Below are 115,343 nucleotides of genomic sequence, written 5' to 3'. Positions count from 1 at the left end.
TCGTTAGAGATCAGAGGAGGGTGGGACATCTGCTGCTCGCCTATTTCATCTGTCCTACTGAATATATAGTCGGAAATGCAATAACGCAGCTTGGCCTCGTTCCCTTTGACTCGAATCCCATGATAAGGTTTGTTTTCCAGGGATAGTCCGTAAGTTGTCAGTAGCTTGCGCAGTTCTTTGAGGTCATTCTGTAAAGTAGACCGACTAACATACAGAGTCTCAGCTAAATCATCAAGTTTGATATATGCATTGGTAAGTAACAGCTTTTTCATTAAAAAACGATTTCTGGCTTCAGAAGAACTCGCTAATGGATAGGGCACATTATTTTCATCATCCTTTAATTGCTTTAGCAGATGATGAAATGCTTGTTCGTCCCGAATCTCTAACTTGTAGCCTGTTCCTTTAAGGGGTTTAACTGCTGCTCCATGCTTTGACAACAGTGCACCCAATTCCTTTAAATCCGTTCGTATCGTTCGAGAAGATACCTTCAATGCATTTGCCAAGTGTTCTCCTTTGACCATCTGTTCAGCAACCAATATACGAAGAATATCAAAAATACGCACAACGAGCCCCCTCTCTTAGCTGTTTCTGATGAACAGTATACAACGGTTAGAGCGTAACCAAAAGAAGGGTTGACAACAGCGTGATTCCTAGATGATCTTGACACACTCGCAGAATCGGGGATATAGTGGATACAATAAGTCTTTGATTGAGGTGTAGTTATGAAATTTACAAAAGCAACGAATTATGCTCTGCACACTATGCTCATGCTCGTTACTGATTCGTCGGTTAAGCCGGTAGGTGTTCAGCAACTGGCCGAATCCCAAAATGTTTCACCAACTTATCTTTCAAAAATTTTGACGAGGCTTGTGAAGGCTGGAATGGTCGAATCCGTTTCTGGAGCCAATGGAGGCTATCGCCTATCCCGTCATAAAGATGACATTACCTTTTTGGATATTATCCATGCCATTGAAGGAACCAATTCTTTGTTTGAATGTGATTTTGTCCACGGCTCCGAGTGCCTGATTCAAGCTGTAATGAGGGAAGCAGAGGAGAAAATGGAACGACATCTGAAAAATACGAAATTGGTCGATTTGGCGCAAAAGCAAGCACAAGTGTAAAGTGAGCGATTTTATATAGAAAGAGGGTGGTTGCCAGTTATGTAAAACGGTGTTTTTTTGGTTATATCGCAGACATAAAGAGTCTTTAATATCTTTTAAAAGGAGTTGGGTGTTATGCTATACGATTGCGCTATTATTGGCGGAGGGCCTGCTGGGTTGAATGCAGCCCTCGTGCTGGGCAGGGCAAGGAGAAGTGTGGCCTTGATTGATAATAATCGGCCCAGAAATGCGGTTACGCATGCGTCGCACGGTTTTATTACAAGAGATGGCGTAACGCCATCTGAGTTCCGCCGTGTAGCTTATGAGGAAGTGCTGCGTTATCCGTCTGTTCATCATTTGCAAACCGAGGTTGTTTCGATTATGAAAAACGTATCCGGATTTGAGGGGTTTGATTCGTCAGGCCTTCGCGTTCAAGCGCGAAAATTGATATTAGCGACGGGCGTGAAGGAGATATTCCCCAAGATCGAAGGTTTTTATCCGTTATACGGGAAAAGTTTGTTTAATTGCCCTTATTGCGACGGTTGGGAGCTGCGGGATCAACCGCTTGTCCTTGTCTCTGAATCGGCGGCTATATTTCATACAGCCAAACTACTCCTTAATTGGAGCAAGGATTTGATCGTCTGTACGAACGGTCATGCATCCCTGTCGGACGAGCAAAAAGAACGGCTTCAATCCAAGGGGATAGTAGTAATAGAGCAACCTGTTGCGGCGTTCATCGGCCACAATGGAAAGCTTGAGCACGTGCGCTTTACGGATGGCACTCAAGTCCCGAGGATCGGCGGCTTCGTGACTCCCCAGTTTGTACAAAGTGCACCGTTTGGAGAACATTTGGGCTGTGAAAGAACGGAGTCGGGCGGGATCAAGACGGATGAAGCGGGGAGAACCTCCATACCTGGTGTATATGCTGCTGGGGATTCATCGTACTTCATGCCTTCTCAGTTGATTTTTGCCGCGGCCGACGGCAGTCGAACTGCTGCGAGCGTAAATATGGATTTGACAGAGGAAGATTTCAACGAATGACGAGAAATTGGAAATGTCCAATATGGAATCCGATAATAGAAAAGGCCGCCAATATGGCGGCTTTATTCTAAAATCATAGAGAGAGCAAGCAATAATAAACCAATGATCATAAAAATAAAGGACCATTTCCATCTGTTTTTTCTATCTTTCCCCTCGGGATCAGCTGCCTGTTCAACATAAAAGTTAGCCCGCATGCGGTCACCGCTGACCCCTGTTCCACTTAATATAATAGCCAGTATTATGCATGCGGCACCTGCCCACCATAAATAATCATATATCATGATGATCCCCCCATTCTTATCTTCTCTATTACCCCATTTCGTGCACCATATCATAGGTCATTCTGTGACTAAACAAGACCTTCTTTCAATAACCTCTGTATTCACAAGAACCTGAGTATGATGCCCCTGATGATGGTTAAGCCTCTCCATAAGCAAGTTTACAGCCGTTCGGGCCAAAATATCCTTTTTCACATGAATGGTTGTGAGTTCCGGGCTAATGACCTTCGCTTCATGTATATTATCAAAGCCCATGATGGAAATTTGTTCAGGCACTCGAATGTTCATTTCCTGAAACGTTTTAATGGCACTGATCGCCATATAATCATTTTCGCAAAATAGGGCCGAAGGTAGCTCGTCCAATTCATGAATAGCTGTTCTAAATGCGTCCTGTGACATCACAAGCATGGGATGCATATCAAATGTAAGCCCATTTTCTATGGAAAGATTGTGCTCCTCTAAAGCCGCCATAAACCCTTCCTTTCGTTTTTTAAAGTTCAGAATTCTGGTACTGGATTGTACGTATCCTATCTTTCTGTGTCCTGACTGAATTAAATATTGGCCTGCCTGATACCCACCGAGATAGTTATTAATAGATACGAAACTGGCATCGACGTGTTCAAAGCAAGTATCCAAAATAACAATATTGGAATGAATGGATTGTATGGAATGAATAATCTCGGAAGTTAAATTGGTGCCAAGTAGAAGTATGCCTGAAGAGGGCTGATCTTTTTCCAAAGCAGATAATTCTTCTTCGAGGCTATGGCTATCAAAAGACGAAAAAATCAAGGTATTTCCATGTTCTCTCACCTGATTGGTAATATGATGAATTAATTCGTTAAAAAATGGAAGTGAATCATAGTGCTCTGTTACGATGTCTGTATTTTTACAGGCCACAAAACGAATCACATGATGATTTTTAATGGCTTCCTTGTTTGTCTTCATGGTGCGTGGTTTATATCCATGCTCTTGGGCTATTTTTAGAATGTGCTCCTTGGTTTCTTCACTGACTCCGGGTTTGTTATTAAAAGCAAGAGAAACAGCAGATTTAGAAACACCTGCAAGCCTTGCAATATCATCAATTTTCAATGTGGAACCCCCTATTGAACTAAACTACATAAATTATATCATTACTCAGCAAGAAAGTTTAGCTCATAAACTAAACTAAACTAAATAACTAAAAGTAAAAATTTGTTGACCTTTTATAATTTATAATGTTAATATTCAAGTGTAAAGCGCTCTAATTTAGTTTATTTCACGTAAAAAACACATAAGTTTAGTTTTTTATTTAGTTTTGTTTAGAGAATTTTGCGCATACAGCAAGAGAGGAACGGTGATTCATTTGAGTTTAAACATGGCTGAAAATCAAAGAAGTTTTACCAAAGAGGAAAAACCTTTTTTTTATTTGGCAGATACGGTGTGGAGTGTATTTACCAACGCGACGATAGAGGAGTGGAGCGATTATCTTGACTATCGGAAGATGCAAGGTTTCAATGTGTTGCAAATCAACATACTCCGACAATGGGACGCAAGTGAATCGGATCTGAATCTACAGCCGTTTGCATTAATGGAAAATGGGGATTTCGACTACCATACATTAAACGAAGCTTATTTTGACCGGGCAGAAATCATGTTGAAGATGGCTACAGAGCGTGGATTTGTTCCAGCACTGGTTCTGTTGTGGTGTAACTATGTGCCGGATACATGGGCTGAGATGTTCCAAAAAGGTAATAAAATGCCGTTTGAATGCGTTGAACCCTATGTAACGTACGTGGTAAACCGTTTTTCTCCATTTGATCCTATTTTTCTGATTAGCGGGGATAGTGATTTTCCGACCGAACGTGCCAATTCCTATTATTTAAAAGCACTGGATATTGTACAACAATTAAGCCCTGCAAGCTTAACTACGCTGCATATTCAAGGAAGATTGAGAGAAATTCCTCCAGCCTTTGAGAAACACCAGGGTCTTGGATTCTATATGTATCAATCAGGACATAATTCCGAGTTCCAACATGTAGCCCATGAGATTGCTCAACATTTCTATTATAAGCCGGATATACGGCCTGTCATTAATGGAGAGCCATGTTATGAACAAATTAGTTACAGCCGCAATGTGTATGGCAGATACACAGCACTGGATGCCAGAAAAGCGGCATGGCAAAGCCTCCTTGCAGGCGGGGGTGCGGGCATTACCTACGGAGCGCATGGCATTTGGAGCTGGCACAAGAAAGGAAAGAAATTCGGCATTGTAGAAGGGGAAGGATTCGATAGTCCCTATGATTGGAGAACTGCATTGCAATTTGAGGGCGCATGGGATTATTCCTTTATTAAATATCTGTTTGAAATGTACAACCTGATTGGCGTAAAGCCGTTGGATATTGTTTTAAACAAGACAGAGGAAATCAGAGCTGCGGGGAACGAGAATACCATTGTGTTGTATGTCCCGGTTAACACAAAGGTACGACTAAGTATCAACGTGCAGGAATACAAGTTTACAACGATTGATTTAGCCGGGAAGCGGTTTGCTCAAACCGACGTGTCCGTCCAAAAGGATCAATCGGTGCTAGACATGCACAGCTTTGAAAGTGATGTTGTAATCATCGGAACGAAATAAAAACAGAGAAGAATGTGGATGGAGTGAAGCAACATGTGGAAAATCGGCGTTATTGGAACGGGATATTGGTCGGAGAAACATATCAAAGCATGGCAGTTTATCTCGGATGCAGAAATCAAAGGATTTTGTGATCGAAATAAAGGCTTACTTTTTGAAAAAGCAGATCAATTCCATGTCCCTACTGAATATTGTTATACCAGCCTGGAGGAGATGCTAAGCGAAGCGGATATTGATGTCGTGGACATCATTACACCTCCTGAGACACATCTGGAACTGGTTCGACTGGCGGCCGCAGCCGGAAAACATATTATGTGCCAAAAACCTTTTGCCCGTTCTGTTGAGGAAGCTGAGCAGATAGTAAGTATTGCTGAAGCAGCAGGAGTCAGACTTATGGTGACAGAAAATTGGCGTTGGCTTGAACCTTTTCAAATTATAAAAAAATTGCTGGCAGAGAATATCGTTGGAAATATGAATGTTATACGTTATACGCATACCGATTTTTATTCACCGAGGTTTGCTCCGGAAAAAGAGCTGCCGCAGCCATTTTTCAGAGATATGCCCAAGCTTTTGTTTTATGAAATGGGAGTTCATTGGCTGGATACTTGGCGTTTCTTATTCGGTGAACCTCGGCGTTTGTATGCGGAAACCAAGCGGGTCAGTCCATACACACAAGGAGAAGACACGGGCATTATCATGTTAGGTTATGAACATTATTTCGGTCTTATGGACATGAGCTGGGCGACTCGCAGGGAACTGGATGGGCAGCTGTCGGAACAGGTTCTTCCCGATCATAAAGAACAACTGGTGATTGAAGGCGATGAGGCTACCCTAAAACTGTACAACACAGGTAAATTATGTCTCATTAATAATCAGGGAGTCGAAAAAGTATTGGTTGAAAAGACTGAATTAAACTATGAGGAAAGCCATAAAAAGCTACAGGCTCATTTTATAGATTGCCTCAACACGGGAAAAGAATTTCAAACGAGTGGTCACGACAATATCAAGACCCTTCAGCTTGTATTCGACACCTATGACAGCGCAGAAAATCATAAAGTTCATGTGTATTAAGAGGCAACAGGATGTCCATTAACGATATTGTGATGTATGTTATCGCTCTTTTTTTAGTGTTGGGTGCATTGGATCAATGTTTGGGAAATCGCTGGGGTTTGGGACAAGCCTTCAACAATGGGTTTATGACCATGGGCTCTCTTGCTCTGGTCATGATAGGGATTGTTTCCTTGGCCCCTGTACTGGCCGCGTGGTTGATCCCCATTGTTTCACCGTTATATGTGGCAATGGGTGCCGATCCGGCATCCTTTGCTAATACGATATTGGCGGTAGATATGGGGGGATACGCACTTGCGGCAGAAATGGCGCACAGCCAGCAAGCGGGCGTGTTTTCATGGGTTTTTCTAGGGACCATGTTTGGCCCAACGCTCGTATTTACGATTCCGGTTGCCCTCGGCATTTTGGAAAAAGGGGATCATCCATATTTTGCAAAAGGTATCTTGATCGGTATTAGTACCATTCCCGTTGGCTGTTTCATAGGGGGAATGATCGCCGGATTTGACGTGATTATGATTTTAAAAAATCTGATCATTCCCATGCTTCTTTCAATAATCATTATGCTGGGTTTACGTCTATTTACGGAGTATACGATCCGATGGTTCAAGTGGTTTGGTAACGGCATTAGGCTTCTATCCCTTGTCGGTTTGGCAGCGATTGGGGTCGAAACCTTAACTGGATTTGTGATTATTCCCAATATGGCTCCGTTGTCTGTCGGTGTGCAAACGGTTGGAACGATTGCTATTGTATTGGCTGGTGCGTTTCCGTTGGTTGCTTGGATTACAAAAATATTTAAAAATCCGCTTCAACGGGCAGGACGTTTGCTAAACATAGATCCATCGGCTACTGCGGGTCTTGTGGCTAGTCTTGCTCATAATATTCCTACCTTCACTTTAGTTAAAGAGATGGAGCCCAGAGGAAAAGTGATCAGTATTGCCTTTGCTGTCAGTGGATCTTTCGTTCTCGGAGGACATCTTGGCTTTGTAGCTGGAATGGACAAGAATATGGTGATTGCCATGATCGTGGGAAAACTTACAGGCGGGATTAGTGCCGTAATTGTCGCAGTTATTGCACATCCAGCTACTACGAATAGAAAAATAGAAAGCGCATCCAAGAAGGAGTGAACATGATGGATCATAAAAAAACAGCCAAAGAAGTGTTGAGAGCCGTGGGCGGAAATGAAAATGTGAACAGTGTCATTCACTGTGTCACTCGATTGAGATTCAAACTGAAGGATAATCAATTGCTAGATAAAGAAAAGATCAAGCAGATTGACGGTGTCATTACCGTTGTAGAAAGTGGTGGCCAATTTCAGGTGGTCATCGGGAATGAGGTTCCCAAAGTATACGAAGCTCTTTTGGACACCATGGGAGTAAAGCATGGAGATCAGATGGTTGAAGACGATCAAAAAAATGAAAAAGCGAGCCTATTCAGTCGATTTGTCGATGTCATTTCAGGTGTGTTCATGCCCGTTGTGGGTGTGCTCGCTGCTGTGGGGATTCTAAAAGGACTATTGGCCTTATGCACATCCCTGGGCTGGATGACGGATCAGATGGGCACGTATAAAATTTTATATGCGACAGCGGACGCTATGTTTTATTTCTTTCCGGTTATTCTAGGGTTTTCAGCAGGTAAAAAGTTTGGAGGAAACCCGTACCTGTCCGCTGTTTTGGGGGCCGCCTTGGTGTATCCGACCATTACTTCGGCCTTTACGGATAAAACGGCGCTGTCCTTTTTGACCATACCTGTCGTTCTAATTAATTATACTTCTTCTGTTATACCTATCATTATTGGGGCGTTCTTGGCAGCTAAGGTCGAAAAAATGATAAGCAAGTTTGCACCTGCTTCCATTAAAATGTTCATTGTTCCTTTTCTGACCTTGGTCATCATATCACCGATTGTTTTTCTGGTTGTCGGACCGATCGCAACTATTATCAGCGATGGGTTAGCCAAAGGCTCTATGTGGATTTACCAGTTAAGTCCGGCTGTAGCTGGTCTCGTTCTGGCCGGATTCTGGCAGGCTATTATTATCTTTGGTCTCCATTGGGCGTTTATTCCAATTCTCTTGAATAATGTAGTTACGAACGGGTTTGATCCGATTAACGGTATGTTGTTCTGTACTACGTTTGCCCAAACAGGTGCAGCTTTTGCCATTGCTTTGAAATCACGGGACCCTAAATTAAAACCCATCGCCACTTCTGCCACAATTGCGGGTTTGATGGGGGTTACTGAACCAGCTATTTACGGGGTTACGCTCCCCACCAAAAAACCGTTTATTTTAGCCTCGATTGCTGGAGGTATAGGAGGAGCTGCAGCAGGCTTACTCGGCTCAACGGCATATGGATTTGCCTCAGGCGGTATTTTTGGTATACCTCTATTCATTAATCCAAAAGGCATGGATGCAGGCTTCATCGGCTTTATTATATCTTTGGTTGTAGCTTTTGTAGTCGCATTTATTCTGACCTATCTTATCGGTTATAAAAATGCACAATCTGCGTCTGAAATTAAGGTTGCAGATGAAAACAAAGAAGAAGAAAAAACGATATTCAGTCCTCTACATGGTCAATTGATTCCTTTAACCACAGTGAAAGATGAAGCTTTCTCCAGTGGTGCGATGGGTCAGGGAGCCGCAATTATCCCCCGAGAAGGAGTAGCTTACGCACCTTTTAACGGAACTGTTGTTACCGTTTTCAAAACAAAACATGCGATTGGACTGATCTCTGAGGATGGAGTTGAACTGCTCATTCACATTGGAATTAATACGGTCAGCTTGAAGGGAAAACATTTCACTTCCTTTGTGTCTGAAGGAGATACGATTCAAAAAGGGGACAAGCTGGTTGAATTCGATCCCAAAGCTATAGAGGATGACGGATATGATATTACCACATCCGTCATTGTAACCAATACAGCCGTGTACACGGATATTTTAGTTGAAGATTCCAAGGATATTCATGCAGGAGACCGCTTACTAAAGATTAGATAGATTCCAATTCCAATATTCAATAATAAAAAAGGCAAGATAAAGCTGACGATGCCCCGTATATAAAAAGGGTTGTCGTCAGCTTTTTTTTTAATTACCTCACACCTAGCGTGTTCATCATCTGTCTGAAGGAACGCACATATTTATCCGGTGCCAACAGGTTAACGATTCGCGCCAGTCCTTTCTTGCGGATAGATTCGCGTTGAGGTACGTTGTTCATCAGGTCTAGTCCTTGCAGTATCGCCTGCAAGATGTCCCCCTGCTGATAAAATTTACCGGTTTCGTTGTGGTCAATGAATGCTCGTACTCCGTCTGAATCAGAGCTTAATACCGGGCAACGACAGGCCATCGCCTCAGCAACTGCATAGCCGAATCCCTCCACCAATGAGGTCGATAGCAAGTAGCCGCCTGAGTCGCCAATCATGGAGTAATACAGGGGCATATTGGCATGAGGTACGCTTTTAAAACGCTCGATAATGGAGGACATGCCAAGCTGAGTAAGCATTTTTTCGAATTGTATTTTATCCTCCGGCTGTGACAATGTTTCATCATAAAACATCCAGATTCGAAGATCCGCACGGTTTTGCAGCATCCAGTAAGAAATATCGACAAAATGCCTCCAGTTCTTGTTGGGCTCTAGCCGTCCAACCCAGGCAATAACCGGATTAGTTGGAGGAGTGTTAGGTACATAATTAAATACGCTGGTATCCAGCACGTTTGGAAACACATAGCGATTAAGCCATGGACACATGGTGGAGAAAAGATTCACTAAATGAGTCGTATCTGGTAGGAGCACTGCATCGGCGTAATTTTGAAGATACGGAACTGCATCTGCAACAACCCAAGCCGCTTCTTCGTGAGGGCCAAAGCCCTGCGATTCATAGATCAATATCCCCTGATAGCCCAACATTCGCAATCTGGGGAGCATAGGGTAGTCCGAAGAGACGATAATTGCATCGTAGCGATGAGTCTCCACCAGCTTTCGAATTTCTTCTTCAGAGGAAGTCGTGAACACTGGAATATCGCCGTGCAGGTTTTGCATCCCTGTACCCTGCTGATAATAGAGAAGATGACATTCGATCCCGTCCTGAATGAGCGCTTTACAACGCTGGCGGTTCAAGGTTTCTACGCCGCCGCTGGGTATATAAAAAGTAAATAGAACTTTGATCTCAATAACCTCCTTTGCCAACCACAAGCTCTAATACCAAGTTATTCAACCAACAGGACGGGGTGTGGGTTTCTATGGAAGCCTGGATTGAATTAGCGCATAATTATGACTGAGGCGAGAATCTTCCGGGGAGCGTTCTGTTGCTTCTTTCGCAAATTCACATGCTTTGTGTAAAAGGCCTAACTCGTAGCAAGCGAGGGCACCAAGATCATACAGCGTGGCGTCCCAGCAAAAATCCTCTTGCATGTACGTATCCGGTCGTGTAGAAATTTGCAGCGCTTCTTCAACCATATGATAGACGGCGGGCCAGTTCCGCGTATGATAGGCCAGCTGAGCCATTTCCGTGTAAGGTTCACGTAAATACGGTGCTTCCGCAATAGCCCGGTATAACCAACGTGTTGCCTCTTGCCATTGTTCACTTGCTTTATAGGCTCTAGAAATAAAGCGCATCGAAGCACTGCGTTCATCTGCCCAGCGTGCCTGCGGCATGGCAAGATGTTGTTGCAGCGTAGCAATGCACTCGTCCCAACGGCCATGATACATATATTCCCGCCCCAAGTAATGCATGTTGCGGTCATCCTCGGGAAACTCGCGCACAGACTGCTCCAGCAGTGGAAGGTATTGGCTGCGGGACTTGTGCGGATCGGGATCATGATACAAGCGGAGCTGGTCTGATCGGATGTTGCGTTCTTTACCCTCTCCGATATATTCAAGCACCTCGTGAACTGGGCGTACCCAGCGGTACCCGTGACGAGTGTGTATTTTTTCTTTCCAGAACCATGTATAAACGGTATCTTGCCCAGGCTGTCCATGTGTAAAGGCATATAGCATCCGGGTAGTTCCTTCCTTCCAGTTGCGTTCCAGCCGCGACCGCCAACCCTCCTCCCAGACTTCGTCCAGATCCGTACAGACACAAATATCTATATCATCAGGGACCAGCCGTAGGGACTCATTGCGAGCTTTGTCAAAACGCCAAGGAGTTACCTCTATACGATGCACCTCTGCACCCGCTTCGTGTAGCAGGGAAACAGTATCGTCTGTAGAGCCGGTGTCCGCTACAATGACAACATCGGCTTCACGCATGGTGTGCATCCAGCGTTTGGCGAATCGGGCTTCATTTTTGCTAATGGCATAGACAGCTATTTTGTACCGATTCGATTGTTGCATTCCGCTTGCTCCTCCTTTGACTTACTTAAAGATTAAGGGGTGAGTGTGGGGGACATTTTTATTGGGGAGGATTCAGGATTGAGCTGAAGAACTGTCGATTATGCAGGACGTACGGGTCGTTGGGAATGTAAATGGCAGCTTGCTCGTTGTGCCAATTCGCACGTGTGTAATCCTTCATCCGAAAATGGCAAATGCATAGCTGGATATGAGGAAACCACGTTTGGTACGCGTCTTGTACCGGGCCCATCGTGTCGGGAGGATTCAGAGTGGTAGCCATGTCGTACCAGTAAATAGCTTTGGAGATCTCATTTTTATGCAAAAAATAATGACCCATCCGACAGCACAGATCAGCCCTGGGCGTATCGAAGGTCAAACTATGGAGAGCCGCCGTAATGCTTTGCTCCAGCTTGCCAAGCTGTTGTAGACAATCAGCCATTTTGCTACATGCACTAATCGCGTCCTCTGCCCAGCATTGTCCAGTATCCAGAAAATCCTGGTAAACCTGCACAGCCTGCTCATATCTTTTATTGTCTCTTAACTCGTTAGCGTAATAGTAGAGGTCACGAGGAGAGAAGGCATGACCTTGGGCGAGCAATTTCTCATAGATTCGCAGGTTTCGTCCTGGAGAGACCGTGTGTGTTCTAGTGTGAGTTATGGCGATATCGGCATGTTGAATATTCCCGTTTACGGCGAGGTACTCATGCACGGCTCCGTGCCAACGGAACCCGGCTGACCTTCTAACTAAGCGGTTTCGACGAAAATGTAGGGTGACATTGCCATGATCATCAAAGGCATAATGATAATTCATAGACACGGAATCCACGATTGGTGTGGCTGAGGAATCAAGGGTTTGCTTCAGCTCAAGCAGCTTGACGGCGTCCTGTTCCTTCAAAATATCATCGGCATCCAGCCAGAGAATGTATTCCTGCGTAGCTTGTTCAAACGAATAGTTACGTGCAAGGGCAAAATGATCTACCCATTCAAATGGAAAAATTCGATCTGTAAAGTTGCGACATATGTCAATGGTCTGATCCTGTGAACCCGTGTCCACGATGTTGATTTCATCCACAATAGGATGGATCGATTCCAGGCAACTGCCAATAGTATTTTGGTCATTTTTGACGATCATGCACAGGCTGATACTGATCAATTGAGTACCACTCCTTTGGGAACCTTCTAAGGATTCAGGTCGAACATAAAGCTTTATTTATCAAGAGGTCTGATTATAGAAGCCCTGCCGCAATCGCGGCAGGGCAAGGATGACAAAGCCTAAACGGGCTGTGCGGCTTTGTCGATAAGGTATGGTACGTCGCTTAAATATAATGTGGTAGAAAAAAGAACGTTAGAGTCCGGTAGGCCCTGTAGGTCCAGTCGGCCCCGTAGGTCCGGTAGGTCCAATCGGTCCTTGTGGACCAGTGTCTCCTGTTGGTCCAATCGGGCCAGTAAATCCAAGGCCAAACGGTCCGGTAGGTCCAGTCGGCCCTGTTGGTCCAGTCGGCCCTGTTGGTCCAGCGGGTCCCGTAGCGCCTGTGTCGCCAATAGGTCCGACAGGCCCGATAGGTCCAGCAGGTCCGGTAAAGCCAGTGGCACCCGTAGACCCGACAGGTCCGGTAACACCTGTGTCACCCGTGGCGCCTGTAGGTCCGACAGGTCCAGTAGCACCTGTATCACCCGTGGCACCCGTAGGCCCGACAGGTCCGGTAACACCAGTGTCACCCGTGGCGCCTGTAGGTCCGACAGGTCCAGTAGCACCTGTATCACCCGTGGCGCCTGTAGGTCCGACAGGTCCAGTAGCACCTGTATCGCCCGTGGCACCCGTAGGCCCAACAGGTCCGGTAACACCGGTGTCGCCCGTGGCGCCCGTAGGCCCAACAGGTCCGGTAACACCGGTGTCGCCCGTGGCGCCCGTAGGCCCAACAGGTCCAGTAGCACCTGTATCACCCGTGGCGCCTGTAGGTCCGACAGGTCCAGTAGCACCTGTATCGCCCGTGGCACCCGTAGGCCCAACAGGTCCGGTAACACCGGTGTCGCCCGTGGCGCCCGTAGGCCCAACAGGTCCGGTAACACCGGTGTCGCCCGTGGCGCCCGTAGGCCCAACAGGTCCGGTAACACCAGTGTCACCCGTGGCACCCGTAGGCCCAACAGGTCCGGTAACACCAGTGTCACCCGTAGGTCCGGCAGGTCCGCTAACGCCTGTAGCGCCTGTGGCACCCGCAGGCCCTGTAGCACCCGTAGGCCCGGCAGGTCCGGCTGGGCCCACAGCTCCAGCTGCACTTGCTTTAACAAGAGCAATAGAATCAATGGCTACATCAGCAGTGTTAGCCAAGGCATTTTTACTAATAACCAAAAAGGCAAAGGCTGCGTTGGCTGGAACAGGAGCTGTTACTTCATACAGGCTTTGCCATGTTCCGTTCACAGCGTCTGGCAATGTGCCTGCGCTCAAATAGGTAGTCAGCCCCGTGCTAAGGAAGCTAAAGGTTGCGTCATAGTAATACAGAAAAATGTTAACTTGAGGACTGGACAGGCTTCCTATTTTTGCAGCTGAGAGGCTTAATGTATAGCTTTCGCCTGGTGCAGCAAAAACGACCTGGGAAAGAGATGCATCTACTGCGCCTCCTGTCAGGATCGCACTATAAAAGTTTGTCTTTTTTACGGATAAGTTAGTGACGGTCACATTTGCAGCGTTCCAAAAAAGGGTAGATCCAGTCTCGAAGTCGCCGTTATTAACTAGATTGGTAAATAGTACGGTCATCGTTTTTTATACACTCCCTTCACACGTTGTAATGATAGTAGATGCGAATCCACGCCGTGGCGAACCGTACAAGTTTACGAGGGCAGATGCGCATTTCCATGTTCACATTTTAGACACATTATTTTAAGCTTCTATTTAAGTGACGTTAAGCTGGAGTTATATGTGGGGGGGTATCATTAGAGTTTAAAAGTGTAGCATGAGGCGAGGAGAGACCGTTTCGCGAAGGCTTTGGGCTTCCGATCGCTGGTGCTTCTCCAGCTCCAAACCCTCCGCTCCACTGCTACCCGCTACTCATGCAACATTTTAGGTGGGAGAGTAGTAGGATGAGAGCGCTCGCCCAAAGATTGATTTGGTCGTCCAAATCTATCGCTATGGAGTTTTTTTGATATGTGTGTGTAGTTCGATATGATTTGTCAATACGATAAAGGAAAGGGTGGAACATGTGCTCAAAGTACAGCAGGTGAGCAAGTGGTATGAGGGCAACCGGGGTGTACATAAGCTTGATTTTGAAATGCAGCGCGGTGAAATTGTTGGTTTCCTGGGGCCGAATGGTGCGGGTAAAACGACGACGATGCGCATGATTACAGGGTATCTTCAACCCAACGAGGGAGTGGTTACGATTGATGGTATCCCGATTCAGGATAAGGGTAGACTGGCCCGTTCCAAAATCGGTTATCTGCCGGAGACGCCCCCTTTGTATGAGGATATGTCCGTAAGATCCTATTTGAAGTTTGTAGCTAGTATTCGTGACGTGCCTGCTAGAGAGCAGAAGCTGCGTATTTCGGAGATGATTTCCAGGCTAGGACTGAATGGGCGGGAAAAACAATTAGTCCGCAGTTTGTCCAAAGGGTATAAACAGCGCTTGGGACTGGCAGGTGCGATTATTCATAACCCGGATTTACTGGTGCTCGATGAACCGACCTCGGGTTTGGACCCCAATCAGATTTTGGAGATTCGTCAGCTCATTCAGGAGATTGGCGAAAATCATACGGTATTGCTTAGCACACATATATTGCCTGAGGTGGATGCGTTATGCAATCGTGTTCTCATCATTCATGAAGGGAAACTGGTCATGGATGGGCGCCCTGACACGCTCGGCGGTTCGATGGAAGATGGATTCAAGGTGAAGGTAGAGGTTAAAGGCAAGCGTGAGCAGGTGATGGATGTCCTTCGTACTTGGGGAAAAGTAGAGGTTGAATCTATGGCGACCACGCTGCCTTCAGCGAACACGGAGCTAAGTGCCGCAGAGTCAGATATGACTGGATTGCTACTCACAGGAGCCTCCGGTGAGGATTTTCGCGAAGAACTATTTTATGTGCTGTCTGATGCGAAGCTTCCGATTTTGGAGATGAAAAAAGAAAGCCTTAGCTTGGAAAATATCTTCCAGCAGTTAACGACACGCGAGACGGAAGAAGGTCAGGTCGACGATCCAGCAGTACAAGACCTACATTCCTCGAAGAATGCAGCCCCTACGGCTATCACGGTGGAGCATGGAGATGCTGCGTCCGGGGACGATAAGGCCGAAGAAGATAAGGATACAGGAGGTAATCGGTCATGAGGCGTTTGTTCGCGGTTTGTCAAAAAGAGCTGCAAGCCTATCTGTGGACACCAACGACCTATTTTGCGCTTGCAGTGTACATGCTGCTGACGGGGTTACTTTTTTATACCAATTTTGTTATGTATCAGCCAAGCATTCTGGACTATCGGCTGGTACTCGGTGACACCTTGTCCATGCTGGTGTTCGTCGTCCCATTGCTCACGATGAGGCTGGTTGCGGAGGAATTCAGGCAAGGTACGGATGAACTGCTGCTTACCTCACCTGTGAGTGTGACGGAAATGATCGTGGGTAAATTTTTAGCGTCGTTGGGCATGTTGCTCATATTAGTGCTGTGCAGTCTAGCGTATCCGGTCGTGATGTCCTTTTATGGGTCGCTGGATTGGACGCTGGTATTAACATCTGTGATCGGTCTGTTTATGCTTGGCGCAGCCATGATGGCGATCGGCTTATTCGCTTCGACGCTTTCACAGCATCAGATGATGTCAGCGGTCGTCAGTTTTATTATTTTACTTGTGTTCTGGATGCTGGATTCGTTTGGTGGACAGACGGGTGCATCTGCGGCGGTACAGCAATGGCTGGAACCTTTTTCACTAACCGCACGGTTTGACAGTTTCACCAAAGGATTGCTGAATGGAGCCGATGTGATGTACTACGTGACGGTGGCGGTACTCTTTTTGCTATTCAGCATCCAAGTGGTTGAACGGAAACGGTGGAGGTAATGAATATGAAAAAATGGCTGGGTCATACCAATAGTGTGGTACTATCGATTGCTGCTGTAGGGATTTTTATTTTATTGACGTTATTTCTGCGTTCGCTGGGTGGCTTTCAACTGGATCTGACGGCAGGGAAGCAGTATACGCTGTCTGACCAAACGTTGACGACCATCCAGGATGTAAAGGAAGACGTACGATTGATTGCCTTTACCGTATCCACCTCGCAAAATCAGAAGCTGAACCGGGATGTTACGGATATGCTGAATGAATACGCCAAGCGTAACAGCAAGCTCAAGGTCGAGCAATACGATCTGAATCAGGAACCGATACTGGCCAAGCAATATGGTGTTACTGCAGCGTCTATTGTGTTGGTGCAGGGGGAGAAGAAACGGGTTATAGATATTGGGAGTCTATTTACGCAAGCTCAGGGGAGTGGTGAAGGGGCATACCAATTTACGGGGGAAGAAAAGCTGACGAGTGGATTGTTGGGATTATCATCTACCCGTCAAGGAAAAGTGGCCTTTCTAACTGGACATGAGGAAATCCCATTGTCCCAAATGACTGAATTAAGTAGCTCACTGTCACAAGATAATGTGAAAACAGAGGAAGTTCAGCTCAATCAGGCGGGTAGTGTACCCAAAGATGCGTCTGTATTGGCTATTGTTGGACCAGAACGTGATATCAGTGCAACAGAACTGAAGAGTATTCGTACGTATCTGAATGGTGGCGGAAAGCTTTTTATGGCACTAGGCTTTCACCCGAACATGGGGTCCGATTGGAAAAACCTTGATGCATTAGCGGCTGATTATGGAGTGAAGGACACTCATGCCATCGTGGTGGATCAAGAACAGACGAATACACTTGGACCGCTATGGACGGTTCCTACCTTCGGCAGTCATGCGATCACCGATAAGTTGGCGGCTTCCAATCTGTACCCTGTTCTTTCATTGTCTATTGCTTTGCAGGCAGGAGAGCAGAAGGATTGGAAGTCGACGCTTTTGATGAAATCTTCTGGAGCTAGCTATGGTGAAACGAATATCCAAGGTCTGCTGAACAACGAAACACAGAAGGATGACAAGGACCCGCAGGGGCCGCTGGATCTCGGTTATGCGGTAGAAGGGAAAGACGGCAAGCCCAAAGCCGTTATTCTCGGAACGTCTGCCCTCTTAAGCGACACTGAGATCGGCACAGGAGGCAATCGAGACTTTGTGCTGAACAGTCTGAATTATGTGCAGGAGCATTCTGATGGGCTCACTATTCGTCCTCGTCAGGAGCAGGATTATAAGGTAGCTTACTTGACTCCTGCACAAGCGAAAACGATATTGACCATATCTGTCATCGGATTGCCGTTGCTGTTCGCGGTCATCGGAATCTTATTATGGTGGAGGCGAAGAAGAGCATGAGAAAATGGATACCCACAGTGCTGCTGTTAGTTGTATTGGGAGCGGGGATAATCTATGCAAAGAGCCAAAACTTTTTTCATGAACAAGCGCCGGCTGCTCGTCAGCTGATTCAGCTTACGCAAGAGAATATTACGTCTTTCGCAATCACTGGAAAGGACGGCAAGTCGGTGGAACTTGAACAACATGATGGCCAATGGAGTATGAGCAAGCCACGGACTTGCCCGCTAAACCAATATACAATAGACAATTGGCTAGCGGCGATTCAAAATGTAAAGTTGGGTGAAGTGGTGGAATCTTCCCCTACAGACGTAGCCAAATATGGGATCTCCGCTACCCATGATCAGATTGAGATAAAGACCAAGCAGGGTGACGTTCGTACCTTTGCTTTCGGTGAAACGTTGCCTTCCGGAGATGCTGTTTATGTATTATCAGACAAAAAAGAGATAGCTTCTGTACCTATAGATACTCTTTCAGGGTTATTGCTGGGTGCTGAAGATTTTATAGATACAACGCCGTTCGATTGGGACGATACCAAGCTGAGCGGAATAGAGTGGGAAGGCCAAAATGCTTCATGGATGCTCAAATCCTCCGGTAACAGCGGGACCGGAGACAGTGCCTCCACATCTTGGACGCTGAACGGAAAGTCAGTAGCTAGTGACACGGCGACTTCCCTCTCGCAGCAGATCAAAAACCTGACTAGCAGTCAGGCCTTGCGCAAAGCCTCTGAGCTGAGCAAGCCTGTCCACCGCTTTACGCTAAGTGTATCGCTGGGTAAGGATGATTCCCAGCTGGTCTATCAGGGCTGGACGCTTAAAGATGATCCAGATACCGTATGGGTTGTACCGCCACAAAGTAACTGGGCTTATGGTCTGTCAGTATCTGACGTAAACCGTACTGAACAGAATGACCACGACCAAGCTCAGGCTGGAAAATAACCATTAGTAATTAAATTAGCTGCACAAAGAGGCTCCAACGGCGGATGATCGTCGTCTGGAGCTTCTTTGTGTTTGTTATTCGTCAGGTTTGCTGCTTTTGGAAGAAGAGTTGTTAGTGTCGTTTAAATCTTGGATTACTTGAATCAGCTCATGAAGTGAGACGTCCAGCTTATCCAGCTTTTCCTCCATCGTGTGCAGGATGTGCCGCAACAAAATAAAACAAAGTCCAGCCGGAAAGCCTACGTTGGTAACCAGAGAAAGAGCATCATCCATTTGCAATGTATTCCCTCCTTTTTAGCCATATATAAAGGAAGGTAAATTAAACGAACCATATACAACCGATTGTAAAAATAGTATAATAAATAAGAACAAATGTTCTGTTTTTGGTTGTAAAATAGGTTTGGAAATTACCCTATAGTATGAGGATTAGAAAAAGTCAAATCCAAAGAGAAAGGGTGATTTACAATGGATCAGTCTCAGCTAACATTGGTAGAACAATATCGAAAGAAACTGTACCGCATTGCCTGGAGAATCCAGTATCGTGCTCGGGTACAAACCAATCATGAATTTGTAATGGAAAAGAACGAATCCGTCAGTGGCCCATCTTTTACAGAATCTTCAAACTCTCATATGTACACATTACAGCTTATCAACTCTCTATCTTCTGAGATCGGAAAAATGATCATCTTTGACCTTTACATACTAGATAAAACCGAAGCACAGATTGCAAAAGAGTTAAAGCTATCCCAACAGGCGGTGAATAAATGGAAAAAGAAAATGCTGAAAGAGTTATTTCGGATGCTGAGTTCGTCCAATTGCTAAAATTAGTACAAAGTGGAGATCAGGAGGCCATGTATAGGATACTTCAATTGTTCGAGGAAGACATTCAAAAGACCAGTCGATATATTCGTATGTCCCGTGAAGATGCTGTCCAAAGCATTGTGACTGATTTTATAGAAGAACTGCGACAAGAGTTAAAGACAGTGAAAAGTGGACAATGGATATAGCCTTGGCTATCCTTATCCGTAGGTTTACTTATTTAACGGAGGGCTTATAAGTTTATGATTGATAACAGGGCTTCTTTTGAGAAAAGTATGAAGATGTACCCAGTCAACAGTATTCGTTCCAATGTCATCATTCTTGTTTTATTACTGTTAGATCTGTTTCTGGTTATCCCCTTAGTGGGAAATCCATACATTGCAGTTTACGTGTATGTACTGTTGCCACCGATTGTTTTGATAAACATTTGGGCTCTAGTACTGGTCATCATGCCACGCAAATTGCAATTGAATTACATTTTATTCCGTGGTGTATTTGGTTTGATTTGTTCTATGGGCTTCATGATCATGACACAAAAGTTTGCTTATGGCATGTTGGGTCTGGATACTTCATGGTATTTTATAGGTTCTTTTGCCCTTTATGGAGTCGCTTTGTATTACTTTATAAAATATAATTTGGCGAAATTCAAAGATCCTTCAAAACATAAGAAGAAACCAAAAGTTAAGAAAAAAAACAAGAGAGCGCCTCTAGTGACGATCACCACATTTACTGGGGCTGGTTATCTGATAGCGAATGTTTCCCTCGGATTTGCTACACAACAATTAGTTGCCACAGTATTGATCAGTGTATACTCCATGCTGGCATTTGTTCTTTTTCATTTTATTATGGATTTACACCGCTACTATTGGCTTCATAAGCTGAGGAATCAGACAACAGATTGAACACAATGAAAAAAAAGCCTGCAAATGCCCCAACTTAATAGGGATTCGCAGGCTTTTTAGGCTGTAGATTTATTTAGTCGACATACTTGTTGCCGTCTGCATCAATATAAATGGATTGAACAGCTGTACGGCGGTACGGATAACCTGCCTCTGTGGTGCCGCTAATTTCATAGGTTACAGAATAGATGCCGGGCTTGTCCGCTTTGGATAGCTCAATTTGCCCATTAGGTTTAACCGTTTTTTGCTGTGCCGTCAAACCTTTAGGTGCAGAAGTGACTCCTTGCTGCGGATCACCATAATATTGAACTTGGTAGGTGACTTGTGTCACGCTGTCCGGGGAATCCTGTGTTTTCAGGTTTAGCTTCGGACCCACTGCATTCAGATTGTATTTCAGTTCAGGAACTTGAACAGCCTGGTAACGTGCAATCAGGAGATACGCTCCTTGATCAGGAACTGTGACGTTCAGTTTATAGGTGCCCGGTTTTGGATTTTGAATGACGGCGTTATGATGCCAGGCACCAGCAAAAATATCGTCATCATAGCCTGCTTTCAGATTAATAATTTCACTAGTACCGTCAGGCTTGGTTAGTTCCAGCTGACTCACACGTTTATCGCTGATCCAGTCCAGATCAATGGATTTGACACCATTTTCAACAGTCAGGGTTTCTGAGGCTTGTCCATTATAATCGCCGCCTCGAATAAAGTATGAATTGTCGATCTCGCTATAGGTGGCTTGTACAGCAGAAGCAGTCAGGGAAGATGCTGAAAGTGATTCAGTTTCCTGATTCAATGCTGGAGTGTTTGCTTGGAGGTAGGGTTGGATCAGGGAGAAAACGTAGGAGCCAGTACGAACCTTGGCATGATCCCAAGATCCGACTTTAACTACACGTCCGCCGGGAAGCTTAGCGTTGTCGACTGTGACCACTCCATCATTCTTACCAAAGGATGAGAGGTAAAGTCCGCCCATTATGTAGGAAGCAGTGCCGCCAGACCAGTTATCACCAGCAAACGTGAAGAATGGAATTGTAGTCGCATTACTGAGTGCATCGGTCTTGGATCGGAAATACTTCATATAAGATGTTTGTAAAGTGGAGGTACCGGGATTTTGTGAGCCGACGATATCTGCCAGCCATCCGGCCCAGCTACTGTAGGCGAGATCTGCAAGTTGTGAGCCATGATGAGGACTGCTGAGGGTGATGACACGTTGTACATAGGGAGCGGCTCCGTTATATACGAGAGCGGTTTGAGTATCCACTCCACCTTTGCTGTGGGCGATAACGATAAGTTTTTTTCCAAAGTGATTACTGATGACCTTAATTTTGTCGGCCAGAAGCTTACCATTGTCCCACATATCTTGGGAGGTGCCATTTGTATCGTACAGATTAATGGTGGCTGTCTGGTATCCGGCGTCACGTGCACGCTGAAGCATATCGTTATTATTCTTGGTCCAGACTTCAGCACTACTGTTCAAACCATGTACGAACAAAAGTGCTGGCTTGGTAGGATCAACGCGATTAGGTGGTGGGCCTTCTACCCAGCTTCCAGCGGGATCTTTCGGGGGTTGGGGGGTAGTGGAACCTGCAAAAGCGCCGACGGGGACAAGAGTTATTGATAACAAAAAAATGAGCATTAAAACAGTGATCTTTTTCAAACTGAAAATCCTCCTTTGTAAAATAAAGTATTTTTCAAGCTTATTATACATGCCATCTTGTGGTAAATCATCAATTGTATTTCATATTTACATTAAAATTTTATTTTTTTAGTCATTTTTTAGTCAGGATATCCCCATGATCCATGGCGCATGATAATCTCGTCACACATTTTATATGTATGGAGGATGAGTTCATGCCAGGAACTAAGAAGGTCATTAGTTTGACGATTTCTGCTGCTTTACTTGCAAGCATGGCTACTTTGACAGGATGTGGGACTGCGAATCATAACGTCCGCACGAACGCTACCCGCTATAACGCACAAAGCACGCACCATATGGATGGAGTGAATCGTTATGGCTTGGATGGTGTGAACCGTAATGGTATGGATGGTGTGAACCGTAATGGTATGGATGGTGTGAATCGTTATGGGGTTAAGTCGAATGGTATGGACGGGATGTCATTGAATGAAAATGGCAACCGAACCGGACATCCAGTCCGTAATCTGCAAGTCGATCGCAATTTGTCCAAACGTATATCCGAGATGCCGGATGTAAAGTCTGCGACAGTGCTGGTCGGTGAACGACATGCCTATGTAGCCGTTTCCTTGAAAGACCAAGCCAACGGAACAGGTGTCGGTGCTCCAAGTATTGACGGTACTCCAAGTGCAAACAGTACTGGACGTAACGGGAATGTACCGAGTGTGAATGGCGTTAATGGCACTAGAGGAAACCGTACTACGGATACTACAACGCCTGGAATGACAGACAATGGAGTTACCGGGAATGGAACACCTGCGCGTCGTGATGACGGTTTATTTGGTACGATGGGTACAGGATCGTACGGTATGTTGCGTGGCTTAACGGACAACAACAATCGCACAGATAACGGAAACACCACAATCGAGGGAGCAAGAACTGCATATGAACCAAGTGATGCAGTCAAGAGCCGTATCGCGAATAAAGTGAAGCAATTTGCACCTTCGATTGAACAGGTACATGTATCCGCTAACCCGGACTTTGTCAAACAAGCCACTGACTTTACACACAGTGTGCAAAATGGTCATCCGATTAGAGGCTTGAGCAATGGTATGATGGATGTAATTGAACGTGTATTCCCGACCTCGGCGGCTGATACAAACCGTCCAATGAATAATACAGCACCCACACGTCCACAAAATCATACCCCTGCCCCGATGAATCATCGCTAATTCAAACCCTATAATTGTGCAATGCCAAAGAAAGAGCTATCCATCTCAGCGAATACGCTGGTGGATAGCTCTTTAGTTTTGGGGGAATGATAACTATAACTGAATTATTTGCGCAATCCTTTAATCCATACGCCTTGCAGCTTTAAGTCTCCATCCAGTAACAGGATATCTGCTTGTTTACCTGCTTCAAGCGAACCTGTACGATCAGCAATGTGCAAGGATCGAGCCGGATTCAGGCTGGCCATTTGTGATGCCGCAGGAATACTCATACCCACGTGTTGAACCAAATACCGGAAGCCTTCAATCATCGTTAGTGTGCTTCCGGCCAATGTGACGCCATCCTCCAGTCGTGCTACATCGCCCTGCACAATCACTGGCAAATCGCCGAGTGTATATTTCCCGTCTTCGAGACCAGTAGCAGACATGGCATCGGTGATGAGAATGAGATTATGATCCTGTTTTAACCTAGCGAGCAGGGAAATGGCGGCGGGATGCACATGAATGCCGTCCGCGATGATTTCTGCTTCAATGCGCGGATCAGCAAGTACGGCTCCGGCGGCTCCCGGCTTGCGATGATGCAACGGAGTCATCGCATTAAACGCATGCACCGCATGGTTCAGCCCTGCCGTCGCTGCCTGTTCAACCTCTTCATACGTAGCATCCGTATGACCGAGAGCTGCGGTAATGCCATGGCTGCGCAGCCATGCAATCAGTTCCAGCGCTCCTTCCCGTTCGGGCGCAAGCGTGAGCTGGCGAACAAGGCCCGGGTAGCGCTGCTCCCATTCTGCTACCCATGAGAGATTCGGTGGCACGATATGTTCCGGGTTTTGCGCTCCCGGCCACTTCGGACTGATGAACGGTCCTTCCAAATGTACGCCCTCCAGTTGTGCATATGGCATAGGTAGTGCCATGTATGCGTGAACTTCACTCAATACCCGGTCAATCTGTTCCTTGGGCGCGGTCATCGTGGTAGCCAGCATAGCTGTCGTACCTTGTGAACAGTGAAAGGAGGTGATCGTATCCAGCACCCTCGGATCGGAGTCCATAAAGTCCTCACCGTCCCCGCCGTGAACATGAATATCAATAAAGCCTGGCAGCAGATAGCCTCCTTCCAAACGCACAATTTTGGCGGTTTTCGCTGCGATTTCTTCCTGATTTGCGAAGACTAACGCTGTCCAATCGGCGGGCAAATTCGCTTCTGAACCAGCGTATACAATGGATTGCCCCTCAATGACGACAACCCCTTTTTCAATGATGTCATTCCCAACGACAACTTGCCCATACAGTAGCTGGGGTACGGTACCACTCATTTCATCTGACTTCAATTGAACCATTCTCCTGCCTCCTGATCTAATAAAATAAGTACGTTGGGATGGCATTGCAGCAGGGAAGCCGGACACGCTGTCGTGACGGGTCCAGTTAAAGCCTGCTTTATAATGTCAGCCTTATCCGCACCAAAAGCCACCAGTATAATTTGCTTCGCCTTAAGAATCGTGCCTACTCCCATCGTAACTGCTTGCCTGGGTACAGCATCTATTTCGCCAAAAAATCGAGCATTCGCCGAACGCGTACTTTCTTTTAAATCTACAACATGTGTAGCTCCAGCCAAGCTGTGACCAGGTTCGTTAAAGCCGATATGTCCATTATGACCAATGCCAAGCAATTGCAGATCCACGGGGCCATGATCCAGAATAGCCTGCTCGTGCGCTGCACATTCTGCTGCCAGATCCAGTGCATTCCCGTCAGGGACACGTGTGTGGGGTATCGGAATATCAATATGTTGGAACAAGTGCTCATTCATAAAGCTTCGATAGCTCTGCGGATGTTCTGGGGGAAGACCAACATACTCATCAAGATTCACGGAATAGGCGCGTGCAAAACTGACCTGTCCCTTGCGGTACATATCTGCAAGATGTCGGTAAATGCCAATCGGCGTACTACCGGTGGCCAGGCCAAGCATGGCCTGTGGTTTGGATTGCAGCAAGCTAGCGATCACAGCGGCGGCAGTAGCGTTCAGGTCTTCACGGCTGTTCAAAATGCGTATGTTCATCTTAGTGACCTCCCGGTTGTTTTTTGAGCTTGCTCACTTGTTGATATGAACCTTCCAATCTCGGAATATATTTGTCAAAATCCGCGCTCACCATACCTGTAAACAGAATATCTATGATATGAAGCTGGGCGATGCGGGAGGCCATATCCCCACGTCGCATTCCTTCCTCCAATGAGGAGGAAAATAGCGCAATATCCGCAAGGCCTGCCAGCGTGTTGTTTCCGAAGGAGGTCAGGGATAGTGTCTTGGCCCCTTGTTCCTTGGCGCAGCGTAGAGCCGCAATGGTCTCCTGGGTTTCTCCTGAATAAGAGACGGCAAAGGCTACATCTCCCGCTCCGAGCGAGGAGGCAGAGGTAATCTGCATATGGGAATCTGCAAAGGCAGTGCTGTTCTTGCCAATACGGATGAGCTTCTGGTAAAAATCCTGCGCCACAATCGACGATGTCGCCATCCCATAGAGATCAATGCGGCTCGTGGCTGACAGCCATGCAATAGCCTGCTCCAGCTTGTCGTAATCCAGCAGTCGGGTCGTGTCCGCAATGGATGCGGTGTGGTTCGCCTGAATAGCTTGCACGATTCGGGAAAGTGAATTTCCGGCGACAATATCCTGATAGGATTCTTCACCATTACGGTTGGAATGGGACAACTCGGCGGCCAGCTTCATTTTGAAATCGGGATAGCCTTTAAAATGTAGTGATTTGCAAAACCGTGTAACGGTCGCCGCACTTACACCACAACGCTCTGACAGCTCCCGAATACCCAGATGTAACACATCTTCCGGGGATTGCAGGATGGATTCCGTCAGCTTGCGCTCCTGTACGGGAAGCAGCTCCAGTCTTTGGGCTAATGTATGAAGAATGGGGGACATGAGCTGTGCTCCTTTGGCTGTAGAGTATTTTTGTGAAAATAAATATCGTTTATAAGAATTATATTAAGAAAAACATTTTCACGTGTATTGTAAAATAATTCTGTCGCTCATGCAAGAGATGTGAGAAGAATTTTTATTAAATTTTGCGAAAAAATAGCCAGCGAAAATTGTAGAAGTTATCATACATTAATTTACATATTGCGAGTTTTACTTACAAAACAACCTATTGACTTGTCTCTTCATTGGAGGAGTATAATTGAATAAAGTTCCAGTGAAGGAATTTTTCTAGGAGCTTTCTTTGCAGAGGGCATCGATGGGTGGAACGAACAGAATCTCATTCACAAGGAGGAGTTTGCTATGCAGAGCCAAGTGATTGAAATGATCAGCGCAGTCAAGGAAGATCCTGAACTGGTCGCAAAGCTGGATGGACATTCGGACATTATTCATGATGCGGGACTGGATTCGTTGCAGTTGGTCCATTTCATGCTGCAAGTGGAGGATGCATTTGATGTGGAGATTGATTTTGATTTCTTTGAGTTGGAGCATTTGAGCTCGGTAGATGCGTTTTGCAGCTACATTCAGGGGATCAGCGATGCGGAACAAGCGCCGCATCTGGAGGGAATGGAGACGGTCTGACGTACAGCTAGGTACATGTGCCTGAAAATCCATTAAACGAGGTGTTAGCATGCAGCCCAAAAGCAATGTGCTGATTGATGAGAAAGCGTTCAAGCTCATCAAGCGTAACCTGAAAAACGCTTCTGTATCTTACCGTAACGCCACACAGGACCCTGCTTTCAAAACGGACATGCCCCAGACGATCGGCATTAAGCTGACTAACCGCTGCAACCTGAGATGTACGCACTGCTTTGAATGGAACGAGGAAGGCTACCATCACCAAATGGATAAAGAAGAACAAAACATGGATCTTGCTCCAGACATGCTCCGGCAAATTTTGAGCGAAACCAAGGAAGCCAAGTCCAGACTGTACATGTGGGGCGGCGAACCAATGTTTCATCGGCGTTTTGATGAAATTTTGGACGTGCTGGCGGAAGATCGGCGCGAAATGACCTTTTGTACAAATGGATTACTTATTGATAAATATTTGGACCGGATTTTGGATTTGTCCGAAAATCTGGAGTTATTAATAGCGATTGAAGGTTTTGAAAGAGAACACGACCTAATTCGCGGTAAAGGCACCTTTCAAAAAACAATGCGGCAGATGGATAAGCTGATTGAACTGCGCGACCAGGGATTGTACAAGGGACGGGTAACTGTCCATGCGGTCATTAACGATAACATGATCGGACGGATGTACGAATTTCTGCAAATGCTGGAGGACAAAAGGCTGGATCTGGTGCTGCTGACGTTCCCCTGGTACATTTCCAAAGAGACCTCCCTCAAAATGGATGAATATTTTACACGTAATTTTTCTTGGCTCCGACAACTCGAAGAAAAAAATATTAGTAGCTGGCATGCTTTCAAATATAAAATCAACCCGGATAACATCGATCCTCTGATGCAGGAACTACAGCGGATCAATGAGCGAGTATGGAACATTCGCGTGCGCTATCAGCCCGGTTTGGATTATGAGGAAATTGATAAATTTATACATGGTGAGGAAATGGTCAGCCGTTGTTCCAATCATTGTTTGGCGCTCACCTCCAGAACAGATATTTTACCAGACGGGAAGGTCATGCCTTGCAAATTTTTCAGTGAGTTCACGATTGGAAGCATGCGTGAGCACAGTCTGAAGGAGATATGGAACTCGGAAGCGTATGAGAAAACCCGTCAAAAGATTAATCATGAAGGATTGACTCCGGTGTGCTCCAAATGCAGCGTATTGTATCTGCACGGGGCAGGCTCTCTGAAATACATTTAGCTTTCTATGAATGTTGTTTGTTACTGGATGGAAGAGAGAGGGATGATGATAAGTCGTGACGACTAAAACAATTAACCTTGTGGAAGCGCTTGCGCATGAACGGGACCATGGAGTCCTGATTTGGCTGTTTAATATCGGTGCAGAGCAAGTATGGCATCCATCCCCCCGCAAGGGGGGCATGGTAGACCGGGATGAACAGCAGGTCGTAAACCGGATGGAGGAAATGAACCTTCTGCTATGTCGAAGTCAGGATGTCATTGTACTTCGGGAATATCCGGATGAGGCGTTTCTGGACATGCTTCAACGGTTGGGCTTTAGCCTGCCGCGTATTGAGGTGCCAGAGCCTTCTGATCCGCTAACGCCGATTTCAGAGCTGGTGCTGGCGGATGAGGCGCTTTTGGCACGACTGCGTACGGTTGCAGATGCAGGCCACAGCAGCAGTGGAGCCAAAGCGTGGCTCGTCCCCTATGCGGTCACACCGCAGGAGGAAGCGATTGCGGAGCTTTGCGGGCTGGAGTTGATCGGCGCTCCATCCGCGGTCAGTGCTCAGGTGAATGATAAAATATTCAGCCGCCTGACCGCGCAAAAGCTTGGTTTTGCTGTCAGCGAAGGCGCTGTATGTACAGACGAATCGGCGATCCGCAGGGAGTGTGCCAGACTGGCTGACTTATCGGATGGACCTGTGAAGCTGATTATCAAGCAGCCGCACGGTGCCTCGGGACAAGGCATGTATATGCTGGACGAGCTGTCCAAGCTGGACACGCTGCTGAGTGTGATGAGGCGTTTTGGCGGCTCGTCGCCATCATCCGGCGGCTGGCTGGTGGAGCGCTGGCACAATAAGCAGATGGATCTGAACTACCAGCTCTGTATTGACGAGGGCGGTGGTGTGACGATGTTTTCGCTAAAAAGGCAAAACGTGGATGGCACCGTGTATATCGGATCTCAAGTGCCGGCTGAGATTGGCGATGCGCTGGAGGAAGAAGTGAGACGCTGCGCCTATCAGCTGGGTACGTATCTCTATTCCATTGGGTATACGGGAATGGCCTCTATTGACGGTTTTGTTGACGAAGAAGGTTTGCTGGTTCCAGTCATTGAGATAAATGGTAGATTTACGTTGTCTACCTATATTTCGTTTTTGTCATCCGTCCTGGGAGAGCAGCACAAAACATTATCCCGTTATTATCGCAACGTTACCGCCACACCTCTCACCTACAGCCGCTTGTGCGGGCTGCTCGCTGAGGAAGGCTTGCTCTATACGCCCGAACGTCCAGAAGGGGTGTTTGTGTATACAGCGGGTACATTGTCTGGTATCCCTGTGAAGCGGGGCTATGTGAACCGGATTTTCACACTTATTTTGGCAGACAGCTGGCAGGAAGCTGATGCGTATGCGCACAAATTGGAAGGTATCATTGCTGGATTAGGATGCTCATAAATGGGAGGGAATCAAAAATGAAAACAGATGTATACCATGTAGTACCCTTGCTGGAAAAGATTTTGAAGCTGGCTCCGGGCGAGCTGGAACAGTTGACTCCGGATCAGGATTTGCGAACCTTGGGGCTGAATTCCTTATCCGCTGTGGAATTAATCGTAGAGTTGGAAAATGAGCTTGATATTACGATGGAGGACGACGATCTAGTGCTGGAGCATCTATCTACACTGCAAGGCATTGAGCGTCTGCTGAGCAAATATGCATAAGGGCGCCGAAAAGACAAGGTTGATGCAGGGATCCGATATGGAGACTCGTCAAAATTCCGTTGTGGACTATGGTGCAGAAGAAGTGGCAAACGCTCTTCCAGGGAAGCATTGTGTATATTCTTCCCTGCGTACCTCATTGCGGAGGTACGGGGTGACCATGGCCGAATCCGAGCTATTCATGCTGTGTGGGAGTATGTGCGCAGAGTATGGTGGAGATTTGAAGCGCTTCGGGCCTGAGAAATATCCGGAGCAGCTTCAAGAAATGGCAGCCAGTGGTGGACCTGTTATTCGGGTGGAACCGTGGGTCGCTGGTGTCAGTGATGAAACCGACCTGTTGCGGGTACTCACATCGGGCTACGGTACCATGCTGCATACGTCAAGCACCGCTTTAACCTATCACGATGTATATGTGAAAAATTACCCAAGGGGCCACGTGATAGAGTTGTGCGGATTGGACTTGCAAGAACGGACAGCACAGGTGAATGATAGCTTCCTGCTCGATTCCTCGGGACATGCCATGACTTATGTGGGCTCAGCCCGGCTCGACGATCTGATGCAGGGCATTATTGAGTATGCATGGCTGGTGGAGCAGCCTGCCCCGCTTTCGCCAAGTGAGATGCATGCTGCGTGTGCTCACCATATACGACAGTATTTGACTGGACACGAAGCCATCTGGAGAGGCGTACCTACGTCTAATGAGTCGGTCAGTCAAACGGGGAAAGCTGTAACAGGCAAGCAGGTCAAGCGGGGAGATGAGGGGTACCGGGCATTTGTTGATGACTTCCGTCTGTTGGCAGACATGGAGGATCAGGATTTTCGGACGTACTGTCATGAAATCTATTACAATCTGCGATTGGGCAGTGCTCTTCATTTGACGGATTATACAGCTGATTATTGCCTGCTGCACCAAGCCACGCTGGGGCCACAAACACAGCATGTAATTGAATTGGCACAGGGGCTGTACGCGGATTGGCACAAGCTTAATCTGCATATTTACAAAACAGGGCTTCAACTGCGCAAGCATCGGATGCCTGAGATTACGGAACGAGCTTTGCATTTAATTGAAAGACAGCGGCATATGCTGGAGGAACTGATGATTTTAGCAGAGCAAGCAGCCGAGTAGTCCAAGCATTCGGTCGTATCAGACCGTTCATCCAGGTGTCCTGCACAGAGGAAAGAGGAGGGGGATTAATTGCCGTCCATTACATTAAACCAATTGTCGAAAACATTTACGTACTACAAAAAGGAGCCGGGCGTGCGCAAATCGTTGCAAAACTTGTTCAGGCGTGAGCAGCTGACCAAAGAGGCTGTGCAAAATGTCAGCTTTAGCATTGAGGAGGGGGAAATTGTCGGATTTCTCGGTCCAAACGGGGCAGGCAAAACAACGACGCTCAAAATGCTGTCTGGCATTCTCCATCCCACGGACGGGGAGGCATCGGTACTCGGCTTTACCCCGTGGAAACGACAAAAAGAGTTTAAACGTCAATTTTCCATTGTAATGGGACAGAAAAACCAGCTCTGGTGGGATTTGCCTGCAAGCGAGTCATTCGAGCTGAACAAGCTTATCTATGAAATCGATGAAAACCGTTATAAAGAGGCACTGGATGAACTGGTCACTCTGCTTGGGGTGGAGGAGCAGCTTCATGTGCAGGTTCGGCGGCTGTCTCTCGGCGAGCGTATGAAAATGGAACTGATCGCCGCGCTGCTGCATCGTCCACGGGTCATTTTGCTGGATGAGCCGACCATCGGACTGGACCTTGTTTCTCAGCGGCGAATTCGAGAGTTTTTCAAAGCCTATAACCGCACGCACCGGACGACCATCCTGCTGACAAGCCACTATATGAAGGATATTGAGGATTTGTGCAGTAGATCCATCATTATCAGCGGGGGCAGATTGGTCTATGACGGAGACTTACACAAGGTGAACGAGGTCATCGGTGCCCGTAAATTGCTCAAGGTTCGACTGGAGACCCCTGTATCCAACCTAACGTTGGCGAGCCTCGGCAAACTTCGCTCCAACTCGGAGCTGGAGGCGGTATTCGAGCTGGATGCAGAAGATACCTTGGCTTGGTCCAAAAAGATTTTGGACGCACTGCCTGTCGTTGATTTTACGATTGAGGACGTCCCGCTGGAAGAGGGGATAGCCAATTTGTACGATGGGGGCAGGCTGGCCGATGCGAAATAACAAATATGTGAAGGTACTCCAGCTCGGCATGCAAAACGAAATGGAGTATCGGGCTAATTATTGGCTCCAAATGGCGGGATTTATGCTGCCCATCATGACGCAAATTTTTCTCTGGCTAGCTGTATTTGGTTCTTCGGGACAAGCAAGAGTGCTGGGTTATTCTCTGCCAGAAATGCTAGTGTATGTGGTCATGGCGGGAGTCACTGGAAAACTGATTGCTACGGGCTTTGAATACGAAATTGCTACAGATATCAAGGAAGGTGGACTGGCAAAATTCATGGTACAGCCTGTGCATTATTTCGCTTACCGTTTTTGCCGGTTTATCGGAGGCAAAGTCATACAGTCCGCGGTCGTGCTGCTGGCGGCTGCTATTTTGCTGTTATGTCTTAGCCTGGAAGGACAAATCAGCTTCGGGCTATCGTACATCTTGCTTTACATATTGGCGTTGCCGGGAGCGCTTGTGCTTAATTTTGTGGTCTATTATGCGTTGAGCGGCATAGCCTTTTGGGTGACGGAATCGGCGGGACTATTTTATACGCTGTCGCTTGTCATTTATGTAGCTAGCGGTACCGTGTTTCCGCTGACGATTTTTGGAGATGTTTTGGCCCGTCTGTTCAGTCTGCTACCGTTCAGCTACACCGTATTTTTTCCGGTGAATGCGTTGACGGGCAAGCTGACTGTACTGGAAGCCGCTAAAGGCATTGGCGTACAATGGCTCTGGATTGTAGCGCTGGCGGCCCTATCACGCTGGGTGTGGCAAGCCGGGGTCAAACGCTTTGTCTCGGTGGGGGGGTAACATGAAAAATGTTTTCCGAAACGTTAGGCGCTACATCAGACTGTACTGGAAGTTTGTCCAGTTTTCCGTCATGTCGCAGATGGAATACCGCATTAATTTTATAACTGCATTTCTGGTTGAAACGGCTTATTTACTCATCAAGCTGCTGTACGCATCGGTACCATACCGCGCCGGGACGGACATTAACGGCTGGTCTCCTGACGCCATATTGTTATATATCGGCGTGTTTACGATGATGAGCGGATTTTATAGTGGATTGTTCTACAGTAATTTTACAAGCCTGCCTGACAAAATTCGTACCGGCTCACTGGATGTGCTCATGACCAAACCCGTATCGCTGCAATTTATGGTGACACTGCGTCAATTTGAACTGGGCTATACCGTGCCAAATGTAATTGGCGGCGGAATTATGACGGGGATCGGCTGGTATCGACTCGGATTGCCGTTTAATTTTGAAACCGCAGGAGGGTTCTCTGTGCTGCTCGGATGCGGAGTGCTTACGGCATACTCCGTATTTTTGCTCCCCCAACTGCTGGCCTTCTGGATTATCCGCACGAACGGCGTTACGGAGCTGTCCAACAGCATTTTCGAGACAAACTATGTGCCGATGGCCGTGTACAGTAATCTGATTCAGCGTATCGGTTTGTTCGTGCTTCCGGTGTTTGTCATTTGTAATTTTCCGCCCATGTTCATTCTCGGCAAAATGGAACCCGGGTTGGTGGTATGGGCATTTCTCGCACCTCTCTGGCTGCTGGCGATCATCCGCCTGATATGGCAGTTTGCTCTACGTGATTATACGAGCGCGAGTCAGTAGCGCTACCGTGTAGTGGGCCAATAATGAAGCAGGAAAGGAAGCGAATCATATGAATGCGATACCGAATCAGCGTCATTTGTATATGGGAACATTCGAAGCGGAGGCTTACTGGCGGGATGCCCAGTTAGCTTCCCTGCCAGCCCTGCCTGACCGGGCTTCTTCAGCGATTGTAGCAGCCATGGATGAACTGCTGTTCAGCTTTTGCCAGCCGGGAGATGCGTTATTGACCCGTTATGCCATTTCGCCCGTACATCGTCAGTATATCGCGCAGTTGGGCTTTCATCCGGCTGTCAACGAACGGGATTTGACCGATGGCATGGAGCGTGCAGGCAATGTATCGACCGCTTCCGTATTTGAACTGCTGGGTAGTCGCAAGGCCGATGCCGGAGAGGGATTTCCTCAACTGGAAGGCTGTGTGCTTAGCCCGTTTGCGGGTTTACCGCATGTGGAGGAGGCTGCACGTGCTTGGGGAATAACACTACATCAGCCACCGCTGGAAACGATTCGCAAGGTAAATGCCAAAACGTATTCCTCTGATCTGAAACGCAGCCTTGGTCTGCGCAACCCGGGTTATATTGTGACTTCGTTTGCAGATGTCGCTGAGGCGGGGCGTAAGCTGCTGCGGGATGGAAGCTTTTTAATCAAGGATGATTTTGGCGTATCGGGCAAAGGAAACCTGCACATTACCTCGACACAAATGCTGGACCGGATCGTGTCGTATTTACGTGGACAGGAGCGCAAAGGCAAACAGGTGCTTTTCCTTTTGGAGCCTTTCCAGGAGAAAGAGCAGGATTTTTCATGCCAATTTACGATTGGTGATAATGGAAGTGTCGATATCATATCTGTACAATGGCTGGCTAACACACAATTCTCCTATCGGGAATCCTTGTCGCCGGACGGGGCTTTTTTGGAGCGACTGGAGCGCGAGGGCTATTTTAGCTTAATGCAGGACGTGGGGCGGCAATTGTATCAGGATGGTTATTACGGCGATGTTTGCATTGATTCCATGACACTTCGTGGTGGGAAGCTGGAGCCTATTATCGAAATTAATGCCAGAAAGTCGATGAGCTTGATCAAGCATCAGCTTGATACTTTTCTGGCCGGAAAAAATATGCGTGGCACGCTGACGAATTATTCACTGTCCCATGATGGCAGTCTATCCTATGAAGAACTGCTGGAGGGGCTGAAAGGTGAAGGATTGCTGTTCACAGGTGAACGTGAAGAAGGTGTCATGCCTCTGGGTGCCAATACGTTATATGTGAACACAGGTGGACGAGATGGCGAGAACAAGATTGTGGGCCATACAAGCACGCCAAGCAGAAATGCAACCGGGCGCGGAGGCAGATCGCCTGCCAAGCAGGTTCGTGTGAGCGGAATTGGGGCCAGCGGTGGCGGATCAGAAGGGAATGGCACGGCTAAGCCGGACTTGAATGGTGAAAAAGAAACCGCTGGAAGCGAACGGGCACGAGGCAAGGGGCGCCTTTATTTGGAACTGGTTGCCGCGAGCGATGAGGAAAAAATGCGATTGACTACAAAGCTGGAGCGTTTTTTGGCAGAGCATCATTTTACAGTGCTGAATTAAACGGGAGGCGTATGAGCATGCGTAGGAGTACCGATAAGCTTATGAAGGTAACGATTTTATGTTCCGGTTTCGGATTGGGCTTTTATACCCCTGGCTTGTTGTTGCAAGCGGGTCTTCGCAGGCTGGGCATGGATACGGCGATTCATGTATTTGAAAATGTACTGCCGGAATCGGCTCGTCTTAAGGTCGACAAAAGCCGCAAAGCTTACCATGACAATTTTGCGGTGGCCTTAATGTCGCAGAAGGTTCCGCAGGATATGCGTAATTCACTGGATCTCGCTGCGATGGAAGTGCTGTTGAACCAATGGATGGAGGAGGATCGGCGGTATTTTATATGCTTATCCGGTCATTGGATGTATGTGTTGGAAGAGTATCGCAAGCGCAGAGAACCTGAATCGGTGCATGTGGACATCGTGTACATGGATTCGACGCCTTCCCCATCTTGGAAGAATCTAGCCAAGCATAATCCGCATTTTGCAGATGGCTGTGGAGAAACGACCTTTTTTGAAAATGATAACAATAGAGTCAGCTACTATATTGATATTCCGGCTGTGGAGTATGTTCCGTTTGAAGAACGGCAATCCCGCTTATTCGTACATGGCGGCGGTTGGGGGATGGGCACCTACCGTGACAAGGTTGGACGGTTAGAAGAAGCGGGCTGGGAGCTGGATCTGCTGTTGTATGATCAGGATCAACCGGATGAACAGCGGGACAGTATACGCTATTTTCAGATGGATCCGCAGTGGAGGACATGGCAGCGAAATGAAGCCGGGGAGCATACATTTCCACCTTTCGGAGAGGTGAAAAAGGGCGAGAAGACCGTGTATCAGGTCGGACCGGATTACCATAGCATGCTGGACCAAGCCTGTCATGTCCAGGCCATTGTCAGCAAGCCAGGAGGTGGCAGCCTAACCGATTCGTTCGCTACAGCCACTCCACTCATCATGCTGGAGCCATTTGGTGTGCATGAAAAGCATAATGCAGATCTATGGGAACGGCTGGGACTTGGTATGCGGTACGATACGTGGATACAAACCTATGACGGCAGTGCTCAGATACTGGAGGATATGCATCGCAGGATCGTAGAGCTGCGCAGTCGAACGCCGCGTTATATAGAGTCCTATGTGAATAGCATCCAAATGTTAGCAGGCTCACCGGGAATGGAGCAGGGGTCATGAACGCTGCGGCGGCTGCGCAAGAGCCTACGATGCGAGATATTCGCTTTGGGATCATTGGCTGTTCTGCCATTGCTCCCCGTGCGTTGCTGGAACCGATCCGACATGTTGCAGGGGCACGCGTGACCGCGCTTGCGAACCGCACGGTTGCCAAGGCAGGAGAAATGGCAGATCGTTTTGGCGTCAGTGTCGTTTATCGGCATGCTGAGGATATGCTAAAGGACCCGGAGATCGACGCTGTATATATTGCACTCAGCAACGACTTGCATGCCGAGTGGATTGGCAAAGCACTACGGGCCCATAAGCATGTGCTGGTGGAAAAGCCGTTATGCCTGAATACGGCTGATCTGGCACCCTTGGCAGCTATAGTCGAGCAGAGTAACGTTCACCTGCTGGAGGGTGTCATGGTGCAGCACCATCCGTGGCAGCGTGAGCTGCGGAGGATCGTAGAATCGGGGCGTTATGGTCGTTTATGCTCCATAGAGACGAGTTTATGTATTCCGGCAAAAGAAGGGCATGCGGACAATTACAGATCCCGTCCGGAGCAGGGTGGGGGATGTTTTTGGGATTTAGGCGTGTACTGGCTCCAATTGCTCCAGGCCGTCGTTGGATTAGATCAGGCGGAATTCCACAGTCAATCGGATTTCAATGGTCCTCATGGCTGTGACTGGACATTTCGTGCGCAAGCCCGTTATCCGAGTGGATTGGAGGCATCTGCCCTCTTTTCATTCGAGCGCCCTTATCGCTGTGCTCATGTACTGACCTTTGATTCGGCAGTAGTCACTTTAAAGGACTGCTTTCGAGCAAATTTAGGCTTTTATAAAATGACACTCAAGACGGAGATCAAAAAGAATATCGCGTCAAATATAGCGGATGCGGACGCACTGCCTGTGTTATCACAGACATCTTCGTATACCAAAACGGTTTTCGAGCCTATGAACTATTATGTCAATCAGTTGAATACCTTTTGCGGTATCATCCGGGGAGAAGCGGAGCCCATACCATTTCGCGAGGCTGCGGAACGCGTCAGACTGCTGGCAGCCATTCATGAAGCAGCACGCTCGGGCGAGACGATCTATGCAGTATGAGCATGATTGTGTTTTCGAGCGGTGGGAAGCGAATGATGCAAAATACGGAGTATCAAGGCAAAGAGAGGAGGGGAATTCAGTAGATGGATAAAAAGGACGAAGCCTTACTGGAACGATTCGGCGAGCATCCGACGCCATTTTACTATTATGACGGGGACGCGCTGCATGCTCATGTCAGCTCGTTGCTGTCCCGATTGCACCCGGCTGTGCGTGTACATTACGCGCTCAAGGCTAATGGTAACGTAGCCTTGGCTGGGTTGCTGCGCTCGTTAGGTTGTGGTGTTGAGATTGCTTCGGCCGGAGAAATGTTCGTCGCTATGGAGGCCGGGTATGCTGCGGAAGACGTGCTGTACGCCGGACCGGGAAAAACAGTAGCCGAGCTGAACGAGGCGATAGCCTATGGAATCGGCTGTATTCATGTCGAATCGGTGAGGGAGCTGCGTCTGCTGGAGGACATTGCGGCCCAAGCGGGCCAGCTTGTCAGGGCAGCGGTTCGCATCAATCCTGATAACGATCTGTCTGGAGCAACGATTAAGATGGGCGGCGTTCCGCGCCCCTTTGGAGTAGATGAAGGACAGCTGGATCACTTTTTTAAGGTACTGGAAGATTGCCCACACGTCCATTTTCAAGGTATTCAGGTATATACAGGTACGCAAATGTTGAAATCGGATCAGATTTTAGCTTCATTTGCGAATACGCTGCAGTTGGCAGAACGGGTACAGGCTCAGTATGGTGTGGCAATGCATACGATCAATTTGGGCGGCGGGTTTGGCGTACCTTATTTTGCTCATGAGGAGCCGCTCGATATGGATCACGTCATTGACGGACTGAACGCACTCGCGGAGCAGACCCGAACCCGCATGCCCGGGGTTAAACTAATCATCGAAAGCGGCAGGTATCTGGTTGCTCAATCGGGCATGTATGTCTGCCGAGCATTGTATACAAAGGAATCCAAGGGAGAGAAGTTTGTCGTGGCTGATGGTGGCATGAATCACTACGCCGCAGCTACTTTTCGAGGACGCCGCATTAGGGACAACTACCCGGTACGAATTATGCGCAGGCAAGTGGGAGAATCGAAAGAACCCAAAGAACGAGAGTTGGAAGCAACCCTACAGATGGGGCAGAGAGACGTTTCTGCTCAAACGGCTGTTGCTGTCGAACAATCATTAGAAGAGATTGCAAGCCGAACAGGAGGGCCTTTGGAAGAAGCATCCATGGAGCTGGAGACGGTAAGCATTGTCGGTCCACTTTGTACACCCGAGGATTGTATTGTGAAAAAAGCGCAGCTTCCTCCGATTCACGAGGGCGATTATATTGCTTTTCCGAATGCAGGAGCCTATGGATTAAGCTATAGTCCACTACAATTTCTGGGACATGCTACCCCGGCGGAGCTGCTCGATTTTCGTGGGGAGGTACATGTCATTCGTGAACACGGTGACCGCACGGACCTGCTGCGTCATCAGCGCATGATTCCGTTGCCTGAGGATGTGATATAAGTGGGCATTTTGCATAAATCCCAAGAGCGTTTTTAAATCAGCAATATATAGATCGAAACGCTTTAGTTCGTCTATATATTGTACTTACGAGCGTTGGGAATCGAATGATGCAAAATGCTGAAGTATATAAAAAAAACGCCAAACTCATGGGAACCGATACAAATCGGACCTGTGATTTGGCGTTTTTTTACATGATGAGTAGGGTAGTATCGACTTAATGTTGCTTGGAGCTGCGCATTTCCTGACGCACAAGCTGCCATACCATAAAGATCAGTACAGCGATTTGTGGGACAAATGTTTCCCAAGTTGGATACATTCCCAGCCAGCTAATGGACGGAAGCGAGGAGGCAGTGTGCCCCGAAAGCTTGCCAGCCACCTGAAGCGAATGAATACTTTCGCCCAGAAATCGGAATACGAGATAGTAAATCAGTGCAGTGGCAGTCAGGAAAAAGGCGCGAATCGGCAACCGTACACTAAATTTAATGATCGCAAACGCCAGAATGACCAGAATAAACATCGCCGAGCTAATGCCGATCAGCAATTGCGAGGTTTCGATGGCTGGAGCCATACCGACATAAAAGATAGCTGTCTCGGCTCCTTCACGCAGAATTGCGAGCGCAGAAACCGCAAATAGCGACCACAGGCTTCCCCGTGCCAATGCGTTGCCCACGCTGTTTTCCACAAAGCGGTTCCATGCGGCAGCATTGGATTTGCTATGTAGCCAGCTACCAACGGTCAGCATCAGCACGACTGCTACCAGTCCGGTGACACCTTCCAGCAGCTCACGCATGCTGCCCGATGCGGCTGCTGCCACCAGTGTGGTGAACAGCACTGCCAGAATTCCGCTCAGCACCAGCCCCGTTCCAGCTCCTGCCCATATCCACCGTCCAGCCACGGCTTCGCCACTTTTTTTGGCATACGCCAGCAGAGCTGCGAGCACGAGGATGGCCTCCAGACCCTCACGCAGCAAAATCAGTGCGGCATCCCACGCAGTGTAAGAACGTTCTTCCGTCAACGGACGGAGCCTGTCCAGCATCTGATCAAGAGTCTGTATGGCTTTGTCTGTATTCGGTGGAGAAGACAGCAGATATCCGGAAGCCTCGGTCATTTCATTTTCAATCGCAGTGTAAGACGTCGGATCGGCAATTTGTACATGTCCTTCGACAGAAGGCCACAGAGCGATAAACTGCACTACCTTGTCAGCCGCTTGCTCTGATTGATTAGCTACAGCATCTTGGCGTGCGGATTTGAGCAAGGTGACTGCATCGCCCAAGGAAGCTGTCGAACCATTCGTCGTTCCGGTAGCCGTATTGCCTGTATTCGTTCCTTGACCTGTGTTCACAGATTTGCCCTGACTATAATCAGACAACAGAGTCGTTAATTCCTGCATTTCCCTGAGAGCCTGTTCTTGGCGAATGGGCTCAGCTTGCATGGAGATGCGAATGAGACTGATTTTAGTTTCGAGCGAACTGTATACCGGAAAATTGTCCAAACGAATCGGTGTTTCTACCTGATACCAGGCTTTGACGATTCGGTCGTAATCCACCCGGGCGGCAGCCCAATCGCCTTTTTGCATGGCGGCCAGACTGCCCTTCGCCATGGGAAGCAGTTTTTCCGCTGCTTTGGTTCCAGCCGGGGCTGGTTTGTCCCCTTCGGCAGCAGTGACGTACTCATTGACCGAGCGCGCTAGCACGGATAAGGCAGCTTTCGCTGATTCCCCGCCGCCACTGGCGAGTGTCTGCTCCGCATCGGTGAGTGCTTGATCTACAGTCGCGATGTGAGCTGAATCTCCACCATTTGTCTTGGCGGCCTCCCACAGCGTGCGGAATTCTTTCAGATCCTTGGAGGCTTCCGTCCATTGGGCTTGTCCCGCTTCCACCAGCGCTCCGCCCACTACAGGCATCAGCTGATCATTGGTGACAGCTTTGGCATCTGTTTGTGCAAAAGCGACCGACCCGAAGCTGGATAGGAACGGAGCTACGGTCAGCAGCAGAGCAGCCACCAACCCCAACACCCATCCCAAGCTTTTATTACGCCGATTCATATAAATCCCCTTCCTTGCCTGCTGCTAAAATAACGTATCCCCGATGTAGCCGCCTTGCGATACACCTGGGAAGCAGGCGAACACCGCACTGCCTTTGTGTACAATGTATTCGTTCAGCTTGTCATTGCGTGCAAGCTTCTCCTGAATATGAACGAACTGCTTGAATAGATCACGCTGATAGCTGATGAACAGCAGCCCGGCATCCAGCTGTCCAGTTTGCTTGTCCAATCCGCTTGAATACGAATAAGACCTCCGCAAAATGTTAATGCTCCCGTCCCCATGAGCCAAAGCCACATGAGAGGTAGGAGGCGTAACTGGCTTGCCTTCCGGATTTTTGGCCGCCAGATCAAGCTTGTCGAACTCCTTGACCTTACCGAGTGGGGCCCCGCTGCTGCGATGACGTCCAAAAGTATCCTCCTGGTCGCCCAATGTTGAGCGATCCCACACCTCTACCCGCATGCGTACGCGGCGTACAGCCATATAGCTGCCGTCGCCCATCCATGCTGGTCCGTCACTGGTCTGTGTCCACACCAGCCGATTCATCTCGTCTGCCTTGGAGGTGTCCGGGTTCCCCGTACCGTCCTTGAAGCCCAGCAAATTGCGTGGTGTGCTTCCCGCAGGATCAGCTTGTGCAGTCCGCTGAAAGCCTTCCTGCGTCCAGCGAAGCACCGCCGTTCCTCTGGCGATACGCGCCAAATTACGCAGGGCATGGAAAGCGACCTGCAAGTCATTGGCACATACCTGCACTCCGATATCGCCACCGCACCATTGCTCCTCTAGGGCATCCCCTTGAAAACGGGGCAGATCACGGAACCCGGCAGGTTTAAGCCCTGCCAGGCCATATCGTCCATCAAAAAAGGATGGGCCCACACCAAAGGTGATCGTCGTGCGGGACGGCGACAATCCTGCCGCCTCGCCCGTATCGGACGGAGGGAGGTTGAGGTTTTCATTATCGTTGCCAAGGAGCACGCCAGAAGTCATTGTAGCGCTTGCTTCCGTCCAGGCTTTGAAGAGGCTACGCACCTGTTCCTTGTCGCTGGTTGTTAGATCGAAAGCGGCGAAGCAGATGAAATCCTGTGCCGGAGTCACAATACCTGCCTGATGCTTCCCGTAAAAAGGGATTACATCTTTGGTATCCGCATCCGTCATCATGCTTTCGAGACGTTGACCGGCTGACAGCACGGCTCCCACGCCCCCGCCGCCAAGCAGGAGACCTAGTCCACCTACCCCGGCCAGCTTCAATAGGTCTCGGCGTGATACGGATTTGCTTTTTCCTGACGGATCATCTTTCACTAGCTTCGCATCCTTTTTTACCAGATCGCCCTGTTCATTATGGGATTCCGCATACTGCGGCTTTTCTTGCCCTTTTTGCCGCTTAAAGCCTTTCATATCATTACACTCCTAACAATTTCCCCATTTGGGACAACGGTTCTGCCAAGGCATCGAGGTTTTGGCTCAGCTTTTTAACTTCTTCCGGTTTCAGTTTTGTATACGATACATAGCCTTCTCCGTCCTTGAAAGGAGCCAACTCCTGCTGTAAGGCCGTAAAGCGCTCACCGATTTGTTTTTCCAACGCGGCATCTTTTTGGTTCAGATCTGTTTTCAAAATGTCATATATCTTTTGTGCGCCCTCTACATTGGCTGCAAAGTCGTACAAATCCGTATGGGAATATCGTTCCTCTTCACCCGTCACCTTCGAGGTAGAGACTTCATTCAACAACTCGACTGCACCCGTTACCATCAGGCTGGCGTCAATATTAACTGTTTCTACTTTGGCGCGCAGCAGCTTGGCATCACTCAGTAGTCGGTCGGAGAACTCGTCCATTCCTTTGGTTGTGTTTTCTTCCCATAATGTTTTTTCAATCCGGTGAAAGCCGCGCCAATCCGCTGCATCCACATCACCGTCACGTGCATCAATATTTGGGTCAAGATCACCCAGCGCTTCTGCAATTGGTTCAATCCGTTCATAGTACATGCGTGCAGGAGCATACAGCGCCTTGGCTTTATCCAGCTCGCCAGCTTTGACCGCGTTCGTGAATTCTTCTGTCTTCTTCACAAACGTATCGCATTGCTCGATGGCATAGGTGCGGTAAGCTGCTACCGCTTGATCAAAATTGGGAGCAGAAGCGGCAGGAGTCGTTGTCTGTGTTGTGGCTCCTGCATCTTTGGTCGTTGCAGCAGGCTGTTGAGTAGTAGTTCCGGTTTGTCCGCAACCTGCGAACAGAATAGAAGAGACCAGCACTCCGGCCGGTACGGCATAACGTAGTTTCATAATCAATGAACACCCTTTCTGGCCAAACTGGCCTTGAACCATAGTCTGTTGCGATATCTATATCAAATTATCATTTTGATAATGATTATCAGTCGCGGTTTTTCTTATCATAAGGCTGGCCCATATGCCTGTCAATACATAAATTAGACGCAGAGTCCAACCCTCCATCGAAGGGAGTTAGTAGGGTGCCTATGCCCATTTTTATCCGCATATTGAACCATACCTAAGCGCATGACATAAAATGTGTTGACTGTATCCCTTAACCTTGTTACACCACACAAAACCCGAGCAAGGAGGGGTGAAATTGACGAAGGGTAACGACCATAAAAACAAGTTTTTGTTAACTCACCGTGAACGTGAAGTATTTGAACTGCTCGTGCAGGACAAAACAACACGTGACATCGCCGGACAGCTATTTATTAGCGAAAAAACGGTCCGAAACCATATTTCCAATGTAATGCAGAAACTGAACGTAAAAGGTCGTTCACAGGCGGTCGTGGAATTAATCAGGCTTGGCGAATTAAAAATCTGACCTCTCGTTCCTTGCGGGGTACAAAGTCTTCTCGATGATCCTTCGACAATGAAGGGTGGTCGGGAAGGCTTTTGTTTTGTGGTATATAAAAAAGTAAAACGATTAAACCGCTGAAATATGTGGGAAATTGCGTGTAAATGATGTACTATATATAGAAGGAAGAAACTACCATTGGAGATCATGGTAAACTAGCAGAAGTGATCAAATCAGAAGAATTACCACAAAGTTATACAAGGCTAGAAATGCATTCGGTGATAGTCTAAGAATATAAATCCCTACAAAAACAGTATTCAGCATGACGACAGGATGGAAGATGGATTGAAGAAGAATCACAAGGCAGAAAAAGCTCGTTGCTTCAGGTAGCAGGAAGTAGCTTTTGCCTAGAGCTACCTGTGGTATATTCTTGATCGGAGGTGAATGTTAAGACATATGACACCCAACCAACACTTGATGACTTATACGCTGAACAGCGGTATAAAGGGAACTGTCGACCTAACCAGTAAGCAGGTGCAGGAATGGATCAAAGCATATCGAATTGGCAGCAAGTTTGTAACGGTTGTGGGAAAACAGTATTTTGGTTTAAACCCTGAGTTGGTAGCAGATTTCAAGGTACATAATGAATACTCGGAGCAGAGAGAACACATATTCATAATACAGCCTGTAATGGAACACAAAGCTGTAGAGCTGGACCCACTGGTAGAGGCGTACAGCCAGTATAAAACATTAATTCAGGTAGAATGTAAATGTGGTGCTTCCTATATAGAGGAGTCACCGCATAAAAGAACCAAGTGGTCATGCAAGGAGTGTAATAACATTGTGTTCCTGGATCGTAAAAAGGGCATGGTGGATACGGATAAAGGCAAGGCGTGGTACATGACCAACAAATACTATGTGGAAAGACAAAGCAACTGACAGATTGTCAGTTGCTTTCTAACCATATACTCACAATTGTTGTGTGCCTACCCAAATGATATAAGTCTTTTGGCAAATAATAAAATTGATGTTTTTTGCGCTTTGTAGTACATTATCAAGTGTATTATAAGGAGGCTTCTCATGTACGGACATAGACAAGATGATACTTTATACATCATGACTTACACATTAAATAGTGGTATCAAGGGCACAGTGCCTTTGTCTAATCAACAGATACAGGAATGGCTTGAGTGTTACAGAATCGGTAAGAAATTTGTAACCGAGATTGGCAAAGAGTACTTTGGACTGCATGCGGAACTGGTGGCTGATTTTAAAGTGCATAATCAGTATTCAAGCTATCAGGAGGTTATTATCCCCATTCAACAACCGGATACTGGCCTAAAAGAGTTGTCCCAGGCTTACAAATCAACAGAAACTTTAATTAAAGTAGATTGCAAATGTGGTACATCGTATGTTACAGAATCTCCCTTTAAGCGGACCAAGTGGTACTGCACCAAATGCCGGGAGATTGTTTTTCTCGACAACAAAAAGGGAATGGTGGATACTTCCAGAGGCAAGGCCCATTATATGACCAATAAGTATTTTGTGGAACGGGAAACAACTGGCGTATAAGCCGGTTGTTTTTTTGTTCGCAAGGTTTGTGTACGTCCTGACTTTTCAAAGCCATTGCGCTATAGTGAAAAAGGGGGCTTATGGAAATGTGGAGTATTTTGCTGAATCACGTTTTGTTGATAGGATTCCTGGCTGTTTTGATTCAACGGATCTATAAGCATCGCTTTCATCAGCAAAATGGTAGCAATTTTCTGCTATGCTTGTGGGGGATCTTGCTTAATCGGTACAATAGCTTGTTTGAACTGACCACGTTATATACGGTGTATACCGTTTTTTTTGCTGTAGGTGCATTGTGGTTTGGAGGTTGCTGGCTTGTGCAGCTATGGGAAAAGGGGAAAGATAAAGCTTGATATAAATGATAGTCAGGTGGTGAACGTCATCCGGGAAGATCATACGAATGGTGCAAGAAACCGCATGAGCACGAACAATGTGTACATACACGAAACGCTTCATTTGGAACAAATCATAAGTGACCTGCGGGTGATGGGCTATGTGGCTTTTCATCATCATCCGCAAATCACAGGTGACCTTGAAGAGCTGGAGGCGTTAAAAAAGCAACTATTGTCGTTTTTCCAACAGCATCATGTATTGTGGATTGAGCTTGACCCGCTAACACAATATGTGGTGGTGAATAACATGGGGAAGGCCACGGTGCTGAAACTCATGGGTCGGAAAATGAACCCGCTACGGGATCTGAGAGCAAACGCTGCTTTGGCTGGACAGCCGCTGCATGAGTTCGATCGGGAGATAGAACGGCTCAATCGGCTGGCTCATCTGTTGCGCTATACCCGTTTTTCTTAAGCGACAGAACTAACGAAAAAAAAGCATTCACGAAGCAAGGATGGTTCCATGCTGTGAATGCTTTTTAGTTTACTTACACCGATTTCAAAAACTCCACAATCGTCAGCAGACCCTTGTCAAAATTGTCCAAGTTGAAATGCTCGTTGGGCGCGTGCAGGTTCTCATCTGGCAAGCCGAAACCCATCAGCACGACTGGGGCAGTCAGCACACGGGAGAAAGTCTCCACGATTGGGATGGAGCCTCCATCCTTGGTAAAGAGGGCACGCACACCGTATACCTTCTCAAAAGCATCGGCCGCCGCTTGCAGAAACGCGTGTGACGGGTCGATGTTAAAGGCGTTCGCTTTTTCGCCCTGTTGAATATCCAGGGTAGCTCCTGCCTGAACATGGGCGCGCAAATGGCGCTCGATTTTGTCCAGAATGTCTTGCGGGTTCTGGTTAGCCACCAAGCGGCACGTAATTTTAGCGTGAGCTTCTTTCGGAATGACCGTTTTCGTACCTTCCCCTTGGAAGCCGCCGTATACGCCGTTCAGTTCCAGTGTCGGACGAGCCCCCACACGCTCAACGAAGCTGAATCCTTCTTCACCATAGAGGGAATCAAGTGCAAGATCTTGTTGCAGCTTGCTCTCATTGAAGCCTTGCTTCACGAATTCTTCTCTCATCTCTGCCGATAATGGAGCAACATCGTCGTAGAATCCTTCGACGCTTACGCCGCCTTTGTCGTCATGCAGGGTTGCCAGCAAGGACACCAGAGCATGCAGGGCATTCGGCACGCCGCCACCGAAAGAACCGGAATGTAGATCTGTGTTCGCCGTGTGAATGGCAACTTCCAGTGAACATAGACCACGCAAACCTGTGCAAATGGCAGGCTTTCCTTTTTCGATCAAGGAAGTGTCGGACACCAGTACAGCATCGGCAGCCAGACGTTCAGCTCCAGTTTGCAAAAACTCAAGCAAGTTCGGACTGGACACTTCTTCCTCGCCTTCAATGCAAAATTTAATGTTTAACGGCAATTTGCCTTCCTGCTTCAAAATGGCCTCAACTGCCTTAATGTGCAAGAAAACCTGTCCTTTATCATCTGTCGCTCCGCGCGCATACAATTTTCCATCACGGATGGATGGCTCAAACGGTGGCGTTTCCCACAGGTGAAGCGGGTCTACGGGTTGTACATCATAGTGTCCATACACGAGAATCGTTGGTTTACCAGGTGCGTGCAAATGATCGGCATATACCAGCGGGTGCCCTTTGGTTGGAATGATTTCCACGTTTTCCAGACCGGCAGCAGTCAGTTTGGCAGCCAGCCAATCAGCTGCTTGGTTAATGTCCTTTTTGTGCTCCGATAATGCTGAGATACTCGGAATGGACAACCACTCCTGTAACTCGCCTAGTTGTTGCTCTCTGGCTTTTTCAAAATATTCAGAATAACTCATAAACTATGTATCCTCCTTTTTCAATGTAAATCGTGTGAATGTTGCGCTATCCTCCGAACCGAGGTTGTGGACGATATGTCTAGTTTACTACGTTTTGTGCTGAACGAAAAATAGGGAGATAAAAAAACGATTCTACCCGGGTCTGTCCAGACCTGAGCAGAATCGCCCCTAACCAAGCATATGGATGTACTTATGCGCGAATGTCCAGTTGACCCCCGAGATGAGGCTGTACGCTTTTTTCCATCATCTGCACTAAAGCCTGTCCTTGTTCACTGGCCTGATCCTTAGCCATACTTAATACCTTCACACTTGCGGCTTGAGCCAAGCTGGTCTGACTCATACCTGTTGATAATGCTGCGATATCCATGTTCCAACCCTCCTTCATTGTGAAGACTCTTTCTCTGTATTTATCGGTTGGAACGGTTATTTTGTTTCATCTAATTGGAATTGTGTCAGTAAATCTTGAAGCTGCTCTGCCAGACGGGTCAAGTCTGCGGCAGACGAACCGATCTCTTCCATGGAGGCGAGCTGTTCCTCTGCGGCTGCGGACACGGTCTCCGTATGGGAGGCCGCTTCTTCAGCAATGCGTGTAATTTCCTCCATGCTACTAACGACTGTACTCGTTCCATCTGCGACGCCAGCGGTAGAAGCCGCGACGTTATCGAGCTGCTTCGCTGATTTGGCTACCGCTCTACGGATGCGAGAGAAGGAGCGACCGGACATGTCTATGGAATTGATACCTTCGCTTACACGTTCCTTGGCGGATTCCATGGCAATCAGGGCTTCAGATACACCGCTCTGTATCCCTTGAATCTGTTCACGAATTTGTTGTGCGGAATAAGCTGAGTTTTCAGCCAGCTTGCGAACCTCTGTGGCCACGACAGCAAAACCTTTGCCATGCTCCCCTGCACGTGCCGCTTCAATAGAAGCGTTCAATGCGAGCAGATTAGTCTGGCTGGCGATTTCCGTAATGACAGTGACAATTGTTCCGATTCGTCCAGATCGGTCATTCAAAGCACTGATAATGGCATCCAATTCTTCCACGGTAGTGCGAATGCCATCAATGGAAACGACGCTGTTGCCGATATGCTCGCTGCCTGCGTCCGACGCCTGAATGGCTTGTGCGGAGTAAGTGGTCATTTCAGCCATGGTTTCAGTCATAGCGGTAATGTCTGTTGCCATGCCGCTAATCCGTGTCTGATTAGCTTTAGCACTGCCCACTTGGCGTTCGCTGCCAGCAGCCACATCTTGAATGGCTATGGTCACATGCTCGATAGCCCGGGTCGTTTGTTCTGCACCTGCTGCAAGCTCTTGCGAGGATGCCGACAAATTGCCTGTCATCGCTTGAATTTCTCTAATCATGTTACGCAGGTTATCTACCATTTGTTGGAAATATCTCGATAATTCACCAATTTCATCTGTACTGGTCGTAGCCACGTTAATCGAAAGATTACCTTGGCTGATGGCATCCATAGAATTACGTAATCTTTGGATAGGCTTAAGTATACTGCTGATTAACCACATTGCGAGTACACCAATGATGATGGCTGCAATCACCAACACGATGATCGTTGTGATAAGAATCGGTTGGGCGGAGGCACTGGTTTCTGCTTTGTCCATCGTTCCGGCAATTTTCCAGCCCGTCAGCGCATTAGTTTTGAAAATCAGGTGTTTATCTACGCCATTAAGATCGTAACTAAAGCTGCCTTCTTTGGAGGCAAACAATTCGGGTATCGTATCCCCCATTTTGGTACTTCCACTGACTTCTGTCGGGTGGGTAACGATACGTTTGGTACCATCTAATATCATAATATAGCCATTTTGTCCGATTTTTAAATTTGTGATTTCTTTTAAATTATTCAGGTTCAGCGAAAGACCGAGAACGCCACTGTTGTCGGGAAGTGTACGTGAAATATATACGACGGGGACCTTAGCCGTATTGAGTCCAACAGGGCTGATTACGGTTTGTCCGGGTTTCTCCATGGCCTGTTTGTACCACGGACGTTCACGAGGGTCGTTTGTGGAGCCTACAGCTTTGCCAATAATGAGTTTTCCTTCGGGAGTTCCTACAAACATATCAACAGCTTCGGCATGCATTTTCAAATAAACTTGTAATCTTTTTAGAATGGCATCATCTGCTTCAGCACTGTTATCACTAGCCGTCATCGTTGTAGAGTAATATTCGAGATCCGCGATTTTGGCTTGAATCGTTTGAGTAACTGCACGATCGGATGCAGTAACGCTAGTTGTCGCACTATCAAGTAATTGGCGGTCCGTCTGGTTATATGCTGCTTGATAAGAAAAAGAACTTACAATAATACTAGGAACAAGCATGACCAGAAGGAATGCTGCGGTCAATTTCTTGCGTAGTGTTAATGTTTTCAGTCGTTTCATCTAACCCCTGCTTTCTATCTATATATTCATTTCTAAAGCTTATATCATATGTATTTACTATCGGTTATTTTGAGCTGAATTGATAGATTTATTACTAATTTGTCCAATACGCCAAAGAATTTCTTGCATAACATGGAGTATCTTGCAATTTGGAGGGATAAGGTATGGGTTTTTTTCTGGATATGAGAAGCTCCACCAATTCATCAAAGACAGGTGAAGGTCCCGATATTCAACTGGGTCCTATACCGGAGCGATTCGGTTTGATTACTCTGCGAACCTTTCTTGTGCCAGGTCCGATTGTGACTTTTAGTGGTTCCATTGGTCTAATCGGTGAGCTTGGCGATACGTATGCAGTTGAAATCGTGCGTGGAGCCGACTATGATCCGAGCGAGGTAGTCTACCGCGCCGAGGGGGTACTGGGCGTGACCGGATCTAATGAAACGCAAGCTTTTAATGCACAGGATCTATCCGCTCCATTGGCAATACAAACAGTATATTCTTCTTATATTTCTGGTGTTTCGACCACTGTTCGTAATGGTCCAGAGGTATTCACGGGCATCGCTTCGACTCCGTTTCTGTAAATATATCAGGTGAATATTTCTTTAGTAAATACTCGCTGCCTGTTCGTGGTTCTCCTAGGATAGGCCGCTGCGCAGAAGCTCAACTAGCCACGAGCATAGACAGACAGCTGCTACAGACTCGTGGCTATAATTCTCAACAACACTGAGAGCACAAATGACCTAGTTGTTGTAATTTCCTTTATGAGCGTGTTCTACAAAGTTGATCGTGCTTCTCGGATTCTATTTCTTAAGAATCTCTCGCAAATACACTGTCAACTCATCTGCCGCTTTGGTATGGGCGGGGAGCCCGGGATGGCTGCGAGACCCTATCGTTTCTTCCGTCGTGTTAGGCAGTTGGAATACAGACACATTCCCATCCCTCGTTCTTTTCTTGTATGCATCTACTGATCGGTAGATTGAGGGCATCATAGGAGTATCCAGCATCCCATAGGCCCATACAATATGAGCCGCAGGATTGCAATTCCGAAGCTTGACAAGAAAACATTCGATAGCGCTTTCAAAAGCTTGTAAATCTTCTTCATTGAATGTGCCGTCCTCGTTCAAGCGTTGCTTGTACACTTTACCGCTTGCTGGGTCCGTCCATGCAGGAGAATAAAAGGCTCCCCCGTCATTAGTCCCCAAATTCACTACGACCACGTCCGGCTGCCATGAGGTAAAATCATGATCTGAAAATGCCCCTAATGCTTCATTTCTCTCACCGGTCAGCACACCACATATCTGTTCATAATATGCCGGTATGTGCGTATCGGGATTATTATCCCAGCCCGTTAGGACACCCCAGCCGCTTTGTGAAAACACTCGGTAGTCCGCATTTAGTGCTTCGGCTGTTATGGCTGTATAATTGCGTAGTGCTGTGAACAGCATGGGAACCCAGTCTGTCTCGTCCTTCGCTCCAATCGTTCCTTCTCCCGAGGTAATGCTGTCACCGATAAATTCCACCTTGAGGGGCTTATCAGTGACCGGTAGCAATTCTCCGTCAACCTTCAGGGCATGAATTTGCAACAAGCAGTGCGGGTCCGAACTCATAGGCTGGACATCCTTGACCACACGGACATTTTTGACTGTATCAGGGTTTAACCCTCTCAAAAGACAGATCCAATGCCGTCCTGCAGTCACCATCAGGCGACTCATCGGGACACCATTGATGACAATACTGATCCAGGGTTCATACACCTGGTAATCGGCCTCAATTTCAATCCACAGCTCTGAGCCTTTGATATTCAATTCAATGCCACTGCCTGTCCAAAATAGAGTAAGCGGTGTACGTGTTTGCGTAGTTCGACCATGAACCTTTATATGCTTTGCTTTTGTAAGTGTGTATGTCTTCAATCTCTTGTTATGTGACAATTAAACACCCTCCTCATGGTTTTTAATGAATGCTAGTTTCTGTAATATTGTAAAAGAAGTGACAGGAAATCTCAAATTCTATTTCTAAACAAGCAAGGGCTCAAAGCTTTATATGGATTATCCTTTTTGATCACGCTTTAGAACCACATATGATATCAAAAAGGCACCAGCAAAATTGAAATTTGCTAGTGCCTTTTCGATATACGGAGCAAAGATTACTTGCTAAGTGGATTTTTTCACAAATATTATTTTATCTATTAATTAGCTTTGCCGAACATGACGATATTAGTCGCCTTGCCGAAGTCTATACCTACTTTGCCAGTGATTTCTGCTGTTTTTTGTGCTAACACGACTGCATTGACACCACAAGAGAACAGGGCAATGTCAAAGTCATCTTTGTGTGCTGCGATCCATTGGAGTGTTTCAGGCATTTGTTCATATTGATGAAATGCCAGCGTGTGCGCGATATGCAGCTTGTACGGATCAGCCTCAAGAACAGGCTTTACTTCAGCGGCCGTCCGGGTGACCAGCAGAATGCGTCGATTTTTCAGCATGTCCCAGAAAGCGGGTGTCCCAGCCAAATACCGATTCAGGCAGGCGTGGCAGGTCAGCGGGGGGGAAAGAGCATAGTGAGCAAAGACCTGATCGGTCAGCTCCCGCTTCATATAGGATGGTGCTTTAATAGATTCGTCATCATATGGCAAAATGCCAGTAATGCTGGCTTTGCTCACTGCCTCAGCCACCGCGTCCCGTAGCTCCGTATTTGGTAGAAACAGTCCCTTTTGACCGAGATTGGCTTTGACCGCCCAACGTTCCTGTAACACCTTTTCCATCGGCCAGACGGTATCCTGCGCCAACACCAAATTTTCACCATCTCCAATACGAATGAGCGAAAAGGACTGGTGCTGATCGAGTGCTAGCTTCAAACGCTTCAGTACCTCGTCCATCTCCAGATACTTTGGATTCGTCATATCATGTTTCCTCCCTGTCGTTCCTGCTTGTTCAACTTTTCAGATGGAGTAAAAAACTTTGTATTCTATCATATGTCGAAAGCGAAAAGGTTTTTGTATGAACGGCTATTCTTTTTGGATTCTACCTATTTTTACAAGATTCGTTGTATCTGTACGTGCCGTTTCAGGAGCGTCTTCATAACTTGAGAGAAGACGGTTGAAAGGGAGGAAGATCAATGAATCGCAAGGTTGTAATTGAAATTAATTTTAATAACTATGGGATGAATCCCAACCGCCTGACACGTGAGTGGATCAGCGAGCGACTGGATATATTCAGAACCTTTACGCTGCGTAGTTTACTCAGTCAGACAAATGCGGATTTCCTATCTGTCGTCAAGCTGGCGGGCGGATGCAGTGACATCGTGGAAGAGGAGCTGGCCCGACATGAGCCCATTCCCGACCACATCCGTTTTGGTACGAGCATCGAAAGTAAACGTCGTATCCATGCGTACATCGAAGGTGCGGACGAACTGCTCATTGCTCGAATAGATTCCGACGATTTGTATCACCAGTCCTTTGTACAACAGTTGCATGATTACAAGTTTCAATCGGAGACGGTTGCGCTGGTGAACCAGATGGGTTACCTGTGGGATGCGGTTGAGGGGCAGATGGCACCGGTGTTTCACCGTTCGCCTTCTTTTTATGTGTTTCGCTATCAAGTGGAAGATTTTCTGAATGATTACCGTGTGGTCATTCCTGGAAAGGGTACGCACGGATATGTAACGGAGCTGCCGCATGAGATCATTCCACTTCGCAACTATGTGAACGTCATTCATGCTGCCAATACTTCGGTGAAAAAAGTGCCGGCGAAGGATCGGCTGTCAGAGAATGAAATGAATGCTGTGCTGGCAGAATTTCTGGGAACAGGCATTGCCAATTCGTAACGGTCAGGAGGAGATTATATTGTTCAAAGGAAAAAAACTGCTGGTGACCGGAGGAACGGGATCTTGGGGGCAACGCCTAACCGCTGAATTGCTGAAGGAGGACCCGGCGGAGATTCGTATTTTCTCACGCGGTGAATTTGCACAGATTGCCATGCAGCGGCAATTTCTATCGGATCCTCGCCTGAATTTCATGATTGGAGATATTCGAGATCTTCAGGCATTGCAGGAGGCATGTCGCGGAGTGGACTATGTATTCCATTTGGCGGCATTAAAGCATGTCCCTGTGTGTGAGAGACAGCCGGAAGAGGCTTTCAAGACGAACGTACACGGTACGGAAAACGTGATCCGGGCCAGCATTGAGCAGGGAGTCGCCAAGGTAATTGATGTCTCTACAGACAAGGCAGTAGATCCGGTGAATGTATATGGCATGACGAAGGCGATAGGTGAAAGACTGATGATCCGCGCCAACACTTTAAGTGAGCGTACTCGCTTTGTGTGTATACGCGGCGGCAACGTGTTGGGGACGAGTGGAAGTGTCGTGCCCCTGTTCAAGCGCCAGATCGCGGATGGGCAGGATTTAACGCTGACGAGCCCAGATATGACACGCTTTTTCCTCACGCTCGGAGAAGCGATTGGCTTGCTGCTGAAGGCTTCTGTCACGGCGATTGGGGGAGAGACACTTGTGATGAAAATGAAGGGCTGCAATATTGCAGATCTGGCAGAAGTGATGAAAGAACAGGCGGGTCAGCCTGCGTTGAAAGTGAAGGAGATTGGTATACGTGGTGGGGAAAAGCTGCATGAGGTGCTGATTTCGCCCTATGAGGTGCCGCATACGTATCGCTATGATGATCGCTATTTTGTTATTCTTCCCCAGCAAGCAGACAAGCGCTTACTGAGCCAATACGGTGGATTGGAACGAGTGAGCTTTGATCAATATCGCTCGGACGATGAGTTAATGGATCGCGCTGGAATTGCTGAGCTACTGCGAGGCATGGAGTAACGATGAAAGAGGTGGGTATTTTGCAGCTTATGGAAAAAATAACTAAAGGAACTGTAAAGGTTGCGGTAATCGGCCTCGGTTATGTAGGGCTGCCCATGGCAGTGGAAATGGCAAAGGCTGGTTATAATGTATATGGTGTGGATTCCGATCCCGTCAAAGTAGCCAAGCTGCTTCAAGGAAAGTCGTACATCATAGACATTGGTGATGATGCATTGGAAGGTCTGATCGGGCAGCAATTGCATCCGGTTACGGATATCAAGGTACTGGAGCATGCGGATATCGTCGTGATCTGCGTGCCTACGCCACTGACGGACGGACACCAACCGGATACGTCCTATATTGAAACGGCTATTGATCAGGCCATACCTCATTTGCGTAGACAGACACTGTTGATTCTGGAAAGCACCACCTACCCGGGGACGACTGAGGAATTGATTCGTCCGGTGATAGAGCAGCGCAGGGGCTGGACGGTGGGGAAAGATTTTTATGTGTGTTTTTCACCGGAACGTGTCGATCCGGGCAGTGTTCATTTTAACATTCGCAACACACCCAAGGTGATCGGCGGCTGCACGCCAGATTGTTTGGCAGTGGGAGTAGGTTTCTATGGGTCCTTTTTGGATCAAATTGTACCGGTCAGCTCGACAACCGTGGCGGAAGCCGCCAAGCTGTTCGAGAATACGTTCCGCAGCGTCAACATTGGAATGGTCAATGAGCTGACAGCCGCCTGTGAGAAAATTGGCATTAATATATGGGAGGTACTGGATGCAGCGGCCACCAAGCCATTCGGCTATATGCCTTTTTATCCGGGACCTGGCATCGGGGGGCACTGTATCCCGGTTGATCCGCTATACTTGTCATGGAAATCCGAGCAGCATGGTTTTCCATTGGAATTCGTGGACTTGGCAGATCGCATGAATCGGCGTATGCCGCTGTATATTGCGGAGCGAATTAAAGCTATGCTTGCTCAGAAAGATAAAGCCATAAACAAGGCCAACATCATTCTGGCAGGTGTGGCCTACAAAAAGGATATTGATGATGTTCGCGAATCCCCGGCTCTTGTCCTGTTCGAGCATTTAACTAAAATGGGTGCTTCGGTTAGCTTCACCGACCCGTATGTATCGAGTTTTAAGCTGAACGGCGAAGAAATCCCATCTCGGACGGCAAATGCCCAGCTATGGGAAAGTGCAGATATCGTAGTCATTACGACAGACCATTCTGTGGTGAACTACCAACAGTTGGTCGACCATGCCCCGCTGGTCTTCGATACACGTAATGCGACAGTGCATTGCACAGGTGGACATGTCGTGATCTTAGGACATCCCGGTGATGGAGGGGGCGCCGCTGTTGGCTAACCGTGATCAGGTAAACGAACGTTATTACGGGCAGATCAATTCGGAAGAATCTCATGAAGCCACCCGCAATAGAATTCACTGGATTTGCCGCCATGTACAGGGCCATACGGTGCTGGATGTTGGGTGCAGTCAGGGCATAACGTCCATTTTGCTTGCGCGGGAAGGTTTTGAGGTAACGGCCATTGATTTGGAAGAGGACAGTATTTCTTATGCAAAAAAAGAACTTCGTCGGGAATCAGCACCCGTCCGGGGAAGAGTCCACTTTCAGTTAAAGGACATTTCACAATTTGAGCGTCCTCCCGGTGGATTTGACACCATTATTTTAGGCGAGATTTTGGAACATTTTGCGCATCCCGACACTCTGCTGGCTCATGCTTATCGCTTGTTGAATAAAAAGGGAACGCTCGTCTTATCTGTACCTTATGGATACCATCCGTTTCATGATCACAAGCGGACTTACTATGCCGGGAGCCTCTCCCGTGTGTTGTATCCTTATTTTGATGAAAAAGCGCTGGAGGTGCATCACAAATATTTGTGCTTTGCCGGCCGCAAGAAGTCGAAAGAACTGCGTGAGGCCAAACCAAAGGTAGAGCATCTGAATGAGTGGATGAAACTGGACGAGGAGCAGTTTCGACTGGTGGAGCAGCAGCATGTTCGCAAAATGAATCAGCGAAAGGCTGCACTCGACAAGGCGGTACAGCGAATCCGGTATATGGAGGAACAACTTTTGCCGATGGAAAGGTATGCACGTGTCGAACAGTTAGACAAGACGCAGGCTGAAAGGAGAGTTGCATATACTGCTGGCGAGTCTACCGGAAAAACGAGGGGAGAATCAGCCAAAGGTAAAGGGGATGACGTGAAGTCATGACTGAGCATCCAATGACCATCAGCTTGTGCATGATCGTAAAGAACGAGGAGCACACACTTACCCGCTGTCTGGATTCGGTCTCAGACCTGATGGATGAAATCATTATTGTGGACACGGGGTCGACGGATCAGACGAAGACGATAGCGGCGCGCTATACGGATCGGCTATATACATTTGAATGGAAGGATGATTTTGCAGCCGCCCGTAATGAATCATTTGACAAGGCGACGTGTTCCTACGTCATGTGGCTGGATGCGGACGATGTGCTGCTGGAGCCGGATCGTGAGCGCCTGCGTGCCTTGAAGCAGCGTTTGTCTAAGGATATCGACGCAGTGGTGATGCCACTTCATTTGGCAGAGGGGGAGCAGGGTGAACTGTTGTTCACCTCACGCCGTATCCGTCTCGTGAAGCGCGAGCGACAATACCGCTGGGAAGGGCGTCTGCATGAGGATCTGGTGATACCTCAGGGGCAAATCGTTCATTCAGATGTGGCAGTAACACACCGCCGAATGCAAGACCACATGCTCCGTAACCAACGTATTCTCGCCCGGTGGATCAGCGAAAGCGGCAAGCTGGAGGGGCGTCTGCTGTATTTGCACGCCAATGAATGTTTTGACCGTAAAGAATATGCCGAGGCGGTAGAGGCGTTCAATCTTCTGTTGGAGGAGCCGAGCGGCTACCGTGAGGATCGGATTACCGCTTGTGCGCGGTCGGCGGAATGCTATCTTCACCTCGGGAAGCCGGAGCAACAGCTGGATCGTCTGTTACGTTCCTTTCGATACGGTGTACCGCAATCAGACTTGTGCTGCATGATCGGTGACTGGTTTTTCACAAGAAACGAATGGAGCACTGCCGCGTACTGGTACGAAAAGGCATTGGAGCAACAGCATCACCTTCCGGGTATGCGACCTGTTCCACTACCATGCTACTCCTGGTTACCTCATGTGCGGCTCAGCCATTGCTATGCCCATGTAGGTCAGCTGGACGCTTCGTATGAGCATAACCAGACCGCTTTACGCTATTTACCTGACGACCCGCATTTACTGGATAATGCACGCAAGCTCAAGGAGGCTATTTCCAACTCCCCACCCTCAGCCCGTTCCTCAAAATAGTTCAAGCTGTTCCGGCCCGTTATTCTCTTCGTGTGGCTTGCGAGGGGGAAAAGGTTTAGGGTCCATGCCAAGCATGGTCATGAGCTGCTTGGCATTAGCAGCGGCGTCTCCACCTGAGTTGTTGTTGAAAATAACACACACCTCGCGGCTTTGCTGCTCCAGCTCCAGCAACCTGTCTCTCCATTCGGTCAACTCTTGTTCATTGTACCGATACAGATAACGAACCTCCCGCCAATTCGGTGCAGAGCTTTGATTCCAGCCCGATATGTTCCGCCCGTGGAGACGTACGATTGTCAGATTACCGTCTGTAGCCAACGGCACAATGGGAACCGACCCTGGTCCTGCCTGCGGCTCGTCGCATACGCTGTGTATCCAGCCTTCTTCACGCATGAATGCCAGCGTTTGTTTCCGAAAATCGGGTGTGAACCAGCTTTGATGTCTGAATTCAAGTACGGATGGGACCTCTCCCATCCTATTTTTTGTGTCTCGCAGTACAGCGACATTCTCACGTGTACAGTCGAACCAGGGTGGGTACTGAAACAGCACGGCTTTGAGCTTGCCCGCTTCGTGAAGAGGCTTTATCGATGCATGCAGTGCTTCGTACATGGCATCTATTGTTTTGAAGTAAGGTTGCTTGCCGCGGGTATGTCCAGTCATGCCTTGGTAGGCTTTGACGAGAAATGAAAAAGAGTCAGGGGTTTCCGCCGCCCAGCGTGCCATACGATCTGTGGGCTGCACCGCATAGAAAGAGCTATCCATTTCTACTACCGGAAAATGGCTTCCATAGATACTTAGTTTTTGGTTAGCTTTGGTACCCGTTGGATACAAGTCATCGTGATCGCCCCAACCCGTAAGTCCAATTTGAATCATAATTTCCCCGCTCCTTTCCTTCATGAAAACTTCTAAAGGCGTTCCCATGAATCATTTTAATGATAAAATGGGGTGAATCACATGAAGTTGGTATGAAGTTCCTATGAATATTTAAGCTCAAATACGGTTATTGTAACATGTTTCCTTATTCAGGATTTTGCAAAACCCTTATTCGTAATGCTTTTGAGTTTCCAGTTTGAAAAAGCTAATATAGTATGTAATAGAGCGAAATGAGTTCATGGAGGAGAAACGATATGGCAGAATGGTACGAGCAAAGCTTTGGGGAAGATTATTTATTGGTATACAAGCATCGCGACTTTCAGGGAGCCTATCAGGAAGTGCAAAAAATGATCTCCTGGCTTAAATTACCGCAAGGCTCCAGCGTATTGGATTTATGTTGTGGGATGGGACGTCATTCGCTTGCGCTCGCAGATGCAGGTTATCAGGTGACAGGTGTGGACCTTTCCAATGTGCTGCTGAGAGAAGCTCGTGCAGCTGATTCCGAAGGACGGGTAAGTTGGCATCAAGGGGATATGAGAGAGGTGCCGCTGGATGAAAGCTATGACGCGGTGATGAATTTGTTCACCTCCTTTGGTTATTTTGAACAGGATGAGGAGCAGCTTAAAGTGCTAAAGGAAATATATCGGCTGTTGAAGCCGGGAGGACGCTTTATCATAGATTATTTGAACCCTGCTTACGTAGCCGCTCATTTGGTACCGCATTCGTCGCGGGAGGATGAAGGGAATTGGATTGAGGAGCATCGGGTCATTGAAGATGGATTTGTGAAAAAGAAAATTGCGATTCGGTCAGCTGCATCCGTTACGGGCACTGAGGCAGCCTCTGCTCTGGGCACGACTCCTACTGAGGGAGAACCTGCGCGCGTGTATCATGAACGAGTGAAGCTATATCCATATGAGAAGTTTCGTGGATTGCTAGAGCAAGCCGGACTATCTGTAGAGCAGGTACACGGAAGCTATAATGAAGATCAATATATTGAAGATGCTTCGCCTCGAATGATTTTTGTCGGCGTGCGGGCTTGAAACAGAAAGGCGGGTGGAAGCCATGAAAATGCCAGAGCTTACACCGTGTGAGCGAATAGACGGAGGCTTTCAGGTCAAAATATCCATGTCCTTTCCGCTGCGCTGGGTGAATAGCTATGTGCTCAAGGGAGAGCACGGTTTTACAATTGTAGACCCGGGGCCGCGCAATATGGACACCGAGGCAGAATGGGCGCATGTCTTCCACCAGCTGGGAATGTCCTTTGGGGATATTTCGGACATTGTGGTCACTCATCATCACCCCGATCATTACGGATTGGCGGGCTGGATGCAGCAGCAAAGTCAGGCTCGTGTACATATGTCAGCCCGAAGCCATAAGGAAGCGATGATGATGTGGGACGCTCCAGAATCGACGGTCGCTATGGAGAACAGGCTTCCCAGCTTTTTTGTCCAGCATGGTTTTCCTTTGGAGCAAGTGCCGGCCTTGGAATTACATATGCGGCAGGCTTATTTGCAAGTGAATCCACAGCCTGAGATTACCGTTATTCCTACCGGCATAGACGCTCGTCTGGAATGGGGTGGACGCAGTTGGCTGCCCGTCGAGACGGGAGGGCATGCGCCCGGACATATGTCCTTATATGACCCGAATAGCGGTGTTATCCTCTGCGGTGACGCAGTTTTGCCGCAGATTTCTCCTAATATCAGTCTGCTGCCGGGCAGTGATGCCCAGCCGTTGAAGTCTTATGTAGACGGCTTGCAGCGTCTAGGTAAGCTGGAGGTAGCGTGGGCATATCCGGGGCACCGCAATCCGTTTGGTTATTTTCGGGAGCGGACGCAAGCGTTGCTGGCACATCATGAAGAACGACTGGAGAAATTTCAGCAGCTGATCCAACCGGAGGGAAGCACAGCCTATGAGCTGTGCATTGCCATGTTCGGTGGCAAGCTGGGTATTCACCAGCTAAGGTTTGCCATGTCCGAGACGCTGGCTCATCTGGTGGAGCTGGTGCGCCGTGAACGGGCCTCTATGAGCGAGACGAACCCAATCACGCGCTTCTATCCCTTTTGCCGTCAATAGTCACGGAAAGTTGACCAACAAGTGACATAACGAAACAACATGACAAGCGGCATGCATGCCGGAAAAGAGGACTTTATGAATTTGCTGCTGCTGGGAGCTACCGGACGCGTAGGACGGTATATATTAGATTATGCGTTAGCGGACGGTCATACCGTTACGGTCCTTGTTCGTTCACCGGACAAGTTGGAGGATTACATACCTGGATATGGGAATCAGCTGCAAATCGTACAAGGCGATGCCACTAATGGAGAGGACGTAGCACAGGCGCTGAAGGGTGGGGCGACGACTGTGATCAGTGCGCTGAATACGGATGGAACGACTACCTTATCCGTTAATATAGCCCTGCTGATCCGGCTCATGCAGGAACAGTCCATTTCTCGGCTCATTACGGTAGGAACGGCAGGAATTTTGCAAAGCCGGACCGAACCGGACCTGTATCGTTACGAGTCCTACGATACCCGACGACGCAGCACTCGTGCGGCCCAGGAACATCGGCGAGTGTACGAATTGCTGCGTGAATCGGCACTAGACTGGACAATCGTATGTCCAACCTATCTACCGGACGGAGCGCGGACAGGTATTTATCGCGTGGAAAAAGATTTTTTGCCTGAAGGTGGCTCACAAATTACCACCGCGGATACGGCTGATTTTACTTATTGGCAATGCAAGAGTTACGAATTTATCCGTACACGGGTAGGTATTGCCTACTGATCGTGAAACACCCAACATAGCTTCATTTTTAAGCAATCAACCAGAGCACGGTAAGTGTATCTACTTATTGTGTTTCTTTTTTTATTTGACAAATACTCAGGCTTAGAATACTATGATTCTTAACGGAAACACCGTTTCCCGAAAGTCTTGTGTAGTTCTTTAATTTATTATAGTAGCAACAAGCAACAGTTTTTAATAAGCCAGGATTTTGCAAAATCCTCAAGCAAAAGGAAGTGCATTCAATCATGTCCGAGCCATCGCCTCCCTATAAAACCTATTCGGAAGTGAAGCAACAGCAGCAGCAATTGCTACGTAAAAATGTCATCGATGCCGCATGCATCCTTCTTGTGGAAGAAGGGCCTGAGGCTGTGACCGTACGGCGAGTTGCGCAGAAATTAAGCTGTTCCACCAAGATCATTTACAATATTTTTGGCAGTAAGGATGGTCTTGCCAATGAGATGTACCTGGATGGATGTCGGCTATTGGCTGAAACCTTCCAGCAAGTACCTGTTACCGAAAGCGTACTCGCTGATCTGGAAGCTCTATGCTGGGCGTACTGGGAATTTGCACAGCTCCATTCAGCCTATTATAAAATGATGTTTGGCGGGGCATTGTCTGATTTCAAGCCGGATGAACAGAGCTTGGAGGGGACCACAACGGCACTGTCACGAATTCTGCAAACCATCATACACGCTATGGAGCAGGGAGCATTGAAAGAGCATGATCCGTTGCTGGTTGTCCGGATGTTTTGGTCTGCTTTACATGGGGTCATACATCTTCAGTTTGCAGGTCATTTTTCAGATGTAGATATGGCTCAAGGGGTGTATGCATTTACACTGAAGAATACGCTCGTAGCATTTAAAACATCCTCATCCCCATCGTAAAAATGAAGTGTACTGAGGTCGTCATAGTAGATGACTTCAGTTCATTATAGAGTAGTGGTAACAATGTTTCTAGAATAAAACAACGATACTATGGAGGTTATCATCATGTTTATGTACGCAAACAAAACAGCTCTGATCACAGGGGCATCATCCGGTATTGGCGAGGCATTTGCCTATTCGCTCGCAGCTAAGAAATGTGACCTCATTTTGGTAGCTCGGAATGAAACCAAATTAGAAGCGCTGGCCAAGGAGCTCATAGCTAAATATAACGTAAAAGCAACAGTGATTGCGCTGGATCTTTCCACACCCGGAGCATCCCAGACATTGCATCAGGAGGTTCAAAAACAACAGCTAAAGGTAGATCTCCTGATTAACAACGCGGGTTTTGCCACCTATGGATACTTTGAGCAGGTTTCAGGAGAACGACAGCATGAGGAAGTGATGCTCAATGTGGCTGCTTTAGTCGACATCACACATGCATTTATGCCTGATTTATTGCGTAAGCGGGATGGGGGACTCATCAATGTTTCTTCCACAGCCGCATTTCAGCCCGATCCATATATGGCCGTATATGGAGCAACCAAAGCATTTGTGCTTTCTTTTACTGAAGCGCTATGGGCCGAAAATCGGAAACGGGGGCTTAAAGTTCTGGCCCTTTGTCCAGGCTCAACAGAAACGCCGTTTTTTGATATTGTTGGCGCAAGTGAAGCGTCAATTGGAATTAGGGAAACTCCCCAAACCGTTGTGAAGAACGCGTTGAGAGCATTTGAAAAGGGACGTAGTCACATCATTTCCGGTCGCCAAAACTATTGGGTAGCTCAGGTGTCCCGGTTCTTCTCTCGTCAATCCACGCTGGGAATTGTAGAACGTGCACTGCGTCCACAAAATGGATTGTAATTTATGTATGAAGGTAGTCTGAGCTTGAAAGGTTAGGATTGCCAATGAATAAGCTGTGAGTATTATGCACCGGGTCTGATCGTTTATAGCTCGACTCGAATCAGACCCGGCCTTCCAATTTGTATAGATCAAGCGCTTAGATCCTATCCCAGCCCTCGAGAATATAGTAAAATTCCATCCCGTTTCTCCCAGCCGTTAGCTGACCAGAAGCGTTGACCCCCTGCGTTATGCTCCATTACAAACAGATGACATTTATCAATGCCTTCTCTCAGCAAAGCAGATAGCGCTTTATCCACCAATCTGGGCGCAATCCCTTGACCACGATGTGCTGCAGCTACACCCAGATGATACAGAAACCCCCTGCGACTATCGTGGCCCGCTAAAATCGTGCCTATGATGTTTCCGTTGTACTCACAGACAAAGCTAAGTCCTTCATTTCGCTGTAAAAAGCGTGCAATTCGCTCCGGTGAGTCGGCCTCGCTTAATCCCAATCCGTCTAAGCCATTCCACAGCTCAATGGCCTGATCATAATCATTAGCCTGCATCGTACGGAATGCATACCCTTCAGTAATGTTTGCCATGTCTAGTTCTCCTCTAACCCTTATATATCTGTTATATTCCCACGCGTTGTTTGTTATTTAGCGTGTTGTATTCGGTGCGCTTTCTTCCCCAAGCTCCTGCTCACGCTCTGCCTGTTTGCGATGGGCGATACGGCTGCTAGCCGAAGCTGCGATAGCGCCCACAATGTCGTCCAGGAACGTATGGATCGGCCCGAGGCTTTTATCATTCAGGCGTTCCAGCACACCTGGTTTGAGTTTATCGACATAACCGTAATTGGTGAATCCAATGCTGCCGTACACATTTACAATGGAAAAGGCCAGAATTTCATCCACCCCGTACAATCCCTCATCATTTTCAATCATGTCCTGCAATGGGGGAAGAAGAGCGCCCTGTTCTGCAAGGATATCCAGCTGGATGCCCGTGAGCACGGCATTTTGAACCTCGCGCTTCATCAGTACCTTGTCCACATTCTCCATACATTCTTCCATCGTTAGGGTCGGGTAATATTTTTTCTGTAAAAGCATGACCAGTTCTGCGATTTCAGTCATGTTAACGCCACGCTTGTGCAGCCACTCGCGGGTGGCATCAGCTACCTTTTTACTGTTCAGGCTGTAAGGTACTTTTTTCTTGTCCATAAAATTGAAGTTACCCTCCTCGTATAGATCCTGATTTCTACTGCAATTATGACCAGTGTGTCCAGTCTGCTGAAAAAGTAGTTATTTTTTAAGCGAGGCTCGTATACATATTAGTACAATCTGTACAAAATTGTTAGGGAGGAACTTCACTTATGAATATAAAACACCCATGGCGTATGACCTCTGTAGCTGGACTGCTATCCCTACCCCTGTTGTTGTCAGGCTGCAGCCTTTTCGGCAACGAATCGGCATCCATTGACCCCCCGCCGTCCACGACAGAGCAGTCCATGATTAAGGCTGTAACCGGAAAAGCACCCGCCAGTACAGGCCAACTGAGGGCTGTTTTTTTGCAAGATCATAACGGTTTGCTGGCTCCAGTATCTTTACCGATAGCTACAGGTGATGTGCAGGCAGATGCCAAATCAGCACTGGAAACATTGGTTGAGGGCGGGCCATATGCCGGATTATTACCCGAGGGATTTAAAGGTGTGATCCCCCAGGGGACGGAAGTGAAAAGTGTGACGGTGGACAAGAACAACAAGCTGGCTGTTGTCGAATTCAACAAATCTTTCGCCAACTACAAGCCACAGGATGAACGAAAATTAATGGAGAGCTTGACCTGGACCCTGACCGACCGTCCTGATATTGAGAGCGTACAGATCTGGGTAGAGGGCAAAAAGCTGAACGAAATGCCTGTTGGCGGCACACCGCTGGATCATCCGTTGACACGTGCAGTAGGTATTAACTTGGAGATCGGTCATGGCGTAACACCACTGGATTCCAGTCCAGTCACTGTGTATTTCTCTTCATCTTCTCCTGCTGGAGTTCAATACTATGTACCTGTAACACGGTTGGTCAGCCCTGAAAAAGATCGCGTCCAGTCAGCACTGCATCAATTGATTCAAGGGCCACAGACCAAAGATGGGTTACAAGAAGTGATGACAGGGGAGACGGCACTGAAATCGGTAGAACGCTCCAAAGACAACGTAATTACGGTATCTCTCTCGGATGATATGTTTGCTAAGGGAGAAGCCGTGCCTGCTGAATTTTTGGAATCGGTTGTGCTGACAGCGGCAGACAATTCAGATGATGCGGTCAAAACAAAAATTCGGATTGAACTGAATGGGGAAAAAAGCGTGATTGGACAAAATAATCAAAATTATGGAGAGCCTGTAGCCAAGCCACAGCATATTAACGAAATCCCTCTTTAAGGGCGGGAATCGTCCTTGGGGTGCTTTTGCCTGCACACTTTGGTAAAATAAACATATAAGAACAGGTAGCATACGACGTAGGAGGAAAAAGCATGAGTAGATCTAACGGACGAAACGGTGATGAGCTGCGCCCGATGAAATTGACAGCAGGAGTAAATAAATACGCGGAGGGCTCTGTTTTTATAGAGGTTGGCGAGACGAAAGTCATTTGCACGGCTACTGTAGAAGAACGCGTACCCCCCTTTATGAAGGGACAAGGAAAAGGCTGGGTGACCGCAGAGTATTCCATGCTTCCGCGTGCGACTCATAGCCGTAATCAGCGTGAAGCTGCGCGTGGCAAGCTGACAGGCCGTACCATGGAAATTCAGCGTCTGATTGGAAGAGCGTTGCGTTCGGTGGTCAATTTGCAGGCGCTTGGTGAACGGACGATTACGTTGGATTGTGACGTCATTCAGGCGGACGGCGGAACACGCACAACCTCAATTACCGGTTCTTTCGTAGCGTTGGCGATTGCGGTCAATAAAATTGCTACCCAGCACAAGCTGCCTGTTTTTCCAATTACCGATTTTCTGGCTTCCGTCAGCGTAGGGGTTGTTGGTGAGAAAGCGTTGTTGGATCTGAACTATGAAGAGGATTCCAAGGCCAAAGTGGATATGAATCTTGTCATGACTGGCAGTGGAAAATATGTCGAGCTGCAAGGTACAGGTGAAGAAAGCCCATTTGACCGTAACGAGTTGGATCAACTGCTTAGCTTGGGCGAACAAGGGATTCTGCAAATGATTGAGCGCCAAAAAGAAGTACTTGGACCGATTGCTGATAAGATCGGTGCTGGACGTACAGGAGCTGGCGCCTAATGAAGCTGGATGGCCCGGTCGTCATTGTCGCTACGAAAAATAAAGGAAAGGTGCGGGAATTTGCGCATGCCTTTGCGCCGTTTGGCAAGGAAGTCAGAAGCATGTACGATTATCCCGACATTCCTGATGTCGTTGAAGATGGCAAAACGTTTGCCGAAAATGCACTGAAAAAGGCTAAAGCGGTTGGAGATGTGCTCGGATTGCCCGTGCTGGCCGATGATTCAGGCCTCTGCGTGGACTTGCTGGACGGTGCACCGGGGGTATACTCTGCCCGGTACGCTGGAGAAGGTGCCAGCGATCACGAAAACAATATTAAGCTGCTCGACGTTCTGGAATCGAAGCAGCTGGGTGATGATACGGGACAGCCTTTGTTAAGTCCGGCTCAATTCGTCTGTACCTTGATTCTGTATAATCCGCAGACTGGCGAGACGTTGGAATCGACAGGCTCTGTGGAGGGCTGGATTACTACTGAAACCGCCGGCAGCGGCGGGTTTGGGTATGATCCGCTGTTTTATTTGCCAGAGTTTGAAAAGACAATGGCCGAGCTGACGTTGGAACAAAAGCAGGCTATCAGCCACCGAGGGATAGCTCTGCGTGATTTGGCAACAAAGCTGGGTAATCCGCAGGCGTAGCATTGGTAACAGGGGCGAAATCATCCCCCATTCACATAACGAAAAAAGGCTATCCGTCAGTCATGAGCTGCGGATAGCCTTTTTGGTATTTTTAGCTTATCGAATAGCTACCTTGTAAATGCGCAACCAGTTATCCACTTGGGCCAAATAGGCAAACAACTGCGGACCCGACATCAGTTGACCAAACCAAGGCAGATTGGTGGATGCCTCCGGTGAGGCGGCAATATCGCGTACCTTTTGCGCATCAATCAGCTTGAGCAGTGGGGAAGAGGAGTCATCCAGCAGCTGCAGCGCCTGCTTTTTCACAGCCTCAAGGTAGGAAGGGTTATGCGTTTTGGGATATGGGCTTTTTTTGCGATACAGCACATCATCCGGCAGTACACCCTCCAGCGCCTTGCGCAAAATACCTTTTTCACGTCCGCCTGTCATCTTGATACTCCACGGAATGTTCCATACATATTGCACCAATCGATGATCGCAATACGGAACCCGCACTTCGAGTCCGGCTCCCATACTCATCCGATCCTTGCGGTCCAGTAGAGTAGGCATAAAGCGGGTGATGTTCAAATAGGACATGACGCGCATTTGCGCAGCTTTTCCTGTTTCCCCCGGTAGCTTCGGCACTTCTCCTACCGCTTCGGAGTAGCGGTCGTTCAAATACTCCAGCGGCTTGATCCAGTCCCGTACCTCGGGAGACAGCAGACTGGCTCTCATGTCGGGTGCAACTGCCCACGGGAATGTACCCGAATTCAGCATATCCTCCCGGTGGAACCATGGATATCCGCCAAAAACTTCATCCGCAGCCTCGCCAGAAATAGCGACCGTAGCCCCTTTTTTAATCTCCCGGCAAAAGAGATACAGCGACGAATCCACGTCCGCCATTCCGGGTAAATCCCGCGTTAGCGTGGAGTTGTTCAGAGCTGCTACGACTTCTGGCGTATCGAATTCAATCCAGTGATGATTTGTCCCTAATTCATCCACCATCCGCTGAATCCAGGGGGCATCGGCTCCGGGTTGAAACGCATGGGCTTTAAAATGCTTGTCGTTATCCACATAATCGACCGAATACGTATGAACTTGTCCCTGCCCGGTACGTTTGTAATAATCGACAGCTAATGCGGATAGAGCGCTTGAATCCAGCCCGCCAGACAATAAGGTGCACACCGGAACATCCGAAATGAGCTGCCGCTCCACCGTATCCAGCAACAGTTCTCGTACCTTAAGTGCCGTTTCTTCGGTGTTATCCTCATGCGCAATGCTTTCCAGTGTCCAGTAGGCTTGAATGCGCACGCCGTCGCGGCTGTAGGTTAGCGTATGCCCGGGGCGTAGCTCCTTCATAGACGAATAGACGCCGTGTCCGGGGGTACGTGCAGGCCCGATGATAAAGATTTCGGCCAATCCCTCGGCGTCCACTGCTGCTTCTACCGCTGGATGCTGAAGCAGTGCTTTGGGTTCTGAGCCAAATACGAATACTTCTTCGGTTTGGCTATAAAATAACGGCTTCACTCCCAGCCGATCCCGTGCCAGAAACACCTGCTCCCGCTCACTATCCCAGACCGCAAACGCAAAAATGCCGTTTAACCGATCCACACATTCGGGGCCCCATTCGATATAGGATTCGAGCAGCACCTCCGTGTCGCATTGTGTACGGAAAAAATGCCCGCGCTGTTGCAGCTCTTTTTTCAACTCAGGCGCGTTATATATTTCCCCGTTATATACAATCGTATAAGTGATATCCTCCAGCTGCCGGATCATGGGTTGAGCGCCATTTTCCGGGTCCATAACGCTCAGTCTTCGGTGTCCGAAGGCACACGGATTGGATATCCAGGTACCCGCAGCATCTGGTCCGCGATCGGAGAGCGTTTGTGTCATATTCAGCAGCAGCTCAGATTGATGCATTAAGTCTCCGTTCCACTGTATGAAACCTGTAATTCCGCACATGTCTGTTCATCCTCTCTTTGTCGTGTTCATCCAGTGTTGGAATGAATCAAAAACTAAATCCCCAGTTCAACAGTATATATGCCGAAAAGAAGCATAAAATGTCTGTCCGTTCCGAAAACTACTGATGGGGCAACCCGTCTACTCGCAAGGAAGGAGGAAGACCATGTACTACATCAAGGATGCCAAAATCCGCCGCTTCACTGAACTTGACGGAGTGCGCTGCGCTGAGGTAGAAGTGCGGCCCGGTGCCGCGGATGACCCGGAACTGCTGGTCTATATCACGGCCAAGGATCAGACGGATGGTCAGCATGACTACGACATGGTACGGATCATCCGCAATGACGCCGATCTGGAGCTGGATTGGTACGACAATAACCTGCATTCAGCATTTGAGGAAGTGACAGACAAGGCTTTTACCGACTCTACACACATTACTGCTGGTGAGGAGCGAGAGAAGTTTAAAAAAGAATTGCTCTCCTATGGGCAACTCAGTACAGAGTTCGCCAAGGAGTTCGGGGCATGAGGATATGGTGTGCTATGCCTCGGCTTCTGTTGATTTGGGCTCCGGCGCCATCGCCGGGACAGCGTGAAAGGAGGGGGAAATCATAGACGGCAAAGCGAATTATAAGAAAAATAAAGGCAGCAGTTATATTCATAACAATGAGTTCGCGGAAGAAGTACTGGAGAAAAACGTAAGACATGAGGTACGTAGAAGTCCTAAACGCTTTGGGAATAAATAAGCAGCCATAGCCATTGAACTAAATAGCAACAGCAACTCATCAAAAATAACCCTAAAGAAGCCTCTGTATCCCGCCAAATTTGCGGAATATAGGAGGCTTCTTTTGAACTAAGCCGCTTCACGCAGCGTCATAATCCCTTTGTAGATGTTATACACAAAGACCCCGAGATAGACCACTACGAATAGCAGTACAAACCCGATCACTGAACCTGCATGATTCGCCGTTATAATAAAATACACTAGCGGAATTGCCGCAATAATGGGGAAAATATGCGATAAAATAGCTTTTTTTGCATGTCCTTGAACATATTCGTCCCGTACTGCAATCCAAACAATGACAGGCACTAGAAAAGGTGCGAAGAAAATGCTGAAATAACAAAGTGACGACAAGAGACCTCTCACGGATTAACCCCTCCTTTATGCATGGTTCTTTGTACATAATACCCCGTTAGCGTCCAAATGATTCCTTTTGCAGCCAGCTTCCCTATATTATGAAAAAATGTTTTTGACAGTTGCCCGAAATGTGATATAATAATCAATGCGCTGAATACATAAGGTTTTATTGATCACCATTTTGTCCCAGTAGCTCAGCTGGATAGAGCAACGGCCTTCTAAGCCGTCGGTCGGGGGTTCGAATCCCTCCTGGGACGTCGAAGCGTTCAGATATGTAAAGTTTGAACGAAATTAAAAATGCTTCAAATCCTTGATATATAAGGGTTTGAGGCGTTTTTTCTTTTATTGGGGTTACGAAAGAAAACGTTAGAAAAAGGTGTGATTAATACACCTGTTTACACAAATTATACACACGATTTTTACACGCTATATAAACGTTCAAAAATGTCTGTTGTTTGTTTCGAATCCTGTTCACGTAGCTCTTTCATAAGGTGGGCATATGTAGAGGTAGTGATATCTAATGAGGCGTGACCAAGCCGCTCCGAAACATACAGTAAACTAATACCTTTATATAGTTAGTAGCACGCCCTGTCGAATAACCACAAAATGGTAGAACAAAGCCCACAAGTTTACGGTGTACCATTTACTCCAATACTGGTGCATGGCTGCGTTGGAACAATGGGGTAGCTATCGATCCAGCGTAGATTATGCGGCTCTCTGTGGCTTGCCCGTCGTCCACTAACTCACGCTTTTCAACCAAAGCCGCCGAAGTCCCGTTTTCCGTATTTAAGGAACTTTTCCATCTACTTGTTTGCAAATGTAACCGGGAAGCACGTCGGAAACTGACTTTCCCAAAAGAATTATTACTCATCGATTCAACCACGATGACGGTGGGAAAAACGCGTTTGCCTTGGGCTCCTTATCACGGGGAGCGTGCAGGTATTAAACTTCAAGTCGCTTTACGAGCAGAAAATGGGCAACCCCTTCAGGTGGTCGAAACGCTGGGCTCCAAGCATGATGGCCCCATGAGTGAAGCGTTGGCTCAACCGGACTACATTTTGGTGATGGACCGTGCTTATGGGAAACTGGAGCGTCTGGATCACTTCAAAACCCATGGACAATCGTTTGTCATTCGGCTTCGCGACAACGTCCATTTGGAAAAGCCTCATGCGCTACGCCGCCTTACGAAGCCAGATTCATCCGTCATTCGGGATATCACTTGCCAGTTTGGAACCCCTCAGTGTCGTTCCAGACAACGTCATCGTGTGGTGATGTTTCGGGATTTTGAAGGTCGGGAAATTCGGGTGGTTACCGATTTAATGCAGGTGACCGCAGAACAAATCGTACAGATCTATAAGGCTCGATGGCAGATTGAAGTCTTCTTTCGTTGGATCAAGCAACATTTGAATATTCCAACGCTGTTTGGTACGACTGAAAATGCGGTCTATGGGCAATTATTCTGTGCTCTAATCGTCTATGTCCTGCTCAATTGGCTATTTGTTGCTGCTCAGACTTCATGGCCCCAACATGCCGTTCTTTCCTTTGCGCGATTTTCTCGTCTATTTCTTCTTCTAAACTACCTTTTGAATGGCTGATTCAGATTCAGCGCGTTCTTCTTCAGTGCACCTCTTGTTTCATGAATTGAGTTACTTATTTTGGTTATTCAACAGGCGTGGCAGAATCTAAAAGTATCTATAATCATAAAAGATTTATTCCACTTTTAGATAAGGATTGAGAAGACCATTTCAGCTAACTGCGGCTTTAGTTTAATAACAATCTTCCATAAAAGATCGCGATTCTATAATAAGGATCAGTTCGTTTTCATTAAAGGGCCATATTATATCTTTTAATTTAAGTGAAACTGCCTAAAAAGTATGTTAATATCAGATTTAACAGACAGACAAACTAGTATTTATAGAGGCGAAATTATGAAAAAATATAGAATATATCAAGTAGACTCATTTACAAAAAATAGATTTTATGGTAACCCTGCTGGGGTTGTTCCAAATGCAAATGGACTTACAGATGAGCAGATGCAGAGAATTGCAAGAGAATTAAATAATTCGGAAACTGCATTTATTTTTGAAACAGATTCTTCAAATTATGATGTTGAAGTAAGATTTTTTACTCCAACAACAGAGGTTCCAATTTGTGGTCATGCAACAGTAGCAGCGCATTATATTTATGCAATTGAGAGAAAAATTGAAACTGGAAGAATTATCCAAAAAACAAAAGCAGGTATATTGCCTGTTGATGTTATAAAGTATGAAGATGACTATTCTATTGTAATGACACAGGGAGAACCTTCTGTATCAGAGCCTTTAAATGATGAAATAAGAAGTCAGATTGCAAATGCGTTAGGTATTTCTTGTAAAGATATTTGCATGGAATATCCAGTTGCAATATCTTCAACAGGTCATTCTAAGGTAATGGTTCCGATTTACTCCAATGAAATACTACATAGTTTAAAACCTGATTTGCAGAAGCTTACAGAAATCAGCAAGCATATTGGATGTAATGGATATTATGTTTTTACATTAAATCCACAAGAGGATATATTGGTTCACGGAAGAATGTTTGCTCCTGCAATTGGAATAGCTGAAGACCCGGTGACAGGAAATGCAAACGGACCGCTTGGAGCCTATTTGGTACACTATAACATTTTGCAAAATGAGAATGAGCAGTCTTTTGATTTTGATATTTTACAAGGTGAGGCAATCAAAAGAGAGGGAACAATGCATGTTCATGTGAAAAAGGAACAGGGAAAACCCGTATTAGTTCAAATTACGGGGAAAGCGGTTATTGCTTTTTCAACGGAGATCATACTTTAAAAAAGTCTAACAAATTTATCAATAAGCTTAATGACGGATTGTCAAGCCAAGTACAAACCAATAACACCAATGTCCCAGCAAGTACTCCTGGGACGTATAGCAAAAAGCTTCCTACATGTAGGAAGCTTTTTTGTGTTCCAGCAGGATGATTGCTGCTAGCTTTATACCGTCGCCTTCTCCTTATGAGCAAAGAACTGAGGCAGATGTTCCTTGTGTGCTTCCAGCAATTCATCCAGCACGGTTTGAGTAATGTCCCCGCTTGGTACGAGCGGATTCAGGGTGAAGGCTTGCAGTGCGGTTGCATAGTCACCAGTGACCGCCGCTTCAATCGTCAGCTCTTCCATTGCCTTCATCACTTGCAGCAAGCCCCGCTGTGCAGGTGGGAATTTGCCAAAGTTAACAGGTTCGGCACCATGGGCGCGAATGACACTGGTCACTTCGATGGCGCTATCATAGGGAACATCATCAATCGAACCATTGTTACGTGTACTAACTACCATCAATGTGCCTTTGTTGTTATAAATGGAATTAATGATCTCACAGGCTGCATCGCTGTAATGCGCACCACCGCGTTTGGATAGTTCCTCTGGTTTGTAATCCAGATTCGGATCTTTATACAATTCAAACAGACTTTCTTCCAGACGTTTGACCACTTGGCCCCGAGTTCCTTCGTTTTTGGCTTCCTCTAATTCTTCTTTGAGCATGTTATCCGTCATGTAGTAATAACGATGATAAGGACAAGGCAGCATTTTCAATTGACGAACTTGATCATACAGGAAGCGCATGTTTTTAATGTTTTCAACGACCTTCTCCGGTTTTGCGCCCGGAGCGTACAGTCCTTCAATGACTTGCTCTGTTAATTCGGCCCCTGTTTTGTCATAAACTTTGTGCCAATGAAGGTGGTTAATGCCTGCAAATTTAAAGAACAGCTCTTCTTCCGGTTTGTCCAGTACAGCCGATGCACTCTTGATCGCGCCGATTGGAACATTACATAATCCGATGACCTTATCCCACTGACCATAGCGAAGGACGGCTTCGGTGACCATACCCGCAGGGTTGGTAAAATTAATTAACCATGCATTTGGACACAGTTCTTTCATATCTTCGACGATACTGAGGATAACAGGGATGGTACGAAAAGCTTTGAACATTCCACCGGCCCCATTAGTTTCCTGACCGATCATGCCGTGCTTTAACGGAATACTTTCATCTTTAATCCGAGCTTCCAGCAAGCCTACCCGAAATTGGGTTGTTACAAAATCGGCGTCCTTCAACGCTTCCCGGCGATCCAGGGTCAAATGTACCTCACAATCAATGCCTGCGGCCTTTACCATCCGTTTGGCCATGGCGCCTACGATCTCCAGTTTTTCACGTCCTGCTTCAATATCTACCAGCCACAATTCCCGAATGGGAAGCTCTGCATAACGTTTGATGAAGCCTTCTACTAATTCTGGTGTATAGCTGGAGCCTCCACCAATGGTTGCAATCTTTATGCCCTTTTTCATAGTTAGTGCCTCCTAAGTATGTTTTGTAAACCGCTTTCTTAAGCACAAATTCACTGTAATCCCTGTAATGCATTACAGGTCAAGCGCTTTTAAAAAAACTTATTTTGGGCGGGTGACAATTATAGGGCGGGCGCCACGAACATGCTAAATACGAACATGCTAAAATAGAAAGAACGAGGTGAGAAAAATGGCGAATATTCATGAAATTGCAAAGCTGGCGGGTGTATCCTCGGCTACGGTGTCCCGTGTCATTAACAATCATCCGTACGTAAGTGAACCGACAAGGCAGCGTGTGCAGGAGGTCATAGATCGACTGGATTATGTTCCTAATCTTAATGCAGTATCTTTAAAAAAGGGGATGACCAAGCTCATAGGGGTTATTTCACTTTCTTTTAATGATTCATTGGGTTTATTTGTGCGCGGATTTACAATGTATGCCCAGGAGCATGGCTTTAATATAGCGCTGTTTATTACCAATGGGGAGAAGGAACGAGAGCTTGAAGCACTGGAAATGTTGCGGAGAAAGCAACTGGACGCCTTGGTCTGTATGATTCGCGTTAATGAGTGGAGTGTGATTGAGCATTATACAAAATATGGTCCGATTGTGACCTGGCAGCGTGTAAACATTGAGGCAATCCCGTCTGTATTTATGGATCAGTATCAGGGCTATACGCTGGCGTTGGAACATTTGTACGCCCGAGGATACCGAAAAATTGTGAATGTGTATGGCAGCATGCGGGGGTTGAATACGAAAGAACGCATTCGAGCTTATCATGACTTTTGCGAAAAATATGATTTGGATGCTGAAGCCTTCCCGCATTTTTATGATTTAAATTCAATAGATGCTGGTGAACAAATAGCTCATTGGTGGGCAGAACGAGAACCAACAGACAGACCGGATGCCTTTGCCTGTTCTACCGATTATTTGGCAGCAGGTCTTTTGACTGAAGCACGGAGACTCGGTGTTTCTGTCCCAAGCGATTTTGCAGTAGTAGGCTTTGATAATACCGAAATCTCACATTTGCTTGATTTAACAACGATTCATTACCCGATAGACAAGCAAGCTGAGAATGCGTTCATTATGATTCGCAATGCTCTGGAAGGGCTGGATGAAACGATACATCATCTGGAATTCAAATTAGTAGAGCGAGCGACCACCTGAATTCTGAAAGGGATTTCATATTAGTGGTTATTAATTACCATATTCAAGTTTATGTAGTAGGAATAATGGAAGAAAAATGTTGACACCTGTTAATGCTTGGTGAATAATGTGAGGTGAAAGTACAAAATTTGGATTTTTTGTATGAAGGGTGGTTATGACTTGGGACATACACCTACGATTTTGGCGAAGTTAGAGGATTATTTAGGGGAAAATGATTTGACGCTGGCACAATTTGCCGAACGATCAGGTGTCCATCAAAGAACACTTAATAATTGGATTGCCAAGCATCGTCCTGTTGCTATACATCAGCTAGATCGAATTACTTGGGCTATGGGACTACCAGAAGGTTTTTTTTACGAACTATACATAGATAACTACATCATTGAGCGTTCCCCGGATTGGAGGCGAATTGAGCCGTTGTTGTTTCGCTGTGCGGAACTGGACAAGTTGGATGCTATCCAGCTTGTAGTAGGACACATTATGGATAACCTTCTATATTCCCCAAAGTTATTTGATGCAGCAGAAAAACTATTCGCACAAGGCCAGCACAATGCTGCATTGTTGCTCTACGAAGGGATTGCGGAAGGCGAGAAGTATCAGCACTCTGAACGCTTGGCTATCTGTCAGTATCGTCTGTTTACCATTCAGGTGGGGAACAATCAGATCCGAAATCTCAAGGCGGCTACACGATTTGAACCCTTTGTCGAACGGCTGGATGAAATTGATCAACTTGATGCGTTAAAAGATTTGGCGAATGTGTATCGTTCTCTGCGTGAATGGGACAAGCTTGACGCAACTGCTCGAAAAATGAGAGCCAAAGCGGAGATCCAATATTCTTTGAAACATCAAATGAAAAAGCGAGAGTGGGAGGAGGCTGAACAGAGGCTGAGTCGCCCGATGTTTGTGTACATTACCTATGCTGATTTATTGTGTGCGAGTGTCTGTGAGGCCCAAGGCGATTATCAGCAAGCATTACAATTTACAAATGCCTACGCAGATTTAGGTTGGGTGATCGAGTCAGACCAGGAAACCCAACACTGGGTCAACTTGTTCAAGCATTGGGCAGAAGGTAATACTTATGTAAATAAACTCCTATCTGGAGATACGAATGTGCTTCCTCATTATGTTGAATATATTGCATCCACATCAATCACTACCGAGAATGAAAAGTTATCCAAGTTGCTGAACGTTATGATAGCTGCTAACCGATATACAATAGATATCAATGATGTCCTTTCACGTTTTGAAGTGGAGATTAATTCTTTTGCTCTGCTATCACAATCTACTGATATGTACACCCAACAAGTGATGCCGGATTATTTTGCATGGTTTGGTTACGAACTGGCTTATTACTATTTGAAGCGGGGAATGTACAACGATGGCTTTAAACACTTAATATATGCATTGATAAAAGCCCATATATTAAATAATGAGACTTATTTTATAAACTGTACGGGACTTTTTGCACATTTTCAAGCACATGCGCTTCCCGAAACAAGGGAAGAGTATTTCAAACTATTAGAAAAGGTGTGGTTAGACAATGTTGAAAAAAATGATTCTGCTGGTCATCGCAGCTAGCTTCTTGTTTATTTTCACAATGCCTGTTCATTCGCATAACCAAAATCAAAGAATAACACCTCAAGTACAAATTGGAGGTGCTTAAACGGCTAGAAACAAAGGAAATTACCACCGACCAGTTCAAGTTGGGGGAGTACTGCGGCTATTAACCAATATTTATATTTAATGATTTTTTGGGTGGGATGATATTTTGGCTTTTGATTTAATACCATTCATACTTAACATGCTAGTTATTCTGATTTCTATTGCTGGTGGAGTGCTGTTAATTGGAGTATTGTACAGAGGATATACACTGCTAGGATTACTTATTTCCGAGAAAAAGGACAATGAAATTAAACAAAATAAGGCTAATCTCTAGGTCAGAATTGGTATGTATGCTTTAATAGACATTGGATTTCTTTATGAAAAGGACCTCTGTTCCACTTATAAGTGGAACAGAGGTCCTTTTAACGTGGATTTAGGGATATCTTTGTTTATGCAAACTTTTGGGATGTTCTTTTTTTGTTAGGCGCATTATTAAAAAATCCAAAAAACGTCTTTTTGTTATAAAATATGACATATAGGAGGGATCATGCTGATGAACCAAGGTGTGACTTTACTTTGTGTCGAACGAGCTAGGAAGAAACTGTACCAGGTCCAGAAAAAGTATGGATTTTTAACACATCCCAAAGTGATAGAACAATCTAAAAAGCTGGATGATCTGTTGAATCATTATCAAACATGTAGATCGGATCATTGAGAAATGAGACCATATTTTTCTTTAATTCCTTGACCGCATCTCTAACCTGCTTTGTCTGTGTCACGGCTGAAATCACCGCCACACCATCTGCACCTGCACGTGCGACTTCTTCAACACGGTCCACTGTAATACCTCCGATTCCAACAATCGGCACATCAATTCCCGCTTTACGCATCTCATATAAAATTGCTGGCCCATGTACAGCATGGGCATCATCCTTCGAGAGGGTGGGATAGATTGGCCCGACGCCAAGATAATCAGCACCTTGCAGGATGGCTCGACGTGCTTCCTCAATGGTATGGGCGGAGACGCCGAGAATTCGATTTCCGATTCGCTCGCGGACAGAATCGGCGGATTCATCGTCCTGACCGATGTGAACACCGTCAGCGTCGAGTTCAAGAGCCAACTCCACATCGTCATTGATGATGAAGGGGACACCAGCATGACGGCACAGTTCCTGTAGCTGGCGCGCAAGTTCGAACATAGGGATACCCGTTAACGCGCCATGGCCTTTTTCCCGGAACTGGACCATGGTTGCCCCGCCAGCCAGAGCCTCCTGCACGACCCAGCCTGGTTCCGCGAGGCAATTCACGCTTCCAAGCACCAGGTACATCTGTAGCTGGCGGCGCACCACCTCTGACAATATTCTGCCGCTCATAGAAGCATCTCCTGACGACGTCGGTAGGCCCAATGATTGGTTGGGCCGTGTCCCTGTCCCAGAGACAACGTATTCTCAATCGCCGCCTGGATGAAGGCTTTACCATTCGAGATAGCCTCCGGTACAGACATCCCTTTCCCTAATTCCGCGGTAATCGCTGCCGAGAAGGTGCACCCAGTTCCGTGTGTATGAACAGTCCGTACTCGCTTGCCGCACAGCTCTGTAAAGGCGGTTCCGTCAAAGAGCAGGTCAACAATCTGTTCGCTGCTCTCGCCCTCGTCAGCGTGACCACCCTTGATCACAACGAATTCTGATCCCATACTGCTAATATGTCTTGCAGCCTCGCGGCGATCCTCCATCGTACGGATGCTGATCCCTGTCAGGGCTTCCGCCTCCGGAATATTCGGTGTAACGACCAGGGCCAAGGGGAGCAAGTCGTCCTTCAAAGCCTGCACCGCTTCCAGTTGCAGCAGCTCAGCGCCTCCCTTGGCAATCATCACGGGATCGACGACGACCTTTTTCCAGCCGAACTTTCGGATCTGCTCGCTCACAAGACGGATGATACCCGCATTAAACAGCATGCCAGTCTTCAGGGCATCCACTCCAAGGTCTAATCCTACAGCTTCGATCTGTTCCGCTGTTGCTTCCGGTGGCAGCGGATATACGCCGTGGACCCCTAAAGTATTCTGTACGGTAACGGCCGTAATAGCCGACATACCGTATACGCCAAGCTCTTGAAAGGTTTTGAGATCGGCCTGAATTCCGGCCCCGCCGCCACTGTCCGAACCGGCAATCGTCAGCGCTCTGGGTACACGAACGTCTGTCATCGCGCACCACCTGCTGTGGTTGTTCCGGCTTCACGGACCGTGACATGCCCCTCCAGCGAACCTGTATGTAGTTTGGAGAGCTCGTCGAGAAAGGCAATCTGGAAGCTGCCGGGCCCCAGCTCTGCGGTACGTGCTGCGGCTCGGGAAGCTGCTGCACCGTAAAATGCCAAGCCTGCTGTACCTGCGAGCAGCAAGTTGGGTTCAACAGCTGCAAAGGCACCTAACACAGAGGTCAGCAGGCAGCCTGCTCCGGTTACCTTCGTGAGCAGCGCGTCTCCGCCGCTAATCATTCGTACTTCGGCCCCATCAGTGATGACGTCCTCCTTTCCAGTGATGACTACCATTGTATTGAGCGTTCGAGCAGCCCGAATTGCCAGATCGACATTGCCGCTGTCAGCACGGTCACCAGCATCTACGCCTTTAATCTCACGCGCTTCTCCAACAAGATGCGCGACTTCGGCTGCATTGCCCCGCACCAACGAGATTTTGACTTCACTCAGGATTCGCAGTGCCGATTCGGTTCTAAAGCTCGTTGCTCCCGCACCGACCGGATCTAGCAGGACTGGAACACCGTGTGCATTTGCTGATTGTCCAGCAATGATCATGGCATCCACCAGTTCGCGGTTCAGCGTACCGATGTTTAACACAACGGCCCCCGCTATTTTTGCCATGTCTGCTACTTCCTCGGGTGCATAGGCCATCACCGGGGAGGCGCCCAATGCATACAGGCCGTTGGCCGTAAAGTTGGTGACTACCACGTTGGTCATATTGTGAACGAGGGGGTTGCTGTTTTGTACCTTCGTCAGGAGATCTAAATAACTTTTTTCCCATGTACTCATCATGATTATCCTCTCTATAGTTGGTGGTTCAACAGGACATTAAACGTACTTCACGCATCGAATTGACAGGCTGACTATTCCAAGACCGCTGCCTGCATCTGGACCGGCCATTCTTCCTGCTTATAAGCCATGTCCCAGAACTTATATTCCAGCTGGCAGCTCAGTATAAAATGCTCAATCATCCGCTCCCGCTCAGCAGCCGTTGCGCCTTCCGCCCAAGCATCTACACGTTCTCGGAACTTGAGTGTTGTATCATTAAGCTGGTCTCCATAGAAGCCCATCCATTCATAGAACGGATGGGACTCATCCGGCTTTACTTCATCCAGTAGCCTGCGGCCAATCTCAACATACGTCCACATACATGGCAGCAGCACAGCCAAGATCTCGCCCAGGCTACCCTCATGCGCAACCGTCAGCATGTGACGGATATAGTGATGGGCCGACGGAGCGAGTGGATATCCCTGCAACTCTTCATAGGTCACCCCTGCGACAGCACAGAAATTTTGATGCGGATGAACCTCGCTGTGGAGAATAAAAGAGATTTGTTCATTAAATACAGCCATGTCTTCCCGATTGGTGCATTTGGAGATTGCGATACCGTATATCCGCATGTAGGCGTTCAAATATTCAAAGTCCTGTTTTACATAGTGAATCAGCTGTCCCCTTGTCAAACTTCCTTTAGCAATACCTCTCACAAAGGGATGCTCAAAAATCGCTTGAAAAATGCCGTCCGCCTTCCGACGAAGTTCTTGTGTAAAACTCAAATTCCCCACCTCCATTAAATTGAAGAGCAAGAAGTCCTGTAAGGATACAATTCCGGAACAACGCTAAAAAGCCGCCCCGGAAAATGGAGCGGCTTCAACAATAGGCCCAATGCGCAAAAAAACGCTTGAAACCTTATATATAAAGGCTCCACTTTCCTACGCTAGTGCGAACTAGATCAGGTTCAAAGGGTCCAAGATACGTTCTTGTCTCAGCCATAGTGGCTCCCCTAGTGGACTTCTATTCTTTTGACTATTACTGTACATTCGTTCATACGCTATGTCAAACATACGTCTATCTGGTCAAAGGTCAAGTGACAGAGCAGAAGTTCGCTTTCGAGGGAAAAAGTGCTGGAGAAGGTCAGTTCCGTCTACACAAAGGAGTTCGCGGCAGGCTCCAGTGTCTAAATAATCAGAATTTATACCAAAAGAGAAATCAGAACTGGGAGTGTAACGAGCGATATGACAGCACTGATGACAAAGGAGGAGGCTGTTTCTGATTCCAGGCTTTCAAAACGCGTAGCGATCATCGCAGCGACTGCTGAACCCGGGAAGGAGACGAGCAGAACTGCCTTCACAGTATCTGCAGACGACAGACCGCACAGGTAGGCGATCAGCAGCATTAATAATGGCTGTACAATTGTTTTTAACAGTGCGATGGCAAAGGCACTTACACTAAAACTAATGTTGCGTACGCCAATGGTCACTCCGACAGCGAATAAAGCGGCTCCGGACGTAATGTCTCCGATTTGATTCAACGATTTGTTCAACAAATCCGGTGAATGGAAGCCGAACAAGGTCAAAATTACACCAATCAGTGGAACCAGCACCAGCGGTTCTTTTAAGCCATGAAGAATGGAGTCCCAGATTAACCTTCCGAGGTGACCGTTCCGTTCCTTGCCTGAATTCCGGCTGGCTACGGTAGCTATAATGGTAGCCGCCGGGTCAAGGACGGCATTGACTACAATTCCCGTAAGCGCAATCGGAATGGCGACAGCAGAGGAACCGTAGATGGCTCCAAGCACCGGAATACCCATAAAAGCAAAGGTAGGCTGTGCTGAGTTCAAAGCAAACATGGCGGCATCCTTCACTGACTGCTTCCCCGCAAAGCGGGACAGTAGAAGGAGAACGGCAAAAAAGCCGACAATGCCAATGAACAGAGCCAGCAGGAATGGCCATTGCTCGATGAGTGCTTTCCTGTCCGTTGTCGTGATACCAATGAATAGATGCGCAGGCAGTGCAAATTTGGTAACCAGTGCATTTAGGGCCTTGGAGGAAGAGGCATCAAAGCTTTTGTAATGCCCCGCTAACCACCCTAAAATAATTACGAAAAAAATCGGCACCAAAATATACAAGATATGTCCGACACTCATAGATCGATTCTCCTTGCTTGAACTGACGTATTCTGCCTGTCTGAACAAGGCAATATTCTTCCTAAACGGGGCATTAGTGAGGGTGATGAATTACACTTTCTACTGCTTTGACCTTCGTATATTCCGGTTTCCACATTGCATTTCGTATAGCTTGTTCCACATTTGAAATGTGTGCCTGGGCTACCTGATCCTGAATCGCGGCTTTCGCAACCGCAACCGCAACAGCGTACGAAACATCACGTAATTTTCGGATATGAGGGAGCAGCGCACCGCCAGGCTTATTCGAATCCACGCCATTGGCAACGGCATCTGCTGCGGCTGAAAACATGGCAGGGGTAATCCTTTTGGCTTTCACTACAATCGCACCCAGACCTAGTCCCGGGAAAACAAAGGCATTGTTCGCCTGTCCAATTTCAAATTCCGTACCGTTATAGGTGACGGGCTCAAAAGGACTTCCGGTAGCGATCAATGCTTTGCCATCGGTCCACTGTATCAAATCCTCGGGTACCGCTTCGGCAAGGTTTGTAGGATTGGACATGGGCATGATGATCGGGCGTTCCACATGCTTGGCCATTTCCTTGATAATCTCTTCTGAAAAGGCACCTGCTACACCGGAAGTTCCGATCAATAGAGTAGGCTTCACCTGACGGATGACCTCCAGCAGTGGTATTTTGCCGTCATCCGACCGCGTCCATGAGCTGACCTCTTCTTTTTTACGTACATATGGTTTCTGATAATCCAGGACATCTTCCATATCGTCCGTTAACAGTCCGCGGTAATCAAAAGCCCAAAATGGCTTGAATGAATCTTCCTCCGAAAGACCATCCGCGATCATGGCTCCCCGAATTTGGTCAGCGTTGCCGATTCCTGCTGCCCCCGGGCCAAAGACAACTACTTTTTGCTCACGCAGCGGAATCTTGGTGACACCTACTGCCGAAAGAATCGCAGCCAAGGTTACCGCTCCTGTGCCTTGTATATCATCGTTGAAGGTGAGAATGCTTTGTCCGTATTTTCTTATAATATGGCGAGCATTTACGCTACCCACATCTTCCCAATGTAAAAGCGCCTTCGGGAATTGAGCTAACGTTTTGCTGATAAAAGTATCAATAAACTGGTTATAGGCTTCTCCGCGAACCCGTTTATGGCGGTTTCCGATGTACAGCGGATCATTCAGCAGCTTTTCATTATTCGTGCCTACATCCAGTACAATGGGCAGCACCCGCCCTGGATGAATGCCTGCCGCAGCCGTATACACTGCAAGTTTGCCAATAGCAATGTTAATCCCCCCGACACCCCAGTCCCCAATCCCCAAAATACTTTCGGAATCCGTCACGACGATCAGGTCCACATCCTCGCCGCTCAAACCGGAATTATAGAATGCTTGTCCAATACCGTTCGGATTATCTATCGACAAATATACGCCCCCAGGACGGTTGTACTCGTGACTGTATTCTTGAATCGCAGTTCCTACGGTCGGCGTGTAGACTACGGGCAGCATTTCACTCAAATGATCGGTTAACAGCCGGTAGTAGAGGACGACATTTCGATTATGAAGGTCGTTGAGAGAAGCATTTTTACGCAGCATGGTGGGTTGTGCCAGAAACTGCTGATATGCCCGTACGCTCTGTTTCTCTAATGAAAGGACGGTGGGAGGAAGGATTCCTTCCAAACCCAGTTCTTTGCGTTCTTCTTCTGTAAAAGCGACACCTTTGTTCAAAAGGGCATTTGCTAACACATCCTTTCCCCGCAATGGAGTAGATAATGACCCATCGCGATTGACATAAAAAGCTTCCATAAAAAGACCTTCTTTCTTTTCATTTTCATGATTATTCATGACGAAAGATGACATGTTGTCCATAGTATAGACATGCGAATCTGTTTTATTCATCTATCTTTCTATGACAAAATAACCATATTCATTTCTTTCTATTGATCTAAAAGAACCGATTTTCGATATAGATTCGCTAACTAATTCTGATGATTTTGGTTCTAATGGATCGGGTCTAAATACTCTGGTTTTATCAAGTATGAAAATCAGTTTTTCTTCTCTTATTCCCTTATATATCATGGAGTGTCAGCTATTTTGTTAAGAAAATATGAAGTATTTGGGCATTAATTTAACCCCTATAAACAAACATTTTTAATTCTTTTTCAACAAAATAGAACTATTCGGAGGAAAAGGAGAGGTTTGTGTGCAGGGACCTATAGCCATTTTTAGCGATAATGACAGGGCTATTGATTATCCCAATGTAATTTGTTTTTACCAATATATACAGTGCAAGGACACGGAGGCAGCTTCAGTCTACGAGAACGCATGTTGCTGCTTGATTGATTATAGGGAGCCGGGGGAGGCGGTGCGGAAAGCCAATCAGATCCGCAGCCAATTTCCGCAAATGCCATTGTTACTGGTGACGGATGTAACATTTCCGTTCAGTGATCAGCATATGGTGCAAATCACCGGAGTAGGCCGTTTGCGACTGCTATTTTGGCAAGCCAATGACACCGAAGAAATGCTTTCGGAAATACAAAGCTTGCTCTATCCCGAGTATTCGACCAAAAGCCAACATATTGCATTTATCTTGTCTGTATATAACGAAGAGCAACGTTTTGTTCATGTCAAAACCTTTGCTGAACGACTGCAAGCCTTTATCCGTAGCCATATTATTGAAGGTTCGATTTATCTCATTGATGATGGCAGCCACGATGGCACCCATGCCTTGATTAAAGCGCTGGAGGCAGCAACGGACTTATCCGTAAACCGGATTAATCAGAATCTTAGTCCGCTGCTTCAAACAAGGGAATTGGGACGCAATACACGTAAGGCAGGGACGTATCTGGAAGGGATGCGGACCATTGGTGCGGATTACTACGTATTTGTGGACGCGGACGACTCCTTTTTTATTGAGGATATTGCCAGAATGATTAATGTTGTTCAGCAGGGCTATTATGATGTCGTGATCGGAACCAAGGATATGACCGCCGAGAATCGGTCTTTATTGCGATCTGTTGTCAGCTTTGGTAAGCGGGTCATTTCCCGTCCTTTTTTACCCACAGGTGTGGTGGATTCCCAGACTGGGCTTAAAGTGATGAGTTCGGTTGCAGTGAAACGGATGTTTCCGCATTTAAAGGAACAGCTCGGATTGGCGCTGGATCTAGAAATGATGTTTATTGCCAAGCGACTCCAGCTTCGTGTGCTGCAATTACCCGTCAAATGTATTGACCGCGATGGATCGCACATCCATGTCTGGAAGGATTCCATTCGTTTTTTACGCTCTATCATTGATATTTGGCGACTGGATCGGCGGGTGAGATAACAACGTGAACAACCGATTGCGTTCGTTGATGTTTCCTCTCTTTAATGTGCTGCTTAACGGGTTTAATTTTTTCTTCCACATTGCAGCGAGCTGGTATCTTACCGGACAAGCCTATGGTCAAGCGAATGCGCTGCTGGCCCTCTTTGCACTGTTGTCCGTTTTGGGCTTATCCATCCAGCTATTGACCGCCAAGCTGGTATCCAAGGGTGGCAAGATGCTTGCGCTACGTAGCTTACCGCTCGGTTCTCTATTACTAAAAGCACCATTGGTGCTAACTGTGCTTGCCATGATCATTTTACTCATCATTCATCCGTTATTGCGCTCGCTTTTAGGCGTCGATTCCGCCCCGCTATTCATGCTGTATGGCTTGATCGGCCTACATATTTTGGTGAGTTCGTGCCGTGGAGATTTACAGGGTAGGGAACGCATGTTGGCGCTCAATGTGAACTATTACATTGAAGTAATAGGGAAGCTGAGCTTGTTTTTTGTTCTGGCTGCACTGGGGTTAAAGCTGGAAGCCCTACTATTGGCGAGCTGTGGGGGAATGTTGCTGTCGCTACTCCACGGCTGGATCGTTTCGGCTCGTGGCTTGTCCTTATTCACAACCAGTGGAGAACATATCCCTTCTGGGCTATGGAAGTCATTGGGTCAGGATTTCACCGATAGCCTTATGACGAATTTATTCATTTTGTTTTGTATCTCTATCGACATGTTGTATGTACAGCATTACTTTCCCGAGCAGGCCAGCAGCTATGCCATTGCGCTGAAGTACAGCCAGTTGGTCTATTACGTTTCGTATAGCCTGATTGCTGCCTTTATTCCAAAGCTCGGTGCGCAGGGGCATGACCGCCAAGCTTTGGGCAAGTTGATTGCCGTCTATGCCGGATTAATGGCTGTAGCTGCGATCTGTGTATATGTGGGCACGACCTTTGTGTTCCCATCCTCTATACCCATATTATTCGGAGCCTCTTACCAATCGGCCGAGGCCTATATTCCATGGGGGGGATGGGTGTACTGGTTATTTTCCATCGTGCTGTTTTTTGTGCATGTGCACGTATTGGTGGGCAGACGCAAATTTATGTTCAGTCTGATGGCAGGAGCCGCGGCTTTATTAGTAGCCTTTCATATTGCCCACACAGAGCCGGTAGATTTCTTGCTATCTGAGTTCATGGTTTACGGAGCTATGGCTCTCTACTTTGTGATAGACGCCTATGTGCATTTGTTCAAAATAAAGATAAAGGGGGATGTACCCCATGAATACCATACATGAACAGGACGGTAAAACCGTAGTTCTATTGCTGTCCTGGCGTGACATACGTTCACCTAAAAGCGGAGGAGCAGAAATTTTCACCCACGAAATGCTTAAACGCTCACAACAAGGCCGCTTCCAGTTCATTCATTTTTCACCCCAATTTGAGGGGATGCCTGAGCATGAAATTATCGACGGTATTACGTATATTCGAAAAGGAAACATATACAGTGTTATTTATTATGCGATGCGATATTACCGTCGTCATCGAAGGAAGATCGACTATGTGATTAACCAGGCGAATACGCATCAATTCTTTACCCGATTTTGGGTGGAGGCATCCAAGCGGATTTTTTTCATACATCAGCTAACAAGGGAAATATGGTTTGAGAACGCCAAATTCCCGCTAAATGTTATTGGGTTTCATATGGAACCCTTGATGCTTAAGCTGGCTCGTAAGGATCGAACGCTTACGGTATCTCCGTCTACTCGGTATGATCTACTTAAGCTGGGCTTTCACCCGGATCGTGTTCATCTTTTACCGGAAGGCATTGAGTTTGATCATTGGCCGCGCGAACAATTTTTAACGAAGGAACCTAATCCGACCTTCATGTACGCTGGGCGCTTCGTCAAATATAAAGGCATTGATCTGGTCGTTGAGGCCTTTGGGCAGCTCAAGGAAAAGTTCCCTCAGGCTATGTTATGGATTGCCGGAAAAACCGATAAAACCTATGTGGCAGAACAATTGTTGCCGATTATGAAACGGTATGGATTAACATACGGAGAACCGGATGAACAGGGGCAATCGCAAGCTGATATTACCTTTTACGGATTTGTTTCAGCAGAGCATAAGCTGGAGCTGATGAGTCGTGCCCACGCGCTGGTGTTTCCTTCCTTGCGTGAAGGTTGGGGGTTGACAATTACCGAAGCGGCAGCGGTTGGAACGCCCAGCATTGTCAGCAATTCACCGGGTCTGGTGGATGCAACGGATTTTGGGAAGAGCGGGTATCTATGCTTTCACGGCGACATCCGGGGATTATCTGAACAAATGGAAAGAGCAGCGAAGGGCGGCGAAGATTACATGGCCATCCGTGAGCGGGCGTATCAATATGCGTTAAGATTCCATTTTGATCATACGGCTGCTGCGTTTGAGCAGTTGATGGAAGATTGGGTAGAGGAGGCGGAACAGAGTGGACAAAGTGGTCATTCTCTTCTCCACGTACAACAATGAACGGACGATAGAGCCTTGTTTGCGAAGCTGTATGGGGCAAAATTACAAGGATCTGCATATTGTAATTGCTGATGATGGCTCCAATGACCGGACCGTCGAGACGATTCGTATGCTGTCGACAGGGAGCGCAGTACCCGTAACGGTATTGGAGCTTCCCCATGGGGAGCGGGGAGTCGCTAGGGTTAGAGCGGTTGAGGAAGCGAAACGCTTGGGTGCCGAATACATATTTGTATTGGATTCCGATATGATTTTAGCCGAACATCTGATTCTGCAGAGCATCGACTTTTTTGATGATCATCAGGATATTGGCGCTTTGGTCGTTCCGGAGGAGGCGTATTCGGAAGCGGACAATTTTTTTTCCAAAGTGAAAGTTTTTGAGCGAAATGTGATTAATAACGCGGGTGAGACCTTGGGAAAACGCTCCATTGAAGCGGCACGCTTCTGGCGAATGAGCGCTTATGAATCGACGGGCGGGTTTAATGCGGAGCAGATTGCTTTTGAAGAAATACAGCCGACCTTACGTTATATAGAGTCTGGTGGAGTCATTCGCCGGGCGGTATTTACACGGGTATATCATGATGAAAAACAGGTCTATCTGCACGATGTATTACGTAAAAAAGCCTACTACTTTTCAGTGATGGATCGTACGATGTCATCTGAAGAGGGCGGATTACGAAAGGCACTGGAACGTTGGTATTTCTTCCGTCCGGTGCTGTATACGTGGGGGAATTTGAAAAACTATATCCGTCACCCGTTGCTGACGATGGGGATGTTGTGGATGTATGTATGCCTAACTGTGATTGGGGTAGCCGCCGTGTTAAAGGGCGGCACCCGTCACTCAGGCGATCTCGCTAAGGCGGATAAGGCGTAACGATGAATGTCCGAGGGTCAGCGTATCCAGCGTGTACAGGTCGGGATCGGAAGATTCCGACTCCTCATACGGTATGTATAATGAATGCGTGGTTAACTGAATACCTTCCCCGTCAGGATGACGTAGTGAGCGCCCAACAGGATACAGCTCAGCAAGTGCAATGTGTACAGCGGTTACGATATCTTGTTCATTCAGCAGCACATAGGGTCGGTACGGAGCATTCAAAATGCTGTCTATAAATACTGACAGGTCGGAAGCTACGTTCTGGTCTGCTGCATGCAGGCTGTTTCGATTGAGTTTGGCTTGATCAAGCGCCTCATACAGTATTTTTTTTAGCGTATCATCATCCAGCTCCAGCGGTTTCGTCAAAAAACGGAACACACCGACTTGATTAATCGCCGATAAAATGGACTGCGTATGCAGGTGACCAGACAAAATGATTCGTACGATATGTGGATAATCTTTCTTAATCATGCGAAGGAAGGTAATCCCATCCAGACCAGGCATGAGCAGATCGGAAACGACCACATCAATCGGGTGCTGTTCCAGCACTTGTAGGGCTTCTTTGGGCGTGTGAGCGGTATGTAAGGTGAATGCTTCTTGCGTCAGGGTCCGTTCAAGCAGGGACAGAACCATAGGGCTGTCGTCAACAAATAGAATGTTTTGGGGTGTCATAAGAACTGCGCAACTCCAATCAGGAAGTAAGAAATGAGGAACTACATGTATAATATCAGCGTTTTGGCATTTTTGAAAGATGTCAATACAGAACGGGCGTTGCGTCTTTTTTGTGAACGATTTGATTCGGCTGAGCATGCCCTCTGGGAAAAAGGTATGCGTCTCCTTCATCAGTATCATGCTGCACGGCATACAGGGGTGACCCTGGTTGTCTCCAGCGCACTTCAGCATATGGACGATCGTCATGATATTTACGTTGTTGATCTGCGAGAATACGGCGAGGAAGAGTTGGATCGCTTATATATCGCAAAAACATGCGAGTTGATCCTACTGACGGACGGGGCAACGGAAACCGCTGCGAGGTTTGCTGCCCTCCAGCGCCGCACTCCCCGGTTGCTGTGCGCACGGCTACCGTTGGTCAGCTACGAGCTGGAATGCCTGATGCAGGCTATTTTGAGCCGTCGTGAACAAAATGGAGGGGACAGGGAAGCATGAAACAATGGGCTTTGTTGAAACCAGGTTGGCAAAAGCTGATCCTGTACCTGATCGTACTGGGCGTGACCGTGTTTTTGGCCGCTGTGCTTCAATGGTTTGTCGTGCGACAATTCAGTGTTCACTTGGCGGAGATTCAGAACGAACAGCTCCAGTATGAGGTACAGGAACTTTCTAGCAGCATAACCGAGCGTTATGCCGCATGGCAGGCTGAATTGAAGGAGCTGTCGTCCAGTCTGGGCAGAGATATGCTGAATCAGGGAACACGCCAGTATCCTGAGGGGTTTAAGCGTGAAAGCGGGGCCTTTTATGTGCTTGATGAACAGTATCATGTGAGGGTCGGACGAGATAATCGTGAGATGAAAAGTGCGGTCCAGCAGATTAAGTGGCTGCAAAAAGGTTGTGCAGTAAGCTCTTTTGTGACAGAGGATCATCAGCCTGCCCAGTATATCGCATGCAGGATTCAAGGAGCGCAGATGGGCGGTTTTATAGTGCGCAAGGTTGACGCTGATATGCTCAGCGGAATTATTAAAAGTAAACCGGTTAACCAGTATGAGACTTTATTTTATAACGGTCAATTTAAGGTCGTAGCTTCCCGAAGTAATCCGGATATTAACCGAACGGACATCACGGGCGTCACCCGTAGGCTGCTGGAGGGCAATACAGGTGTCATTGAAGATGACGGTGAAAAATACGGGATAGGATTTAGCCGCATTGGGGAAGAAGCCCTTTACATATCGGTTAAGGATGTCAGCGAGGATACAGCACAGCGAATCAGCTCCTTCCGCAAACAGTTGTGGATGGTCATGGTTCTAATATTGTTCATTCTGTGGGCCATGCTCGTACAGTTCCGCAAAAGGATTGTGAAGGATGCCATCGTGAACAACCAGGTGCGTGATCAACGGCGAGATGAAGATATGCGACAGCAGCAGGACATGTATTATTTGCCGTTAATGCAGACGATTGAGCAGCAGCTACAAGAGCTGCAAGAGCAGACTAGCCGTCTCACAGGTGGTGATGATTTGAAGTTGCTGGGATTCTATCATGATCTAGCAAACCGCTTTGAAGCGGCTTCCAGTCAGGGAAAAGGAGCCTCTCATGAGGAACTGGAGTATTTTCGCGAGTTGAATGAAAATTTTATCCAGGGTCGCCTCAGACAGGAATCCTCACTGGGAGAGTTACTGACGGGAGTTCGTAGCTTGCGCGATGAGCTGGAAGAGAAGATGCATGATAATAGTGGAATTAGCTTTACAGATATGAATGAAATATTGTCTGAGTCGCTGAAATGGGCGAACCGTTCATTGAACATGAAGAACATTCAAGTGATCTTGCGGCAAGAGCCTGTTCCATCGATTGCAGCACAAGCACCCATGCTGTACAAAACGATTCAGGGACTGCTGGAAAATGCAGTTCAGGCCATGGGCCAAGGCGGAGAATTGCCTGAGGATCAGGAACAGGGCCGAACAGGTCTGCGGTCCAAGCGACAATCTCAAGTGCTTAAGGTTAGTTCACGGCTGGAAGAAGGAGAAATTGTTATTATCATTGAGGACACAGGCGGCGGGATTGATGATAAAATGCGTTGGAGCTATTTCCAGCCAGACTATTCCCAAAACTCGCAGGAGCATGCGTTCAGCCTGTACCATATGGATGCATACCTGAAGACCATAGGCGGCCGTTTAAAGCTACGTAATACCGATCAGGGCTTGCAGGCAATCGTTCGTTTGAGAAGATAGGCCCAAGATAACCGACAGATATACGAGAAGTTCAAGAGAGGGGGACAAGCATGAAAAAATGGATATTTCGCTATCGTTACGATATGGCGGCAATGATGTTGATGCTGATTGCGATTGTTGCATATCTTTCACCCATCTATGGACCAGGGCAAATTGTGTTTAGCGACATTGCTTTTGGAGCCACCTCTCATCGGTATCTGGAGGAAATAACCGGGGTATGGAACGAGCGATGGTCTACCTCGACCTTGTTCAATGCTCCACGTATCCTGTACATCTTGCCCTTCTATGGACTGTCACTCTTATTTGACGAAAGCGGACCGGTCTTGCTCAAGTCGTTTATTACAGGCTTGTTATTTGTTTCGGCATTTTCGATGTATGCCTTTGCCAAGCGATTGGTTAGCGTGTATTATTCACCAAGCTTTACGAAGACCCGTATTTTTGCCATCATGGTCGGCTCGTTGTTTTATGCGCTGAATCCGTGGGTTATTTTCCGCATTCAGCATATTTATTTGCTCTGTGGATATAGTTTATTTCCGTTAATGCTGCGATTCTTTTTCAGTGCGGTGGACCCCAAGTTTCAAATTCAACAAATTAAAAACTATCATCCCCACAAGTTGTATCAGCGGAACTGGATCGACCTGTTTCTGTTGGCTGCGGTATTCACCGTTAGTGCTGCGGCAATTCACTATTTTTTCTTCGGCATGATTTATTTGGGCTTGTTCACCATGTTGCTATTGATCAAGCTGACCTGGACCCACCGTAAGGCTGGTCGCACCTATTTGCAGCCGTTATACGGCAATTTTTTGCGTAAAGGGATCATTTTTGGCATGTTTTTCGGTCTGCTAAGTTTTTATTGGTTGTCTCTATATGTCGGTAGCATGTTGATGGACGCTCAAGCGTCTCAGCATAATATCAATGTCGTGGATACGTTGTCTCTGTTCAGCCGCAACAGCAGTTTAAATAATGTGGGTTATTTACTGAGCTATTGGTGGCCCATGTTTTCCTTGTCCTCACTGCCTGTCATGTTTTATGTAGGAGGGGGATTTTTGTTGCTATTGATCGGGTATGCGATGGTGACACGTTCACATAAAAATCCGATCATTCTGATCTTCTCGCTACTTACGCTGCTGTTTCTGGTTGCAGCTACCGGGACGACGTTCCCATCGATTGCCAAGTGGTTTGTCATTCTGGTTACGAAAACCCCTGTGATTGGTTCGGTTTTCCGTGATCCTAACAAATTTATTGGACTGATTGCCCTTAATTTCGGGGTGTTGCTGACCTTTGGTGTCATTCAATTTATGGAATGGTTCGGATCATCGCCGCTACAGCGTGTATATAAAAAGCTGGCGGTCGTTATCGTCGTCCTGTGTCTGGGGGTATATTTTGCTCCCTTGCGCACTCAGTTCATTGAGGGGTACTACAAGCCAGTACAAGTGCCGGAGGCTTATGGTCAAATGGCTGAAAAGCTGACTGATCCGGATCGTTTCGATAGCAAGGCATTATACTTTCCGATTGCTGACAATATGATTCAGAGCTATAACGGAGTAGCCACGCCCAAATGGAATAAAGGGAAGACCGCAAACGAAAAGGCAACCGGAGATTTTCAGGTATACTCTTCTCCTAAAAATACGGTCTTTCATCATGAGGGCAATGATCCCGGTATTACATACTATATGAATTTTCTACAGTATGTCATGGACAACGGATTAAGCTCCCGATTAGGTTGGCTGTTCTCTACCTTTGGTGTTAACCAGTTGGTCTACCATGATGAATATGTGGGACAGGAGAAGCGTCAGGATTTCCACCTCTCTCAGCTGGAAGGTCAGACCGGGCTGAAACGTACGTACCAGAACGGGCTATTTTCCATATTCAATCTCGACCAGACACCGCCCTATATGAACATCCTTGCGAGTAAAATTGTAACACCTTACGGTTTTAGCCGACTAGAGAGCTACAGTCATCTGCCTGGTTTTGATTTTAGCCGCTTTGGAGTGCTGTTCAGTGCGTTAAAGCCTGAGCTAAAAACCATCCAGACGATTAACAAAGGGGATTATGTGGAAGCGGCGTCCTTTAATGACTTGCTATTGTCACAGCTTCCAGCAGAGGATTACTTACGGCCTTTTAATACCATTGAGGATGGTAATGCCTTTTTAAAATGGTCCAAAACCTTTGCCTCGACTAACGATTGGTTGTGGTATTTATCCTCCCAAAATATACGGAACTTTCCGTTCGATATGGAAATGGATGCAGGGATTGCGGTCACCTTTGCCAGTAAGAAGCTGGATGTGGCCCCGTATCAGATGAGCAGCATCGAAGGGAAGACGGTTGTGGACTTTGATTCCATGTTGCGGACCGAAACCTTCTTCAAGCCGGATAACCCGCAGTTGTTCAGTGTGCAGGCTAATCCCCGTGAGGAATTGAATGATGTGCCAACTCTGCATGGCGAAATTATGAAGGGTGACCCGAGTAATATATGGCAGGTCGCTCGATCGGGTTTGCTGGAAGCCAAGGAAAATAATCCGTATCAGTTCCAAATTACTGTTTCCGGTCGCGGAACGAACAAAATGCATGTGAAAATGAGATTTTACGATAAGCAAATGCGTGAACTGGGGGTTAGCTATGTCGTGGCGCCTTCGGAGGGATATAATTTTGACAGTGTGAAATTTTACGGGGAATACGTGTCGCCGCCCGGCAGCTATTGGATGCGAATGGATTTGTTAACCCTGCAGCGTCCACAGCAAAAAAATTACTGGTGGATTCATGATATCCAGCTACGTGATTTGGGGCAATACAGTAAGCCTAACACGTTTACGATGCACAAAAAACTGGATCAACCTCAAACCTCGCATGTATATGCCAGAGTGTTTATGAATAAGGCAGGCGGGAAATTACAAGTCACGTTACCGGACAAAGTGGTTAGTATCAAGACCCAGGATGATGGTTTAAACCAATTTCAATGGGTCGATCTGGGAGAACATGTTTTTCCAAAAGGAGATACTCCAGTCACGGTTAATAACCTGCAAGGTTTTAATGCGGTCAATCAATTTGCGATTGTGCCTGTGGATCAGCTAGATCGGTTATCTTTTCCAGTGGAGCAGGCATTGAAGCGGGGCAAGCTCTTTTTCACCTTGGAGGCAGAGAACGATTTTAACGCCCAAGGGAATGTGCAGACGGAGCGTGCTTTGCCAAGACTTAGTATGGGGCGAGGGATCAGCTATCAGAAGGGGACGTTAAGCAGGGATGTGGAAGTCGCCAAAACGGGAACCTATGCCACAGCTATTTTGGCCAATCTACCTGCAGGATACCATGGGTCATTAACGATGAAGTGGGTGAATGAAGAGACGGGAGAGGTGCTGACCAGAACGATTCGTACGGAAGAGTCGTATAAGCGGTTACCCGCTACCTCTTTATCTGAAAAGCAGGTTATTGAAACGGTGCCCGATCAGGATGGTTTTGCCAAGAAAATCATACAAATTCCCGGTCTGCTGAACGACTATGGCCGAATAGAATTCAAAAATCTGTTCCTAACCAAGGGAAAGTATCACTTAACCCTTGTGCTGGACAGCCAAGTACCGTCATTGAGCCGTTTTGGAGATATTCATCGAATGGGCGGGCAGGAAGTGACGGTAATGCCTGGGGAGAACACGAAGGAGTCATTAGACACGGATGTCGGATGTGTAGCGGATATACGACCTGGCCAGACGAACCTGTCATTTATGGACGAAGGACTCTCTATCCGTTACGCACCTAGCTATTCCTGTGACTGGAATATTTATGCGTCCAAGAAAATGAAGGCCGAGCCGCTGCAAGAGTATGCCGTGCAGTTGGATGCGCGATCCGAACAAGTTGGAAGTCGGCACATGAAGGTCATTTTTTTGAATAAAGTGTCCCAGGTTCTCCAAACCTCCTATATTGATGAGGTGGAGGAGAGAGATAAGGAACAATGGAATCATTATGATCAAATTGTGAAGGCACCGGCAGGAACCGCCATGATGCAGTTTCAAATTTTAGCGCATGCGCACAAGAAGCAGTCAGGCTTATTTCAAATGAAGGAATATTCCATTATCCCTTATCAAGCCATGATTACAGTGGATCAATTTACGTTGTTTGAGGGAACGGATATGGATACCTTTTTTATGGCACCACATGCTTCGGAAAGCATTCAGGCTACTCGTGAGAATTCCATGGAACGTAGTTTTACGCTATATAATCCGACGCATCAGCAGGTGCTGATCCGGGAGACCGAATCACCCAATCCACTATGGGAGTTCAGACTGGGTGGCGAAAATCAGCGAGCCCGTCTGTCTGTGAATGGAGTAACTACCGGATTCATTACCAATGGTAACGGGAACGGGAAAGTCGTCGTTATTCTGGCTTCCGCCTACCGTTTTGGATGGGGATTGTTCCTCATAGGGATACTGGGTGGAGCAGCTTGTTTTCTTCCTTATCGGCGATGGAAGAAGCGAAACCTTCCATAAAAAGCAAGCTGCTCAGTGGGGAAATGGGTAGCCATGATACGGCTACATCTCATATTTGTAGCCTCTGCCCCAGACGGTACGGATGTGCTGAGGATTTTTAGGGTCACGTTCTATTTTTTTGCGGAGGCTGGAAATATGTACGTCGATAGTGCGATCCAGATAAGCGCCATCTCCGCCTTTGATCCGATCCATCAGCTCACTGCGGGTAAAGACTTTACCTGGATTGCAGGACATTTCTTTTATAATAGAAAATTCGATTTGAGTGACTTCTATTTCTTGGTCATCGACTAACAGACAATGACGGTAATCATTCACCCATACCCTTACCTTTTTATTCTTTTGAGTTACCGTTTGCGATTCAGTGAGCATGTTGCGGCCGCAGCGGCGCAGCAGGGCTTTGATGCGGGCATTTAACTCTATCAGACTGAACGGCTTGCATAAGAAGTCATCTGCTCCGTCATCCAGAGCTTTTATTCTTATATTCAGCACGGTGTTATTAGAGATGACCAGCATAGGGACTGTGGTAAATTGACGGATTTGGCTGATCAGCGCACATTCGACTTTACCGGAAAACATTAGAGCGGTCACAATAATATCCGGCTTAAAACGCATGAGTGTAGGAATTGCAAGTTTAGAGTCATAAATAAGCTCGGTATGATAGCCTTCCTCCTGAAGGTGAAGAGCAATCATATCTGCCAAACCTTTTTGATCTTCAATGATGAGTATTTTTATGGGCATGACTGACATCTCCTGTACAGACAAAGATACAATAGCATTGCATAATCATGTATTTGCCACGATAATACATACTTATGTATTCGGCAGAAATGCGAAAAATGAACAGTCTTATAATGTAAGAAAAATATTAATTTACAGGAAGAAGGTTGCATCTTTGCGAATGATTTTATTATCTGGAGGTTCGGGTAAACGTCTGTGGCCCTTATCCAATGTGAACCGTCCCAAGCAGTTTCTTTCCATACTACGTCACGACGAACGGCCCGAAAGTATGCTGCAACGAATATGGAGGCAATTAGATGAGGCGAATTTGGCAGATGAGGCCTATTTTTCGACGAGTGGAACTCAGGCCGAGCTGATTCGAGGACAAATTGGCGGAGATGCTGTAGTGATTGAGGAGCCGACTCAGCGAGATACTTTCCCGGCCATTTCACTGGCTACGGCCTACTTGCATGACGTTGCAGGCGCATCACTCGACGAGATCGTAGGGGTCATGCCTGTGGACGGGTATACGGGAGATGAATTTTTTGAGCATCTGCGCAGGCTTCCTTCCATATTAGAGCAATCAGGAAGCCATATCGCATTAATGGGGGCTGCTCCGACGGAACCCTCTGATAAATACGGATATATTGTGCCTTCAGCCTCTCCTTCACTTGACCAGCCATATTATAGGGTTAGTTCATTTGTAGAAAAGCCGGATCTGATTCGTTCAGAGGCGTTGATCCGTGAAGGGGCCTTATGGAATTGCGGGGTGTTTGCTTTTAGACTGGGCTTTTTATTGGATATTCTGAAGCAAATGGGTATACCAGCCGACTATGAATCTCTTTCGACAAATTATGCAGACTTGCCTAAAACTAGCTTCGATATCGCGGTAGTAGAGCATACTCATAAGCTCTCTGTGCTTCCATATCATGGAGAGTGGAGAGACTTGGGCACATGGGATTCGTTGGTGAGAGAAGTAAGCTCGAAGCTGAGTGGTCCAGGATATATTTCAGAAGCTTCACATGACTCGCATATCATCAATGAACTGGAGATTCCGGTCAGTATCTGGAATGTCCCGGACATTATCGTCGTTGCCGGGCCGGATGGCGTGCTGGTTACGGATCGGCAGTCATCCACAGGAATTAAGGATATGGTGGCGGAAATTGAAATCGGACCACGTTTTGAGGAGCGCTTCTGGGGAAAGCAAACGGTGTTATCCCATCAAGCGGCAGCAAGTGGATTGCAGACAGTGACCAAACGCGTGGTCATTTCAAACGGGAGATTTATCAGCTATCATGAGCATCAGTTTCGTAAAGAAGTTTGGACTATAGTTTCTGGAACCGGGAGTGTCTCTATCAATGGCGTGATACAGACAGTCAGCCCCGGTGAGGTCATCGTCATTGAACCCGGTACAAAGCATTTTATAGGGGCAGTAGAAGGAGATTTAGAATTCATTGAGTCACAAATCGGACATATCGTATCCGAAACGGATATTATCCGTTATGAATTTCCTGATTCGATTGACGACCATACTCATGAAGTGTCTACAATATAGGGACTGATAGATACGAACGAGGTTTATCAGAAGGCAGTGAAGAGTAGTAGGAACTATTTTTTATGGGTATTCGGATTTTATGGCGGAGAAGGGTTTATAGCTGGCCCTTCTCCAATTTCTCGATCAAGGTGGAAAAATCGATTCCCAGCAAGATTATTTCTTCTGGCTTACGAACAACTTCAATAGGTGGCATATTAAACATCGGGAAGTTTTCCTCCCGTAGATCGTAGCTATCAAACCGCCTCTGGTACTTAGGCTTACGTTGCTTTTTAAGTCCCTCTGTAAAGAGTATTTTGGCTCGTAGGGCTTCAAAAGAGTATCCCCTGCTTAAACGATTAATGACTCGAATAAGGCTGTTTAGAGACTCCGTATAAGCGTTTGTAATGCGATGGTCGAAGTAGGCGAATATTTCCTCTTCCCAGTTCTTCATAGCCTTTGTAAGTGGTTCAAAAGCGGATTGCAGTTCAGTTGGTATTTTAGCTTTCCATTCGTTGTATTTAAGGAATGCCGTCTGTCTGCTATCACATTCCCAAATATCGAAATATGATTCCTTTAAGTCATAAGCAGTGCCGAGAGAAGGATGATTCTTTGTCCAAAGGTCAAGCGTAATTTTATCCATCTCTGTAAGCGCTATATGGCGTTTTAGGAGGATAAAACGGTCGTGCCTCAGCCCGCGGCGTTCTTTTGGCGATAATCCTTCTCGGAGCTGCTTACGAATGGTTTCTAACGCTTGGTTTGCCATACGGAGAACATGAAACTTATCGACGATGATAAGAGCTTTTGGCAAGATAGCCCTCACGGCGTCCTTATATGGTTGCCACATATCCATTGTGACGTATCGTATTTGTCCTCTATTTGGAAGGCGTGAGAGGCAGTCTATAACGGTTTCCTTGTTACGATTGGGCAAAACGTCTAACAACGTATGTTCCTCAATATTGGTTAAAACGCATCTTGGCTTAATAATGTGTATTTCGTCAATCCCAAGCCAATTAGGAGTTTCAAAACGAAGCGTTACTTTAAGACGATTGAGGTAATCACGAAAGATGTTACGTATCGTTTTTTCATGCAATCCAACATCCTCGGATATGCTGACAAACGTGCGTTTAAGGCTTTGCTTCTCTATATAAGACAATAATCGTTTGGTACAGTTTCGCTTTTCGTCTATGGTGTGATCTAAGTGTTCCCAAAAGGTTCGATTGCAATCTTTACAGCGATACCTCTGACGCTTTATAAGAAGGCCTGCACGCTTGCCATGAATGGGCAAGTCCATATAAACTTGTTCCCTGCTGTCGTGTTTGTAGAGGTTGGCTATGCATCCGCAATGAGGGCAAGCCAAAGGTGGAGAGTTCGTCACCACTTGTATTAGAAAATCAAATTCATTTTCACTAATACTTAATATGTTGAAGTTTGGAAGATTTAAAATATCCATATGAATTTCTTCTATGCATTTATGATGCAAACTCCTTCTTTGTTTTCGCGTGACTGGTCAAAATACCGCTGAATATAAAAGATAACAACGAACCGGCAAAGCATATAGCCGCAAACATGCCTACGGCGGAAAAACCGTTAAAAGTCGCGTAAATCAGGCCTGCGATCCAAGAACCGAGCGTTGTCGCAGCGTACATGTTTGAATTGGCCAAGCTGGAGATCGTGCCGCGGATGGTCGGATTTAGTGAATTCAGCATTCCCAATATTAGGGGAAAAGAGATCCCCATGTTAACGAATATGAAAAAGTAAACACTTTCGAAAGCCGCAACCGACGGCAAGAGAGGCAACACAATAAAACATATGATAGAGACAAGAAAGCCTACAACCAGCGTATTGAAACGGTTTAACGTTTTGATCACATAGGCACCGCCAAAGCTCCCGACTATATTCCCAAGACCTAGAAAAAACATTACGTATCCCGTTTGATCAATTGAAAGGTGAAAGCGATCCGTCACCCATTTTCCAATGAAAGAAAAGGCAGCAAAGAATCCACATTGAAATAAGAAATGAGCGAGGAAAGCCTTTCTTGCCATTCGGCTATTCAATAGTGGGATGTATCTACTGAAAATCGGAGTCCTGGTTTTTTGGCCTTGATTTGGTTTCATTTCGGGCAAAGCATAGAAGATGAATACTGCTACCAATAATGCACATGCACCGATTGTAAAAAAAGGATAATACCAATGGGTTGAGGCAAGCAGACTTCCAATAGGGATACCGAACGCTTGGGAAGCAGCCAAGCCTGCCATGACGAATCCTGATACTTTGGCGATTTTTGACGTTGGAAACAGAGTAGGGATCGATGCCCAGACTTGAGGCGCCGTAAATGCTGCGCTGACTCCGGCTAAAAAACGGAAGAAGAACATCGACCAAAAACCTGTGGCAAAGCCGCATAACATGGTTGAAACAGAGAAGCAGATCATGCCGGAAAGCATTACTTTTTTGCGATCCCATCCATCGGAAAGCGGTCCAGCAATCAGTGCAAAAATGGCATAACCTAAAGCATAAGACCCTACCATCCAACCGGAATATTCAGTTGGGATATGAAACAAGCTCTGAAGAGTGGGGATGAGCGGAGATATCAAAAACGTATCCGTACCGATAACAAACATGATGAGGAAAAATAAAGCAGTTAATTTGATCATTTTATTCACCCTTTTTAGTTAGTTCTATAGTTCAAGGATTATTGAACTAATGAATAAAAAAAGAATTTCTTTCTACAATGTATCCAGAAATCCAGGTAAGTAAGTTTGAAATGTCTCCAAATCGATGCTCATATACTTCGTTTGAGCTTCTTTTCGTACCTTGATCAATTTCGCCTCCTTTAAAGCACGCAAGTGATACGAAGTATTCGATTTCGTAGTATCGCGAATGTGTCCTACTTCTCCACAATTCATTTCCTTCTTGCTGGCGTATAGAGCTCGTATGATGTCCAATCTTGTTTCATCAGCTAACGCCTTAAATATTTTGACTCTGAGCTCATCATTTATTATTTTTTGAGTAGTCATAAAACCATTGTACTAAGATATCGCTACAAATCAAGTCTTTAGAAAAATACCACCATATTCTCCGATTTTTAAGTGAAATGTTTTGATTTTGTCTCCACCATAAAATCCGAATGCCCCTTTTTTATTAGAGCTTGGAAGACCTGTGCATTCCTAAAAAGGTATTCATGCGTTATACGAATGAATACCTTTTTTTTGCATAAACAGTTCTCTGTGTTTGTAATGAATTGAATAGAAAAGAGACTTATAAAATAATAATTTTCTTGGAAGTCAGCCACTCTTTTACAGCATCCGTACTGAGGTCTCTTTTGGGCGTCCATTCTATTTTATCAACCAGCTTGCCGTTTCTAAATTCTGCAATAGTGGGGGTGTATTTAACGTTGTAATCCTCTTTGAATTTATTCCATTGAGGCTTGTCCTTATGGATTTTGTGAACGTTCAAAAAAGTAATTTTAGAGCCTAGATTATACTGTTCGATCATCTTGTTAAAGTTAGGCTCAAACCGATTGCAGTCTCCACAACTGGGTCTGCCGACATAGACAAACACACTTTGATCCTGCTGAATCAAACGCTTAAAACCATCTAGTGTAACCGCATTCAAGTGGTCATATATTTCGGGATAATTGCTTTTGCTTGCTTGGATCTCTTTATCTTTCTGCTGAACAACCTGCTCCAGATCTTGAAATTTAACTACAGCTGAAATAGCGATACCAATGAGAAGCAATACAATGACACTTAACCCGGCGATATATCCTTTTTTCACAGAAACCCTCCTTTTTTTACAATCTCAAACTTACAATAAATGATTTTTTCGTTTTTCACTGTAACACTTGTCTCATTATGTATAAAAAAGAAGCTTTCCCGTAGGGAAAGCTTCTTTAGTCAGCATTTTGCATAATTCGATTCCCAACGCTTGTAAGTACAGTATATAGACGAATTAAAGCATTTCGATCTATATACTGCTGATTTGAAAACGCTCCTGGGATTTATGCAAAATGCCCTAGTCTGATAATTAAATGTTAGACCACAACAGTCAACAAGTAATCCTCACGCTTCACTTCAGTTTCCATTGTGTTCAATACGTCCAGGTATTGAGCGGAATTTGTTACGATAATCGGCGTAGTCGTTGTATAGCCTGCCGCCTTAATTTGTTCGATATCAAATTCGAGCAACAATTGCCCTTGCTTCACTACATCACCCTCTTTGACGCGCTTGTCAAAGAATTGTCCTTTCAGCTTCACTGTATTCACACCAACGTGAATCAGAATTTCTGCTCCGTCATTGGAAGTAATACCGATGGCATGTCCGGTTGGGAATACGGTCGTAATCGTTCCATTGACAGGAGATGTCAGCACACCCTCTGTAGGATCAATAAGGATTCCTTTCCCCATAGCACCTGAAGCGAAAGCAACATCAGAAGATTGTTCCAAAGGCAATACTTTACCTTGCAGTGGGCTTACGAGAATTTCTTTCTCGATTGTCACTTCTTTCTTTATAGGCGCAGCTTCTGTTTTTGCAGTTTCTTCTTTTGGATCATCAAAGCCCAAAATCATAACCAACACAACTGCGAGTACAAAGGCAACGAGCAAACCGATGACTACCCACAAGAATCCAGCTCCAAAATAAGTTGGCAGCGCCAGTAAACTAGGCAGGGAGAAGGATTTTGCAGTCGCTCCGCCAGAAGCGATAATAGCGCCCCCAATACCACCGGATATGCAAGCATAAATGAAAGGTTTTTTCAATTTCAAAGTTACACCATAAATCGTTGGTTCTGTAATCCCGAATACAGCTGCCAGTGTAGAGGAACCCGCCAAAGCCTTCATTTGAGTATTTCGTGATTTCAGGAATACCCCCAGTGTTGCACCGGCTTGAGAAAGTACGGCTGCTGTAAGCATTGGAAGCATCGTGTCATAACCCAATGTTTGAATATTGGACAGCATAATAGGAACGAAGCCCCAATGTACACCGAAAATAACAAACACTTGCCAGAATGCACCAGCCACAGCTCCGGCGATCAATGGGCTTAAATTGTATACCCATGTAAAACCGTTCGCCAAGCCTTGACTGATCAGGTTACCGACTGGACCAAAGGCCAAAAACGTCAACGGAACAACAACTAGCAGTGATAGCATAGGGACGATAATGTTTTTAACCGATTGATGAACAAAGGAATTAAACCAACGTTCCACATAGGACTGTACCCATACCGCGAGAATAATTGGGATTACGCTGGAACTGTATTTTATCAGAATGATTGGAATCCCGAGAAAAGCCAGTTTTGCCGGATGATCCACCGCTGCAATAACATCCGGGTACACGAGTGCTCCAGCAACTGCGACCGATACAAAGGCATTTGTCTTAAATTTACGGGACGAAGTAATAGCCAGGAATATAGGCAAGAAATAAAATACGCTGTCCGAAGCGGCGTTCAAAATGAGATACGTACCGCTTGTAGTATCAATCCAATGAAGCGACGCAATTAAGGCCATAATCCCTTTGAGCAAACCTGCTCCGGCAAGAGCACCCAAGAGAGGTGAGAAAATGCTGGAAATGATATCGACCGCTTTGCCGAGAATATTTGTTTTTTCGGAAGATTCTTCCTTTTTGGCATTAGGATTGTCTGCATCCTGCAAATTCGTTTCTGCCATCATATGCTCAAATACTTGACCTACATTGTTGCCGATGACCACTTGGAACTGGCCGCTGCTTTCCACCACTGTAATGACACCAGGTGTTGCTTCCAGTGCAGCTTTGTCTGCTTTTGTGCGATCTTTTAATTTAAATCTCAAGCGTGTAGCGCAATGGAATACGGAATTGACATTCTCTTCGCCGCCAACGAGAGTCACTATTTTTTTAGATAGTTCTTTATCACTCATATTTAGAACTCCTTATGGGTTATTCTTGCTACTGATAGGGTTTACCGTTTACATTTGTTGCTAAGATGCGCCGGCATGCATCTTTTTAACCTTGTAAACAAGAAAAACCTAAACTCGTGGTGAAAACTGCGCACTCTTCCTATAAGGGAACGTCGATTTCACCATCAGTTTAGGTTTTGCCTGCCTTACCAGTCACAATCCATGAACGATGAGGGGTATGAAGTTGTTAGTCTTATATGTTATTACGCTCAGTTACCCGATGAATATGGATAGTTAGATATACGTATTCATCCTTGCTTAAATATTGATCGTATGTTTTTTCCAGATACTCATTGATCTTTTGGGCGCAAGCAAAAGCTTCGGTATACGTCTGCTTCACCTGGTTGTACAAGAATTCTTCACCACTGTGAATGACTTCTTTACGAATCACTCGCATCGCAAAATATTGCAAATGTGTCAAAAATCTCGAATAGCTAAAAGAAGACTCATCCAGCACAATCCCGTAATGGTACGTAATAATGTTCAATATATGTTGGACAATCTCAGTCATTTTCAGTGTAGATTTCATTTCGTTACCGTCAATCCGTGCATTCACCATATGCAATGCAATAAATCCCGCTTCATCTTCGCCCAATTTTACTCCGAGCGTATTTTCAATTTTTTGGAGAGCATCCAGTCCAACTGCAAATTCTTTTTTGTAAAAGCGTTTAATTTCATACAGCATCGCGTTTTGGAGTGCCAGTCCTTTTTCTTGCCGTTGTATGGCAAAATGAATATGGTCGGTCAACGTTAAATAAATATTATCGCTTAACTCCGTATCCAACACTTCTGTTGCATGGGTTACGATTTCATTCACGACCTCCAGATGAGATACAGGAATATCGTTCAGCAGCTCGGTTAGTTTGGCCGTGAACTCGTTTTCATTTAACATGAAAATCTTATCTATTTTATCATCATCGACTTGATCGCCAGCCACCTTTTTGAAGGAAATACCTCTTCCCATCACGATGACCTCTTTGCCTTTATCGTTTTTAGTCAATAGGACGTTGTTATTGAGCACCTTCTCAATAATCATTGAAGTTCCCCCTCCCATCCTTTACCAATAAAAAATGCCTAAGCACAATTCAATACTATTGTTAGCAATAGTACTCAATTGAACTCAGGCATTGCCCGCATCACCGGTCACAATCCTTCGATATAGTGCTATTGTAGCACAAAAAAAAGCGATTTCAACATTTTTTATTCTGTTTCGACAAAAAACATTTTATATCAAGACCCTTTTGCCTAATTTGCAAGTAAAGCGTTACCTTATGTGGTCGTACGTTCAATGAGGCTGTACTCTAGCGAATGAAGCTCCATTTGGCGTCCAATCAGCTGGGGGGAAAGCATGAAAAAAGCATTTTGTGCTTGAGCCATGATGGGATTTTGAATGGTTGTAATCCCCAACGTATGCGACAGCTCCGTGTTATCAAACCCAACAATCGCCAGATCTCCCGGTACGTTCAGCCGTTGTCTGCGTGCTTCGCAGAGAATGCCCACAGCTACATAATCGTTAGCACATAAAATAGCCTCTGGGAATTCCCCCCGATGCTGTAACAAATCCCGTACGACCTGTTCGCCATCACGGATATTATAAATTGAAGAGTGATTCCAGTGTTGCAACACTGACAGATTGTGCTCACTCATGATCTGTTCATAGGCTCGTTGTCTGCTATGGGTATTGATGCTGCTCGGACGACCAAAAGCATTGGCTATACGGGTATAGCCTTTTTGTATCAAATGCTTTAATGCTAGCATGTAACCTTCATATTGATCCATTGCGACGGAGCGAATATCGGTATGCTCCATTCGTTGCCAGGCCACGATCGGGCCATATTTACAATAGGTACTCAAAAAATCAGTGTCATTCACGCAGGAAATGATGACCAGCGCGTCGACTCTTTTTCTTTTTAAATCTTCAAAAGCTTGAAGCTCTTTCTTTTTGTCTTCTCCCGAAGTATAAATAATGGTCTGGAATTCATATTGTCCGGCGATTTCTACAAAGCTGTCCAGAAAAGCAAGAACAATTTCATTAATCGTTGAAGTGATGATACCAATCTGAAGCGTCTGACCCTTGGATAGGGAAATGGCATTCCGATTAGGAACATAATCTAATTCCTGCATGATTTTCAAAATCTTAGCTCTTGTTTCATGACTGACATGGGGGGACTGATTTAATACTCTGGATACCGTAGCCTTGGAAAAGCCCGCCAGTTTTGCAATTTGATCAAGATTCGACATGGAGCTTCTCCTCACATAAGAAAAAAATACTTGACATGAAACGCGTTACAACAATTAGGATGCTTATGAGGGCATTACATCTATTTTAAAGCATCTGTCAATGCATTTCAAAGGAGAACGGTTACCGTTAGGTATGGATTCACATTTGCAGCATTTGATGGGATTACTTAGGCCAAAGTAAAAATCTTATATACGGAAAGAGGTCTTTATACCATGACGAAGACGCTAAAAGGATTTCCGAAAAACTTCTTGTGGGGCGGGGCAACTGCAGCCAACCAATTGGAAGGTGCTTTTGACGTAGATGGAAAAGGCTTGTCCAGCGCAGACATGATTGCTTATGTACCCAAAGCGGAACGTAAGAACGATCACGCTATAGAGATTTCGTCCGAGCGACTCGAAGACATTTTGGCAGGCAAAGTCAATGCCCGTTTCCCAAAACGTGAAGGTGTGGACTTTTACCACCACTACAAAGAAGATATTGCATTGTTCGCTGAAATGGGCTTTAAAGTATTTCGTATGTCCATCCACTGGTCGCGGATTTTCCCGAATGGCTATGATCACGAACCGAATGAAGCAGGATTGCAATTCTACGACAATGTATTTGATGAGCTGCGCAAATATAATATTGAGCCCTTGGTAACATTGTCACATTATGAAACACCGCTAGGTCTGACTCAGAAGTATAATGGCTGGCTGGGTCGTGAAGTCATACAGCATTACGTCAATTATGCCGAAACGGTGTTTACACGCTATAAGGATAAAGTAAAATACTGGCTGACCTTTAATGAAATCAATGTAATGACCATGAGTCCGTTCACCGGTGGCGGTGTGGTTATTGACCGTGTAGAAAACAAACAACAAGCGATATATCAAGCATTGCATCATCAATTTGTAGCTAGTGCACTGGCAACCAAACGGGGACATGAGATCATCCCGGGTGCTCAGATCGGCTGTATGTTGGCACGTATAGAAAGCTATCCACATACGTGTAACCCAGCGGATATACTGAAAGCCCAGCATGAAAATCAGATGAACCTATTCTTTACGGATGTGCATGCCCGTGGGGAATATTCCAACTATATGAATCGTTATTTTGTAGAAAATAATATTGTGATCCAGACAGAACCCGGCGATGCCGAAATTTTGAAAAATAATACGGTTGATTTTATCTCATTTAGCTACTACATGACCTTGACCGTATCGGCAGGTCCAGAAGGCGAGAAAGCAGCAGGAAACCTGATTGGCGGCGTGAAAAATCCGTATCTGCAGTCCTCCGACTGGGGATGGCAGATCGATCCGATCGGCCTGCGTGTTACACTGAATACGTTTTATGATCGCTATCAAAAGCCGCTGTTCATCGTGGAAAATGGCTTGGGTGCATATGATAAGGTGGAAGAGGACGGCTCTGTGCATGACACGTATCGCATTGATTACTTGCGTCAGCATATTGTCCAAATGAAGGAAGCGATTGCTGACGGTGTTGATCTGATTGGTTACACCAGCTGGGGCCCTATCGACCTCGTGAGCATGTCTACTTCCGAAATGTCCAAGCGCTACGGATTTATTTACGTTGATCTGGATGATGACGGTAACGGAACGCTCAAACGCTCCAAAAAAGACTCTTTTAACTGGTATAAAAATGTGATAGCAACCAATGGTGAAGAATTGTAATTTCATATCGTCTCGGGCGGGTATAGCAGAGGACATCCTAAGGATGCAATCTGCTGTACCCGCTTTTTTGATAGACATAATAATATTTCAGAGGGCTTCACAAACTTTTCACTTGTAATAAGCTGAAAGTTTTCTGTATAATGAATAAAAATTTCATATGTCTGGTTGATGTTTGCGGGAGATGGAACGAAAGTTCCGACCGAAGGGGCAAAACTCTCAGGTGCTTAGGCTGTTTACAGCCACAAGCGGGGACCGTAAACGGACAGAACTCTGGAGAGACCCTTAATTGGGCGCCGAAGGTGCACCGCAGAGAACATCTGCTTAAACTCTCAGGCAAAAGGACAGAGACGCGAATAACCTGTGACAGGGAATACCCTAGGCTTTTTTATGAGCTATTAGAGGCAGAAACCTGCACAAGATGGTTGTATTTTTTCGTGCCTTTAACCTCTCCAGGAGTCGAATCAGCTGATTTGACTCTTTTTTGTTTTCTAATATGCTGGAGGAGCGGGTTGAAATGAATTTGGTACATGTGTTAGAAGCGATTAGCAGTTGGATATGGGGGGCGCCTCTCATCATTCTTGTCATGGGAACGGGGTTGTGGCTGACCATACGTCTGAAAATGTTGCAGGTATTCCGCCTGCCCCTGGCGATCAAGCTGATCGGTAAGGCCCCGAATGAAGGCAGCGGGGATGTAAGTAGTTTTGCGGCTTTGAGTACGGCGCTAGCGGCTACAGTTGGCACAGGAAGTATTGTCGGCGTAGCGACAGCCATTAAGCTGGGCGGGCCGGGTGCCTTGTTCTGGATGGTCGTTGCAGCCTTTTTTGGGATGGCGACGAAATATGCGGAAGGTGTACTTGCAGTAAAATACCGGGTGAAGGATCGGAATGGACAATTTTCCGGCGGCCCGATGTATTATATTGAGAAAGGTCTAGGACGTCGTTTTAAACCGCTGGCGATGCTGTTTGCTTTTTCGGGCATGCTGGTAGCGTTGTTCGGGATTGGAACGTTTCCACAGGTCAAAGCGATTGTATCTTCGACGGAAAACAGTTTTGGTGTTCCGCCCATTGTAACGGCACTGATTATTGCTATCCTCACAGGACTGGTTACTATTGGAGGACTCAAAAGTATTGCCAAGGTATCGACGAAGGTCGTTCCTTTTAAAACAGGCTTGTACGTACTGATCTGTCTCATCGTACTGATTCGGTTTGCTGACCAGCTTCCTGCCGCAATTGCGCTGGTGCTCCATTCGGCATTTTCAACTACATCGGCAACGGGCGGATTTGCCGGAGCTACGATTATGCTGGCGATGCGAAGTGGGGTAGCCAGAGGTATTTTTGCCAATGAGGCCGGATTGGGAAGCGCACCGATTGCAGCCGCAGCTGCCAAAACCAAATGGCCTGCGGAACAAGGGCTGATTTCCATGACAGGCGTGTTTATTGATACGATGGTTATTTGTGTGATGACCGGGTTGACGCTACTGGTTAGCGGTGTGTGGAGCGGGCCTACCGATGCGGGCCTGATGACTCAGCAAGCATTTTCCAGCGCATTCCCGCTGGGGGCAGAACTGCTCACAATTATTCTGATTATGTTCGCGTTCACCACCATGCTCGGCTGGAACTATTACGGGGAACGCTGTGTTGAATATTTGCTTGGGGTCAAGTGGATTAAGCCATACCGTTATCTGTTCATTCTACTCGTTGGCGGGGGCGCGTTCATTAAACTGGATGCGATTTGGCTGCTGGCAGATATCTTTAACGCAATGATGGCTTTCCCGAACCTGATTGCACTGCTTGGTTTGTCAGGCATTGTCGTTGCAGAAACCCGAATCTATATGGATTCTCTGAATTCTAGTAAGAAAAAGGGCATTCTTGCAGGTGCCAGTGTAGGGGCAGCTATTCAAGTAGAAGAAAAGGGACACACGGTTAATTCATAAATTCCAAAAGGGAGTGCCTTCAGCCATCACAGGCTTGAGGACACTCCCTTTTGAATGTTATAACGATGCACGCAAAATAGCTAAAATATCTTCTTGATTCAGCTTTTTATAATTACCGAAGCCTCCATATTCCATTTCACGGGCTGCAATGGTTGCGATTTTTTCCAATTGCTCATCATTAATATTGTAATCGGCCAGGGTGGAAGGGGCACCGAGACTTGTCCAGAATGCACTAAGACGGTCAATACCCTCCAAAGCGATTTCTCTATCTGTTTTATCTACGGTGTCTAAGTCAAACATGCTGAGCATCAGCCGTTTCATGCGTGCAGCATCCTGATCGACCGTATGTCTCATCCAGTTGGGGAATAGGATCGCCAGACCGCCAGCATGAGGAATATCATATACAGCAGATAATGCATGTTCAATCGTATGCGAAGCCCAGTCCCCGAAGTAGCCCATTTGCAGTGTTCCGTTAAGAGCAATCGTTCCGGCATATAAAATCGTTTCGCGATGCTCGTAGTTGTGCAAATCCTCCAACAGCTTAGGTGCAGTTTCGATTACGGTTTGCAGCACGGAAAAGCACATACGATCTTGCAACGGTGTATTTTTAACATTGTGAAAATACTGTTCAAACACATGGCTCATCATATCCACCATGCCATATACCGTCTGATCACGTGGCACAGAGAAGGTGTTTTTTGGGTCCAGAATTGAGAATTTCGGATGCGTCACCGCGCTGCCCCATACGTATTTTTCGTTTGTTTCCCAGTTGGTGATAACAGAATCTGGATTCATTTCTGAACCGGTAGCGGCGAGTGTGAGGATGGTACCGAATGGCAGAGCCTGGGTAGGCATGTGCTTTTTATTGATAATATCCCACACATCGCCGTCATATTCAGCCCCTGCTGCGATGGCTTTGGTGCAATCAATAACGCTCCCGCCGCCTACTGCAAGTAAGAAGTCGATTTTTTTGTTTCGGCAAATGTCGATGCCCTTCTTAACGGTGGACAACCGCGGATTCGGTTCTACGCCCGACAATTCATGAATGTTGAGATGTAGCGGCTGTAACGCGTTTAATACCTGGTCATATAGACCATTTCGTTTGACACTTCCGCCTCCATATATCAGCAAAATATTTTTGCCGTAATTCAACAGTTCCTGCTGCAGTTCTTCAATTTGATTGTCTCCAAAAATTAATTTGGTGGGGTTATAATATGTGAATTTGTTCATCTGGAAAGTTCCCCTCAGTTCATAGTTCATGTTCAAATCGTAAATCGCTTAACCTGATTGCTGTTGTATACCTAACCTCATCATGTAAGCTATTTGAAATGACGATTAATTATTATACATGAAATGAATAAGGGAATTCAAGTGAATCTAATCTTTGACCGCACCAGCGGCAAGATCGGAAATAAACTGGCGGCTAATGAAAAGAAACAAAATAATAAGTGGCAGTACAGCAAGCAGGGTGCCCGCAATGACCATCGCATAATCCGTATTGTAAATCCCGTTTAACTGTGACAGTGCAATCTGGAGCGTGAATTTACGCTCATCCGTTAAGACGATTAACGGCCATAAATAATCATTCCAGGCTCCTATAAAGGTAAACGCGCCGAGAAAAGCGAACGCAGGACGTAGAATAGGCAGTGCTACATTCAAGTACAGTCGAAAAAAGCTGCATCCGTCCATCCGCCCCGCATCCAGCAGCTCCTTTGGAATGGATTCTTCCGCATATTGACGAATCCAGAAAATGCCGAAGGCATTTACCATCCCCGGGATAATAAGCGCTTTGAACGTACCTACCCATCCAAAGGAGGCCATCATGACAAAGGAGGGGACAAGCGAAAGTTGTGAAGGGACCATCATTGTAGCTAGCAGAACGATAAATAGCACTTTTTTGCCCGGAAAATCAAACTTGGCGAATGCAAAACCTGCCAGCGAATCGAAAAACAGAACCAATAAGGTAACAGAACCGGCTACAAAAAGGGTATTAAAAAAGGCTCCGGCAAAATTAATCTGCTGCAATACTCTCGTTATGTTATCCAAGAAGTGGCCGCCAAACCACAATTGCGGTGGAAAACGATAGATGTCTGAAGTTGTACGGGTTGCCATAACGATCAGCCAGTAAAATGGAAACATCGACAGGATGATTCCCACCAACAATCCGGCATATAAAACAAAGGATTTTGCACGTGTCTGTATCATGTTGTGAAGCTCCTTCCCATCATTATTTTTTACCTTGAACGAGTTTCCAGTTGATGATGGAGAATAGAGCAATGATGAGGAACATGCCCCATCCGACGGCTGCACCATATCCAAAATAGTTGTTAATGAACGACTCGCGGTACAGGTATAAAACGATGGTCATGCCACTTGCCCCGGAACCGCCGTCATTACCGACCAGGACCTGTGGCTCGGTGAAGAGTTGCATACCGCCGATGGTGGACGTAATGACCGTAAACAGAATGACTGGGCGCAGCATGGGGATAGTGATGCGGAAAAAAGCTTGCGCTCCGGTTGCTCCGTCTATTTTGGCGGCCTCATACAGCACATGCGGAATACTCTGAAGTCCGGCCAGATAGATGATTGCGTTATAGCCCATCCATCTCCATACGACCATAGAAGAAATGGCAATTTGGATACCCCATGGCACATTCAGCCATTGAACCATGGGCAGTCCCAAGAGTTGCAGAAGGTAGTTGAGAAATCCGAAATTGTTGGCAAATAAGGCACCAAATATGATGGCGACAGCCACAATAGACGTCACATTGGGCAGGAAGAATCCAACTCGCCATAAGGTGCGCATTTTCACAAATGGGGCATAAAGCAGAAAGGCAATAATCAGTGCGAAGAATAGCATTGGAATCGTTGCATACACCCAGATCACAAAGGTGTTGCCTACAGCCTGCCAAAATTCATGATCTGTTACAAGGTAGCGAAAGTTGCCCCAGCCGTTGTAGGTCATGTCTCCGATTCCGTCCCATTTGTGAAACGCCAGGTATAATGAAAAACCAATCGGAAACAGTCCAAAGATGCCAAACAGCAGATAAAACGGCGAGATCGCAGCATAAACGGCACGGTGCTTCCAGATTTCTCTCAGCATATTGTCCACACGCCTTTTTTGAATTTTGTTTTTTTATCGCTGTAATTCCCGTTCGATTCGTTCCATGGTTTCCGTCCATAATGCATCAGGATTAGCATCCTGCTTGGCAACATTAGCAAGGCGACGGGTCACAATGCCGTGGATGACAGGGTAGCGCTCGCCGAAATAGCTGCTTTTCACATGACGTGCGGAGGCGGAGAAGATGAGTCCGGTGGCCTGACCCCCAAAGAAAGGCTCGGGTATCCCCATGATAGGATCGTTATAGACGCCGGGAGTGGACGGGAACAGACCGATTTTGTGGTAGGCTTCCAACTGGTGTTCCGGGTTTTGCAGCCAGGTCAGGACTTCAAAGGCTTCTTTGGGATGTTTGCTGGATTTGAGGATAGAAATGAACGAACCACCCAGGTTGCCGTCTCCTCCAGGAGCACGGGCGACTCTCCATTTGCCCGCTGTATCCGGCGCGGCCTCTGTGAGAACTTGCTTCATCCAAACAGCCCCTACAAAAGAGGCAATTTTGCCGTTATTGACCGAAGCGTTCCATTCGGGAGTCCAGCCATCCGCATTGGCGAGCAGATGCTTCTTGTGGAAATCGACAGCGGTTTTCCAGCCCAGACGGATGTCAGGAGATTGATTGCCAATATAGCTGCCATCCGGCTTGAAGTAGAGGTTTGTATGCTGAGCGAGCACTTGATTGTAAACGTTTACAATATTATCAGCCAAAAACGAACGGCTTCCGAATTTCTGCTGAAGTTGTTCTCCGGCTGCCATGTAATCATCCCATGTGCGGATCGAGGCACTAACCTTTTCAGGATCACTAGGCAAGCCTGCTTGCTTAAATAGATCGCTTCGATAGAAGAGGGCAGTAGGCCCAGTATCCATGGGAAATGCAATCATTTTACCATCAGGAGTGATCCCCTGATTCCATTTCCATTCCAAATATTGATCTTTTAGGCGGTCTGCTCCGAGCTCCCTTAAATCATAAAAACGATCCGCACTTGGAAATAGCTCCACCATCCAGTCGTTCAGAGCTACGATGTCTGGTTCACCAGAACGAGCTGCGAGCGTTGTCTTCAGTTTAGCTTTGAAGTCACCACCTATTTTTTGAGTTTTTAATTCAATGTTGGGAAAGTGTTTTTCCGCTTGGGCGAGTAGTTCATCATCAATGGAACGGTTCCAATACCATAATGTAAGCGTTATCTTTTTTCCATTTGACAAATTAGTTTCAGATGATTGACTTTCAGAGAACGAGGGTCCACTACAAGCACTGAACATAGTGAGAAAAGCAAGACATAATACCAACCATTGTACTGTCTTCACATCATTTCCCTCCTTGCTGTCTGAGATAATC

At 46.7% G+C, this 115,343-nt stretch carries 105 protein-coding genes, 1 tRNA gene, 1 pseudogene and 3 riboswitches (1 of these 110 only partly in view); of the genes and pseudogenes, 62 read left to right on the top strand and 45 right to left on the bottom strand.

The genetic code is table 11. The features are described 5' to 3' along the window. A protein-coding gene (locus MKX46_RS09810; RefSeq protein ID WP_341071213.1) for a BglG family transcription antiterminator crosses the window boundary here: on the bottom strand, positions 1-563 show its 5' portion. It extends 1,363 nt beyond the left edge of the window; only the first 563 of its 1,926 coding nucleotides appear in the window; the start codon lies at positions 561-563; its stop codon lies off the left edge, out of view. Between the two features lie 159 nt (positions 564-722). On the opposite strand from MKX46_RS09810, the gene MKX46_RS09805 reads away from it, so the two are divergent. Both MKX46_RS09805 and MKX46_RS09800 read left to right on the top strand, forming a co-directional pair. Next, positions 723-1,121: an Rrf2 family transcriptional regulator gene (locus MKX46_RS09805; protein ID WP_209949733.1), complete on the top strand. Its 399-nt coding sequence runs from the start codon at positions 723-725 to the stop codon at positions 1,119-1,121. Positions 1,122-1,235: 114 nt separating this feature from the next. Further along, the gene (locus MKX46_RS09800; protein WP_029518304.1) at positions 1,236-2,141 is read left to right on the top strand and encodes an NAD(P)/FAD-dependent oxidoreductase; all 906 of its coding nucleotides are present in this window, start codon (positions 1,236-1,238) and stop codon (positions 2,139-2,141) included. A 62-nt stretch (positions 2,142-2,203) separates the two neighbouring features. On the opposite strand, the gene MKX46_RS09795 is transcribed toward MKX46_RS09800, so the two are convergent. Together MKX46_RS09795 and MKX46_RS09790 are read right to left on the bottom strand one after the other, a co-directional pair. Then, entirely contained in the window at positions 2,204-2,422 is a 219-nt protein-coding gene (locus tag MKX46_RS09795; RefSeq protein ID WP_318628028.1) for a DUF5316 family protein, read from the bottom strand. A gap of 57 nt (positions 2,423-2,479) precedes the next feature. Next, positions 2,480-3,508 (bottom strand): LacI family DNA-binding transcriptional regulator, encoded by a 1,029-nt coding sequence (locus MKX46_RS09790; protein ID WP_069012656.1) that lies wholly within the window; start codon positions 3,506-3,508, stop codon positions 2,480-2,482. A gap of 244 nt (positions 3,509-3,752) precedes the next feature. Here MKX46_RS09790 and MKX46_RS09785 point away from each other — a divergent pair, with 244 nt between their 5' ends. The 4 genes from MKX46_RS09785 to MKX46_RS09770 are packed head-to-tail and all read left to right on the top strand — an operon-like array spanning position 3,753 to position 9,081. Next, a complete protein-coding gene (locus MKX46_RS09785; RefSeq protein WP_069012657.1) occupies positions 3,753-5,033 on the top strand; it encodes an apiosidase-like domain-containing protein in 1,281 nt (426 codons plus the stop codon). A gap of 33 nt (positions 5,034-5,066) precedes the next feature. After that, positions 5,067-6,101, top strand: a complete 1,035-nt coding sequence (locus MKX46_RS09780) for a Gfo/Idh/MocA family protein (protein ID WP_029518307.1) — start codon at positions 5,067-5,069, stop codon at positions 6,099-6,101. Between the two features lie 11 nt (positions 6,102-6,112). Further along, complete coding sequence (eutH, locus tag MKX46_RS09775) at positions 6,113-7,222, top strand: ethanolamine utilization protein EutH (RefSeq protein WP_029518308.1); 1,110 nt, start codon at positions 6,113-6,115, stop codon at positions 7,220-7,222. A gap of 5 nt (positions 7,223-7,227) precedes the next feature. Further along, a complete protein-coding gene (locus MKX46_RS09770; protein WP_341071212.1) occupies positions 7,228-9,081 on the top strand; it encodes a beta-glucoside-specific PTS transporter subunit IIABC in 1,854 nt (617 codons plus the stop codon). Between the two features lie 91 nt (positions 9,082-9,172). On the opposite strand, the gene MKX46_RS09765 is transcribed toward MKX46_RS09770, so the two are convergent. The 4 genes and pseudogenes from MKX46_RS09765 to MKX46_RS09750 form a co-directional block, all read right to left on the bottom strand. After that, positions 9,173-10,267 carry a glycosyltransferase family 4 protein gene (locus tag MKX46_RS09765; RefSeq protein WP_029518310.1) on the bottom strand — a complete coding sequence of 365 codons (1,095 nt, stop codon included), beginning with the start codon at positions 10,265-10,267 and terminating at the stop codon, positions 9,173-9,175. Positions 10,268-10,318: 51 nt separating this feature from the next. Next, positions 10,319-11,413, bottom strand: coding sequence for a tetratricopeptide repeat-containing glycosyltransferase (locus tag MKX46_RS09760; RefSeq protein WP_069012658.1), 1,095 nt, complete (start codon positions 11,411-11,413; stop codon positions 10,319-10,321). Positions 11,414-11,471: 58 nt separating this feature from the next. Beyond that, complete coding sequence (locus MKX46_RS09755; RefSeq protein WP_165148627.1) at positions 11,472-12,563, bottom strand: glycosyltransferase; 1,092 nt, start codon at positions 12,561-12,563, stop codon at positions 11,472-11,474. Between the two features lie 198 nt (positions 12,564-12,761). Further along, positions 12,762-14,165: pseudogene (locus MKX46_RS09750) on the bottom strand (NTTRR-F1 domain); the annotation flags it as partial. Positions 14,166-14,607: 442 nt separating this feature from the next. Here MKX46_RS09750 and MKX46_RS09745 point away from each other — a divergent pair. Genes MKX46_RS09745 through MKX46_RS09730 form a run of 4 tightly spaced genes read left to right on the top strand, consistent with a single transcriptional unit; the run spans position 14,608 to position 18,774 of the window. Continuing rightward, positions 14,608-15,723, top strand: coding sequence for an ABC transporter ATP-binding protein (locus tag MKX46_RS09745; RefSeq protein ID WP_341039947.1), 1,116 nt, complete (start codon positions 14,608-14,610; stop codon positions 15,721-15,723). Further along, on the top strand, positions 15,720-16,442 hold the full coding sequence (locus MKX46_RS09740; RefSeq protein ID WP_029518315.1) for an ABC transporter permease: 723 nt from the start codon (positions 15,720-15,722) through the stop codon (positions 16,440-16,442). The genes MKX46_RS09745 and MKX46_RS09740 overlap by 4 nt, the downstream gene beginning before the upstream one ends. A 5-nt stretch (positions 16,443-16,447) precedes the next feature. Continuing rightward, entirely contained in the window at positions 16,448-17,839 is a 1,392-nt protein-coding gene (locus MKX46_RS09735; protein ID WP_318628031.1) for a GldG family protein, read from the top strand. Then, positions 17,836-18,774, top strand: a complete 939-nt coding sequence (locus tag MKX46_RS09730) for a DUF4340 domain-containing protein (protein ID WP_340886283.1) — start codon at positions 17,836-17,838, stop codon at positions 18,772-18,774. Before MKX46_RS09735 ends, MKX46_RS09730 begins: the two co-directional genes overlap by 4 nt. A gap of 75 nt (positions 18,775-18,849) precedes the next feature. Here the strand turns inward: MKX46_RS09730 and MKX46_RS09725 are convergent, their stop codons facing one another. Then, positions 18,850-19,047, bottom strand: a complete 198-nt coding sequence (locus MKX46_RS09725; protein WP_230585117.1) for a YvrJ family protein — start codon at positions 19,045-19,047, stop codon at positions 18,850-18,852. 192 nt (positions 19,048-19,239) lie between these two features. On the opposite strand from MKX46_RS09725, the gene MKX46_RS09720 reads away from it, so the two are divergent. From MKX46_RS09720 to MKX46_RS09710, 3 genes are read left to right on the top strand one after another with little or no spacing between them, the layout of a single operon-like run. Further along, positions 19,240-19,596, top strand: a complete 357-nt coding sequence (locus tag MKX46_RS09720) for a sigma-70 family RNA polymerase sigma factor (protein ID WP_341071210.1) — start codon at positions 19,240-19,242, stop codon at positions 19,594-19,596. After that, the gene (locus MKX46_RS09715; protein WP_080658658.1) at positions 19,539-19,781 is read left to right on the top strand and encodes a helix-turn-helix domain-containing protein; all 243 of its coding nucleotides are present in this window, start codon (positions 19,539-19,541) and stop codon (positions 19,779-19,781) included. The genes MKX46_RS09720 and MKX46_RS09715 overlap by 58 nt, the downstream gene beginning before the upstream one ends. Before the next feature lie 54 nt (positions 19,782-19,835). Further along, complete coding sequence (locus MKX46_RS09710; protein WP_340933027.1) at positions 19,836-20,495, top strand: hypothetical protein; 660 nt, start codon at positions 19,836-19,838, stop codon at positions 20,493-20,495. A 73-nt stretch (positions 20,496-20,568) separates the two neighbouring features. Here MKX46_RS09710 and MKX46_RS09705 read toward each other — a convergent pair whose 3' ends face one another. Then, positions 20,569-22,146 carry an esterase/lipase family protein gene (locus tag MKX46_RS09705; protein WP_341071209.1) on the bottom strand — a complete coding sequence of 526 codons (1,578 nt, stop codon included), beginning with the start codon at positions 22,144-22,146 and terminating at the stop codon, positions 20,569-20,571. Positions 22,147-22,340: 194 nt separating this feature from the next. On the opposite strand from MKX46_RS09705, the gene MKX46_RS09700 reads away from it, so the two are divergent. After that, positions 22,341-23,354, top strand: coding sequence for a YhcN/YlaJ family sporulation lipoprotein (locus MKX46_RS09700; RefSeq protein WP_039272635.1), 1,014 nt, complete (start codon positions 22,341-22,343; stop codon positions 23,352-23,354). A gap of 104 nt (positions 23,355-23,458) precedes the next feature. Here MKX46_RS09700 and nagA read toward each other — a convergent pair whose 3' ends face one another. The 3 genes from nagA to MKX46_RS09685 are packed head-to-tail and all read right to left on the bottom strand — an operon-like array spanning position 23,459 to position 26,272. Continuing rightward, a complete protein-coding gene (gene nagA / locus MKX46_RS09695; RefSeq protein ID WP_029518323.1) occupies positions 23,459-24,679 on the bottom strand; it encodes an N-acetylglucosamine-6-phosphate deacetylase in 1,221 nt (406 codons plus the stop codon). Next, positions 24,676-25,404 carry a glucosamine-6-phosphate deaminase gene (nagB, locus tag MKX46_RS09690; RefSeq protein ID WP_029518324.1) on the bottom strand — a complete coding sequence of 243 codons (729 nt, stop codon included), beginning with the start codon at positions 25,402-25,404 and terminating at the stop codon, positions 24,676-24,678. The genes nagA and nagB overlap by 4 nt, the downstream gene beginning before the upstream one ends. Position 25,405: 1 nt before the next feature. Further along, positions 25,406-26,272, bottom strand: coding sequence for a MurR/RpiR family transcriptional regulator (locus MKX46_RS09685; RefSeq protein WP_029518325.1), 867 nt, complete (start codon positions 26,270-26,272; stop codon positions 25,406-25,408). Positions 26,273-26,629: 357 nt separating this feature from the next. On the opposite strand from MKX46_RS09685, the gene MKX46_RS09680 reads away from it, so the two are divergent. From MKX46_RS09680 to MKX46_RS09625, 12 genes are all read left to right on the top strand, one after another. Next, positions 26,630-26,908, top strand: coding sequence for a phosphopantetheine-binding protein (locus MKX46_RS09680; RefSeq protein ID WP_341071208.1), 279 nt, complete (start codon positions 26,630-26,632; stop codon positions 26,906-26,908). Positions 26,909-26,957: 49 nt separating this feature from the next. Beyond that, positions 26,958-28,151 carry a radical SAM/SPASM domain-containing protein gene (locus tag MKX46_RS09675; protein WP_069011016.1) on the top strand — a complete coding sequence of 398 codons (1,194 nt, stop codon included), beginning with the start codon at positions 26,958-26,960 and terminating at the stop codon, positions 28,149-28,151. Between the two features lie 55 nt (positions 28,152-28,206). Further along, on the top strand, positions 28,207-29,583 hold the full coding sequence (locus MKX46_RS09670; protein ID WP_029518327.1) for a peptide ligase PGM1-related protein: 1,377 nt from the start codon (positions 28,207-28,209) through the stop codon (positions 29,581-29,583). A 17-nt stretch (positions 29,584-29,600) separates the two neighbouring features. Next, on the top strand, positions 29,601-29,846 hold the full coding sequence (locus MKX46_RS09665; RefSeq protein ID WP_029518328.1) for an acyl carrier protein: 246 nt from the start codon (positions 29,601-29,603) through the stop codon (positions 29,844-29,846). Then, positions 29,839-30,969: a hypothetical protein gene (locus MKX46_RS09660; protein WP_039272632.1), complete on the top strand. Its 1,131-nt coding sequence runs from the start codon at positions 29,839-29,841 to the stop codon at positions 30,967-30,969. Before MKX46_RS09665 ends, MKX46_RS09660 begins: the two co-directional genes overlap by 8 nt. Before the next feature lie 69 nt (positions 30,970-31,038). Further along, positions 31,039-32,031: an ABC transporter ATP-binding protein gene (locus tag MKX46_RS09655; RefSeq protein WP_029518330.1), complete on the top strand. Its 993-nt coding sequence runs from the start codon at positions 31,039-31,041 to the stop codon at positions 32,029-32,031. Continuing rightward, positions 32,021-32,827, top strand: coding sequence for an ABC transporter permease (locus tag MKX46_RS09650; RefSeq protein ID WP_029518331.1), 807 nt, complete (start codon positions 32,021-32,023; stop codon positions 32,825-32,827). Before MKX46_RS09655 ends, MKX46_RS09650 begins: the two co-directional genes overlap by 11 nt. Before the next feature lies 1 nt (position 32,828). After that, entirely contained in the window at positions 32,829-33,641 is an 813-nt protein-coding gene (locus MKX46_RS09645; RefSeq protein WP_029518332.1) for an ABC transporter permease, read from the top strand. A 49-nt stretch (positions 33,642-33,690) separates the two neighbouring features. Further along, positions 33,691-35,223, top strand: coding sequence for a hypothetical protein (locus tag MKX46_RS09640; RefSeq protein ID WP_029518333.1), 1,533 nt, complete (start codon positions 33,691-33,693; stop codon positions 35,221-35,223). A 17-nt stretch (positions 35,224-35,240) separates the two neighbouring features. After that, entirely contained in the window at positions 35,241-36,401 is a 1,161-nt protein-coding gene (locus tag MKX46_RS09635; RefSeq protein WP_029518334.1) for a hypothetical protein, read from the top strand. Then, positions 36,398-37,486 (top strand): Gfo/Idh/MocA family protein, encoded by a 1,089-nt coding sequence (locus MKX46_RS09630; RefSeq protein WP_341071207.1) that lies wholly within the window; start codon positions 36,398-36,400, stop codon positions 37,484-37,486. The genes MKX46_RS09635 and MKX46_RS09630 overlap by 4 nt, the downstream gene beginning before the upstream one ends. 83 nt (positions 37,487-37,569) lie before the next feature. After that, the gene (locus tag MKX46_RS09625) at positions 37,570-38,982 is read left to right on the top strand and encodes an alanine racemase (protein WP_029518336.1); all 1,413 of its coding nucleotides are present in this window, start codon (positions 37,570-37,572) and stop codon (positions 38,980-38,982) included. Positions 38,983-39,196: 214 nt separating this feature from the next. On the opposite strand, the gene MKX46_RS09620 is transcribed toward MKX46_RS09625, so the two are convergent. The 3 genes from MKX46_RS09620 to efeO are packed head-to-tail and all read right to left on the bottom strand — an operon-like array spanning position 39,197 to position 43,298. Continuing rightward, positions 39,197-41,026 (bottom strand): FTR1 family iron permease, encoded by a 1,830-nt coding sequence (locus tag MKX46_RS09620; protein ID WP_069011019.1) that lies wholly within the window; start codon positions 41,024-41,026, stop codon positions 39,197-39,199. A 24-nt stretch (positions 41,027-41,050) separates the two neighbouring features. Further along, positions 41,051-42,415, bottom strand: a complete 1,365-nt coding sequence (gene efeB, locus MKX46_RS09615; RefSeq protein WP_069011020.1) for an iron uptake transporter deferrochelatase/peroxidase subunit — start codon at positions 42,413-42,415, stop codon at positions 41,051-41,053. Between the two features lie 4 nt (positions 42,416-42,419). Next, entirely contained in the window at positions 42,420-43,298 is an 879-nt protein-coding gene (efeO, locus tag MKX46_RS09610; RefSeq protein ID WP_069011021.1) for an iron uptake system protein EfeO, read from the bottom strand. 304 nt (positions 43,299-43,602) lie between these two features. On the opposite strand from efeO, the gene MKX46_RS09605 reads away from it, so the two are divergent. From MKX46_RS09605 to MKX46_RS09585, 5 genes are all read left to right on the top strand, one after another. Beyond that, positions 43,603-43,830 carry a helix-turn-helix domain-containing protein gene (locus tag MKX46_RS09605; protein ID WP_007431813.1) on the top strand — a complete coding sequence of 76 codons (228 nt, stop codon included), beginning with the start codon at positions 43,603-43,605 and terminating at the stop codon, positions 43,828-43,830. Between the two features lie 429 nt (positions 43,831-44,259). Further along, positions 44,260-44,742, top strand: coding sequence for a hypothetical protein (locus tag MKX46_RS09600; RefSeq protein ID WP_069011022.1), 483 nt, complete (start codon positions 44,260-44,262; stop codon positions 44,740-44,742). A gap of 141 nt (positions 44,743-44,883) precedes the next feature. After that, positions 44,884-45,375: a hypothetical protein gene (locus MKX46_RS09595; RefSeq protein WP_013311697.1), complete on the top strand. Its 492-nt coding sequence runs from the start codon at positions 44,884-44,886 to the stop codon at positions 45,373-45,375. 86 nt (positions 45,376-45,461) lie between these two features. Continuing rightward, a complete protein-coding gene (locus MKX46_RS09590; RefSeq protein WP_341071206.1) occupies positions 45,462-45,725 on the top strand; it encodes a hypothetical protein in 264 nt (87 codons plus the stop codon). A gap of 64 nt (positions 45,726-45,789) precedes the next feature. Continuing rightward, positions 45,790-46,176 (top strand): hypothetical protein, encoded by a 387-nt coding sequence (locus MKX46_RS09585; RefSeq protein ID WP_176715708.1) that lies wholly within the window; start codon positions 45,790-45,792, stop codon positions 46,174-46,176. A 73-nt stretch (positions 46,177-46,249) separates the two neighbouring features. Here MKX46_RS09585 and MKX46_RS09580 read toward each other — a convergent pair whose 3' ends face one another. The 3 genes from MKX46_RS09580 to MKX46_RS09570 form a co-directional block, all read right to left on the bottom strand. Next, positions 46,250-47,605, bottom strand: a complete 1,356-nt coding sequence (locus tag MKX46_RS09580) for a dipeptidase (protein ID WP_322160240.1) — start codon at positions 47,603-47,605, stop codon at positions 46,250-46,252. Between the two features lie 190 nt (positions 47,606-47,795). Then, positions 47,796-47,972 carry a YjfB family protein gene (locus tag MKX46_RS09575; protein ID WP_341071205.1) on the bottom strand — a complete coding sequence of 59 codons (177 nt, stop codon included), beginning with the start codon at positions 47,970-47,972 and terminating at the stop codon, positions 47,796-47,798. A 56-nt stretch (positions 47,973-48,028) separates the two neighbouring features. Continuing rightward, positions 48,029-49,999 (bottom strand): methyl-accepting chemotaxis protein, encoded by a 1,971-nt coding sequence (locus MKX46_RS09570; RefSeq protein ID WP_341071204.1) that lies wholly within the window; start codon positions 49,997-49,999, stop codon positions 48,029-48,031. 164 nt (positions 50,000-50,163) lie between these two features. On the opposite strand from MKX46_RS09570, the gene MKX46_RS09565 reads away from it, so the two are divergent. Then, the gene (locus MKX46_RS09565) at positions 50,164-50,580 is read left to right on the top strand and encodes a hypothetical protein (RefSeq protein WP_069011025.1); all 417 of its coding nucleotides are present in this window, start codon (positions 50,164-50,166) and stop codon (positions 50,578-50,580) included. A gap of 219 nt (positions 50,581-50,799) precedes the next feature. On the opposite strand, the gene MKX46_RS09560 is transcribed toward MKX46_RS09565, so the two are convergent. Together MKX46_RS09560 and MKX46_RS09555 are read right to left on the bottom strand one after the other, a co-directional pair. Next, positions 50,800-51,927 (bottom strand): SGNH/GDSL hydrolase family protein, encoded by a 1,128-nt coding sequence (locus tag MKX46_RS09560; protein ID WP_341071203.1) that lies wholly within the window; start codon positions 51,925-51,927, stop codon positions 50,800-50,802. A gap of 257 nt (positions 51,928-52,184) precedes the next feature. Next, positions 52,185-52,898 (bottom strand): GT-D fold domain-containing glycosyltransferase, encoded by a 714-nt coding sequence (locus MKX46_RS09555; protein ID WP_165148703.1) that lies wholly within the window; start codon positions 52,896-52,898, stop codon positions 52,185-52,187. A gap of 215 nt (positions 52,899-53,113) precedes the next feature. On the opposite strand from MKX46_RS09555, the gene MKX46_RS09550 reads away from it, so the two are divergent. The 5 genes from MKX46_RS09550 to MKX46_RS09530 are packed head-to-tail and all read left to right on the top strand — an operon-like array spanning position 53,114 to position 58,153. Then, positions 53,114-53,821 carry a glycosyltransferase family A protein gene (locus MKX46_RS09550; protein ID WP_029518347.1) on the top strand — a complete coding sequence of 236 codons (708 nt, stop codon included), beginning with the start codon at positions 53,114-53,116 and terminating at the stop codon, positions 53,819-53,821. Positions 53,822-53,840: 19 nt separating this feature from the next. After that, positions 53,841-54,821 (top strand): polysaccharide biosynthesis protein, encoded by a 981-nt coding sequence (locus MKX46_RS09545; RefSeq protein ID WP_341071202.1) that lies wholly within the window; start codon positions 53,841-53,843, stop codon positions 54,819-54,821. Positions 54,822-54,823: 2 nt separating this feature from the next. Continuing rightward, a complete protein-coding gene (locus MKX46_RS09540; RefSeq protein ID WP_341071201.1) occupies positions 54,824-56,173 on the top strand; it encodes a nucleotide sugar dehydrogenase in 1,350 nt (449 codons plus the stop codon). Next, positions 56,166-57,041: a class I SAM-dependent methyltransferase gene (locus tag MKX46_RS09535; RefSeq protein ID WP_341071200.1), complete on the top strand. Its 876-nt coding sequence runs from the start codon at positions 56,166-56,168 to the stop codon at positions 57,039-57,041. The genes MKX46_RS09540 and MKX46_RS09535 overlap by 8 nt, the downstream gene beginning before the upstream one ends. Then, positions 57,038-58,153 carry a tetratricopeptide repeat-containing glycosyltransferase family 2 protein gene (locus MKX46_RS09530; protein WP_029518351.1) on the top strand — a complete coding sequence of 372 codons (1,116 nt, stop codon included), beginning with the start codon at positions 57,038-57,040 and terminating at the stop codon, positions 58,151-58,153. The genes MKX46_RS09535 and MKX46_RS09530 overlap by 4 nt, the downstream gene beginning before the upstream one ends. On the opposite strand, the gene MKX46_RS09525 is transcribed toward MKX46_RS09530, so the two are convergent. After that, entirely contained in the window at positions 58,145-59,023 is an 879-nt protein-coding gene (locus tag MKX46_RS09525; RefSeq protein ID WP_165148712.1) for a DUF72 domain-containing protein, read from the bottom strand. The genes MKX46_RS09530 and MKX46_RS09525 overlap by 9 nt on opposite strands. Before the next feature lie 254 nt (positions 59,024-59,277). Here MKX46_RS09525 and MKX46_RS09520 point away from each other — a divergent pair, with 254 nt between their 5' ends. The 5 genes from MKX46_RS09520 (at position 59,278) to MKX46_RS09500 (ending at position 63,588) form a co-directional block, all read left to right on the top strand. After that, positions 59,278-60,063, top strand: coding sequence for a class I SAM-dependent methyltransferase (locus MKX46_RS09520; RefSeq protein ID WP_165148715.1), 786 nt, complete (start codon positions 59,278-59,280; stop codon positions 60,061-60,063). A gap of 22 nt (positions 60,064-60,085) precedes the next feature. Beyond that, complete coding sequence (locus MKX46_RS09515; protein ID WP_029518354.1) at positions 60,086-61,096, top strand: MBL fold metallo-hydrolase; 1,011 nt, start codon at positions 60,086-60,088, stop codon at positions 61,094-61,096. 75 nt (positions 61,097-61,171) lie between these two features. Further along, complete coding sequence (locus MKX46_RS09510; protein ID WP_029518355.1) at positions 61,172-61,807, top strand: NAD(P)-dependent oxidoreductase; 636 nt, start codon at positions 61,172-61,174, stop codon at positions 61,805-61,807. Positions 61,808-62,052: 245 nt separating this feature from the next. Further along, positions 62,053-62,691, top strand: coding sequence for a TetR/AcrR family transcriptional regulator (locus MKX46_RS09505; RefSeq protein WP_341071199.1), 639 nt, complete (start codon positions 62,053-62,055; stop codon positions 62,689-62,691). A gap of 105 nt (positions 62,692-62,796) precedes the next feature. Next, complete coding sequence (locus tag MKX46_RS09500; RefSeq protein ID WP_165148718.1) at positions 62,797-63,588, top strand: SDR family NAD(P)-dependent oxidoreductase; 792 nt, start codon at positions 62,797-62,799, stop codon at positions 63,586-63,588. A gap of 143 nt (positions 63,589-63,731) precedes the next feature. Here MKX46_RS09500 and MKX46_RS09495 read toward each other — a convergent pair whose 3' ends face one another. Then, on the bottom strand, positions 63,732-64,169 hold the full coding sequence (locus tag MKX46_RS09495; RefSeq protein WP_341071198.1) for a GNAT family N-acetyltransferase: 438 nt from the start codon (positions 64,167-64,169) through the stop codon (positions 63,732-63,734). A gap of 57 nt (positions 64,170-64,226) precedes the next feature. After that, positions 64,227-64,784, bottom strand: a complete 558-nt coding sequence (locus MKX46_RS09490) for a phosphatidylglycerophosphatase A family protein (protein ID WP_069011037.1) — start codon at positions 64,782-64,784, stop codon at positions 64,227-64,229. Positions 64,785-64,936: 152 nt separating this feature from the next. On the opposite strand from MKX46_RS09490, the gene MKX46_RS09485 reads away from it, so the two are divergent. The 3 genes from MKX46_RS09485 (at position 64,937) to MKX46_RS09475 (ending at position 67,481) form a co-directional block, all read left to right on the top strand. After that, entirely contained in the window at positions 64,937-65,995 is a 1,059-nt protein-coding gene (locus tag MKX46_RS09485; protein ID WP_307353398.1) for a GerMN domain-containing protein, read from the top strand. A 92-nt stretch (positions 65,996-66,087) separates the two neighbouring features. Beyond that, on the top strand, positions 66,088-66,849 hold the full coding sequence (gene rph, locus MKX46_RS09480) for a ribonuclease PH (RefSeq protein WP_013311675.1): 762 nt from the start codon (positions 66,088-66,090) through the stop codon (positions 66,847-66,849). After that, positions 66,849-67,481: an XTP/dITP diphosphatase gene (locus tag MKX46_RS09475; protein WP_341071197.1), complete on the top strand. Its 633-nt coding sequence runs from the start codon at positions 66,849-66,851 to the stop codon at positions 67,479-67,481. The genes rph and MKX46_RS09475 overlap by 1 nt, the downstream gene beginning before the upstream one ends. Positions 67,482-67,577: 96 nt before the next feature. Here the strand turns inward: MKX46_RS09475 and asnB are convergent, their stop codons facing one another. Then, positions 67,578-69,422, bottom strand: coding sequence for an asparagine synthase (glutamine-hydrolyzing) (asnB, locus tag MKX46_RS09470; protein WP_341071196.1), 1,845 nt, complete (start codon positions 69,420-69,422; stop codon positions 67,578-67,580). A 163-nt stretch (positions 69,423-69,585) separates the two neighbouring features. On the opposite strand from asnB, the gene MKX46_RS09465 reads away from it, so the two are divergent. Then, complete coding sequence (locus tag MKX46_RS09465; RefSeq protein WP_013311672.1) at positions 69,586-69,945, top strand: hypothetical protein; 360 nt, start codon at positions 69,586-69,588, stop codon at positions 69,943-69,945. 324 nt (positions 69,946-70,269) lie between these two features. Here MKX46_RS09465 and MKX46_RS09460 read toward each other — a convergent pair whose 3' ends face one another. After that, a complete protein-coding gene (locus MKX46_RS09460) occupies positions 70,270-70,563 on the bottom strand; it encodes a DUF4870 domain-containing protein (protein ID WP_016324668.1) in 294 nt (97 codons plus the stop codon). A gap of 174 nt (positions 70,564-70,737) precedes the next feature. On the opposite strand from MKX46_RS09460, the gene MKX46_RS09455 reads away from it, so the two are divergent. The 3 genes from MKX46_RS09455 (at position 70,738) to MKX46_RS09445 (ending at position 73,385) form a co-directional block, all read left to right on the top strand. After that, positions 70,738-70,811, top strand: a tRNA-Arg gene (locus MKX46_RS09455). A gap of 450 nt (positions 70,812-71,261) precedes the next feature. Continuing rightward, positions 71,262-72,149, top strand: a complete 888-nt coding sequence (locus MKX46_RS09450; RefSeq protein WP_341071195.1) for an IS4 family transposase — start codon at positions 71,262-71,264, stop codon at positions 72,147-72,149. A 333-nt stretch (positions 72,150-72,482) separates the two neighbouring features. After that, positions 72,483-73,385 (top strand): PhzF family isomerase, encoded by a 903-nt coding sequence (locus MKX46_RS09445; RefSeq protein WP_341071194.1) that lies wholly within the window; start codon positions 72,483-72,485, stop codon positions 73,383-73,385. A gap of 161 nt (positions 73,386-73,546) precedes the next feature. Here the strand turns inward: MKX46_RS09445 and MKX46_RS09440 are convergent, their stop codons facing one another. Then, positions 73,547-74,890, bottom strand: coding sequence for a 6-phospho-beta-glucosidase (locus MKX46_RS09440; protein ID WP_341071193.1), 1,344 nt, complete (start codon positions 74,888-74,890; stop codon positions 73,547-73,549). Positions 74,891-75,077: 187 nt separating this feature from the next. Here MKX46_RS09440 and MKX46_RS09435 point away from each other — a divergent pair, with 187 nt between their 5' ends. The 3 genes from MKX46_RS09435 to MKX46_RS09425 all read left to right on the top strand — a co-directional run bounded on the left by MKX46_RS09435 (position 75,078) and on the right by MKX46_RS09425 (position 78,369). Continuing rightward, positions 75,078-76,052: a LacI family DNA-binding transcriptional regulator gene (locus tag MKX46_RS09435; protein ID WP_341071192.1), complete on the top strand. Its 975-nt coding sequence runs from the start codon at positions 75,078-75,080 to the stop codon at positions 76,050-76,052. 141 nt (positions 76,053-76,193) lie between these two features. Beyond that, positions 76,194-77,630, top strand: a complete 1,437-nt coding sequence (locus tag MKX46_RS09430; RefSeq protein WP_445671739.1) for a transcriptional regulator — start codon at positions 76,194-76,196, stop codon at positions 77,628-77,630. A 571-nt stretch (positions 77,631-78,201) separates the two neighbouring features. Beyond that, a complete protein-coding gene (locus MKX46_RS09425) occupies positions 78,202-78,369 on the top strand; it encodes an aspartyl-phosphate phosphatase Spo0E family protein (RefSeq protein ID WP_071558335.1) in 168 nt (55 codons plus the stop codon). Here the strand turns inward: MKX46_RS09425 and thiE are convergent. From thiE to MKX46_RS09395, 6 genes are all read right to left on the bottom strand, one after another. Further along, positions 78,314-79,027 carry a thiamine phosphate synthase gene (thiE, locus tag MKX46_RS09420; RefSeq protein ID WP_341071902.1) on the bottom strand — a complete coding sequence of 238 codons (714 nt, stop codon included), beginning with the start codon at positions 79,025-79,027 and terminating at the stop codon, positions 78,314-78,316. The genes MKX46_RS09425 and thiE overlap by 56 nt on opposite strands. Beyond that, the gene (thiD, locus tag MKX46_RS09415) at positions 79,024-79,854 is read right to left on the bottom strand and encodes a bifunctional hydroxymethylpyrimidine kinase/phosphomethylpyrimidine kinase (protein WP_341071190.1); all 831 of its coding nucleotides are present in this window, start codon (positions 79,852-79,854) and stop codon (positions 79,024-79,026) included. The genes thiE and thiD overlap by 4 nt, the downstream gene beginning before the upstream one ends. Continuing rightward, positions 79,851-80,693, bottom strand: a complete 843-nt coding sequence (gene thiM, locus MKX46_RS09410) for a hydroxyethylthiazole kinase (protein ID WP_445671745.1) — start codon at positions 80,691-80,693, stop codon at positions 79,851-79,853. The genes thiD and thiM overlap by 4 nt, the downstream gene beginning before the upstream one ends. Before the next feature lie 74 nt (positions 80,694-80,767). Beyond that, the gene (gene tenA / locus MKX46_RS09405) at positions 80,768-81,457 is read right to left on the bottom strand and encodes a thiaminase II (protein WP_341071187.1); all 690 of its coding nucleotides are present in this window, start codon (positions 81,455-81,457) and stop codon (positions 80,768-80,770) included. A gap of 136 nt (positions 81,458-81,593) precedes the next feature. Further along, positions 81,594-81,696: riboswitch (TPP riboswitch) on the bottom strand. Positions 81,697-81,873: 177 nt separating this feature from the next. Continuing rightward, the gene (locus tag MKX46_RS09400) at positions 81,874-82,827 is read right to left on the bottom strand and encodes an AEC family transporter (RefSeq protein ID WP_341071185.1); all 954 of its coding nucleotides are present in this window, start codon (positions 82,825-82,827) and stop codon (positions 81,874-81,876) included. Positions 82,828-82,900: 73 nt separating this feature from the next. Then, positions 82,901-84,622, bottom strand: a complete 1,722-nt coding sequence (locus tag MKX46_RS09395; protein WP_341071184.1) for an NAD-dependent malic enzyme — start codon at positions 84,620-84,622, stop codon at positions 82,901-82,903. Positions 84,623-85,019: 397 nt separating this feature from the next. Between MKX46_RS09395 and MKX46_RS09390 the strand changes: the two genes are divergently transcribed. From MKX46_RS09390 to MKX46_RS09375, 4 genes are read left to right on the top strand one after another with little or no spacing between them, the layout of a single operon-like run. After that, a complete protein-coding gene (locus MKX46_RS09390; protein ID WP_029518373.1) occupies positions 85,020-86,141 on the top strand; it encodes a glycosyltransferase in 1,122 nt (373 codons plus the stop codon). Positions 86,142-86,145: 4 nt separating this feature from the next. Then, positions 86,146-87,411, top strand: coding sequence for a transporter (locus tag MKX46_RS09385; RefSeq protein ID WP_340886256.1), 1,266 nt, complete (start codon positions 86,146-86,148; stop codon positions 87,409-87,411). After that, positions 87,395-88,621, top strand: coding sequence for a glycosyltransferase family 4 protein (locus MKX46_RS09380; protein WP_341071183.1), 1,227 nt, complete (start codon positions 87,395-87,397; stop codon positions 88,619-88,621). The genes MKX46_RS09385 and MKX46_RS09380 overlap by 17 nt, the downstream gene beginning before the upstream one ends. Further along, positions 88,581-89,492: a glycosyltransferase family 2 protein gene (locus tag MKX46_RS09375; protein WP_341071182.1), complete on the top strand. Its 912-nt coding sequence runs from the start codon at positions 88,581-88,583 to the stop codon at positions 89,490-89,492. The genes MKX46_RS09380 and MKX46_RS09375 overlap by 41 nt, the downstream gene beginning before the upstream one ends. Here MKX46_RS09375 and MKX46_RS09370 read toward each other — a convergent pair. Further along, a complete protein-coding gene (locus MKX46_RS09370; protein ID WP_069011050.1) occupies positions 89,460-90,167 on the bottom strand; it encodes a response regulator in 708 nt (235 codons plus the stop codon). The genes MKX46_RS09375 and MKX46_RS09370 overlap by 33 nt on opposite strands. Before the next feature lie 45 nt (positions 90,168-90,212). Between MKX46_RS09370 and MKX46_RS09365 the strand changes: the two genes are divergently transcribed. Genes MKX46_RS09365 through MKX46_RS09355 form a run of 3 tightly spaced genes read left to right on the top strand, consistent with a single transcriptional unit; the run spans position 90,213 to position 96,870 of the window. Then, positions 90,213-90,662: a hypothetical protein gene (locus tag MKX46_RS09365; protein ID WP_029518378.1), complete on the top strand. Its 450-nt coding sequence runs from the start codon at positions 90,213-90,215 to the stop codon at positions 90,660-90,662. Further along, positions 90,659-92,392 (top strand): ATP-binding protein, encoded by a 1,734-nt coding sequence (locus tag MKX46_RS09360; RefSeq protein WP_341071181.1) that lies wholly within the window; start codon positions 90,659-90,661, stop codon positions 92,390-92,392. The genes MKX46_RS09365 and MKX46_RS09360 overlap by 4 nt, the downstream gene beginning before the upstream one ends. A gap of 50 nt (positions 92,393-92,442) precedes the next feature. Beyond that, positions 92,443-96,870 carry a hypothetical protein gene (locus MKX46_RS09355; protein WP_341071180.1) on the top strand — a complete coding sequence of 1,476 codons (4,428 nt, stop codon included), beginning with the start codon at positions 92,443-92,445 and terminating at the stop codon, positions 96,868-96,870. Positions 96,871-96,912: 42 nt separating this feature from the next. Here the strand turns inward: MKX46_RS09355 and MKX46_RS09350 are convergent, their stop codons facing one another. After that, entirely contained in the window at positions 96,913-97,608 is a 696-nt protein-coding gene (locus MKX46_RS09350; RefSeq protein ID WP_165148762.1) for a response regulator transcription factor, read from the bottom strand. A 160-nt stretch (positions 97,609-97,768) separates the two neighbouring features. Here MKX46_RS09350 and MKX46_RS09345 point away from each other — a divergent pair, with 160 nt between their 5' ends. Then, on the top strand, positions 97,769-99,142 hold the full coding sequence (locus MKX46_RS09345) for a sugar phosphate nucleotidyltransferase (protein ID WP_049817031.1): 1,374 nt from the start codon (positions 97,769-97,771) through the stop codon (positions 99,140-99,142). Positions 99,143-99,236: 94 nt separating this feature from the next. On the opposite strand, the gene MKX46_RS09340 is transcribed toward MKX46_RS09345, so the two are convergent. The 7 genes from MKX46_RS09340 to MKX46_RS09310 form a co-directional block, all read right to left on the bottom strand. After that, positions 99,237-100,571 (bottom strand): ISL3 family transposase, encoded by a 1,335-nt coding sequence (locus MKX46_RS09340; RefSeq protein WP_341039891.1) that lies wholly within the window; start codon positions 100,569-100,571, stop codon positions 99,237-99,239. Between the two features lie 19 nt (positions 100,572-100,590). Next, positions 100,591-101,772 carry an MFS transporter gene (locus tag MKX46_RS09335; protein ID WP_029518384.1) on the bottom strand — a complete coding sequence of 394 codons (1,182 nt, stop codon included), beginning with the start codon at positions 101,770-101,772 and terminating at the stop codon, positions 100,591-100,593. Positions 101,773-101,844: 72 nt separating this feature from the next. Beyond that, positions 101,845-102,135: an ArsR/SmtB family transcription factor gene (locus MKX46_RS09330; protein ID WP_058710457.1), complete on the bottom strand. Its 291-nt coding sequence runs from the start codon at positions 102,133-102,135 to the stop codon at positions 101,845-101,847. A gap of 241 nt (positions 102,136-102,376) precedes the next feature. After that, on the bottom strand, positions 102,377-102,895 hold the full coding sequence (locus tag MKX46_RS09325; RefSeq protein WP_029518385.1) for a thioredoxin family protein: 519 nt from the start codon (positions 102,893-102,895) through the stop codon (positions 102,377-102,379). Between the two features lie 256 nt (positions 102,896-103,151). Beyond that, complete coding sequence (locus MKX46_RS09320) at positions 103,152-105,008, bottom strand: beta-glucoside-specific PTS transporter subunit IIABC (protein WP_341071179.1); 1,857 nt, start codon at positions 105,006-105,008, stop codon at positions 103,152-103,154. Between the two features lie 232 nt (positions 105,009-105,240). Beyond that, positions 105,241-106,083 carry a BglG family transcription antiterminator LicT gene (gene licT, locus MKX46_RS09315; protein ID WP_023990001.1) on the bottom strand — a complete coding sequence of 281 codons (843 nt, stop codon included), beginning with the start codon at positions 106,081-106,083 and terminating at the stop codon, positions 105,241-105,243. A 233-nt stretch (positions 106,084-106,316) separates the two neighbouring features. Next, complete coding sequence (locus MKX46_RS09310; RefSeq protein WP_069011250.1) at positions 106,317-107,288, bottom strand: LacI family DNA-binding transcriptional regulator; 972 nt, start codon at positions 107,286-107,288, stop codon at positions 106,317-106,319. Positions 107,289-107,501: 213 nt separating this feature from the next. Here MKX46_RS09310 and MKX46_RS09305 point away from each other — a divergent pair, with 213 nt between their 5' ends. Continuing rightward, a complete protein-coding gene (locus MKX46_RS09305; RefSeq protein WP_341071178.1) occupies positions 107,502-108,959 on the top strand; it encodes a glycoside hydrolase family 1 protein in 1,458 nt (485 codons plus the stop codon). A gap of 165 nt (positions 108,960-109,124) precedes the next feature. Then, a riboswitch (glycine riboswitch) is annotated at positions 109,125-109,201 on the top strand. A gap of 18 nt (positions 109,202-109,219) precedes the next feature. Further along, positions 109,220-109,314: riboswitch (glycine riboswitch) on the top strand. A 159-nt stretch (positions 109,315-109,473) separates the two neighbouring features. Continuing rightward, complete coding sequence (locus tag MKX46_RS09300; RefSeq protein ID WP_341071177.1) at positions 109,474-110,892, top strand: alanine/glycine:cation symporter family protein; 1,419 nt, start codon at positions 109,474-109,476, stop codon at positions 110,890-110,892. Between the two features lie 57 nt (positions 110,893-110,949). Here MKX46_RS09300 and MKX46_RS09295 read toward each other — a convergent pair whose 3' ends face one another. The 4 genes from MKX46_RS09295 to MKX46_RS09280 form a co-directional block, all read right to left on the bottom strand. Continuing rightward, a complete protein-coding gene (locus tag MKX46_RS09295; protein WP_341039887.1) occupies positions 110,950-112,122 on the bottom strand; it encodes an iron-containing alcohol dehydrogenase in 1,173 nt (390 codons plus the stop codon). Between the two features lie 147 nt (positions 112,123-112,269). Beyond that, complete coding sequence (locus tag MKX46_RS09290; RefSeq protein WP_341039886.1) at positions 112,270-113,097, bottom strand: carbohydrate ABC transporter permease; 828 nt, start codon at positions 113,095-113,097, stop codon at positions 112,270-112,272. 22 nt (positions 113,098-113,119) lie between these two features. Next, a complete protein-coding gene (locus tag MKX46_RS09285) occupies positions 113,120-113,995 on the bottom strand; it encodes a carbohydrate ABC transporter permease (protein ID WP_029518392.1) in 876 nt (291 codons plus the stop codon). A 33-nt stretch (positions 113,996-114,028) separates the two neighbouring features. Then, a complete protein-coding gene (locus tag MKX46_RS09280) occupies positions 114,029-115,312 on the bottom strand; it encodes an ABC transporter substrate-binding protein (protein WP_341071176.1) in 1,284 nt (427 codons plus the stop codon). Positions 115,313-115,343: the final 31 nt, after the last annotated feature.

The organism is Paenibacillus sp. FSL P4-0113 (genome assembly GCF_038009305.1).
Lineage (GTDB): Bacteria > Bacillota > Bacilli > Paenibacillales > Paenibacillaceae > Paenibacillus > Paenibacillus polymyxa_D.
This window is presented reverse-complemented; position numbering and strand designations above follow the sequence as displayed.

Excerpts from the sequence above, each read along its gene's own strand:
- MKX46_RS09805 (WP_209949733.1), top strand. The coding sequence starts at position 723 with ATGAAATTTACAAAAGCAACGAATTATGCTCTGCACACTATGCTCATG.
- MKX46_RS09800 (WP_029518304.1), top strand. The coding sequence starts at position 1,236 with ATGCTATACGATTGCGCTATTATTGGCGGAGGGCCTGCTGGGTTGAAT.
- MKX46_RS09795 (WP_318628028.1), bottom strand. The coding sequence starts at position 2,422 with ATGATATATGATTATTTATGGTGGGCAGGTGCCGCATGCATAATACTG.
- MKX46_RS09780 (WP_029518307.1), top strand. The coding sequence starts at position 5,067 with ATGTGGAAAATCGGCGTTATTGGAACGGGATATTGGTCGGAGAAACAT.
- eutH (WP_029518308.1), top strand. The coding sequence starts at position 6,113 with ATGTCCATTAACGATATTGTGATGTATGTTATCGCTCTTTTTTTAGTG.
- MKX46_RS09770 (WP_341071212.1), top strand. The coding sequence starts at position 7,228 with ATGGATCATAAAAAAACAGCCAAAGAAGTGTTGAGAGCCGTGGGCGGA.
- MKX46_RS09760 (WP_069012658.1), bottom strand. The coding sequence starts at position 11,413 with ATGCAACAATCGAATCGGTACAAAATAGCTGTCTATGCCATTAGCAAA.
- MKX46_RS09740 (WP_029518315.1), top strand. The coding sequence starts at position 15,720 with ATGAGGCGTTTGTTCGCGGTTTGTCAAAAAGAGCTGCAAGCCTATCTG.
- MKX46_RS09735 (WP_318628031.1), top strand. The coding sequence starts at position 16,448 with ATGAAAAAATGGCTGGGTCATACCAATAGTGTGGTACTATCGATTGCT.
- MKX46_RS09730 (WP_340886283.1), top strand. The coding sequence starts at position 17,836 with ATGAGAAAATGGATACCCACAGTGCTGCTGTTAGTTGTATTGGGAGCG.
- MKX46_RS09725 (WP_230585117.1), bottom strand. The coding sequence starts at position 19,047 with ATGGATGATGCTCTTTCTCTGGTTACCAACGTAGGCTTTCCGGCTGGA.
- MKX46_RS09720 (WP_341071210.1), top strand. The coding sequence starts at position 19,240 with ATGGATCAGTCTCAGCTAACATTGGTAGAACAATATCGAAAGAAACTG.
- MKX46_RS09715 (WP_080658658.1), top strand. The coding sequence starts at position 19,539 with ATGGAAAAAGAAAATGCTGAAAGAGTTATTTCGGATGCTGAGTTCGTC.
- MKX46_RS09710 (WP_340933027.1), top strand. The coding sequence starts at position 19,836 with ATGATTGATAACAGGGCTTCTTTTGAGAAAAGTATGAAGATGTACCCA.
- MKX46_RS09700 (WP_039272635.1), top strand. The coding sequence starts at position 22,341 with ATGCCAGGAACTAAGAAGGTCATTAGTTTGACGATTTCTGCTGCTTTA.
- nagB (WP_029518324.1), bottom strand. The coding sequence starts at position 25,404 with ATGAACATACGCATTTTGAACAGCCGTGAAGACCTGAACGCTACTGCC.
- MKX46_RS09685 (WP_029518325.1), bottom strand. The coding sequence starts at position 26,272 with ATGTCCCCCATTCTTCATACATTAGCCCAAAGACTGGAGCTGCTTCCC.
- MKX46_RS09680 (WP_341071208.1), top strand. The coding sequence starts at position 26,630 with ATGCAGAGCCAAGTGATTGAAATGATCAGCGCAGTCAAGGAAGATCCT.
- MKX46_RS09675 (WP_069011016.1), top strand. The coding sequence starts at position 26,958 with ATGCAGCCCAAAAGCAATGTGCTGATTGATGAGAAAGCGTTCAAGCTC.
- MKX46_RS09665 (WP_029518328.1), top strand. The coding sequence starts at position 29,601 with ATGAAAACAGATGTATACCATGTAGTACCCTTGCTGGAAAAGATTTTG.
- MKX46_RS09660 (WP_039272632.1), top strand. The coding sequence starts at position 29,839 with ATGCATAAGGGCGCCGAAAAGACAAGGTTGATGCAGGGATCCGATATG.
- MKX46_RS09650 (WP_029518331.1), top strand. The coding sequence starts at position 32,021 with ATGCGAAATAACAAATATGTGAAGGTACTCCAGCTCGGCATGCAAAAC.
- MKX46_RS09645 (WP_029518332.1), top strand. The coding sequence starts at position 32,829 with ATGAAAAATGTTTTCCGAAACGTTAGGCGCTACATCAGACTGTACTGG.
- MKX46_RS09640 (WP_029518333.1), top strand. The coding sequence starts at position 33,691 with ATGAATGCGATACCGAATCAGCGTCATTTGTATATGGGAACATTCGAA.
- MKX46_RS09635 (WP_029518334.1), top strand. The coding sequence starts at position 35,241 with ATGCGTAGGAGTACCGATAAGCTTATGAAGGTAACGATTTTATGTTCC.
- MKX46_RS09630 (WP_341071207.1), top strand. The coding sequence starts at position 36,398 with ATGAACGCTGCGGCGGCTGCGCAAGAGCCTACGATGCGAGATATTCGC.
- MKX46_RS09625 (WP_029518336.1), top strand. The coding sequence starts at position 37,570 with ATGGATAAAAAGGACGAAGCCTTACTGGAACGATTCGGCGAGCATCCG.
- MKX46_RS09620 (WP_069011019.1), bottom strand. The coding sequence starts at position 41,026 with ATGAATCGGCGTAATAAAAGCTTGGGATGGGTGTTGGGGTTGGTGGCT.
- efeB (WP_069011020.1), bottom strand. The coding sequence starts at position 42,415 with ATGAAAGGCTTTAAGCGGCAAAAAGGGCAAGAAAAGCCGCAGTATGCG.
- efeO (WP_069011021.1), bottom strand. The coding sequence starts at position 43,298 with ATGAAACTACGTTATGCCGTACCGGCCGGAGTGCTGGTCTCTTCTATT.
- MKX46_RS09600 (WP_069011022.1), top strand. The coding sequence starts at position 44,260 with ATGACACCCAACCAACACTTGATGACTTATACGCTGAACAGCGGTATA.
- MKX46_RS09595 (WP_013311697.1), top strand. The coding sequence starts at position 44,884 with ATGTACGGACATAGACAAGATGATACTTTATACATCATGACTTACACA.
- MKX46_RS09590 (WP_341071206.1), top strand. The coding sequence starts at position 45,462 with ATGTGGAGTATTTTGCTGAATCACGTTTTGTTGATAGGATTCCTGGCT.
- MKX46_RS09585 (WP_176715708.1), top strand. The coding sequence starts at position 45,790 with ATGAGCACGAACAATGTGTACATACACGAAACGCTTCATTTGGAACAA.
- MKX46_RS09580 (WP_322160240.1), bottom strand. The coding sequence starts at position 47,605 with ATGAGTTATTCTGAATATTTTGAAAAAGCCAGAGAGCAACAACTAGGC.
- MKX46_RS09575 (WP_341071205.1), bottom strand. The coding sequence starts at position 47,972 with ATGGATATCGCAGCATTATCAACAGGTATGAGTCAGACCAGCTTGGCT.
- MKX46_RS09570 (WP_341071204.1), bottom strand. The coding sequence starts at position 49,999 with ATGAAACGACTGAAAACATTAACACTACGCAAGAAATTGACCGCAGCA.
- MKX46_RS09565 (WP_069011025.1), top strand. The coding sequence starts at position 50,164 with ATGGGTTTTTTTCTGGATATGAGAAGCTCCACCAATTCATCAAAGACA.
- MKX46_RS09555 (WP_165148703.1), bottom strand. The coding sequence starts at position 52,898 with ATGACGAATCCAAAGTATCTGGAGATGGACGAGGTACTGAAGCGTTTG.
- MKX46_RS09550 (WP_029518347.1), top strand. The coding sequence starts at position 53,114 with ATGAATCGCAAGGTTGTAATTGAAATTAATTTTAATAACTATGGGATG.
- MKX46_RS09540 (WP_341071201.1), top strand. The coding sequence starts at position 54,824 with ATGAAAGAGGTGGGTATTTTGCAGCTTATGGAAAAAATAACTAAAGGA.
- MKX46_RS09530 (WP_029518351.1), top strand. The coding sequence starts at position 57,038 with ATGACTGAGCATCCAATGACCATCAGCTTGTGCATGATCGTAAAGAAC.
- MKX46_RS09525 (WP_165148712.1), bottom strand. The coding sequence starts at position 59,023 with ATGATTCAAATTGGACTTACGGGTTGGGGCGATCACGATGACTTGTAT.
- MKX46_RS09520 (WP_165148715.1), top strand. The coding sequence starts at position 59,278 with ATGGCAGAATGGTACGAGCAAAGCTTTGGGGAAGATTATTTATTGGTA.
- MKX46_RS09515 (WP_029518354.1), top strand. The coding sequence starts at position 60,086 with ATGAAAATGCCAGAGCTTACACCGTGTGAGCGAATAGACGGAGGCTTT.
- MKX46_RS09510 (WP_029518355.1), top strand. The coding sequence starts at position 61,172 with ATGAATTTGCTGCTGCTGGGAGCTACCGGACGCGTAGGACGGTATATA.
- MKX46_RS09505 (WP_341071199.1), top strand. The coding sequence starts at position 62,053 with ATGTCCGAGCCATCGCCTCCCTATAAAACCTATTCGGAAGTGAAGCAA.
- MKX46_RS09500 (WP_165148718.1), top strand. The coding sequence starts at position 62,797 with ATGTTTATGTACGCAAACAAAACAGCTCTGATCACAGGGGCATCATCC.
- MKX46_RS09495 (WP_341071198.1), bottom strand. The coding sequence starts at position 64,169 with ATGGCAAACATTACTGAAGGGTATGCATTCCGTACGATGCAGGCTAAT.
- MKX46_RS09490 (WP_069011037.1), bottom strand. The coding sequence starts at position 64,784 with ATGGACAAGAAAAAAGTACCTTACAGCCTGAACAGTAAAAAGGTAGCT.
- MKX46_RS09485 (WP_307353398.1), top strand. The coding sequence starts at position 64,937 with ATGAATATAAAACACCCATGGCGTATGACCTCTGTAGCTGGACTGCTA.
- rph (WP_013311675.1), top strand. The coding sequence starts at position 66,088 with ATGAGTAGATCTAACGGACGAAACGGTGATGAGCTGCGCCCGATGAAA.
- MKX46_RS09475 (WP_341071197.1), top strand. The coding sequence starts at position 66,849 with ATGAAGCTGGATGGCCCGGTCGTCATTGTCGCTACGAAAAATAAAGGA.
- asnB (WP_341071196.1), bottom strand. The coding sequence starts at position 69,422 with ATGTGCGGAATTACAGGTTTCATACAGTGGAACGGAGACTTAATGCAT.
- MKX46_RS09465 (WP_013311672.1), top strand. The coding sequence starts at position 69,586 with ATGTACTACATCAAGGATGCCAAAATCCGCCGCTTCACTGAACTTGAC.
- MKX46_RS09450 (WP_341071195.1), top strand. The coding sequence starts at position 71,262 with ATGCGGCTCTCTGTGGCTTGCCCGTCGTCCACTAACTCACGCTTTTCA.
- MKX46_RS09445 (WP_341071194.1), top strand. The coding sequence starts at position 72,483 with ATGAAAAAATATAGAATATATCAAGTAGACTCATTTACAAAAAATAGA.
- MKX46_RS09440 (WP_341071193.1), bottom strand. The coding sequence starts at position 74,890 with ATGAAAAAGGGCATAAAGATTGCAACCATTGGTGGAGGCTCCAGCTAT.
- MKX46_RS09435 (WP_341071192.1), top strand. The coding sequence starts at position 75,078 with ATGGCGAATATTCATGAAATTGCAAAGCTGGCGGGTGTATCCTCGGCT.
- MKX46_RS09430 (WP_445671739.1), top strand. The coding sequence starts at position 76,194 with ATGAAGGGTGGTTATGACTTGGGACATACACCTACGATTTTGGCGAAG.
- MKX46_RS09425 (WP_071558335.1), top strand. The coding sequence starts at position 78,202 with ATGCTGATGAACCAAGGTGTGACTTTACTTTGTGTCGAACGAGCTAGG.
- thiE (WP_341071902.1), bottom strand. The coding sequence starts at position 79,027 with ATGAGCGGCAGAATATTGTCAGAGGTGGTGCGCCGCCAGCTACAGATG.
- thiD (WP_341071190.1), bottom strand. The coding sequence starts at position 79,854 with ATGACAGACGTTCGTGTACCCAGAGCGCTGACGATTGCCGGTTCGGAC.
- thiM (WP_445671745.1), bottom strand. The coding sequence starts at position 80,693 with ATGAGTACATGGGAAAAAAGTTATTTAGATCTCCTGACGAAGGTACAA.
- MKX46_RS09400 (WP_341071185.1), bottom strand. The coding sequence starts at position 82,827 with ATGAGTGTCGGACATATCTTGTATATTTTGGTGCCGATTTTTTTCGTA.
- MKX46_RS09395 (WP_341071184.1), bottom strand. The coding sequence starts at position 84,622 with ATGGAAGCTTTTTATGTCAATCGCGATGGGTCATTATCTACTCCATTG.
- MKX46_RS09380 (WP_341071183.1), top strand. The coding sequence starts at position 87,395 with ATGAATACCATACATGAACAGGACGGTAAAACCGTAGTTCTATTGCTG.
- MKX46_RS09370 (WP_069011050.1), bottom strand. The coding sequence starts at position 90,167 with ATGACACCCCAAAACATTCTATTTGTTGACGACAGCCCTATGGTTCTG.
- MKX46_RS09365 (WP_029518378.1), top strand. The coding sequence starts at position 90,213 with ATGTATAATATCAGCGTTTTGGCATTTTTGAAAGATGTCAATACAGAA.
- MKX46_RS09360 (WP_341071181.1), top strand. The coding sequence starts at position 90,659 with ATGAAACAATGGGCTTTGTTGAAACCAGGTTGGCAAAAGCTGATCCTG.
- MKX46_RS09355 (WP_341071180.1), top strand. The coding sequence starts at position 92,443 with ATGAAAAAATGGATATTTCGCTATCGTTACGATATGGCGGCAATGATG.
- MKX46_RS09350 (WP_165148762.1), bottom strand. The coding sequence starts at position 97,608 with ATGCCCATAAAAATACTCATCATTGAAGATCAAAAAGGTTTGGCAGAT.
- MKX46_RS09345 (WP_049817031.1), top strand. The coding sequence starts at position 97,769 with ATGATTTTATTATCTGGAGGTTCGGGTAAACGTCTGTGGCCCTTATCC.
- MKX46_RS09340 (WP_341039891.1), bottom strand. The coding sequence starts at position 100,571 with ATGGATATTTTAAATCTTCCAAACTTCAACATATTAAGTATTAGTGAA.
- MKX46_RS09335 (WP_029518384.1), bottom strand. The coding sequence starts at position 101,772 with ATGATCAAATTAACTGCTTTATTTTTCCTCATCATGTTTGTTATCGGT.
- MKX46_RS09330 (WP_058710457.1), bottom strand. The coding sequence starts at position 102,135 with ATGACTACTCAAAAAATAATAAATGATGAGCTCAGAGTCAAAATATTT.
- MKX46_RS09320 (WP_341071179.1), bottom strand. The coding sequence starts at position 105,008 with ATGAGTGATAAAGAACTATCTAAAAAAATAGTGACTCTCGTTGGCGGC.
- licT (WP_023990001.1), bottom strand. The coding sequence starts at position 106,083 with ATGATTATTGAGAAGGTGCTCAATAACAACGTCCTATTGACTAAAAAC.
- MKX46_RS09310 (WP_069011250.1), bottom strand. The coding sequence starts at position 107,288 with ATGTCGAATCTTGATCAAATTGCAAAACTGGCGGGCTTTTCCAAGGCT.
- MKX46_RS09305 (WP_341071178.1), top strand. The coding sequence starts at position 107,502 with ATGACGAAGACGCTAAAAGGATTTCCGAAAAACTTCTTGTGGGGCGGG.
- MKX46_RS09300 (WP_341071177.1), top strand. The coding sequence starts at position 109,474 with ATGAATTTGGTACATGTGTTAGAAGCGATTAGCAGTTGGATATGGGGG.
- MKX46_RS09295 (WP_341039887.1), bottom strand. The coding sequence starts at position 112,122 with ATGAACAAATTCACATATTATAACCCCACCAAATTAATTTTTGGAGAC.
- MKX46_RS09290 (WP_341039886.1), bottom strand. The coding sequence starts at position 113,097 with ATGATACAGACACGTGCAAAATCCTTTGTTTTATATGCCGGATTGTTG.
- MKX46_RS09285 (WP_029518392.1), bottom strand. The coding sequence starts at position 113,995 with ATGCTGAGAGAAATCTGGAAGCACCGTGCCGTTTATGCTGCGATCTCG.